Annotated in this window: 98 protein-coding genes and 3 pseudogenes (2 of these 101 running past the window's edge); 58 read left to right on the top strand and 43 right to left on the bottom strand. The window is 68.2% G+C overall.

Annotated elements, in window-relative coordinates; genetic code table 11:
* The 5 genes from AC0IZS_RS26680 to AC0IZS_RS26660 form a co-directional block, all read right to left on the bottom strand.
* A protein-coding gene (locus AC0IZS_RS26680) for a DUF4124 domain-containing protein (RefSeq protein ID WP_471638440.1) crosses the window boundary here: on the bottom strand, positions 1–289 show its 5' portion. The gene continues 371 nt to the left of window position 1, outside the view; 289 of the gene's 660 nt are visible here — the first part of the coding sequence; the start codon lies at positions 287–289; the stop codon falls past the left edge of the window.
* Between the two features lie 37 nt (positions 290–326).
* Positions 327–2,372 (bottom strand): M3 family metallopeptidase, encoded by a 2,046-nt coding sequence (locus AC0IZS_RS26675; RefSeq protein WP_471638439.1) that lies wholly within the window; start codon positions 2,370–2,372, stop codon positions 327–329.
* 42 nt (positions 2,373–2,414) lie between these two features.
* Entirely contained in the window at positions 2,415–3,269 is an 855-nt protein-coding gene (gene folD, locus AC0IZS_RS26670) for a bifunctional methylenetetrahydrofolate dehydrogenase/methenyltetrahydrofolate cyclohydrolase FolD (RefSeq protein ID WP_471638438.1), read from the bottom strand.
* 66 nt (positions 3,270–3,335) lie between these two features.
* On the bottom strand, positions 3,336–3,962 hold the full coding sequence (locus tag AC0IZS_RS26665) for a response regulator transcription factor (protein WP_007848524.1): 627 nt from the start codon (positions 3,960–3,962) through the stop codon (positions 3,336–3,338).
* Positions 3,959–6,520 carry a PAS domain S-box protein gene (locus AC0IZS_RS26660; protein WP_471638437.1) on the bottom strand — a complete coding sequence of 854 codons (2,562 nt, stop codon included), beginning with the start codon at positions 6,518–6,520 and terminating at the stop codon, positions 3,959–3,961. Before AC0IZS_RS26660 ends, AC0IZS_RS26665 begins: the two co-directional genes overlap by 4 nt.
* A gap of 238 nt (positions 6,521–6,758) precedes the next feature.
* Here AC0IZS_RS26660 and aceE point away from each other — a divergent pair, with 238 nt between their 5' ends.
* The 6 genes from aceE to AC0IZS_RS26630 all read left to right on the top strand — a co-directional run bounded on the left by aceE (position 6,759) and on the right by AC0IZS_RS26630 (position 15,914).
* Positions 6,759–9,476 (top strand): pyruvate dehydrogenase (acetyl-transferring), homodimeric type, encoded by a 2,718-nt coding sequence (gene aceE, locus AC0IZS_RS26655; RefSeq protein WP_471638436.1) that lies wholly within the window; start codon positions 6,759–6,761, stop codon positions 9,474–9,476.
* Positions 9,477–9,493: 17 nt separating this feature from the next.
* Positions 9,494–11,170, top strand: a complete 1,677-nt coding sequence (gene aceF / locus AC0IZS_RS26650; protein WP_471638435.1) for a dihydrolipoyllysine-residue acetyltransferase — start codon at positions 9,494–9,496, stop codon at positions 11,168–11,170.
* A gap of 15 nt (positions 11,171–11,185) precedes the next feature.
* Positions 11,186–13,018: a dihydrolipoyl dehydrogenase gene (gene lpdA / locus AC0IZS_RS26645; protein WP_471638434.1), complete on the top strand. Its 1,833-nt coding sequence runs from the start codon at positions 11,186–11,188 to the stop codon at positions 13,016–13,018.
* Between the two features lie 182 nt (positions 13,019–13,200).
* On the top strand, positions 13,201–14,106 hold the full coding sequence (locus AC0IZS_RS26640; protein WP_471638433.1) for a DMP19 family protein: 906 nt from the start codon (positions 13,201–13,203) through the stop codon (positions 14,104–14,106).
* A 71-nt stretch (positions 14,107–14,177) separates the two neighbouring features.
* Entirely contained in the window at positions 14,178–15,377 is a 1,200-nt protein-coding gene (locus AC0IZS_RS26635; RefSeq protein ID WP_471638432.1) for a hypothetical protein, read from the top strand.
* Positions 15,378–15,395: 18 nt separating this feature from the next.
* Positions 15,396–15,914: a DUF4274 domain-containing protein gene (locus AC0IZS_RS26630; protein ID WP_471638431.1), complete on the top strand. Its 519-nt coding sequence runs from the start codon at positions 15,396–15,398 to the stop codon at positions 15,912–15,914.
* Positions 15,915–15,931: 17 nt separating this feature from the next.
* Here the strand turns inward: AC0IZS_RS26630 and AC0IZS_RS26625 are convergent, their stop codons facing one another.
* The 3 genes from AC0IZS_RS26625 to AC0IZS_RS26615 all read right to left on the bottom strand — a co-directional run bounded on the left by AC0IZS_RS26625 (position 15,932) and on the right by AC0IZS_RS26615 (position 18,939).
* On the bottom strand, positions 15,932–16,708 hold the full coding sequence (locus tag AC0IZS_RS26625; RefSeq protein WP_471638430.1) for a hypothetical protein: 777 nt from the start codon (positions 16,706–16,708) through the stop codon (positions 15,932–15,934).
* Between the two features lie 124 nt (positions 16,709–16,832).
* Positions 16,833–17,807, bottom strand: coding sequence for a Bug family tripartite tricarboxylate transporter substrate binding protein (locus AC0IZS_RS26620; protein ID WP_471638429.1), 975 nt, complete (start codon positions 17,805–17,807; stop codon positions 16,833–16,835).
* Between the two features lie 19 nt (positions 17,808–17,826).
* Positions 17,827–18,939 (bottom strand): ABC transporter substrate-binding protein, encoded by a 1,113-nt coding sequence (locus tag AC0IZS_RS26615; protein WP_471638428.1) that lies wholly within the window; start codon positions 18,937–18,939, stop codon positions 17,827–17,829.
* Positions 18,940–19,031: 92 nt separating this feature from the next.
* On the opposite strand from AC0IZS_RS26615, the gene AC0IZS_RS26610 reads away from it, so the two are divergent.
* The gene (locus tag AC0IZS_RS26610; RefSeq protein ID WP_471638427.1) at positions 19,032–19,547 is read left to right on the top strand and encodes a MarR family winged helix-turn-helix transcriptional regulator; all 516 of its coding nucleotides are present in this window, start codon (positions 19,032–19,034) and stop codon (positions 19,545–19,547) included.
* 88 nt (positions 19,548–19,635) lie between these two features.
* On the opposite strand, the gene AC0IZS_RS26605 is transcribed toward AC0IZS_RS26610, so the two are convergent.
* Entirely contained in the window at positions 19,636–20,610 is a 975-nt protein-coding gene (locus AC0IZS_RS26605; RefSeq protein WP_471638426.1) for a DMT family transporter, read from the bottom strand.
* A gap of 165 nt (positions 20,611–20,775) precedes the next feature.
* On the opposite strand from AC0IZS_RS26605, the gene AC0IZS_RS26600 reads away from it, so the two are divergent.
* A complete protein-coding gene (locus AC0IZS_RS26600; protein WP_471638425.1) occupies positions 20,776–21,675 on the top strand; it encodes a LysR substrate-binding domain-containing protein in 900 nt (299 codons plus the stop codon).
* Here AC0IZS_RS26600 and AC0IZS_RS26595 read toward each other — a convergent pair.
* Both AC0IZS_RS26595 and AC0IZS_RS26590 read right to left on the bottom strand, forming a co-directional pair.
* A complete protein-coding gene (locus AC0IZS_RS26595; protein WP_471638424.1) occupies positions 21,666–23,648 on the bottom strand; it encodes a sensor histidine kinase in 1,983 nt (660 codons plus the stop codon). The genes AC0IZS_RS26600 and AC0IZS_RS26595 overlap by 10 nt on opposite strands.
* 42 nt (positions 23,649–23,690) lie before the next feature.
* Complete coding sequence (locus AC0IZS_RS26590) at positions 23,691–24,449, bottom strand: DeoR/GlpR family DNA-binding transcription regulator (protein WP_471638423.1); 759 nt, start codon at positions 24,447–24,449, stop codon at positions 23,691–23,693.
* Between the two features lie 73 nt (positions 24,450–24,522).
* On the opposite strand from AC0IZS_RS26590, the gene AC0IZS_RS26585 reads away from it, so the two are divergent.
* Positions 24,523–24,930, top strand: coding sequence for a DUF4406 domain-containing protein (locus AC0IZS_RS26585; protein ID WP_471638422.1), 408 nt, complete (start codon positions 24,523–24,525; stop codon positions 24,928–24,930).
* Positions 24,927–25,547 (top strand): NUDIX domain-containing protein, encoded by a 621-nt coding sequence (locus AC0IZS_RS26580; protein WP_471638421.1) that lies wholly within the window; start codon positions 24,927–24,929, stop codon positions 25,545–25,547. Before AC0IZS_RS26585 ends, AC0IZS_RS26580 begins: the two co-directional genes overlap by 4 nt.
* A 9-nt stretch (positions 25,548–25,556) precedes the next feature.
* Here the strand turns inward: AC0IZS_RS26580 and AC0IZS_RS26575 are convergent, their stop codons facing one another.
* Positions 25,557–26,048, bottom strand: a complete 492-nt coding sequence (locus AC0IZS_RS26575) for an EVE domain-containing protein (RefSeq protein WP_471638420.1) — start codon at positions 26,046–26,048, stop codon at positions 25,557–25,559.
* Between the two features lie 88 nt (positions 26,049–26,136).
* Here AC0IZS_RS26575 and AC0IZS_RS26570 point away from each other — a divergent pair, with 88 nt between their 5' ends.
* Positions 26,137–27,942, top strand: coding sequence for a DUF3592 domain-containing protein (locus AC0IZS_RS26570; RefSeq protein WP_471638419.1), 1,806 nt, complete (start codon positions 26,137–26,139; stop codon positions 27,940–27,942).
* A 17-nt stretch (positions 27,943–27,959) separates the two neighbouring features.
* On the opposite strand, the gene alkB is transcribed toward AC0IZS_RS26570, so the two are convergent.
* The 7 genes from alkB to AC0IZS_RS26535 all read right to left on the bottom strand — a co-directional run bounded on the left by alkB (position 27,960) and on the right by AC0IZS_RS26535 (position 35,877).
* Complete coding sequence (gene alkB / locus AC0IZS_RS26565) at positions 27,960–28,631, bottom strand: DNA oxidative demethylase AlkB (protein WP_471638418.1); 672 nt, start codon at positions 28,629–28,631, stop codon at positions 27,960–27,962.
* The gene (locus AC0IZS_RS26560) at positions 28,628–29,362 is read right to left on the bottom strand and encodes a 2OG-Fe(II) oxygenase (RefSeq protein ID WP_471638417.1); all 735 of its coding nucleotides are present in this window, start codon (positions 29,360–29,362) and stop codon (positions 28,628–28,630) included. The genes alkB and AC0IZS_RS26560 overlap by 4 nt, the downstream gene beginning before the upstream one ends.
* Positions 29,359–30,492 (bottom strand): bifunctional DNA-binding transcriptional regulator/O6-methylguanine-DNA methyltransferase Ada, encoded by a 1,134-nt coding sequence (ada, locus tag AC0IZS_RS26555; protein ID WP_471639581.1) that lies wholly within the window; start codon positions 30,490–30,492, stop codon positions 29,359–29,361. Before ada ends, AC0IZS_RS26560 begins: the two co-directional genes overlap by 4 nt.
* Positions 30,493–30,641: 149 nt before the next feature.
* The gene (locus AC0IZS_RS26550) at positions 30,642–33,461 is read right to left on the bottom strand and encodes a DEAD/DEAH box helicase (protein WP_471638416.1); all 2,820 of its coding nucleotides are present in this window, start codon (positions 33,459–33,461) and stop codon (positions 30,642–30,644) included.
* An 18-nt stretch (positions 33,462–33,479) separates the two neighbouring features.
* Positions 33,480–34,355: a GyrI-like domain-containing protein gene (locus tag AC0IZS_RS26545; RefSeq protein ID WP_471638415.1), complete on the bottom strand. Its 876-nt coding sequence runs from the start codon at positions 34,353–34,355 to the stop codon at positions 33,480–33,482.
* 175 nt (positions 34,356–34,530) lie between these two features.
* Positions 34,531–34,887 carry a nuclear transport factor 2 family protein gene (locus AC0IZS_RS26540; protein ID WP_471638414.1) on the bottom strand — a complete coding sequence of 119 codons (357 nt, stop codon included), beginning with the start codon at positions 34,885–34,887 and terminating at the stop codon, positions 34,531–34,533.
* 84 nt (positions 34,888–34,971) lie between these two features.
* Entirely contained in the window at positions 34,972–35,877 is a 906-nt protein-coding gene (locus AC0IZS_RS26535) for a DMT family transporter (RefSeq protein ID WP_471638413.1), read from the bottom strand.
* A gap of 131 nt (positions 35,878–36,008) precedes the next feature.
* Between AC0IZS_RS26535 and AC0IZS_RS26530 the strand changes: the two are divergent.
* Positions 36,009–36,451 (top strand): annotated as a pseudogene (locus AC0IZS_RS26530) (Lrp/AsnC family transcriptional regulator).
* 3 nt (positions 36,452–36,454) lie between these two features.
* Here the strand turns inward: AC0IZS_RS26530 and AC0IZS_RS26525 are convergent.
* The gene (locus tag AC0IZS_RS26525; protein ID WP_471638412.1) at positions 36,455–37,315 is read right to left on the bottom strand and encodes a helix-turn-helix transcriptional regulator; all 861 of its coding nucleotides are present in this window, start codon (positions 37,313–37,315) and stop codon (positions 36,455–36,457) included.
* A gap of 110 nt (positions 37,316–37,425) precedes the next feature.
* Between AC0IZS_RS26525 and AC0IZS_RS26520 the strand changes: the two genes are divergently transcribed.
* The 3 genes from AC0IZS_RS26520 to AC0IZS_RS26510 are packed head-to-tail and all read left to right on the top strand — an operon-like array spanning position 37,426 to position 40,692.
* A complete protein-coding gene (locus AC0IZS_RS26520) occupies positions 37,426–37,902 on the top strand; it encodes a DUF3237 domain-containing protein (RefSeq protein WP_471638411.1) in 477 nt (158 codons plus the stop codon).
* A gap of 54 nt (positions 37,903–37,956) precedes the next feature.
* On the top strand, positions 37,957–38,958 hold the full coding sequence (locus AC0IZS_RS26515; protein WP_471638410.1) for a Bug family tripartite tricarboxylate transporter substrate binding protein: 1,002 nt from the start codon (positions 37,957–37,959) through the stop codon (positions 38,956–38,958).
* Positions 38,959–39,009: 51 nt separating this feature from the next.
* Positions 39,010–40,692, top strand: a complete 1,683-nt coding sequence (locus AC0IZS_RS26510; RefSeq protein WP_471638409.1) for a tannase/feruloyl esterase family alpha/beta hydrolase — start codon at positions 39,010–39,012, stop codon at positions 40,690–40,692.
* Between the two features lie 172 nt (positions 40,693–40,864).
* Here AC0IZS_RS26510 and AC0IZS_RS26505 read toward each other — a convergent pair whose 3' ends face one another.
* A complete protein-coding gene (locus AC0IZS_RS26505; RefSeq protein WP_471638408.1) occupies positions 40,865–41,362 on the bottom strand; it encodes a hypothetical protein in 498 nt (165 codons plus the stop codon).
* A 68-nt stretch (positions 41,363–41,430) separates the two neighbouring features.
* Complete coding sequence (locus AC0IZS_RS26500) at positions 41,431–41,682, bottom strand: GlsB/YeaQ/YmgE family stress response membrane protein (protein WP_057203051.1); 252 nt, start codon at positions 41,680–41,682, stop codon at positions 41,431–41,433.
* 227 nt (positions 41,683–41,909) lie between these two features.
* Here AC0IZS_RS26500 and AC0IZS_RS26495 point away from each other — a divergent pair, with 227 nt between their 5' ends.
* Complete coding sequence (locus tag AC0IZS_RS26495) at positions 41,910–42,296, top strand: hypothetical protein (RefSeq protein WP_471638407.1); 387 nt, start codon at positions 41,910–41,912, stop codon at positions 42,294–42,296.
* Positions 42,297–42,348: 52 nt separating this feature from the next.
* Here the strand turns inward: AC0IZS_RS26495 and AC0IZS_RS26490 are convergent, their stop codons facing one another.
* Entirely contained in the window at positions 42,349–42,933 is a 585-nt protein-coding gene (locus AC0IZS_RS26490; RefSeq protein ID WP_471638406.1) for a C40 family peptidase, read from the bottom strand.
* A gap of 216 nt (positions 42,934–43,149) precedes the next feature.
* Here AC0IZS_RS26490 and AC0IZS_RS26485 point away from each other — a divergent pair, with 216 nt between their 5' ends.
* From AC0IZS_RS26485 to AC0IZS_RS26470, 4 genes and pseudogenes are all read left to right on the top strand, one after another.
* On the top strand, positions 43,150–44,238 hold the full coding sequence (locus tag AC0IZS_RS26485) for a PQQ-dependent sugar dehydrogenase (protein WP_471638405.1): 1,089 nt from the start codon (positions 43,150–43,152) through the stop codon (positions 44,236–44,238).
* A 64-nt stretch (positions 44,239–44,302) separates the two neighbouring features.
* Positions 44,303–44,907, top strand: a pseudogene (locus AC0IZS_RS26480) (isochorismatase family protein).
* Positions 44,908–44,929: 22 nt separating this feature from the next.
* Positions 44,930–45,334, top strand: coding sequence for a hypothetical protein (locus AC0IZS_RS26475; RefSeq protein ID WP_471638404.1), 405 nt, complete (start codon positions 44,930–44,932; stop codon positions 45,332–45,334).
* Positions 45,335–45,396: 62 nt separating this feature from the next.
* A complete protein-coding gene (locus tag AC0IZS_RS26470) occupies positions 45,397–47,346 on the top strand; it encodes a propionate--CoA ligase (protein WP_471638403.1) in 1,950 nt (649 codons plus the stop codon).
* An 8-nt stretch (positions 47,347–47,354) separates the two neighbouring features.
* Here the strand turns inward: AC0IZS_RS26470 and AC0IZS_RS26465 are convergent, their stop codons facing one another.
* From AC0IZS_RS26465 to AC0IZS_RS26445, 5 genes and pseudogenes are all read right to left on the bottom strand, one after another.
* Entirely contained in the window at positions 47,355–47,855 is a 501-nt protein-coding gene (locus tag AC0IZS_RS26465; RefSeq protein WP_471638402.1) for a YcxB family protein, read from the bottom strand.
* Between the two features lie 215 nt (positions 47,856–48,070).
* The gene (locus AC0IZS_RS26460) at positions 48,071–51,907 is read right to left on the bottom strand and encodes a sensor domain-containing protein (RefSeq protein ID WP_471638401.1); all 3,837 of its coding nucleotides are present in this window, start codon (positions 51,905–51,907) and stop codon (positions 48,071–48,073) included.
* 205 nt (positions 51,908–52,112) lie between these two features.
* A pseudogene (locus AC0IZS_RS26455) lies at positions 52,113–52,241 on the bottom strand (EamA/RhaT family transporter); the annotation flags it as partial.
* A gap of 50 nt (positions 52,242–52,291) precedes the next feature.
* Positions 52,292–52,828, bottom strand: a complete 537-nt coding sequence (locus AC0IZS_RS26450; protein WP_471638400.1) for a methylated-DNA--[protein]-cysteine S-methyltransferase — start codon at positions 52,826–52,828, stop codon at positions 52,292–52,294.
* 13 nt (positions 52,829–52,841) lie between these two features.
* The gene (locus tag AC0IZS_RS26445; RefSeq protein WP_471638399.1) at positions 52,842–54,410 is read right to left on the bottom strand and encodes a DNA-3-methyladenine glycosylase 2 family protein; all 1,569 of its coding nucleotides are present in this window, start codon (positions 54,408–54,410) and stop codon (positions 52,842–52,844) included.
* Positions 54,411–54,567: 157 nt separating this feature from the next.
* Here AC0IZS_RS26445 and AC0IZS_RS26440 point away from each other — a divergent pair, with 157 nt between their 5' ends.
* From AC0IZS_RS26440 to AC0IZS_RS26420, 5 genes are all read left to right on the top strand, one after another.
* The gene (locus AC0IZS_RS26440) at positions 54,568–55,956 is read left to right on the top strand and encodes a phosphomannomutase/phosphoglucomutase (protein ID WP_471638398.1); all 1,389 of its coding nucleotides are present in this window, start codon (positions 54,568–54,570) and stop codon (positions 55,954–55,956) included.
* A gap of 50 nt (positions 55,957–56,006) precedes the next feature.
* Positions 56,007–56,774, top strand: a complete 768-nt coding sequence (locus tag AC0IZS_RS26435; protein WP_471638397.1) for a carbon-nitrogen hydrolase family protein — start codon at positions 56,007–56,009, stop codon at positions 56,772–56,774.
* A gap of 8 nt (positions 56,775–56,782) precedes the next feature.
* Complete coding sequence (locus AC0IZS_RS26430; RefSeq protein WP_471638396.1) at positions 56,783–58,126, top strand: 3-deoxy-D-manno-octulosonic acid transferase; 1,344 nt, start codon at positions 56,783–56,785, stop codon at positions 58,124–58,126.
* The gene (locus AC0IZS_RS26425) at positions 58,119–58,577 is read left to right on the top strand and encodes a GNAT family N-acetyltransferase (RefSeq protein ID WP_471638395.1); all 459 of its coding nucleotides are present in this window, start codon (positions 58,119–58,121) and stop codon (positions 58,575–58,577) included. The genes AC0IZS_RS26430 and AC0IZS_RS26425 overlap by 8 nt, the downstream gene beginning before the upstream one ends.
* Before the next feature lie 164 nt (positions 58,578–58,741).
* Positions 58,742–61,144, top strand: coding sequence for a penicillin acylase family protein (locus AC0IZS_RS26420; RefSeq protein ID WP_471638394.1), 2,403 nt, complete (start codon positions 58,742–58,744; stop codon positions 61,142–61,144).
* Positions 61,145–61,166: 22 nt separating this feature from the next.
* Here AC0IZS_RS26420 and AC0IZS_RS26415 read toward each other — a convergent pair whose 3' ends face one another.
* Together AC0IZS_RS26415 and AC0IZS_RS26410 are read right to left on the bottom strand one after the other, a co-directional pair.
* Positions 61,167–62,579 (bottom strand): ATP-binding protein, encoded by a 1,413-nt coding sequence (locus AC0IZS_RS26415; RefSeq protein ID WP_471638393.1) that lies wholly within the window; start codon positions 62,577–62,579, stop codon positions 61,167–61,169.
* A complete protein-coding gene (locus tag AC0IZS_RS26410; protein WP_471638392.1) occupies positions 62,579–63,265 on the bottom strand; it encodes a response regulator in 687 nt (228 codons plus the stop codon). The genes AC0IZS_RS26415 and AC0IZS_RS26410 overlap by 1 nt, the downstream gene beginning before the upstream one ends.
* A 212-nt stretch (positions 63,266–63,477) precedes the next feature.
* Here AC0IZS_RS26410 and AC0IZS_RS26405 point away from each other — a divergent pair, with 212 nt between their 5' ends.
* The gene (locus AC0IZS_RS26405; RefSeq protein ID WP_471638391.1) at positions 63,478–64,056 is read left to right on the top strand and encodes an outer membrane beta-barrel protein; all 579 of its coding nucleotides are present in this window, start codon (positions 63,478–63,480) and stop codon (positions 64,054–64,056) included.
* 42 nt (positions 64,057–64,098) lie between these two features.
* On the opposite strand, the gene AC0IZS_RS26400 is transcribed toward AC0IZS_RS26405, so the two are convergent.
* A complete protein-coding gene (locus AC0IZS_RS26400; protein WP_471638390.1) occupies positions 64,099–66,024 on the bottom strand; it encodes a PhoX family protein in 1,926 nt (641 codons plus the stop codon).
* Positions 66,025–66,214: 190 nt separating this feature from the next.
* Here AC0IZS_RS26400 and AC0IZS_RS26395 point away from each other — a divergent pair, with 190 nt between their 5' ends.
* Positions 66,215–67,708, top strand: coding sequence for a CYTH and CHAD domain-containing protein (locus AC0IZS_RS26395; protein ID WP_471638389.1), 1,494 nt, complete (start codon positions 66,215–66,217; stop codon positions 67,706–67,708).
* 10 nt (positions 67,709–67,718) lie between these two features.
* Here the strand turns inward: AC0IZS_RS26395 and AC0IZS_RS26390 are convergent, their stop codons facing one another.
* The 6 genes from AC0IZS_RS26390 to AC0IZS_RS26365 are packed head-to-tail and all read right to left on the bottom strand — an operon-like array spanning position 67,719 to position 75,313.
* A complete protein-coding gene (locus tag AC0IZS_RS26390) occupies positions 67,719–69,044 on the bottom strand; it encodes a TolC family outer membrane protein (protein ID WP_471638388.1) in 1,326 nt (441 codons plus the stop codon).
* A gap of 54 nt (positions 69,045–69,098) precedes the next feature.
* Positions 69,099–69,452 (bottom strand): rhodanese-like domain-containing protein, encoded by a 354-nt coding sequence (locus tag AC0IZS_RS26385; protein ID WP_471638387.1) that lies wholly within the window; start codon positions 69,450–69,452, stop codon positions 69,099–69,101.
* A 24-nt stretch (positions 69,453–69,476) separates the two neighbouring features.
* Positions 69,477–70,187, bottom strand: a complete 711-nt coding sequence (locus AC0IZS_RS26380) for a protein-L-isoaspartate O-methyltransferase family protein (RefSeq protein ID WP_471638386.1) — start codon at positions 70,185–70,187, stop codon at positions 69,477–69,479.
* Positions 70,188–70,210: 23 nt separating this feature from the next.
* Positions 70,211–73,411 (bottom strand): efflux RND transporter permease subunit, encoded by a 3,201-nt coding sequence (locus tag AC0IZS_RS26375; protein WP_471638385.1) that lies wholly within the window; start codon positions 73,409–73,411, stop codon positions 70,211–70,213.
* Positions 73,412–73,417: 6 nt separating this feature from the next.
* Complete coding sequence (locus AC0IZS_RS26370; RefSeq protein WP_471638384.1) at positions 73,418–74,599, bottom strand: efflux RND transporter periplasmic adaptor subunit; 1,182 nt, start codon at positions 74,597–74,599, stop codon at positions 73,418–73,420.
* 3 nt (positions 74,600–74,602) lie between these two features.
* The gene (locus AC0IZS_RS26365; RefSeq protein WP_471638383.1) at positions 74,603–75,313 is read right to left on the bottom strand and encodes a TetR/AcrR family transcriptional regulator; all 711 of its coding nucleotides are present in this window, start codon (positions 75,311–75,313) and stop codon (positions 74,603–74,605) included.
* 347 nt (positions 75,314–75,660) lie between these two features.
* On the opposite strand from AC0IZS_RS26365, the gene AC0IZS_RS26360 reads away from it, so the two are divergent.
* The 15 genes from AC0IZS_RS26360 to msrA all read left to right on the top strand — a co-directional run bounded on the left by AC0IZS_RS26360 (position 75,661) and on the right by msrA (position 91,097).
* Positions 75,661–76,461: a GntR family transcriptional regulator gene (locus tag AC0IZS_RS26360; RefSeq protein WP_471638382.1), complete on the top strand. Its 801-nt coding sequence runs from the start codon at positions 75,661–75,663 to the stop codon at positions 76,459–76,461.
* A gap of 44 nt (positions 76,462–76,505) precedes the next feature.
* Positions 76,506–77,708: an ABC transporter substrate-binding protein gene (locus tag AC0IZS_RS26355; RefSeq protein ID WP_471638381.1), complete on the top strand. Its 1,203-nt coding sequence runs from the start codon at positions 76,506–76,508 to the stop codon at positions 77,706–77,708.
* Between the two features lie 93 nt (positions 77,709–77,801).
* Positions 77,802–78,674, top strand: a complete 873-nt coding sequence (locus AC0IZS_RS26350; protein WP_471638380.1) for a branched-chain amino acid ABC transporter permease — start codon at positions 77,802–77,804, stop codon at positions 78,672–78,674.
* Positions 78,671–79,645, top strand: a complete 975-nt coding sequence (locus tag AC0IZS_RS26345; RefSeq protein WP_471638379.1) for a branched-chain amino acid ABC transporter permease — start codon at positions 78,671–78,673, stop codon at positions 79,643–79,645. Before AC0IZS_RS26350 ends, AC0IZS_RS26345 begins: the two co-directional genes overlap by 4 nt.
* A complete protein-coding gene (locus tag AC0IZS_RS26340) occupies positions 79,635–80,396 on the top strand; it encodes an ABC transporter ATP-binding protein (RefSeq protein ID WP_471638378.1) in 762 nt (253 codons plus the stop codon). The genes AC0IZS_RS26345 and AC0IZS_RS26340 overlap by 11 nt, the downstream gene beginning before the upstream one ends.
* Positions 80,393–81,109: an ABC transporter ATP-binding protein gene (locus AC0IZS_RS26335; RefSeq protein WP_471638377.1), complete on the top strand. Its 717-nt coding sequence runs from the start codon at positions 80,393–80,395 to the stop codon at positions 81,107–81,109. The genes AC0IZS_RS26340 and AC0IZS_RS26335 overlap by 4 nt, the downstream gene beginning before the upstream one ends.
* A gap of 21 nt (positions 81,110–81,130) precedes the next feature.
* Positions 81,131–82,081 (top strand): tripartite tricarboxylate transporter substrate binding protein, encoded by a 951-nt coding sequence (locus tag AC0IZS_RS26330; protein WP_471639580.1) that lies wholly within the window; start codon positions 81,131–81,133, stop codon positions 82,079–82,081.
* The gene (locus AC0IZS_RS26325) at positions 82,078–83,355 is read left to right on the top strand and encodes a 3-isopropylmalate dehydratase large subunit (protein ID WP_471638376.1); all 1,278 of its coding nucleotides are present in this window, start codon (positions 82,078–82,080) and stop codon (positions 83,353–83,355) included. The genes AC0IZS_RS26330 and AC0IZS_RS26325 overlap by 4 nt, the downstream gene beginning before the upstream one ends.
* The gene (locus tag AC0IZS_RS26320; RefSeq protein ID WP_471638375.1) at positions 83,352–83,855 is read left to right on the top strand and encodes a LeuD/DmdB family oxidoreductase small subunit; all 504 of its coding nucleotides are present in this window, start codon (positions 83,352–83,354) and stop codon (positions 83,853–83,855) included. The genes AC0IZS_RS26325 and AC0IZS_RS26320 overlap by 4 nt, the downstream gene beginning before the upstream one ends.
* Positions 83,848–85,557 (top strand): hydantoinase B/oxoprolinase family protein, encoded by a 1,710-nt coding sequence (locus AC0IZS_RS26315; protein WP_471638374.1) that lies wholly within the window; start codon positions 83,848–83,850, stop codon positions 85,555–85,557. The genes AC0IZS_RS26320 and AC0IZS_RS26315 overlap by 8 nt, the downstream gene beginning before the upstream one ends.
* Complete coding sequence (locus tag AC0IZS_RS26310; RefSeq protein ID WP_471638373.1) at positions 85,554–87,596, top strand: hydantoinase/oxoprolinase family protein; 2,043 nt, start codon at positions 85,554–85,556, stop codon at positions 87,594–87,596. Before AC0IZS_RS26315 ends, AC0IZS_RS26310 begins: the two co-directional genes overlap by 4 nt.
* Positions 87,593–88,219, top strand: a complete 627-nt coding sequence (locus tag AC0IZS_RS26305) for a cysteine hydrolase family protein (RefSeq protein ID WP_471638372.1) — start codon at positions 87,593–87,595, stop codon at positions 88,217–88,219. Before AC0IZS_RS26310 ends, AC0IZS_RS26305 begins: the two co-directional genes overlap by 4 nt.
* The gene (locus AC0IZS_RS26300) at positions 88,216–89,622 is read left to right on the top strand and encodes an FAD-dependent oxidoreductase (RefSeq protein WP_471638371.1); all 1,407 of its coding nucleotides are present in this window, start codon (positions 88,216–88,218) and stop codon (positions 89,620–89,622) included. Before AC0IZS_RS26305 ends, AC0IZS_RS26300 begins: the two co-directional genes overlap by 4 nt.
* Entirely contained in the window at positions 89,619–90,482 is an 864-nt protein-coding gene (locus AC0IZS_RS26295; RefSeq protein ID WP_471638370.1) for an isocitrate lyase/PEP mutase family protein, read from the top strand. The genes AC0IZS_RS26300 and AC0IZS_RS26295 overlap by 4 nt, the downstream gene beginning before the upstream one ends.
* Positions 90,483–90,551: 69 nt before the next feature.
* Positions 90,552–91,097 carry a peptide-methionine (S)-S-oxide reductase MsrA gene (gene msrA / locus AC0IZS_RS26290; RefSeq protein WP_471638369.1) on the top strand — a complete coding sequence of 182 codons (546 nt, stop codon included), beginning with the start codon at positions 90,552–90,554 and terminating at the stop codon, positions 91,095–91,097.
* Here the strand turns inward: msrA and AC0IZS_RS26285 are convergent.
* The gene (locus AC0IZS_RS26285; RefSeq protein WP_471638368.1) at positions 91,084–92,049 is read right to left on the bottom strand and encodes a class I SAM-dependent methyltransferase; all 966 of its coding nucleotides are present in this window, start codon (positions 92,047–92,049) and stop codon (positions 91,084–91,086) included. The genes msrA and AC0IZS_RS26285 overlap by 14 nt on opposite strands.
* Positions 92,050–92,146: 97 nt before the next feature.
* On the opposite strand from AC0IZS_RS26285, the gene AC0IZS_RS26280 reads away from it, so the two are divergent.
* The 10 genes from AC0IZS_RS26280 to map all read left to right on the top strand — a co-directional run bounded on the left by AC0IZS_RS26280 (position 92,147) and on the right by map (position 100,596).
* Positions 92,147–93,019, top strand: a complete 873-nt coding sequence (locus AC0IZS_RS26280) for a DUF6597 domain-containing transcriptional factor (RefSeq protein WP_471638367.1) — start codon at positions 92,147–92,149, stop codon at positions 93,017–93,019.
* 167 nt (positions 93,020–93,186) lie between these two features.
* On the top strand, positions 93,187–93,612 hold the full coding sequence (locus tag AC0IZS_RS26275; protein ID WP_471639579.1) for a transcriptional repressor: 426 nt from the start codon (positions 93,187–93,189) through the stop codon (positions 93,610–93,612).
* On the top strand, positions 93,609–94,259 hold the full coding sequence (locus AC0IZS_RS26270) for an ATP-binding cassette domain-containing protein (protein ID WP_471638366.1): 651 nt from the start codon (positions 93,609–93,611) through the stop codon (positions 94,257–94,259). Before AC0IZS_RS26275 ends, AC0IZS_RS26270 begins: the two co-directional genes overlap by 4 nt.
* Before the next feature lie 273 nt (positions 94,260–94,532).
* Positions 94,533–95,759 carry an ABC transporter permease gene (locus AC0IZS_RS26265; protein WP_471638365.1) on the top strand — a complete coding sequence of 409 codons (1,227 nt, stop codon included), beginning with the start codon at positions 94,533–94,535 and terminating at the stop codon, positions 95,757–95,759.
* A gap of 27 nt (positions 95,760–95,786) precedes the next feature.
* Positions 95,787–96,041 carry a hypothetical protein gene (locus tag AC0IZS_RS26260; RefSeq protein ID WP_471638364.1) on the top strand — a complete coding sequence of 85 codons (255 nt, stop codon included), beginning with the start codon at positions 95,787–95,789 and terminating at the stop codon, positions 96,039–96,041.
* A gap of 65 nt (positions 96,042–96,106) precedes the next feature.
* Complete coding sequence (locus AC0IZS_RS26255) at positions 96,107–96,697, top strand: DUF3299 domain-containing protein (protein ID WP_471638363.1); 591 nt, start codon at positions 96,107–96,109, stop codon at positions 96,695–96,697.
* A gap of 15 nt (positions 96,698–96,712) precedes the next feature.
* Positions 96,713–97,153 (top strand): hypothetical protein, encoded by a 441-nt coding sequence (locus AC0IZS_RS26250; protein WP_471638362.1) that lies wholly within the window; start codon positions 96,713–96,715, stop codon positions 97,151–97,153.
* Between the two features lie 186 nt (positions 97,154–97,339).
* A complete protein-coding gene (locus tag AC0IZS_RS26245; RefSeq protein WP_471638361.1) occupies positions 97,340–99,448 on the top strand; it encodes a TonB-dependent receptor domain-containing protein in 2,109 nt (702 codons plus the stop codon).
* Positions 99,449–99,523: 75 nt separating this feature from the next.
* The gene (locus AC0IZS_RS26240) at positions 99,524–99,793 is read left to right on the top strand and encodes a ParD-like family protein (protein WP_305742849.1); all 270 of its coding nucleotides are present in this window, start codon (positions 99,524–99,526) and stop codon (positions 99,791–99,793) included.
* On the top strand, positions 99,793–100,596 hold the full coding sequence (gene map / locus AC0IZS_RS26235; protein ID WP_471638360.1) for a type I methionyl aminopeptidase: 804 nt from the start codon (positions 99,793–99,795) through the stop codon (positions 100,594–100,596). The genes AC0IZS_RS26240 and map overlap by 1 nt, the downstream gene beginning before the upstream one ends.
* 45 nt (positions 100,597–100,641) lie before the next feature.
* Here the strand turns inward: map and AC0IZS_RS26230 are convergent, their stop codons facing one another.
* Genes AC0IZS_RS26230 through AC0IZS_RS26220 form a run of 3 tightly spaced genes read right to left on the bottom strand, consistent with a single transcriptional unit; the run spans position 100,642 to position 105,026 of the window.
* Positions 100,642–102,528, bottom strand: a complete 1,887-nt coding sequence (locus AC0IZS_RS26230; protein ID WP_471638359.1) for a putative bifunctional diguanylate cyclase/phosphodiesterase — start codon at positions 102,526–102,528, stop codon at positions 100,642–100,644.
* Entirely contained in the window at positions 102,525–103,067 is a 543-nt protein-coding gene (locus AC0IZS_RS26225) for a YfiR family protein (RefSeq protein ID WP_471638358.1), read from the bottom strand. The genes AC0IZS_RS26230 and AC0IZS_RS26225 overlap by 4 nt, the downstream gene beginning before the upstream one ends.
* Before the next feature lie 3 nt (positions 103,068–103,070).
* Entirely contained in the window at positions 103,071–105,026 is a 1,956-nt protein-coding gene (locus tag AC0IZS_RS26220; RefSeq protein ID WP_471638357.1) for a TonB-dependent receptor plug domain-containing protein, read from the bottom strand.
* 254 nt (positions 105,027–105,280) lie between these two features.
* Between AC0IZS_RS26220 and AC0IZS_RS26215 the strand changes: the two genes are divergently transcribed.
* Positions 105,281–106,579: an aspartate carbamoyltransferase gene (locus tag AC0IZS_RS26215; RefSeq protein ID WP_471638356.1), complete on the top strand. Its 1,299-nt coding sequence runs from the start codon at positions 105,281–105,283 to the stop codon at positions 106,577–106,579.
* 65 nt (positions 106,580–106,644) lie between these two features.
* Positions 106,645–107,598, top strand: coding sequence for an AEC family transporter (locus tag AC0IZS_RS26210; RefSeq protein WP_471638355.1), 954 nt, complete (start codon positions 106,645–106,647; stop codon positions 107,596–107,598).
* Here the strand turns inward: AC0IZS_RS26210 and pdxH are convergent.
* The gene (pdxH, locus tag AC0IZS_RS26205; RefSeq protein WP_471638354.1) at positions 107,595–108,233 is read right to left on the bottom strand and encodes a pyridoxamine 5'-phosphate oxidase; all 639 of its coding nucleotides are present in this window, start codon (positions 108,231–108,233) and stop codon (positions 107,595–107,597) included. The genes AC0IZS_RS26210 and pdxH overlap by 4 nt on opposite strands.
* Positions 108,234–108,315: 82 nt before the next feature.
* Between pdxH and AC0IZS_RS26200 the strand changes: the two genes are divergently transcribed.
* From AC0IZS_RS26200 to AC0IZS_RS26185, 4 genes are all read left to right on the top strand, one after another.
* A complete protein-coding gene (locus AC0IZS_RS26200) occupies positions 108,316–108,888 on the top strand; it encodes a TetR/AcrR family transcriptional regulator (protein ID WP_471638353.1) in 573 nt (190 codons plus the stop codon).
* A gap of 161 nt (positions 108,889–109,049) precedes the next feature.
* Positions 109,050–109,511: a (2Fe-2S)-binding protein gene (locus tag AC0IZS_RS26195; RefSeq protein WP_471638352.1), complete on the top strand. Its 462-nt coding sequence runs from the start codon at positions 109,050–109,052 to the stop codon at positions 109,509–109,511.
* Between the two features lie 13 nt (positions 109,512–109,524).
* Positions 109,525–111,792, top strand: coding sequence for a xanthine dehydrogenase family protein molybdopterin-binding subunit (locus AC0IZS_RS26190; RefSeq protein ID WP_471638351.1), 2,268 nt, complete (start codon positions 109,525–109,527; stop codon positions 111,790–111,792).
* 5 nt (positions 111,793–111,797) lie between these two features.
* Complete coding sequence (locus tag AC0IZS_RS26185) at positions 111,798–112,367, top strand: nucleotidyltransferase family protein (protein ID WP_471638350.1); 570 nt, start codon at positions 111,798–111,800, stop codon at positions 112,365–112,367.
* Here AC0IZS_RS26185 and AC0IZS_RS26180 read toward each other — a convergent pair.
* Positions 112,354–112,628: the 3' portion of a superoxide dismutase family protein gene (locus AC0IZS_RS26180; protein WP_471638349.1), read on the bottom strand. 247 nt of this gene lie beyond the right edge of the window; the window shows 275 of its 522 coding nt (coding positions 248–522); its start codon lies off the right edge, out of view; the stop codon is at positions 112,354–112,356. The two genes, AC0IZS_RS26185 and AC0IZS_RS26180, sit on opposite strands and share 14 nt — an antisense overlap.

Here is a 112,628-nt window from a genome sequence, read left to right as displayed (position 1 = left end):
GTGCACTGAGGCAGGGCGCGCAATCGCTGCCGGTATAGAGCGTGACGGGGAAGCGCTGGGCGATCCGAGACAGTTCCAGCGACAGGCCACTCGTGCTGCCCACGGCACCCGTCGCCGGGTTGGTGGTGGTGGCCGTGGCCTTGCTCGCATTGTCGGGTGCGCGGTCCGAGAAGGTGACCTTGCCATCGGGCCCGACGATGCGGTACACCGTTTGCGCCTGGGCTCCCGCGCAGGCAAGCAGGACCAGCACCGGGGCCAGCATCGGCAGGGACAGCAGGTTCTTGCGCATCGTCTTACTCCTCGGAATCCGTGTGTTGTGGGGAAACTCAGGCCGTGGCCGGCTCGGCCATGCCCTGGTGGCGCATCAGGGCGTCCAGGCGCGGCTCGCGGCCCCGAAAGGCCTTGAACGACTCCATGGCCGGGCGGCTGCCGCCGGCCTCCAGAATGGCCTCGCGGTAGCGGCGGCCGGTCTCGGCGCTCGGCTCGCCATCGCTGCCCACCGTTTCTTCAAAAGCGGCATAGGCGTCGGCGCTCAGCACCTCGGCCCACTTGTAGCTGTAGTAGCCCGCAGCATAACCGCCCGCGAAGATGTGGCTGAAGGTGTGTGCCGTGCGGCTGAACGCCGGCGGCTGCAGCACGGCCACTTCGGCGCGCACCTGGTCCAGCAGGGGCATGATGTCCCGGGCCGGGTCGTGCTCGGTGTGCAGCAGCATGTCGAACAGCGAGAACTCGATCTGGCGCAGCGTCTGCATGCCGCTCTGGAAGTTCTTCGCGGCGATCATCTTGTCGAACAGCGCGCGCGGCAGGGGTTCGCCCGTGTCCACGTGGGCCGTCATGTGCTTGAGCACGTCCCACTCCCAGCAGAAGTTCTCCATGAACTGGCTGGGCAGCTCCACGGCGTCCCACTCCACGCCGCCGATGCCCGAGACGTCGCGCTCGTTCACCTGGGTCAGCATGTGGTGCAGGCCGTGGCCGAATTCGTGGAACAGTGTGATCACGTCGTCGTGCGTGAGCAGGGGCGGCTTGCCGTCCACGCCGCTGGCGAAATTGCACACCAGGTGGGCCACCGGGGTCTGCAGCACGCCGGTGTCGGGGCGCAGCCAGCGGGTGCGCACGTCGTCCATCCAGGCGCCGCCGCGCTTGCCGGTGCGCGCCGGCTGGTCCAGGTAGAACTGGCCGACCAGCGTGTCGCCGCGCTCGATGCGGTAGAACTCCACGGCCGGGTTCCATACCGGCGCGCTGTCGCGGCGGATCGCCACCTCGAACAGCGTCTCGATGATCTTGAACAGGCCGGCCAGCACCTTGGGCGCCGTGAAGTACTGCTTGACCTCCTGCTCGCTGAAGGCGTAGCGCGCTTCCTTGAGCTTTTCGGCCACGTAGGGCCAGTCCCAGGCCTGGGGATTGGCCAGGCCCAGGCTGGCCGAGGCAAAGGCGCGCAGGTCGGCCACGTCCTTTTCGGCATAGGGGCGGGCGCGGTGCGCCAGGTCGCGCAGGAAGGAGACCACTTCGGCAGGCGAGTCGGCCATCTTGGCGACCACCGAGACTTCGCCGAAGTTGGCATAGCCCAGCAGTTGCGCTTCTTCCTTGCGCAGCGCCAGGATCTCGCTGATCAGGGCGGTGTTGTCGTACTTGCGGGCGTCGCCCTCGGCCTGGTCGGAGGCGCGGGTCACATAGGCGCGGTAGATCTTCTCGCGCAGAGCGCTCTGGTGGGCGAACTGCATCACCGGCAGGTAGCACGGCATTTTCAGCGTGAGCTTGTAGCCGTCCTTGCCCTCGGCCTGGGCCGCGTCGCGCGCGGCCTGCAGCACGTCGGCCGGCACGCCATCCACCTCGGCGTCGGAGGCGTAGTAGGCAAAGGCGTCGGTCGCGTCCAGGGCGTTCTCGCTGAACTTCTGGCTCAGCTCGGCCTGGCGCTCCTGGATCTGGGCAAAGCGCTCCTTGGCGGTGCCCACCAGTTCCGCGCCGCTCAACACGAAGTTGCGCACGGCATTCTTGTGCGCCTGGCGCTGCTCGGCGCTGAGCGTGGCGGGGTCGATGGCCTTGTACTTGGCGTACAGGCGCTCGTCGGCTCCCAGGCGGGTCCAGAATTCGGTCACGCGGGGCAGGGCGGCGTTGTAGGCGGCACGCAGCTCGGGCGTGTCGGCCACGCTGTTGAGGTGGCTCACCGCGCCCCAGGCCGTGCCCAGTTGCTCGGTGGCCACGTCCAGCACCTGGGCGATGGCGTCCCAGCGGGCGGGGAAGTCGGGGGCGGTCACCGTCTCCAGCGCCACGTTGGCACGCTCGAGCAGCACGTCGACCGCAGGCGCGACGTCCTCGGGCGTGATGCGGTCAAACTGGGGAAGGCCGGAGAATTCGAGAAGGGCGTTGCTCATGCGGTGTAGATGGCGCCTCGGGGCGTTGGTTCAAGGGTTTTTTTACCGTGCAGCCGTGCGCTCGGCCGCCTCGATCGTGTTCACCAGCAGCATGGTAATGGTCATCGGGCCAACCCCGCCAGGCACGGGGGTGATCCAGCCGGCCACTTCCTTGACGCCTTCGAAATCCACGTCGCCGCAGAGCTTGCCTTCGGCGTTGCGGTTGATGCCCACATCGATCACGATGGCGCCGGGCTTGACCATGTCGGCCGTGAGTGTGTTGGCGCGGCCCACGGCAGCCACCACCACATCGGCCTGGCGTGTGTGGTAGCCCAGGTCGGGCGTGCCGCTGTGCGTCACGGTCACCGTGGCATTGGCCTGCAGCAGCAAGAGGGCCATGGGCTTGCCCACGGTGTTGCTGCGCCCGATCACCACGGCATGCTTGCCCTTGAGCGACTGGCCGGTGGATTCGATCAGCTTCATGCTGCCGTACGGCGTGCAGGGGCGAAAGCCCTCCAGCCCGGCCATCAGCTCGCCGGCCGACAGCACCGAGTAGCCATCCACGTCCTTGGCGGTGGAAATCGCCTCGATCACCTTGTGCGGGTCGATGTGCTTGGGCAGGGGCATCTGCACCAGGATGCCGTGCACCGTCGGGTCGGCATTCAGCGCGGCGATGCGGGCCAGCAGGTCGGCTTCGCTGAGCGTGGCTTCGTACTTCTCGAAGACCGAGCGCACGCCGCTGTCTTCGCAGGCCTTGACCTTGTTGCGCACATAGACGGCCGAGGCCGGGTCTTCGCCCACCAGGATCACGGCCAGGCCGGGCTGGTGGCCGCGCGCGGTGAGGGCAGCGGCGCGCTGGGCGACTTCGCTGCGCAGTTGGCGGGAGAGGGCGGTGCCGTCGATGAGTTGGGCTGTCATGGCTGGAATTCGGATCGAAAAGGGCGCCGGGTGGCGCCCTGGTGGGGAACTGGGCTGCGCGTCGGTTCAGCCCTTGGGGGCATTTTGGCCGAGGGCGATCTTGAGCAGGTCGGCCACGGTATTGGCGTTGAGCTTTTCCATGATGTTGGCGCGGTGTGCCTCCACCGTCTTGATGCTGATGCCCAGGTCGTCGGCGATCTGCTTGTTCAGGCGGCCGGCGACGATGCGCTCGAGCACCTGCGCCTCGCGGCTGGTGAGCTTGGAGAGCAGGGCGTCGCGGCTGGCGGCCTGCTGGTAGCCGGCAAACGCCTCGCGGGCGTGGTCCAGCATGCGCTCGACCAGGCCGACCAGCTCTTCCTCGTCAAACGGCTTCTGGATGAAGTCGAGCGCACCCTTCTTCATGGTGTTCACGGCCATGGGCACGTCGCCGTGGCCGGTGATGAACACGATGGGCAGCGGAGACTTGCGCTCGATCAGGCGGTCCTGCAGCTCCAGGCCGGTCATGCCGCCCATGCGGATGTCCACGATCAGGCAGGCCACTTCGCGCGGGTCGTAGCGCGACAGAAAGGTTTCGGCCGAATCAAAGCAGCGCACCCGGTAGTCCTTGCCTTCCAGCAGCCATTGCAGGGAGTCACGGACCGCTTCGTCATCGTCCACGACGTATACGGTGCCTTTTTTCGGAATCAAGCTCATGCAATTGTCCTTGGAGTATGTGCGTTTGCTACAGAATTTGTAGTGTCATCGGCAGGCTTGGCAAGCGGCAACCAGAAGGAGAACCTGCAGCCCGTGACGTCTGAACCATTGTAGATGTTCTCTGCATGCATCCGGCCCTGGTGCGACTCGACGATGCTGCGGCACAAATTGAGGCCCATGCCCATGCCTTCCTGCTTGGTGGAGAAGAAGGCTTCGAACAGCCGCTCCAGCACCTCGGGCGCCAGGCCCTTGCCCGTGTCCAGCACCGAGAACTCGACCACGCCGCGGTCCTCGATGGTCTTGGGCACCACGCGCAGTTCCACGCTGCGGCCGGCCGTGGGCCGGTTGGCATGCTGGATGGCCTCGGCGCCGTTCTTCATCAGGTTCACCAGCACCTGCTCGATCAGGATGGTGTCGGCCATCACGGGGGGCAGGCGCGCAGCGATGTACAGCGTCAGCCGCACATGGTGGCGGCGCAGTTCGATGTCGGCCAGCTCCACGGCCTCGTTCACCATCAGGTGTACGTCCGCCAGCGCGCGGTTGGGTTCGCTCTTCTTCACGAAGGAGCGGATGCGCTGGATGATCTGCCCGGCGCGCTGCGCCTGGTGGGCCGTCTTCTGCAGGGCCGTGAGCAGTGCCTCTTCGGTCAACTGCCCGCTCTGGATGCGCGAGACCATGCCGCTGCAGTAATTGTTGATGGCCGTGAGCGGCTGGTTCAGCTCGTGCGCCACGCTGGAAGCCATCTCGCCCATGGTGATCAGGCGGCTGACGGACTGCGCCCGCTCGGCCTGGCGCGAAGCCTGCTCCTCGGCCTGGCGGCGCGGCGTGATGTCGGTGGCGATCACCATCTGCGCCAGGCGCCCGTCCACCCAGTTCAGGTAGCGCGAGCGCACCTCCAGCCACTTGCCCAGGTCGGGCAGGAAGATCTCGGCGTTTTCGGTGCGCGCGCTGGTCAGTGTGTCGGTGGGCAGGCCCATCAGGCCGTCCTCGTCGTCCACGCCCGTCGAAGTGCTGCCCGCCACGGGCACCACGCCGGCCTGGGCCACCAGCTGCAGGTGGCCGCCGGTCTGCGAGCCGAACCACTGGCGGTACAGCTTGTTGGCAAACAGCAGCTCCTCGCTGCCCAGCGGCGCCACGGACACCGAGGCATCGAGCGATTCGAGCACGATGGTGAAGCGCTCGTGCGACGCCGAGAGCTGCTCTCGCACCCGGTTGGGCTCGGTGATGTCGGTCATCGACGTCATCCAGCCGGTCTGGTGGCCATGGGCATCGATCAGCGGCGACACGTACAGGCGTGCATCGAACAGCGTACCGCTCTTGCGCCGCACCCGCACCTGGAAGCCGCCGACGATGGTCTTGCCGCTCAGCTCGTCGCGCAGCTTGGCGTGCAGGGCCTCGTGGTCCGAGTCGGGCCAGTAGGGGAAGGGCGCCTTCAGGCCCACCAACTCGGCCTCGCTCCAGCCCGTCATCTGGCAGAAGGCCGCGTTGACGTAGGTGATGCGGCCTTCCATGTCCAGCGCGCGCATGCCGGTGAGGATGGAGTTCTCCATCGCGCGGCGGAAATTGGTCTCGGCCACCAGGGCCTGCTGGGCCTGCATGCGCCGGCGCGTGTGGCGCCAGGTGGCGATCAGCATCCAGGCCGTCATGGCCGAGAGCGTGCCCACCAGCCAGAACAGGCCGCTGCCCACCACGCCCAGCGAGGTGCGGTAGGCCTGGGCGCGCAGCACCAGCCCGTTGCCCACGGGGGACACGGGCACCTCGTACTCATTGGCGCGCGGGCTCCAGGGCAGCAGCTGCGTGGCCGGGTTGCGCGGGCCCAGGGGGGTGCCCGCCAGCACCTGGTTCTTGCTGTCGAGCAGGGTCACGGCGTAGCGCGCCAGCACCTCGGTGGGCGTGCCGTAGCGCAGCAGGCTGTCGATGGAGTATTCGCCCAGCACCACGCCGCTGAACTTGCCCTGGTTGTTCAGCGGCACCTGCAGCTGCAAGAGGGGGGTGATGTCGCCCGCCGTGGCGGCCGGCTGGGCATACACGGGTTGCTGCAGGTCGCGCGCCAGGCCATAGGTATCGGCCGTGTCGCCGGCCTTGAGCACCTCGCCGGCAATGCGCAGCTCGCTGCTGGCCAGGGTCGGTGCCGCGTGGCTGGCGCGGATGCGGCGGCGTTCGTCGATCCAGGTGATGGCCTGCAGCTCGGGGTACTGGCTGATCAGCGTCTCGGCGCGGCTCACGAACTCGGAGCGTTCGAGCTCCTGGTTGGACAGGTCGCGCGCAATGCGCATGAGCTGCTCCTGGCGCTCCAGCAGGCGCAGGCGCACCCGCTGCTGGGCATATTCCACGTCGCGGCGCAGGGCTTCCTGTTCGCGCTCGGCCTCTTCGGCACGCAGGTACCAGAAGGCCGCCACGATGGCCGCCAGGAACATCAGCACGGCTGCCAGGGGCGCGAGCGCGGCAAACCGGTCCTGCCGGGTGGGCGAGAGGCTGCGCCACCACTTGCGCCACCAGCGCGCAGGGGCCGCGATGGGCGAAACCGTGGTGGGGGGCGCTGGGTCGGTGGGATGCATGTCCCTCAAGTGTAGAGGAGGCGCACACCTGGTAACGGACAGCAGGGACAAACCTGTCCACGATCCCCTGCGGCGGGTTTTTCGGGCCGCCGTGAGCATTTTGCGAACGCTCGTTCTTGTGCGTTTGCAGCAAATTCTCATAATGTGATATCAATAGGCACCATTTGAAATTCGCGAAAAGTTGTGCGAAACTAGGGGCAGTGTTCTAAATTGCTGCCACACCTATAGGAGACAAAGCATGTCAGCTCAGCCCGACCCTCAGGCCGCTTTCGGCCTCGGTACCGACGTCGATCAGCAGGAAACCCGTGAATGGATGGATGCGCTGTCCGCCGTGATCGACAAGGAGGGCCCGGAGCGCGCCCATTTCCTGCTGGAGCAGCTTCTGGAGCACGCGCGCCAGAGCAGCATCGACATGCCGTTTTCGGCCAATACCGGCTACGTGAACACCATCGAAGCCGACCAGGAAGCCCACTGCCCTGGCAACATCGCCATTGAAAAGCGCCTGCGTGCCTACATGCGCTGGAACGCCATGGCCATGGTCGTGCGTGCCAACCGCCTGAACCCCGCCGACGGCGGCGACCTGGGCGGCCACATCGGCTCGTTCGCATCGGTGGCCAGCATGTTCGGCGCCGGCTTCAACCATTTCTGGCATGCCGCCAGCGAAGACCACGGTGGCGACCTGCTGTACATCCAGGGCCACAGCTCGCCCGGCATCTACGCCCGCGCCTACCTCGAAGGCCGGCTGACCGAAGAGCAGCTCGACAGCTTCCGCCAGGAAGTGGACGGCAAGGGCCTGTCGAGCTACCCACACCCCAAGCTGATGCCCGAGTTCTGGCAGTTCCCCACGGTGTCGATGGGCCTGGGCCCGCTGATGGCCATCTACCAGGCGCGCTTCCTCAAGTACCTGCACGCCCGTGGCATCGCCAACACCGAAAACCGCAAGGTCTGGGTGTTCTGCGGCGACGGCGAGATGGACGAACCCGAATCGCTGGGCGCCATCGGCCTGGCTGCGCGTGAAAACCTCGACAACCTGGTCTTCGTGATCAACTGCAACCTGCAGCGCCTGGACGGCCCGGTGCGCGGCAACGGCAAGATCGTGCAGGAGCTCGAAAGCGAGTTCCGCGGCAGCGGCTGGAACGTCATCAAGCTGCTGTGGGGCAATGGCTGGGACACCCTGCTGGCGCGCGACAAGACCGGCAAGCTCAAGCAGCTGATGATGGAGACGCTGGACGGCGACTACCAGGCCATGAAGGCCAATGACGGTGCCTTCGTGCGCAAGAACTTCTTCGGCCGCCACCCCGAGACGCTCAAGCTCGTCGAGCACATGACCGACGACGAGATCTTCGAGCTGCGCCGCGGTGGCCACGAGCCCGCCAAGGTCTACGCCGCCTTCCATGCTGCCAACGCGCACAAGAACCAGCCCACCGTGCTCTTGGTCAAGACCGTCAAGGGCTATGGCATGGGCAAGGCCGGTGAAGGCAAGAACACCGTGCACCAGACCAAGAAGCTCTCGGACGAGGACATCAAGTACATCCGCGACCGCTTCAGCATCCCGATCCCGGACAGCCAGCTGGCCGACATCCCCTACTACAAGCCGGCCGACGACACGCCGGAAATGCAGTACCTGCAGGAGCGCCGCAAGGCCCTGGGCGGCTATTTGCCCAAGCGCCTGCCCAAGGCCGAAGAGAGCTTCACCGTGCCCTCGCTCGACACCTTCAAGGCCGTGCTGGAGCCCACGGCCGAAGGCCGTGAAATCTCCACCACCCAGGCCTATGTGCGCTTCATCACGCAGCTGCTGCGCGACCAGGCCCTGGGCCCGCGCGTCGTGCCCATCCTGGTGGACGAGGCCCGCACCTTCGGCATGGAAGGCCTGTTCCGCCAGATCGGCATCTACAACCCCAAGGGCCAGCTGTACACCCCGGTCGACCGCGACCAGGTGATGTACTACCGTGAAGACAAGGCCGGCCAGATCCTGCAGGAAGGCATCAACGAAGCCGGCGGCATGGCCAGCTGGATCGCTGCCGCCACCAGCTACAGCACGAACAACCGGATCATGATCCCGTTCTACGTGTACTACTCGATGTTCGGCTTCCAGCGCATCGGCGACCTGGCCTGGGCGGCGGGCGACATGCAGGCCCGCGGCTTCCTGCTGGGCGGCACCTCGGGCCGCACCACGCTCAACGGCGAAGGCCTGCAGCACGAAGACGGCCACAGCCACATCCTGGCCGGCACCATCCCCAACTGCGTGAGCTACGACCCGACCTTCGCGCACGAAGTCGGCGTGATCATGCACCACGGCTTGAAGCGCATGGTCGAGCGCCAGGAAAACGTCTTCTACTACATCACGCTGCTCAACGAGAACTACCCCATGCCCGGCCTGCAGCCCGGCACGGAAGAGCAGATCATCAAGGGCATGTACCTGTGCAAGCAGGCGCCGGCCCTGGCCGCCGATGCACCCACCGTGCAACTGCTGGGCAGCGGCACCATCCTGCGCGAATCGTTCTTCGCCCAGGACCTGCTCGAAAAGGACTGGGGTGTGGCCGCCAGCATCTGGAGCTGCCCAAGCTTCAACGAACTGGCCCGCGACGGCCAGGACGTGGAGCGCTGGAACCTGCTGCACCCGACGGAAACGCCACGCGTCTCCTTCGTGGCCGAGCAGTTGGGCAAGACCACCGGTCCCGTGGTCGCCTCCACCGACTACATGAAGAACTACGCGGACCAGATCCGTTCGTTCATCCCTGCCGGCCGCACCTACAAGGTGCTCGGTACCGACGGCTTCGGCCGCAGCGACTTCCGCAGCAAGCTGCGTGAGCACTTCGAGATCAACCGCCACTACATCGTCGTCGCGGCGCTCAAGGCGCTGTCCGAAGAAGGCAAGGTGCCCGCAGCCAAGGTGGCCGAGGCCATCGCCAAGTACAACATCCAGGCCGACAAGGTCAACCCGCTGTACGCGTAAAAGAACCGGAGACAACAATGGCATTGGTAGACATTCAAGTTCCGGACATCGGAGACTTCGATGAAGTCGGCGTGATCGAGTTGCTGGTCAAGCCCGGCGACACGGTCAAGGCCGAGCAGTCGCTGATCACGGTCGAATCCGACAAGGCGTCGATGGAGATCCCGTCGAGCCACGCAGGCGTGGTCAAGGAGATCAAGATCGCCGTGGGCGACAAGGTCAAGCAGGGCTCCGTGGTGCTCACGCTGGAAGTGGCAGGCGAAGCGGCCGCGGCGCCTGCTGCTGCAGCACCCGCGCCAGCCGCCGCGTCCCCCGCACCGGCTCCTGCCGCTGCGGCGCCCGCCCCGGCGGCAGCCGCCCCGGCCGCCGCATCCGGCCCGGTGGAAGTGCGCGTGCCCGACATCGGTGACTTCAAGGACGTGGCCATCATCGAGATGCTGGTCAAGGTCGGCGACACGGTGAAGGTCGAGCAATCGCTGTTCACCGTCGAATCCGACAAGGCGTCCATGGAGATCCCGTCGCCCGCCGCCGGCGTGCTCAAGGAACTCAAGGTCAAGATCGGCGACACCGTGAACATCGGCGACCTGGTGGCGATCCTCGAAGGCGCAGCCGCGCCCGCGGCATCCGCGCCAGCGCCTGCAGCGGCCCCTGCTGCTGCGCCTGCAGCCCAGGCACCGGCTCCTGCCCAGGCTGCTGCGGCAGCGCCCGCTCCTGCAGCGGCTGCCGTGCCCGCCCACCAGCCCGGCGGCCCCATCACAGGCCTGCCCCACGCTTCGCCCTCGGTGCGCAAGTTCGCCCGCGAACTCGGCGTGCCGCTCGAAGAAGTCAAGGGCACCGGCCCCAAGGGCCGCATCGGGCAGGACGACGTGCAGGCCTTCACCAAGCAGGTGATGAGCGGCGCCACCCAGACCAAGGCCCAGGCCGCCAAGGCGCCTGCAGGCGGCGGTGGTGGTTCCGGCGCAGGCCTTGACCTGCTGCCATGGCCCAAGGTCGACTTCAGCAAGTTCGGCACGGTGGAGCGCAAGGATCTCTCGCGCATCAAGAAGATCAGCGGCGCCAACCTGCACCGCAACTGGGTGATGATCCCCCACGTCACCAACAACGACGAGGCCGACATCACCGAACTGGAAGCCTTCCGCGTCTCCACCAACAAGGAGAACGAGAAGAGCGGCGTCAAGGTGACCATGCTGGCCTTCGTGATCAAGGCCGTGGTGGCCGCGCTCAAGAAGTTCCCCGAGTTCAACACCAGCCTGGACGGCGACACCCTGGTCTACAAGCAGTACTACAACATCGGCTTTGCGGCGGACACGCCCAACGGCCTGGTGGTGCCCGTGCTCAAGGATGCCGACAAGAAGGGCATCATGCAGATCAGCACCGAAATGGGAGACCTCGCCAAGAAGGCCCGCGACGGCAAGCTCGGCTCGGCCGACATGCAGGGCGGCTGCATGTCCATCAGCTCGCTGGGCGGCATAGGCGGCACGCACTTCACGCCCATCATCAACGCGCCCGAAGTGGCCATCCTGGGCCTGTCCAAGGGCCAGATGAAACCGGTGTGGGATGGCAAACAGTTCGTGCCGCGCCTGGTGCTGCCGCTGTCGCTGTCGTACGACCACCGCGTGATCGACGGTGCCAGCGCTGCGCGCTTCAATGCCTATCTGGGCCAGGTGCTGGCGGACTACCGCCGCATCCTGCTGTAACGAGGAGACCCTGGTATGGCAATCATTGATATCAAGGTTCCAGACATCGGCGACTTCGACGAAGTCGGCGTCATCGAAGTGCTGGTCAAGCCCGGCGACACCATCAAGGCCGAGCAGAGCCTGATCACCGTGGAGTCCGACAAGGCCTCCATGGAGATCCCGTCCAGCCACGCTGGCGTGGTCAAGGAGCTCAAGGTCAAGATCGGCGACAAGGTCGCCCAGGGCGCCGTGGTGCTGACGCTGGAGGCAGCGGACGCAGGTGCCGCCGCTCCCGCACCGGCGGCTGCACCCGCAGCCGCAGCCCCGGCCGCCTCGGCAACCCCGGCGGCACCCGCACCCCAGGCATCGAGCTTCGGTGGCAACGCCGACCTCGAATGCGACCTGCTCGTGCTCGGTGCCGGCCCCGGCGGCTACAGCGCCGCCTTCCGCGCGGCCGACCTCGGCCTCAAGGTCGTGCTGGTCGAGCGCTACGCGACTCTCGGCGGCGTGTGCCTGAACGTGGGCTGCATCCCCTCCAAGGCCCTGCTGCATGTGGCGGCTGTCATGGACGAAGTGAGCCACATGGCCGACCTGGGCGTGAGCTTCGGCGAACCCACCCTGGACATCGACAAGCTGCGCGGCCACAAAGAGAAGGTCATCGGCAAGCTGACCGGTGGCCTGGCCGCCATGGCCAAGATGCGCAAGGTCACCACCGTGCGCGGCCTGGGCCAGTTCGTCGGTGCCCACCACCTCGAAGTGGAAGAAACCAGCGGCGCCACCGGCCAGGAGAAGACGGGCAGCAAGAAGGTCATCGCCTTCAAGAACGCCATCATCGCCGCCGGCAGCCAGGCCGTGCGCCTGCCGTTCATGCCCGACGACCCGCGCGTGGTGGACTCCACCGGCGCGCTGGAATTGAAGGAAGTGCCCAAGCGCATGCTCATCCTGGGCGGCGGCATCATCGGCCTGGAAATGGGCACGGTGTACAGCACCCTGGGCGCGCGCCTGGACGTGGTGGAAATGCTGGACGGCCTGATGCAGGGCGCCGACCGCGACCTCGTCAAGGTCTGGCAGAAGATGAACGCCAAGCGCTTCGACAACATCATGCTCAAGACCAAGACGGTGGGGGCCAAGGCCACGCCCGAAGGCATCGAGGTGACGTTTGCCGCGGCGGAAGAGGGCGGCACCGCGCCGGCACCGCAGACGTACGACCTGGTGCTCCAGGCCGTGGGCCGCACCCCCAACGGCAAGAAGATCGCCGCCGAGAAGGCCGGCGTGGCCGTCACCGACCGCGGCTTCATCAACGTCGACATCCAGATGCGCACCAACGTGCCGCACATCTTCGCCATCGGCGACATCGTGGGCCAGCCCATGCTGGCGCACAAGGCGGTGCATGAAGCGCATGTGGCGGCAGAAGTCATCGCCGGCGAGATCCAGGGCAACAAGGAGCTGGCGAGCGCCGCCTTCAACGCCCGCGTGATCCCGAGCGTCGCCTACACCGACCCCGAAGTGGCCTGGGTGGGCCTCACCGAAGACCAGGCCAAGGCCCAGGGCATCAAGGTCAAGAAGGGCCTGTTCCCCTGGACGGCCTCGGGACGGGCGATTGCCAACGGCCGCGACGAGGGCTATACCAAGCTCCTGTTCGACGACAGCCCCGAGGCCCATGGCCACGGCAAGATCCTGGGCGGCGGCATCGTGGGCACCCACGCCGGCGACATGATCGGCGAGATCGCGCTGGCCATCGAGATGGGCGCGGACGCGGTGGACATTGGCAAGACCATCCACCCGCACCCCACGCTGGGCGAGAGCATCGGCATGGCGGCGGAGATTGCGCATGGCAGCTGCACGGACGTGCCGCCGCAGAAGAAGTGACATAGCCAGCCAGGGACAGCACACTGCGCAGTTCTAAAACGAAAGCCCGGCCCGGCAACGGTCCGGGCTTTTTTTATGGGCTGGCCCGTGGGCGGGAGCACGTATTGGATCTCAGGCACACGTATCTACCGAAGAGTCGCCCGGCGGTGCTCTACGATGAGCGCTACACACCACCTCGCACCATGGCTTACGAACGGCATTTCATCAAGGACGCCAAGAAGGGCAACAAGCTCCGTACCCACGTGCGCATGATCGTTGACGGTTCCATGGTCCTCACCGACGAGCTGCAAGAAGGCGCCGCTGCCGGCCCCGGTGCCGTCTGGAAGCCGCTGCACGCACAGGCTTGCGACGGCGACTTCGAAGCCCTGGCTTACGCCGACGGGCAGGAATTCATGCGACTGACCAAAGGGGGTTGGCGGTTGGCTGCAGCCGATGGGATGCCGCTGTCCGAGAGGGGCGATATCCTGAGCCTCAGGCCCCGGAACCCCGGTCCGTTGGCGGTATTGGCCGCGGAAGGCTCCTATCCCTCCTTCGATTGGTACGACTATTTCGAATATGCGGTCAGCCGCATCGGTGTCGTCTGGGCATGGGACGATCCCGAAGCGGCCATGGAGTGGTCGGCCCGCATGACCCCTGTGCAATTGGCTCTGTGGGCGATCGCCAATGCAGACGGGCAAATCTGCAACGGCGGCTTCTCGCAGTTCTTCTACAACAGCTACGGCGAGCTGGCACACGAAGCACTGGCAGGCTTCGAATTGCTGGGCATGGCACCGTATGCCGACATCCTGCGCGAGGCCTATGCCGTCTTCCCCGGCCAGCGCATCCCCAAGGACCGGGACGAGCGCGTGGCCCTCCTGGAAACCATGGCGCTCGACGACGAGACCACTGCAGCCCGGCTGCGGGCCGCCAGCAACGGAATCGAGCACGCCTCGGCCATCATCAAGGGGACCGAGGACCTTTGGGGCGCACTGGAGGCCCGCTACTGCGCACTGATCCACCAGGACATCGGCGTGCGCGGCTACAACGTGGCTTTCTACATGCCGTTGTGCGAATGCATCGAGTCCCATGCAGGCGGGATTTTCCGGTAGCCGCCCGGCGCGCCATTGCGCACAATCCGCTGATCCTGTTACATATTCGGGTGTCTGCCGCTTTCGCTTTCATGAGCACCATCGTCCAGATCTTCGACCGCATCACGGCCACCGACGTGCCCACGGCCCTGGCCGCGTGCCAGCGTGACCAGCGGGCCACGCCCCGGGTGGTGGCCATGTTCGACCAGTTCTTGCGCGAGGTGCAGTGCTACTACCCGCTGGCCGCTGGTGCCAACGGCGTGGAGCAGCCTCTGATCTGGACCGAGGGCCTGCCGTTCGGGCCGCTGGACCACTGGCCCCTGAACCTGGGTGTCGATGTGCAGGCACTCGACGCCACAGTGCTCTCCACCCTGGGCCATGTGGCGGCCGACGCCGGGCTGCAGCTGTTCGAGCCGCAGGGCGGGGCGCTGTACCGGCTGGACCGCCAGGTGGTCTACGAGGACGGCACGGTCGAGCCCTTTGCCGAACGCGCCGTGCGGGTGGAGCCGCCCAAGGTGCAGGCCGCGCCCGGCAGCTTTGCCCCGGCGCGGGTGCCCCACAGCCTGGACGTGCTGTGCGGCGCACTGATGGAGCGGCTCGCGCCCCTGGGCTTCGAGGTCCACCCCCATCCGGTGAATTCACGCGCGCGCCTGGTGCAGCGCAGTTTTGGTCCCACCGTGCAGGCGTTTTTCATACAGGTGCAGCCGGAACATGACCGGCAGTACATCCATTGCGCCGTGCACTGGTGGCTGCCCAGCGTGCGCGAGGCCTGGCTGGCGCGCCTGGACGAGATCGGCGGGCCCGAACTGCGCAGCCGCATCAAGGCCTTCATCCCCGACTACGAACGGACCCTGAACGACTTCCAGCAGATTCCCTGGCACCGCAACCCCCGCCTGGGCCAGAACGACCTGCGCAGCGCGCACGACCTGGCCGAGTTTGCCAAGGCCCTGGCCTTCTGGGCCGCCGAGCGCGCCATCCTTTGGCAGGATGCGCCCAAGGACATGGCGGCCCTGGGCAAGCTGCTGCTCTCGGTGGACCAGGTCAGCCGCGTGCTCAAGGACGGCGAGAGCGGCGTACACGGCCTGTTCTATCTGCAGGAGCAGATGGCCTTGCTGGTGCTGGCATTGCACTGCAAGACACCCTTGCGCGACGTCTGGGTCGAAACCCTGCGCCACCGCCAGCGCGTGACGCAGCACGTGCAGTGGAAGCCCGTCTGCGGCAACGATGGCAATGCCTTGTTCGACGCGATTCTCCAAAGCCTGATCGAGCGGTCCCCTGTGCTGGGCGCCTGATCCAACCCACCTTTTTGCATGACTTCCGACAACGACATTGAAGCCCGTGCCTGGAATCTGGTGCACGCCTACCTGGCCGATGCCTCTCCCGCTGCCTGGCATGTATTCGCCGCGCGCTCCAACTACGACGGCAACAAGCAGGCCCTGCGCTGGCTGCTCGACCAGCCCACGCTGGACCGGGGCACTGCATTGCTCATCTACTGGTACTTGGGGGCCGCCTGGCATGTGCAATTCACCTCGGCAGAGCAGGCCCTGAGCCCCGAGACCTTTGACCTGCTGCGCCTGATCGAGGAGCGCTATGCGGCGGGCTTCTATGAGGCAGGCAATATCTGGTTCGACCCGCACACCTCCGAAGGCGGCCGGCCGGACGACTACCCCGACGTTGCCGTGGTGCGGCCCGTCCCCGCCCTCATGCTGGAGCCGGTGAACGGCAGTGACTATGTCGATGTGTCGGAAGACCCGGAGGGCTTAGACGAAGGGCTTCCCTTGAGCGTAGCGGTGGCCTTGTATGCGCTGTTCGAGGAGAGCGAAGACTGAAGAGGTGGACCATGGGGTCAACGACCCGGGCCCTCGGAGGTGTCGCTGTCTGCATGGCGAGAGCCCACTCCGGCACCCAGGGCCATGCCTCCCATGCCAGCTCCGCCGCCCCCGGCGCCACCGGCTCCGCCCCCGCGACCACCGCCGGCCTCGGCATTGCCCGCCGCTCCTGCACGCTTGCCCGCGGCACCGCCACCGGTGGCAGGCCGCAATGGGCCCTGGTTGGGAATGGCTACCGCAGTGGGAATGGGCTCCAGGTCCAGCGCCGAGCGGATGAAGTGGCGCAGCGACACCACCAACTGCGCGGTCTCGATGCTGCGCCCGTCCACCATGTCCTGTGCGGCCTTGGCGGCCAGTTCCACCTGTTCCTCGGTGCCGAGCAGGATCACGTCGGACAGGGCAGCCTCCACCGCATCGCGCATGCGGCGCTGGCGTTCGGTGCTGGTGAGGGTCGGAGAGGGCAGGTCCGATTCCTCGGCTTCGGATGCATCGGTTTCCTGTGGGGTGGCCATCGCCATCTGCACGGCACTGTCATGCACCTGCTGGCGCCGCAGGTCGCGCATGTGCGTGGGGTGGACCTGCAACTGCCCGGTGAAGGATCCACCCAGTGTCTTGTACGCGGCGATCAGGGTCTTGAGCCTCTCGTTGATCTGCCGGTTCTCGCGCTCGCGGCGTTTCTGGATGGTCTGCATGAACACCAGGCGCGTACCCACCATGACCAGGGTGGCCACCAGCAGGCCCATCAGGGTGGTGAGCAGGGTGGACCAGGAGGTGAAGTCGAGCAGGTTGCGCATGCGGAAAGCTGAGGGCGGACGGTGCGCCCATCCTAAAGGCAAGTCGGCTGCCGCCCTGTAGGCCGGCGCCCCAGCCAGCCCCATGGATGCTTTGCGAAGGGCGCCGGCCGTCACCCCCCGGTTCTCAATCGGCCGTCAGCCCCAGGCGCTTCACGACGGGTTCCCAACGGGCCATTTCCTGAGTCAGCGTCGCCTGCGCCTGCGCGCTGGTGGTCCCCAGGGCCGTCACGTCGCTGTTTTGCAGCTTGGCACGCACGTCCGCCAGCTTCATCACCTCCTGCGCCCGTTTCGCCAGTTCGGCGATGACGGCGGGCGGCGTGCCCTTGGGGGCCTGCAGCACCAGCCGGAAGCTCACGTCCAGGCCTGGCTGCTTCAGGGCCTGGGCCAGCGTGGGAACCTCGGGCGCCAGCGGCGATGGCGTGGCCGAGGAGACGGCCAGTGCCGTGAGCTTGCCGGCCCGCACATGCGGCAGCACGGTGGGCGTGGCGAGGAAGCCGCATTGCACTTCGCCGGCCAGCACCGCCTGCGTAGCGGGCGCGGGCCCGCGGTAGGGAATGTGCTCCATGCGTGCGTGCGCCGCATCCAGGAACATTTCGGTCGCCAGGTGCCCGGGCACCCCCGGTCCACCGGATCCGTAGAGGATGCGCTCGGTCTTGCTCTTGGCCACCAATTCGCTGACCGTCTTCACGCCCACCGAAGGGTGGCACACCAGCATCTGCGAAAAGCTGCCGATGATGGAAACGTTCACCAGATCGGCCTTGGGATCGAAATCGCGGTTCTTGTAGATATGCGGGTTGACCGTGAGCACGGTGTCCGGGCTGAGGACCAGGGTGGCGCCGTCGGGTTCCGCCTTGGCTGCCGCGATGGCGGCCAGGTTGTTGCCGGCACCGGGGCGGTTGTCCACGATCACGGGTTGCTTGACCAGCTTGCCCAGTTGGTCTGCGAACAGCCGCGCCGTGATATCCGATGGGGCGCCGGGCGGCGAGCCCACGAAAAGGCGCACGGGTCCGGCGGGCCAGGCCTGTGCCAGCGCGGCGCAGGGCGCCAGCGCAATGAGGCCGATGGCGCCGGCGCTGCGGATCGTCTTGAAAATGCCCATGGATACTCCTTGTCGAATCTCAGTACATCAGCTGGCCGCGGCGGTTCACGACGCCGATGTCCACCCACTGCGTGCCAATGTTCTGGCCATTGGTGAAATCGAGCGGCAGGCCACCCAGGTCCATGCGCAACTGCCGCAGCGCGGCCGTCACCTTCTCGGGCGTGGGCGACGCGCCGGCGCGCGAGATGGCCTCCACCGCGACCTGGGCGGCCACGTAGCCGGTGAGGTGCGGGTTGGACGGCTCGGATTTTGGATAGTGGGTGCGCATGGCAGCCCGGAAGTCCCGCGTCAGGCGGGTCTTGTCGGCAGAGGCATTGGGCAGCACCTGCGCTACCCCCACGCCAATGGCCGATTCCAGGGGCGTCTTCTCGATGATGGCCTCGGCCGGCACGTAGGACATGCCATAGACCGGCGTACGGTCGGTGGCTGCACGCACGTCGCGCACCAGCGCCGCGCCGCTGTTGCGCACCAGCACCATCACATAGGCCTGCGCGCCGGTTGCCTGCAGCTGTTTGGCCGTGGCCGCGAGCTGCTCCCCGACGGGCGGCACGGGCACACGGCCGACGACCTCGAGCTTGAGCTGCGCAGCCGCTTCATTGAAGTGGCCCAGGCCGCTCTTGCCCATGGGGTTGTCCTGGTGGGCGACCGACACCTTGCGGATGCCCAGTGTGGACAGGTGCTGCAGGATGTGGCGGATCTGCGCGCGGTCGCCCGCGCTCACGTGGAAGATCCACGGGCTGCCGGGGGTGCGCATGGCCTCCGCGCCCGGGGTTGCGCCCACGGCCGGGATCTTCACGCGGTCGAGCACCTTGCTGGACTGCAGTGCCAGCACATTGGCCGAGCCGAACAGGTTGATGAAGGCCAGCGGCTTGTCGCGCGTGGCGATCATCTCGACCAGGCGCACGGTATCCTCGGGCTTGTACTGGTCGTCTTCGTGCACGAAGCGGATCTTCTGCCCGTTGACACCGCCCTTGGCATTCACGGTGTTGAAATACGCCGTGGCCCCCTCGTAGTTGCCCACGGCCGTCACGGCCAGCGGGCCCTTGGTGGGCGATACCTGGGCGATGACGATGTCCGCATGGGCAGTGGCCACCTGAAGGGCCGCGAAGAAGATGAGGGTACGAATGGGCAAGGGCTGACTCCGACGGCATATGGAACTCTGCGGAGAATTCTTGGGCCTCAGCCGATGGTTCATCTAATGAAGAAAAGAGGAGACATTCCCTGATGTTGCGCAATCCCCGTGTGCCGGACGATTTCGTGAATTATCGATTGCTGCGGCTGTTCGCACTGGCGGGCGCACCTGTCGTGCGCCTGTGCGAAGGGCGCTATGGTGTGACGCGGCGCGAATTCCGCCTGCTGTGCCTGGTGGTCGACGGCGGTCCCGTGTCCCCGTCGCGCCTGAGCGAATTGGCACACCTGGACCCGGCCCGCGCGTCGCGCGTCATCGCGGCGCTGGCCAGGAAACGGCTGGTGCGCCGCGAGGTGCAGGACGGCGACCGCCGTTTCGCGCTCGTTGCAGCCACGCGCGAAGGCGTGGCGCTGCACAAGGAACTGTTTCCGCAGATCGCCGATATCAATCGGGGGGTGGTGTCGGTGCTCGACGCGGGGCAGGTCAAGGCGCTGGATCAAATCCTGTCGGTGCTCACGCGCCACGCGGAGGTGGTGAACAGCTCCATCGTGCTGGATGTGGGCGCGGACCGCCAGCGCGGGCGGCGCAGCTCCGATGACGACCGTGCGTAAGGGCCGCCGGGCCAGACGGGCCCTGCAGTAAGTTGCATCGACCTGTAGCCGGGGCAGGCGCCATCCCCGTTCGATGGTCCTGCTGCCGTCAGCCCGCCTTGCTGGCTGCCAGTCCCTGCGGCGGCGCCACTGCGGACGCTGCCACCGGCTTGCTGCGCTTGCTGATCAGCAGCACCCCCGCCAGCACCAGCCCGGCACCCGCCATCTGCCACCAGGACAGCGGCTCGTTGAGCAGCCAGCAGCCGAAGAAGATGGTGAGCATCGGGCCCAGGTTGCCGATCAGCGCGGTGCGGGCGGCGCCGATGCGGCGGATGGCGGCCGAGGTCATGAACACCGGCAGCACGGTGGAGAAGATCGCCATGCCCAGGGCGTGCAGGTACACGGGGGCGGGCTGCGCCAGCGCCGCGACCGGTTGGGTTGCCACGAAATGCGCCAGCGTGGCCACGGTGGAGACCAGCATGGCCAGCGCGGTGAAGCGCGCCGCGCCCAGGGTGCGAATGGCCGGCTCGCTACCCGCTTGGTAGAAGGCATACGACACGGCCGAGCCGAAGACGAAGCCCGCACCGATGAGCACGGCCCGGGCATCGCCAGCCACATGCAGGTCGTGCGCAAAGGCCAGGCCGATGCCCGCGTACGACAGCAGCAGCGAGCCGATTTCACGCCGCGATGCCCGTTTGCCCATGAACAGCACGCCGATCACGATGGTGAGCGTGGGGTACATGAACAGGATCAGCCGCTCCAGGCTGGCCGTGATGTACTGCAGGCCGATGAAGTCGAGAATGCTGGCGCCGTAGTAGCCCAGGAGGCCCAGGGCCGTGACCAGCAGCCAGTCGCGCCGGGTCAGCGGTGCCAGGCTGCGGCTTGCGCGCCAGCCGACCCAGGCGAACACCGGCAGCGAGAACGCCATGCGCAGCGCAAGCAAGGTGACCGAATCGACCGGCGTGGCCTGCGGCACGGCATAGGCCAGTTTGACGAAGATGGCTTTGAACGAAAAACCCAGGGCGGCAAGAACGGCCAGGGCCAGGCCGACGCGTTCGGCGGGCCAGTGTTTCCAGGAGGGCATGGGGAATGTGGGGTTCAATGGCATGCGGTTAGCACGAACGGTATGTATGCATGCGATAGGGGAGGGAATCAGTAGGTCATGGTGCCTTGGGATGTTGCAGGGCACAATTGCTATTCTCGCAAGCATGCGTTCGTCTGTGGCGAACGATAGTGGGCACCTTTGTTCATGAACTACGACCTGACCGACCTGCGCCTGTTCGTCGCCATTGCCGAGGAACGCAACCTCACTCGCGGGGCCGCGCGGGCCTGCCTGGCGCCCTCATCGGCCAGCCACCGGCTGCGCCGGCTGGAGGATGCACTCCACACCACCTTGTTCGAGCGGCAGACCCGCGGCGTGCAGCTCACGCGGGCGGGCGAGGCGCTGCTGCGCAATGCGCGCCAGGTGCTGGCCAGCCTGGAGCAGATGCATGCCAACCTGTCGCCCTTTGCCATGGGCATCCGCGGCCACGTGAGCCTGTGGGCCAACACCCATGCCACGCACACCTTTCTGCCCGATGACCTCGCCGGCTTCCTGAGGCAGCAGCCCCAGGTCAGCGTGACGCTGGAGGAACGCACCAGCGCCGAGATCGTGGTCGCCGTGGCCAGTGGCGAGATCGAGGTGGGGGTGCTGGCGGACGGCGGCCACAGTGCGGGCGTGGAGCTGGCGCCGTACCGGCAGGACCGGCTGGTGCTGATCGTGCCCAGGGGCCACGCCTTGTCGGGGCGCGCACAGGTGGGCTTTGCCGAGGTGCTGGATTACGCCTTCGTCATGCTGCATGCGGGGTCGGCCATCCATACCTTCACGATGAATGCGGCGGCCTCCCTGGGGCGGCACCTGGACGTGCGCATCCAGGTGCGCAGCTTCGAGGCCGTCTGCCGCATGGTGGGTGCCGGCGTGGGCATCGGCCTAGTGCCGCGCAGCGCGGTCAAGCTGGCAGGCCTGGCGGACCCGCCGGTGGTGGTGGCCATGGACGAGCCCTGGGCCCAGCGCGACCTGCAGATCTGCGTGCGCAAGGGGGTCGAGCTCTCGGGTTTCGCCGCTGCGCTGGTCGGGCATTTGCGGCGCAGCGGCAGCGGTCAACCCTGATGCCGGTTGTCCGCCGCAAGCCTGGCTTCGGGAGGGGCGTGGGCAGAGGCTTTCGGCTGCCTCATCGGCAGCCACAGCGTAAAGCGGGTTCCCGCGGGGCCTGAACTCCACGCCACCGTGCCACCGATCGCCTGGGCGCGGCGCTGCTGGTTGCGCAGGCCCCTGCCGGCTGCCTGCGCGTGGGCCCGCTCCACGTCGAAGCCCCAGCCGTTGTCCTCGATGACCACCTCGATGCCGCCCTCGACCTGGTCGGTGCGAAAGCGGATCTCGGTCGCCCGCGTGTGGCGCAGGACGTTGGCCACGGCTTCCTGCACGATGCGCAGGATATGCAGTGCGCTGGACGGGTCCAGCCATGGCAGCGCGGGCACGTCCTGCACCTCCCAGCGCAACGCGACGCCCGCGCTCTCGATGCGCGGCCCCATCCGAAAGCGCAGCGTGGCCAGCAGCAGCAGCAGGTCGGCGTCCACCGGCTCCATCGAGTCGATGGCCAGCTTCAGGTCGTCCATGCAATCGGCGAGCACCTGGGCCATCTGCTCGTCCGTCAGCGTGCCGTCCCTGACCGAGCGGATGGCGCTGGTGAGCGAGGAACCCAGGCCGTCGTGCATGTCCTGCATCAGGCGCTGGCGCTCCTTGCTCAGCGTCTGCTCATGCTCCGCTGCCCTCAGCGCCTGGTAGCTGCGTTCCAGCTCGGCCTCGCGCGCGGCGAGCCGTTCGGCCAGGCCTGCGTTGACCCGCTGCACCTCGGTGATGGCCCGCACGTAGCGGCGCAGCATGATGAACATGAAGACGGCCAGGTACAGAACCGCGGCGTAGGGTGTGAGATAGAACCATTCCAGATCCAGCAGTTGCTGGGCCTTGAACCAGTCGTAGATGCCCAGGCCCACGGCCGCAGCGACGCTGGCGCTCAGCAGCAAGCCGTCCGTCGACCGGCTGCGCCACGAGTGCCACAGGCCGGCGGCCACCACGGTGAGGACCAGCGCGATCTGCAGCATCTGCAGCCCCGGGCGCAGCAGCACCAGTGCGGGCAGCGGCAGCCCCAGTGGCAGCGTCAGCGCGGTGACCAGCGCCGTCAGCGCCAGCAGGGTGCGGGTCAGCCATGGCATGGCACGCCCGTGCAGCAACTGCAGGAAGGCGTGGATGACCACGATCTGCCAGCCGAGCGCATTCAGCGTGATCCACCCGAACCAGGCGTCGCTCACCGGCAGCCGTTCCAGCCCGCTGTGGAAATGCCAGCGCCGCACCACCTGCAGCAGCGAGAAGCTGGCCAGCAGCAGGTACAGGGGGTCCTGGCGGCGCCACAGCCACACGCCGAAGCAAAACAGCGCCACCGCAAGAAAGGCCGAGCTGCTCATGAAGGGCAGCTGGAACTCCAGCCATTCGCGCACGGTGTAGTGCGACAGCAGGGCGTTGGTGTCGCCCACATAGAACGACGAGAGCCCGCCGCCCGCGCCCTGCAGGCTGTCCAGGCGGATGAGGATCTCCCGCGGCAGGGCCGCCAGCGGCGTCTGGTTCAGCGGCAGCAGCAGGCCCGGGTGGCGAAAAAGGTTCCAGTTCGGGCTGCCCAGGGACCGGTGGATCAGCCGGCCGTCCGCGTACACCGCGATCTGGCCCGCAGTCTGCCAGCGCTTGAGGTAGAAATGGGCCGTGCCGCCGGGCGGTGCCATGTCCGGCACCTGCACGCGGAACCAGCGGGTCGACACGCGTGGCGTGCCGCCAGCCGGGATGATCTGGCGCGCAAAGACAAAGGGCAGCGCCACCTCGCGCCAGTCCGCGCCCAGGGCTTGCCAATCGGTGTGCTCTTGCAGCGGCGCCGGCGAACCTGGTAGCTCCAGCTCCTGCGCGGATGTGAAATGCACGACCGGGAGTGGTTGCGCCTGCACGCCGGCCACGCCCAAGGCCATCGCCAGCAGGCAGGCCAGCACCCATCGCAGCCGGCAGAAAGTGGCCAGGAGCCTGTCTCCTAGAAATCGCATGGCGGCATTGTGCATGCTGCGCGCAACCGCGCATGCGGGGCCTCAGTTTGCCAGGACGAGGTCCACGCCCGTGGCCCGCAATGCCTTCTGGACCTGGGCAGGTGCAGCAGCCGGCACGACCAGGGCGCTCAGCTCCTTGAGTTCGGCGATGCCAAAGGGCGAGGCCGCTCCGAGCTTGTCGGTGGATGCCAGCACCACGGTCTCTGCTGCGCGCTGGTGCAGGGCACGCTTGACGGCGGCCTCCTCGAAATCGCCGGTGGTGAGGCCGGCTTGGGCATGCACGCCGGTCACGCCCATCAGGAACAGGTCGGCGCGCAGCCGAGCGGCCGCTTCCACCACGCTGGCACCCACGTTCACCATCGAGTGCCGGTACAGGCGCCCGCCCAGGCTCAGCACCTCGATGTGTGCATGGCCGATCAGTGCGGCTGCCACCACGGGGCTGTGGGTCACCACCGTGGCGCGCAGGTTGAGCGGCAGGTGCTGCACCACCTGCAGCGAGGTGGTGCCGCCATCGAGGATGACCACCTGGCCGGGCCGCACCAGTGCCGCCCCGGCACGCCCGAGCAGGCGCTTTTCGTCGGGTGCGAGGTCCTTGCGCACCTGCAGGTCGCCCACGGCGGCCGAGGCGGGCAGGGCGCCGCCGTGTACCCGCTGCAGCTTGCCCTCCGCAGCCAGCTCGCGCAGATCGCGCCGCACCGTGTCTTCGGAAATGCCCCATTCGTCGCTGAGCGCCTTGGCCACGACCTGGCCATCGCGCTGCAAGCGCTGGAGGATGAGCTGCTTGCGTTGGGTGGTGAGCATGGCGGGGGTGGTTGTTTGCGTGAAATTAAATGAAAGTGCATGATACTGCACGAATGTGTTTTTGGAGAATCCCATGCATGATCCCCTGGCGATCGACCGCCCCTTGCTCGTGCTCATCGCCGGCCCCTACCTGTCGGGCACCGATGGCGACCCCGGGCGCATTGCCGCCAACCGCGCCCGGCTGGAGGCCGCGGCGCTGCCCATCTACCAGCGCGGCCACCTGCCGATGCTGGGCGAGTGGCTGGCCTTGCCCATCATCCATGCGGCCGGCGGCCGAACGCATGGGGATGCCGTGTTCCATGCCTACCAGTACCCGGTGGCAGAGCGCCTGCTGGCGCGCTGCGACGCGGTGCTGCGCCTGCCGGGCGCATCGCGCGGTGCCGATAGGGACGTGGCATGGGCGCAGGCCCTGGGTTTGCCGGTCTACCACCATATCGACGAACTGCCGGTGCACCAGGCTGCAGAGGGGGTGGCGGCATGAAACGGCCCCAGCCCATGCCACTGCCGGGTGATGCCGAGAACGTCCGGCTGCTGGATAGCGAGGTGCTGTCGGACAGCTGGTACACCCTGCGCAAGATCAGCGTTGAGCTGCGCCGCCGCGACGGCCAGTGGCAGCGGCTGAGCCGCGAGGCCTATGACCGCGGCAACGGCGCCGTGCTGCTGCTGTGGGACCCCGTGCGCCGCACGGTGGTGCTGACGCGCCAGTTCCGTCTGCCGGCCTTCCTGAATGGCTCACCCGACGGCCAGTTGATCGAAGCCTGCGCCGGCCTGCTCGATGGCGACGAGCCCGAGGCCTGCATCCGCCGCGAGGCAGAGGAGGAGACCGGCTACCGCATCCGCACACCGCGCAAGCTGTTCGAGGCCTACATGAGCCCGGGCTCGGTGACCGAGAAGCTGCACTTCTTCGTGGCGGAGTACGAGCCCGGCGACCGCGTGCGCGCGGGCGGCGGCGTGTTGGATGAGGGCGAGGACATCGAGGTCATCGAGATGCCCCTGGCCGAAGCCCTGACCGCCATCGCCTCGGGCCGCATCCAGGATGGCAAGACCATCATGCTGCTGCAGCATGTGGCGCTGGTGCTTGCGCAAAGCACCGTCTGATGCCCGGTGTCAGCCTTTGCCGTCCAGCAGCGCGACGATCTGGTTCCAGTGGGATTCATCCACGGGCGTGATGGACAGGCGGCTGCCTTTTTGCAGCACGCGCAGGTCGGCCAGCTCGGGGTGTTGGCGCAACTCGGGCAGGCCCAAAAGGCGCGTCTTGCGCACAGCCTGCACGTCCAGCAGCAGCCAGCGCGGCGCGTCGGGCGGTGACTTGGGGTCGTGGTAGGGCGATGCGGGGTCGAACTGCGTGGGGTCGGCCCGCGTACCCGATGCCACGCGGGCAATGCCGACGATGCCGGGCTCGGCGCAGCTCGAGTGGTAGAACAGCACGCCGTCGCCCACCTGCATGCCGTCGCGCATGAAGTTGCGCGCCTGGTAGTTGCGCACGCCGGTCCAGGGCACGGTGGCCTTCGGCGCGGCCAGGGCGTCGTCGATGGAGCATTCCTCTGGCTCGGACTTCATGAGCCAGTGGCGGGGGGTGGCGCTGGAGGGGGATGTCATGGCACCATTCTGGCAAAGAGCCCATTCGACCGCAAAACATCCGTGAGGGAAAGGCGCTGCCGCCCAGGCTGGGGCAGCGATACCAGCGATGCCAGAGCCATCCGACACCCCCAAAAGCAATGGTAAAGGCAAGAGCAAGGGCCCCGGCACCTGGGTGCTGGCGCTGTTCGGGCTGCCCTTTGCGGCCGTGGGCGTGGGCCTGTTGCTGCTCAGCGTGCTGCCCACGCTGTATGACTGGTCGCTCATGCAGGGCTGGCAGCCCGTGCAGGCCACGCTGGCATCGGCCGAGACGGTGGCCAGCCGCGGCAGCAAGTCCACCACCTACAGCGTGAAAGCCGAGTACCGCTACCGCGTGGCGGGGCAGGAGTACACCGGGCGCCGCGTGGCCATCGGCTCGGGCAGCGACAACGTGGGCGAGTTCCAGAAGGAACTGGGCGCCCGGCTGGAAGAGGCGCAGCGCAGCGGCACACCGGTGCAGGCCTGGGTGAACCCCGACAACCCGGCCGAGGCAGTGTTGGACAGGAGCCTGAGGCTGGGCATGCTGGTCTTCAAGCTGGTGTTTGCGCTGGTGTTCGGCGGAGCGGGCCTGGGCATCATGCTGTTCGCATGGCGCATCCGGTCCGTGCTGTCCAGCGAGGAACGGGTGGCAGAGCGGACCTGGGAGGCACGCCCCTGGGAGTCCCGCCCCGAGTGGAAGGACAACCGCATCCGGGCGCGCCGGCGCATCGGGCGGTGGGTGCTGTGGGTTCTGGCCCTGGTGTGGAACGGGGTGGCGCTCCCCATGGCCGCCATGGTGGTGCCGCGCACGCTGGAGCGCGGCGACCCTCTGCTGGCGGGCGCCTTGCTGCTGTTTCCATTGGCTGGGCTGGCCCTGCTGGTCTGGGCGGTGCGCGCCACGCTCCACGCACGGCGCTATGGTGACCTGCGGCTCACGCTCGACCCATTCCCGGGGTCCATCGGCGGGCACTTCGGCGCCAGCCTGGCGGTGCCCGTGCCGTACGAGGCGGGGCTGCGCTTTCTGGCCACGTTGCAATGCGAGGAGCACACCCGCACCCGCTCGGGCAACAAGACCACCTACAGCAGCCGCACCCTGTGGCAGGTGCGCGGCCTGGCGCAGGTGGAGCCGCAGGCCGAGGGCGTGCGCATCGCTTTCCGCTTCGACGTGCCGGCGCACCTGCCCGCGACGGAAGAGCCGGGCAGCGAATACCACGAATGGCGTGTGGAAGTGCGAAGCGTGCCGGGCAGCACCGGCGACAACGCGGCGCCGGGTTTCGTGCAGAGCTTCGAAGTGCCGGTGTACATCACGGGCCAGAAGTCCGTCTGGCTGCAGCACGATGCGGCGCAGCACCCGCAACTGGGCGAGGTGGCCAAGACGGACGAAGAGGACGTCTCGGACGTGGAGCAGGTGCCCGGCGGCGTGCGGCTGTACTTCCCCTATGGCCGGCGCTGGAAGCTGATGCTGGCGCTGCTCGTGTTTGGCGCCGTCTTTGCGGGCGCGGGCACCTTGCTGTGGAACAGCGAGGCACCGCTGCTGTTCAGCGCACTTTTCGGCGGCATTGGCTGGCTGGTCGTACTGAGTGCGCTCTACGGCCTGGGCAACAGCCTCACGGTACACCTGGATCGCCAGGGCCTGCACACCGAGCGGCGCCTGCTGGGGCTCCTGAGTTTCAAGAGCGAGGCAACGGCGAGCGAGATTGCCCGCCTGGAGCTCAAGGAGAGCTATTCCACCGAAACCGGTGGCCAGAAGGAAACCTATTACCGCCTGCAGGCCGTGCTGACCAGCGGCAAGAGCATCACCGTGGCCGACAGCCTGCGCGGCAAGGCGGCGGCGGGGCAATTGCTGTCGTCGCTGTGCCGCCAGACGGGCTATACCAAGGGATCAGCGCCAGGTTGAGGGGATGTTGACCAGCCTCACCCCGCCTTGCGGAAGGTCAGGTTGATGCGGAAAGCGCCGGTCAGCGGGTGCATGGCCGCGGCCAGCGGCATCACGCCGTGGTAGCGCAGGCGCGCCGGGCCACCCCAGACCACCACGTCGCCATGGGCCAGGGGAATGCGCTGGGGCTTGTCGGCCCGCGCATCGCCACCGAACAGGAACACGGCAGGGATGCCCAGCGACACCGAAACGATGGGGTGGTCATAGCTGCGCTCGTCCTTGTCCTGGTGCAGCGACAGGCGCGTGCCGGGGGCGTAGCGGTTGATGAGGCAGGCGTCGGGTTCGAAACCGGCAAAGCCTGCGGCATCGGCTGCCTCGCGCGCCAGGGTGGCGAACACGGTGGGCAGGGGTGGCCAGGCGCGGCCGGTCAGCGGATCGGCCCGGCCATAGCGGTAGCCGCTGCGGTCGGAGATCCAGCCCAGCGGGCCGCTGTTGGTCATGGCCACCGACATGCGCTGGCCGCCGGGCGTTTCGAGGTGGCGGAATGGGGCGTGGGCGGTGATCGCGCCCACGGCCTGCAGCAGAGAAGGCGCCACGCCGAGTGCAAAGCCGCGCAGCAGCACGGCACCGGGCGCCAGCGGTTCGCGCGTGCCTGCCTGTTGCCCCAGCAGCAAGGCCTCTTCGTCGTCGCTGAACAGGTTCAGGGTCATGTCGCGTCGTGGAAGATGATGCCGGCCGTGTGCCGCATCCCTGACCGCAGGCGGCTCACGCCATGGCGCATGTTCACGCGGTAGGGCCCGCGCGCGCCGTTGACCGGGCGGTGGTGTACCGCGAACACCACGGCATCGCCCTGGCGCAGCGGCACCACCTCGGCACGCGACTGCATGCGTGGGCGCTGCTCGGTGAGCACGAATTCGCCGCCCGTGAAGTCGCGGCCCGGCTCCGACAGCAGGATCGCCACCTGCAGCGGAAACACATGCTCACCGTATAGGTCCTGGTGCAGGCAGTTGAAGTCGCCCGCCTCGTACTGCAGCAGCAAGGGCGTGGGGCGCACCTGGCCGGCCGCGTGGCAGCGGTCGATGAAATCGGCATGCGTGGCCGGGTAGCGGGTGGCGATGTCCATCACCGCATTCCAGTGGTTGGCCGTGGGGCACAGGTGCGGGTACAGCGCCTCGCGCAGCCCGGCTACCAGTGGCGGCAGCGGGTAGGCGAAGTACTGGTACTCGCCTTTGCCAAAGCCGTGGCGGGCCATCACCACGCGGCTGCGAAAAAGGCCTTCCGTGGCATACAGGCCGGCCAGGTCCTGGCACTCGCCCGGGCTGAGCAGGGCGGGGAGAATGGCCGCGCCCTCGGTGTTCAGGGTGTCTGTCACCGTGGCCCAATCCATGGCACCGGCGCGGGCTGCCCAGTCGGTGGTCTGTTCGGGAAGGCGGGCATTCATGCGGGCTGGCCTTCGGTCTCGCCGTGCGTGGCCTGCCGCTGCTCGCGGTCCAGCAGGGCCTGCTTGCGCTCCACGCCCCAGCGGTAGCCCGACAGCGCGCCATCGTTGCGCACCACCCGGTGGCAGGGGATGGCCACGGCCAGGGCATTGGCGGCGCAGGCCTGGGCCACGGCACGGGCCGCCGTGGGGGAGCCGATGCGCTGGGCAATCTCGGCATAGCTGGCCGTCTCGCCAGCGGGAATGGCCTGCAGCGCCTGCCACACCCGTTGCTGGAAGGCGGTGCCCTGCACGTCGAGTGGCAGGGCGAGGCCGAGGCCCGGGGCCTCGACAAAGGCCACCACCTGCGCCACCAGCGTGTCGAAGCTGCGGTCGTCGCCCACCAGGTGGGCCTGGGGAAAGCGGTCCTGCAGGTCCTGGGCCAGCACCTGGGCATCGTCGCCCAGCAGGATGGCGCACACGCCGCGCGCGCTCTGCGCCACCAGGATGGCGCCCAGCGAACACTGCGCAATCGCAAAGCGGATGGTGACCTGCTTGCCGCCCGCCTGGTAGCGCGTGGGCGTCATGCCCAGCACGCCATCGGCCTCTTCGTAGAAGCGGCTGGCGGTGTTGTAGCCGGCATTGAAGATGGCATCGGTCACGCTGCTGCCTGCCACCGGCGCGGCCAGCTCGCTGCGCACCCGCCGCGCGCGCTGGGCGGCGCCATAGGCCTTGGGCGTGAGGCCCGTGGCCTGCTTGAAGATGCGGTGAAAGTGGTGGGCGCTGATGCCCATGCGGCCGGCCAGTTCGTCCAGCGTGGGCGGGGTTTCGGCCGCCTCGATGATGCGGCAGGCCTCGGTGACCAGGGCCGCATGGTGCGCCACGGGCGACGCCTGGGTCGGCTTGCAGCGCTTGCAGGGGCGAAAGCCGGCCTGCTCCGCGTCAAGTGTGCTGGCATGGAAGCGCACGTTTTCGGGCAACGCCGGCCGTGCGGCGCAGCTCGGGCGGCAGTAGACGCCGGTGGTCTGCACCGAGTAGTAGAAAGTGCCGTCGGCCCCGGCATCGCGCGCGCGCACCGCCACCCAGCGCGGATCGGCCAGGGTGGCTGCGGCCTGGGCGGCCTTGGTGGCCCTGGAGAGGCGGGTTGGCGGCATGGTGCTGTCAGCGGTGGCGGTGGAATGCATGGGGGGCCTCGCAAAGGGAATGGAGATGGCCTGACTGTAGAAACAGCCTGCGATCCACGCACCCCGAAGCTTGCTTTTGAATTCTGCACCTATGCCGCATGGCAGGGGTGGCAGTGGGGTCAGGGATCGGGTACGAACGGCCGGGGTCTGCGCAGCCCCGTCCCGCCCCAGCGTTTGGCGTCCTCGCCGGGTATCGCCAGCGGGTTGTTCTGCGGCTCCGACAGCGGCGCCAGCAGGGCGTGCAGGTCGGCCTCGCTGAACTTCACGGCACCCTCGGCATCGTGCCCCAGCACGCCCTGGGCCAGCGCGGCCTTGCGCGCCTGCAGCTCCAGCATGCGTTCTTCGATGCTGCCTTCCACCACCAGCTTGTAGACGAACACCGGCTGGTCCTGCCCGATGCGGTGGGCGCGGGCAGTGGCCTGCTCCTCCACGGCGGGGTTCCACCACGGGTCCATGTGGATCACGGTGTCGGCGGCCGTGAGGTTCAGGCCCACGCCGCCGGCCTTGAGGCTCACCAGCAGGATGGGCGGGCTGGTCCCGTCCTGCGCCTGGAACTGCCGCACCACGGCGCCACGCTGTCGCGGCGGGGTTTCGCCCGTGAGGCTCAGGAACGGCAGCTCCAGCGTCTGCAACTGCCCGGCCACCAGGTTGAGCATTTCGGTGAACTGCGAGAACACCAGCACGCGCCGGCCTTCGGCGACCAGTGCGGGCAGCATGTCGGCCAGCAACTCGAGCTTGGCGCGCTCCATTCCGGCAGAGGTCTTGCTGCCTTTGACCAGGCGCGGGTCGCAGCACACCTGGCGCAGCTTGAGCAGGGCGTCGAGGATGGTGATCTGCGCGCCATCGAAGCTCTCGCGCTCCAGCACGCGGCGCACCCGCTTGTCAGCGGTGGCGCGCACGGCTTCGTACAGCTCGCGCTGCTTGCCCTGCAGCTGCACGCGCTGGATCACCTCGGTGCGTGGGGGCAGCTCGGTGGCCACGTCCTGCTTGCGCCGGCGCAGGATGAAGGGGCGCACGCGCTGCGAGAGCAACTGCGCGCGCAGGGTTTCGCCGTTTTCCTCGATGGGCTTGCGCCAGCGCGCGTTGAAGCTGCGCACGTCGCCCAGGAAACCCGGCATGAGGAAGTCGAACTGCGCCCACAGCTCGCCCAGGTGGTTTTCCAGCGGCGTGCCGGTCAGGCACAGCAGGTGCGGGGCCTGCAGGCGGCGCAGGGCGCGCGCGCTGCGGCTGCCGGCGTTCTTGACCATCTGGGCTTCGTCCAGGATCAGGAGGTGAAAGGCCTGTGCCGCCAGCGCCTCCACGTCGCGCCAGAGCAGGGGGTAGGTGGTGAGCACCAGGTCGTACTCGGCAATGCCGGCAAACAGCTGGCCCCGCTCGGGCCCGTGCAGGGCCAGCAGGCGCAGGCCGGGCGCCATGCGCTGGGCCTCGGCCTGCCAGTTGAACAGCAACGAGGTGGGCAGCACCACCAGGGCAGGGCGGGTGAGGCGGCCGGATTCCTTTTCCACCAGTATGTGGGCCAGGGCCTGCGCGGTCTTGCCGAGGCCCATGTCGTCGGCCAGGATGCCGCCCAGGCCCTGCGCGCGCAGGTACTGCAGCCAGGCCAGGCCTTCGAGCTGGTAGGGGCGCAACTGCACCTGCAGGCCTTGGGGCGCCGGCACGGGCTGGGGCTCGCCGATGGCCTTCAGGCGTTTGGCCAACTGGGACAAGCCGATATCGCCCTGCAGCTGCCAGTCATTGGCGCCATCCACCCGATGCACCTGGACCAGGCCGGCGCGCAGGGCTTCGAGCCGGCGCAATTCCCAGACGCCCAGGCGCAGCGGGTCGCCGTCCCGGCGCTGGTTGCGCTCGGGGTCGGTGAGCAGGTCGACCATGGCGCCCACGATGGCCTTGAGCGGGCCGGCGGGCGCGTCGATGCGCCGCCCGCCGGGGGCGCGCAGCGAAATGATCTCCAGGTCATCGATGCGCGCCATGCGCCGCGCGATGAGCCAGCGCGCGTCGCGTTTGAGCAGATCGGCCAGCATGGGCGCCAGGTCCAGCGTCTCGCCATCGATCTCGATGCCCAGGCTGAGCAGCCAGGCGCCTTCGCGCGCGGGCAACTGCAGCTTTTGCACCGGCCGCTCGCGCGGGCCCACGGGGCCGGCCAGCTCCTTGCCCAGCAGCTCGCCGGTATCGGGGGCGATGAGGAGCTTCCAGCGCTGCACGGGCACGCTTTCATGCGCAAAGCCGGGCCGCACCACCACGCTCCAGCCCTTGGCCGCAAGGCGCGGCACCTGCTCGGCCCAGAAGTCGCCGAAGAAGGCCTCCTGCGCCAGCGTCCACAGGGGCCCCAGATTGGCCGCGGCATCGCGGTTGCGCCATTGCAGGGTGCGGGCGTCCAGGGGCTGCAGGCCCAGGTCCCAGACCAGGTCCATGGCGTCGGCCTCACCCGCGAGGTCGCGCTGCATGCGCACCACGGGGCCGCCGGTGTCGTACAGGTCCTGCAGCGGTGCCGGGCGCGAGTTGAGGATGGAGGTGGGCGCCGGCGCCTGCCAGGCAATGGTGGCCTGGGGCGTGTCTTCGAGCCGGTAGGTCCAGTCGATCTGCGCCAGCGTCACGCTGTCGCCGCGTGGGCCCATCTTGCCCTGGGGCTTGAGGCCCAGCAGCCCCTCGCCCCGGCCCAGGGTCATGAGGGTGAGGCGTGGCTGGAAATGGCCGGCGGCAATGCCCGGTGGCAAGGCGGGCCGCGCAGGGGAGGGCGGCTGAGCGGCCTCGCCGTCGCCCCGCATCAGACCCATCACGCGCGCGGCCTCGGCGTCCGTCAGCGGGGGCAGGGCCTTGAGCGCGGTCGCATCTGCCTGGCGGCGCAGGGCGGTCACCCAGGCGGCGATCACCGCCTGGCGGTCGAAGCGCGGGGGGATGGGTTCTGCGGGGGCGGGAAAGGGGTCACCGGAACGTGTCACTGGGCGGTGATTGTGCCCTCAGTCTCCAAGCACGGGAACGGCGTAGTGCATGACGGACGCGTCCGAGCCGCCCTGGTAGCCCGGCCCATAGATTTCCAGGTCCGCACCGCCGCTGTGGCGCTGTTCGGACCCCGCCAGCCAGTTGGCGTAGATGTAGTTGACCGTGTGGTTCACGTTCTCCGGCGCGCCCCGGTGCTCGAAGGTCGCGTAGCGGGCGGCCGGCACTTCAAAATGCGCCATGCCCTCGGGCAAGTCGCCGGCTTGCGAGACCTCGATGGCGGCGTGGTACAGCAGCAGGTCCGAGGTGCTCGCGGTCTGGCTCACCACGCCATAGCAGACCCCGGGCACCCGGTGCGGGATTTCTGCCAGCCGGGGCATGAAGCCCGCCCACAGCGGGGGCAGCTTCTGGCCCAGGTTGTCCTTGTCGGAATCCGCGCCATAGAAATGGGTCGCCAGCCCCACGAGTTGCAGGGGCGGGCGCTCGCGGATGTCGGGGGTGAGCGACAGGTTGCGGTCCAGCTGGCGCAGGTAGTCTTCGTCGAACTGGATCTTCTTCACGAAAAGGCTGCGCCTGCCGAACTTGCGGTACTGGTTGGGCGTGAGCTCGAAACAGGCCTTGAAGGCCCGCGTGAAGCTCTCCTGCGTGCCGTAGCCGGCCGCCAGGGCAATATCCAGAATGCCCAGGCGCGTGTTCAGCAACTGGTCCAGCGCCTTGGCGAAGCGCCGCGAGCGGATATAGGTCTTCAGCGTCTCGTTGGTCAGGGCCTTGAAGATGCGCTGGAAGTGCCACTGGCTCAGCCCCGCCGCCTGCGCCACCTCCGAAAGGGCAATGTCGGTATCGAGGTGCGCTTCGATAAAGTCGATGCCGCGCTGGATGCGGTGCAGGTAGAACATACGGGGCACTAGTGTCCTGAGTTGGAAGTTCGTTGAAGAAAGAAATCTGCCGAAATCGCTGCCAAGCTAGGCGAAAAGCGCAGACATGCCGTGCGCATGGCGAGCATTTGCAACGACGCCTGGCGGGGATTGTCGGTAGATTTATTCAACGAATTTCTAACTCGGGACACTAGATTCAGGGGGTGTCGTAGAAGCCAGTCATGGCCACCAGCTTACCCTGGCTGTTGTACTGGCCAAAGCTCACGCCTTCCCCCATCACTGCGCCGCTGCCGTCGTGCATCTTCCACTGGGCCATGCAGACGTTGTGGTGGCTGGCGAAACGCTCGGTCACGAAGTAGGCACCGGGCAACTGCTGGTGAAAGCCCTGCATGGTCTGCGCCAGCGCCTCCCAGCCCGAGGCCACGCCCAGCGGGTCGGTGTAGGTGCAGTGTTCGTCCAGGCTGGCGGCGAACAGGGCCTGCTTTTCAGCGGGTGTGGGGGCCTTCCATGAGGCGACGTAGGTCTCCCAGGTGGTTTGCTGTGCGTGGTCCATGTGTGCTCCTTGGGGTGAATAGAAGCTGCCAATGGTGCCCATCGCCGCATCCGGGCTTTGACATTTTGTGCTTATCTCACCTGCCTATTTCACACCCTGCGTTGCGGGCTCCGTGGTCGTCGCCCGCGGCCGGTGGCCCAGCAGGTTCATCGCTGCGGCGGCCAGCAGGATGGCGGCTGCTCCGAACCACTGGGCGGGCTGCAACCGGTGGCCGAAGGCGATGAAATCTACCGCAATCGCCACCACCGGGTAGATGAAGGACAGCGCGCCCTGCAGGTAGGTGGGCAGCTTCTGCACCGCGCCGTAGAGCAGGATGTACATCAGCCCGGTATGCACCACGCCCACGGTGACCAGCAGCAGCCAGGTGCGCGCATCCTGGGGCAGCGTCCCGAAGTTGGCGAACGGCGCGAGCATGAGCACGCCCACGCAGACCTGCACCAGCGCGATCAGGTGCGGCGGTGTGCCCGTGAGCCGCTTGGCGATCACCGAGGCCACGGCCCAGAAGAAGGCCGCGCCCAGCGCCATGGCAATGCCCAGCGCATAGTTGCTGCCCGCATCGCTGGCAACAGGGCGCGCCTGCACGATGAGCAGCATGCCGCCAAAGGCCAGCGCCAGCCAGCCGAGCTTGGGCAAGGTGACGCGTTCGCCGAAGAGCAGGGCCCCAAAGGCCACCAGCATGAAGGGCTGGGTGTTGTAGACCGCCGTGGCAATCGAGATGGAGGCATGCGAGTAGGCGCCGAACAACAGCAGCCAATTGGTGACGATGGCCACGCCGCCGAGCGCGGCCCAGGCCGCCTGGCGCCAGGTCAGCACGCCACGCAGTATGCCCATCGCCGCGCAGACCAGCGCCAGCGTGACCGCGCCGAAGGCGCAGCGCCAGAACACCACGTCGAGCGCGGCCTGTCCCGATTGCACGACGAACCAGCCGATCGTGCCCGAAATGGCCATCGCACCGCTCATCTCCAGCGTGCCCTGTGTCTTCTTGTCCATCACCGTTCCACCTTGTACTCAGATGCAACGAGTGTAGAAAAATGGTGGTGCCAGGTGAATGGTCAAAACAAGTCGATTGTTCAGATAGTCCTCATAATCGAAGGCATGGTTTGAAATTGGAGTAATTTTCCATGGACCTGGTCGATCAATCCATTCTGTCGGTGTTGCACGCGGATTCGCGCACCTCGCTCAAGCTGCTGGCCGAGCGCGTGGGCCTGTCGGCACCCAGCGTGTCCGAGCGGCTGCGACGGCTGGAGGAACGCGGGGTGATACGCGCCTTCACCCTCGACATCGAGCCGCGCGCCCTGGGCTACCAGCTGCAGGCCATCGTGCGCATCAAGCCGCTGCCGGGGCAACTGGCAGCGGTGGAGGCGCTGATACGCGATACACCCGAGTTCTGCGAGTGCGACAAGGTGACGGCGACGACTGTTTCATCGCCCGCGTCTACGTGCGCTCCATCGAGCAGCTCGACGGCGTGCTGGACCGCATCGCCGACAAGGCCCAGACCAGCACCGCCATCGTCAAGGCGCAGACCATCCGGCGCCGGCCGCCGCCCTGGAATTTTGGCGGCTGAACGCTACCGCCCCAGCACTTTCGCAAACAGCTCGTTGCGAAAGTGGATGCCCATGCGGGCGAAGGCGCGGTTGCGGTAGGTCTTGACCGTAGGCACGCCCAGGCCCAGGTCGGCGGCGATGCCCTCGTGCGTCATGCCCTGCAGAACGCGGGCGCAGACGTCGAGTTCTCGGTCTGTCAGGTCGTGCTGCAGGCGCAGCAGCCGCTCGCGCAGCGCCGGCAGGCCCTGGGGCAGGGCGACCAGGGCAGGGAGCACGGCATGGTCCGTGTCTTCCTCCTGCACCAGCGGCACCATGGCCTGCGGGCGCGCCAGCGCGATGTGCTTGCGGGCCAGGGCCAGCAGCACGGGCGCCACGCTCTCGAAGCCGCTGATCTGGCCATCGCGAAACGGCGGCTGGTGCAGGTGGCGGTAGAAATTGACCGCGAACACCGAGCCGTCGCTCTCGTAGTCCACCACCGAGACGCGCTCGGCCACGCCATGCGCTTCGTAGACGCGGGCGCGGTGCTCGCCCTCGACTTCGGTGGCCGTCACATGGCACAGCCGCGTCAGCGGTTCGGCGGGGGCGTCCTCGAAGGGGCGGCCCCAGGTGCGGTCGCGGCGGTAGGGCCCTGACAGGTACGCCCACCAGCAGTCCTGCGTGGTGTCGGGCACGCCGCGGCTGGCGGACATGAACAGGGTGGGTTTGCAGCGCTGGCCCGTGCGGTACACCGACCAGGAGGCCGCAGGCAGCACCGGCGCCAGGTCGTCGAGCAGGCCGGATGCAAAACCGGACTCGCCCAGGCGCTGCACCATGCCGGCCAGGGCCTGGCCGCTGGCGGGTTGCCTGCCCGATGCGGGCGGCACAGGGGGAAGCCATTGCCTCATGGGGTGGGGGAGATCCGTGTCATAGCGCTGTCATCCTCAGGGATGACAGGCGGTGGGCACAACCGGATTTACGCTAGGTTCATAACTAGTTTTGCTGCGAACCACTGCCCATGACTGCCCTGTTGCCCCTGCCCGAACCCCGCCTGAAGTTCTTTGCCGACCTGCGCGTGCAGGTGGGCGCTCCGCAGGAGGTGGGCCACACGGCGCACGGCCTGCGCCGGCTGATCCCCATCACCGGTGGCACGGCCACGGGCGATGGCTGGAGCGCTCGGGTGCTGCCAGGTGGCGCCGACTTCCAGCTGATCGTGAACGACCGCCTCTCCGAGCTCGATGCGCGTTATGTGCTCGAAACCGATGGCGGCGATTTCATCTACGTGCAGAACCGGGCGGTGCGCTCGGGCCCGCCCGAGCTGATCGCGCGCCTGGTGCGCGGCGAGCCGGTAGACCCGGGGCAGATCTATTTCCGCTGCAGCCCGAGTTTCGAGACCGCCTCGCCCACGCTGGCCTGGATCGCCGAGCGCATGTTCGTGGGCTCCGGGGCACGCTACCCGGATGCGGTGGCGATGCGCTTCTTCGAACTGGCCTGAGTTTTCCCGTTTTCCTTTCCCCGACTCCCTCACAAAAAACCACTGGAGACAAGCATGAAGACTTCTTTCAAACCCGTCCGGCGCGCCTTGCTGGCCGCCGCCGTGGCCGCGGGCCTGGCAGCACCGTGGGCCGCCGCCCAGGCCCAGGCCACCGGCTACCCGAACAAGCCGGTGCGCATCATCGTCGGCTTTCCGGCCGGCACCGGGCCGGACATCGTGGCGCGGCTGCTCGCGCAAAAGCTCTCCGAAGCCTGGGGCAACCAGGGCGTGATCGTGGACAACAAGCCCGGCGCGGGCGGGCTGATCGCCGCCACCGAGGCCGCACGTGCCACGCCTGACGGCTACACGCTGATGCTGGGCGAGACCGGCCAGCTGAGCATTGCGCCCAGCAGCTACACCAAGCTGCCGTACTCGCCGCAAAAGGATTTCGTGGCGGTGAGCCAGGTGGTCACCTCCGACTTCGTGCTGCTGGTCAACCCGCAGAAGGTGCCGGCGCGCAACGTCAAGGATTTTGTGGACTGGACCAAACAGCAAAAGGGCCTGTTCCTGGCCACCTTCGGCGCCGGCACGCCGGGGCATTTTGGCGCCTTCATGTTCGGTGACGCGGTGCAATTGAAGCCCGAACCCGTTCACTACAAGAACACCACCGATGCGCTGGGCGGCCTGTTCAGCGGCGATGTGCAGGGCGTGTTTGCCAGCGTGGGCCTGGCCGCCCCCAATGTGAAGGCTGGCAAGCTCGCGGCCCTGGGCAGCACCGGCGCCACGCGCACCAACGCGCTGCCCGATGTGCCCACCATCAAGGAGCAGGGCTACGCCAACCTGGAGTTCTCGTCCTGGTTCGGCATCGTGGCGCCGGCCAAGACGCCGCCCGAGATCGTGGCCAAGCTCAGCGCCGACATCGTCCGGGCCGTGCAGTCGCCCGAGGGCAAGGCCAAGATGGAAGAGGCCGGTTTTCGCGTGACGGGCACGGGGTCGCCGGAGTTTACCAAGATCATCGCCGCCGATACGGTGACCTGGGGCAAGGCCGTGGCGGCCACCGGCTTCAAGGCGGATTGAACCGGGCAGAGCCGCACCCAGAACCAAAACAACACCCCCAGGAGACACACCATGCCATCCACTCCCCTTCGCACGCGCGCCGTGCGCCGCGCAGCGCTGCCCGCCACCGTGCTGCTGCCCCTCGCGCTGGCCGCCTGTGGCGGCAGCAACGACGGCCCCATGTGGCCCCCGGCCAATGGCGCCTACTCGGCGGCCTGTACCGGCCTGGTGGCCAGCGCCAAGCTGGCGGGCACCACGCTCGCGACCAGCTATGTGCCGCCGGACAGCAAACGCCCCGGCGGTGCTGCCACGGGCGCCTTTCTGCCAGGCCATTGCGTGGTCACGGGCAGCATCAATCCGCGCGTCGGGGTGGACGGCAAGAACTACGCCATCGGCTTCCAGCTGAGCCTGCCGGACAACTGGAATGGCCGTTTCCTCTTTGTGGGGGGTGGCGGCAATGACGGCATCCTGCGCGATACCTCGCTGAGCTCCAGCATCTCGGGTGGCACGCCCTCGCCGCTGGGGCAGGGCTTTGCCGTCGTGTCCACCGATGGCGGGCACATCGGCACCACGGCCAGCTTTGGCGCCGACCCGCAGGCGCGCATCGACCATGCCTACAACTCCTACGAAAAGACGGCTGTATCGGCCAAGTCGCTGATCGCCACGCACTATGGCCGCAAGCCCGACCGCTCGTATTTTTCGGGCTGCTCGGGCGGCGGGCGCCAGGGCATGGTGTTCTCGCAGCGCTTTCCGGACTACTTCGACGCCATCACGGCGGGCGCGCCGGCCATGCGCGTATCCAGCGGTGCCACGGTGGCCGCGATGTGGAACACCATCCAGTTCAACGCCATTGCGCCGCAGGACGCCTCGGGCAACCGCATCCTGTCGCAGGCCTTCAGCAATGCCGACCTGAACCTGGTCGCCAATGCCGTGAAATCCTCGTGCGACGCCGCCGACGGGGTGGTCGACGGCATGGTCAGCAACACCAAGGCCTGCAAATTCAACCCCGCGGTGCTGCAGTGCAGCGGTGCGAAAGCCGCAGACTGCCTCTCAACCGCCCAGGTGGGCGCGCTCACCAAGGTATTTGCCGGCCCGCGCAACTCGGCCGGCCAGGCACTTTATGCCGGCCAGCCTTGGGACCCGGGCCTGGCCGCACCGGGCTGGCGCGCCTGGACGCTGGGCAGCTCGACCACCGCCACGCCCGATGCGCGCTACATCACACTGATGGTGGACGCGCTGATCAACGAGTTCTTCACCCCGCCGGACCTCGGCTTCAACCCCCTGGCCTTCAACTTCGACACCGACCCGGCACGCATGGCCGCCTACTCGGCAATCTATGACACCTATGCGGAAGACAAGCTCACGGCCTACCGGCAGCGCGGCGGCAAGCTGCTGCTCATCCATGGCATGTCCGACCCGATCTTTTCGGCCAACGACACCGTGGACTACTACGAGCGGCTGGCGGCCAACAACGGCGGCATGGCCAGCACCCAGGGCTTTGCGCGGACCTTCCTGGTGCCGGGCATGAACCACTGCTCGGGCGGGCCGGCCACGGACAGCTTCGACTCGATACAGACCATGGTGGACTGGGTGGAGAAGGGCGTGGCGCCCGACACGATCGCGGCCCGGGCGCTGCCCACGCAGGCGGACTACCCGAACCGCACGCGGCCACTGTGCCCCTATCCCCAATTCGCCAAGTACAAGGGGACGGGCAGCGTGGAGGATGCGGGCAGTTTCGTCTGCTCGGAGCAATAGCCGCAGATCTACTCGACAGCCATAGCACTGCGCACAAGTCAGCGACCCATGCGACTGGCGTGACTCAGGCCAGAGCCCCCGCGCAAGGGCCGCCAAGCCGCACAAGCGGCGCTTCGCTTGCGTGCGCTGAGGGCGTCCCCTCGGGGGAAGGCGCGCAGCGACTCAGGGGGGCTTATTTTTTGGGTGCGGGCAGTTGCAGCTGGGCTTCTTTTGCGACGCGCACGCAGTCCTGCATGTGCTGCTCGCCCAGGTAGCGCAGCGTGGCATAGCCGATGGCCGCTGACACCGCCTGGCCGGCCAGGGGCACGTACTTGGCCAACTGCTTGGTGGTCAGACGCAGCCCCACCGTCTGTGTGGCGCGTATCACCAGCTCGCGGGTGATGAGTTTGCCGATCAGCACCGAGCCGACCAGACCCACGGCCTTTTGCACTTTTTCGCGCTTTTCGGGGTCGAGCTGGTCGAGTTGTTGGGCCGACAGGCCGAACTCCGAACTGATCTGCGGCAGCAGGCGCGAGAGCAGGGCGGCGTCCACCGCCCAGTCCAGGCCCGGTACGGGCACGGTGCTGGCAGCGGCGGCCACCAGCGCGCGCCGGTGCAGCAGGCGCCGGCTGCGTTGCACGGCAGCGGCCAGGGCGGGGTCGTCAGCGGCCATGGTCTGGGCAGTGGGCATCGGTCAGGTCCTGAAAAAGTGCTGGCTCTGATCTGGGGCCGCTGCGGCCCGGGGCAAGAGGCCGGTGCTCAGCTTTTGCCCTTGATCAGGCTGTAGATGAACAGCAGCACCATGGCGCCCACAATCGATGCGATCCAGCCGGCTGCGTCGCCTTGCTGGTACCAGCCCATGGCCACACCCACGTAACTGGCCAGGAACGAGCCTGCCACCCCCAGCAGGGCTGTCATGATCCAGCCCATGGAATCGTTTCCAGGTTTGATGGCGCGGGCGATGAAGCCCACGACCAGTCCAATCAACAGCGTTCCGATCAGTGAGAACATGTTTTGTCGCTTTGTATGCAGGTGAAAGAATGGCCCGACTGTAGCTGCATGGAAGGCTCCCGTCTGTCGGACAGGATGCCTGCACCCGCTCTGCGCTCAGATTGTTGACAATGTGTCCGGTGTGTAGGACTGATCGCACACGGCGGCGCGCGCACCGCTGATGACGGTGGGCATCGGGAGTAACTACAGTGATCGACATGCCCAGCACTGACTGCAGGAGTTCCGACATGCGCAGACCCGCCCCTCCCATCTCCCCCACGTCGTTCATGGTCGCCGTCGCGCTCGTGGCCGGCGTGTTTGCCGCCAGCCCGTCGAGCGCTTTTGCGCAGGGCGATGAAGCGTCCCTGCAACGCGGCGCCATGGAAGACATGACACCCCAGCAGCGCTACAACACTGCCATCCGCGAGGCCGGTGGTGGCATGAAGGTCAGCCTGGAGGAATGCCGGGCGATGGCGAGGGGCGAGCGCCGCGCCTGCGAGGCGCAGGCACGCGCCCGCTACCAGGCCGACATGGCGGCCGCCAGGGAATTCCTTCGCAACCCGAACGCCAGGCCGGTCAACGTGACCGGCGGCCCTGTTCGCGGCACGGAGTCCACCTACGTGGTCAAGCCGTGACGCAATGCAAAAGCGCGCCGAAGCGCGCTTTGTTCATGGCTGCTGACGCGATTTACTTCGCGGCAGGGGCGTTGGACTCGACCGCCGTGGCCGCAGGGGTCACGCGGCGCGCACCATCGAAGCGGCGCTGCCAGTACGAGACGCGCATGTCTTCGACCCGGATTTCCGACCCACTGCGAGGAGAGTGAATGAATTTGTTGTCACCCACATAGATGCCTACATGGCTGAACGTGCGGCGCATGGTGTTGAAGAACACCAGGTCGCCTGGCTGCAGCTCTTTCTTGTCGATCACCGTGGTGGTGGCGGCCTGCTGGTCCGCGCGGCGGGGAAGCAAAAGGCCCACCGTCTGTTCGTAGATCGCGCGCACGAAGCCACTGCAGTCAAAGCCCGTCTCGGCGCTGTTGCCGCCGCGCTTGTAGCGCACGCCGAGAAAACCCATGGCATTGCCCACCAGGTCGGACGCCTTGTCCGCTACGGTGTGGGCCTTGTCAGCCACGGTGTGCTGCATGTCCTTGAGCTGGGACATGAGGCCCTTGTCCATCAGGATCTTTTCCATGTCATCCGCTTGACCGGTGGATGGTGCAGCCTGTGCGCTGACAGCGCAAGCCATGAGGAGGGTGCAAAACCATTTGGACATGGGGGCGAAGGGTACCACGCTAAATTGCCCGTTTTGTGAGGGAAGTCACGTATGCCTGCACAAGGGGGCTGGACTTGCCTGCGCCATCCGCTTATACCAATGGGTTGCATGGAAGAACCCGGGTCCACCAAGGTCGACATGTATCTGACATCCAAATGCCGCATTTCTTTGCGTGCCCTGGGGTTTCTTGCTCTTTTTTCCATAGCATCCACAGGCATGGGAATCGCCCATGCCCAGGGGGCCGCCCCCGCTGCCAAGGCTGTCACCTTGGCGTCAGTGGCCACCGGTCTGGTGAATCCCTGGGCCGTGGCCTTCCTGCCCGAAGGCCGTTTCCTGGTCACCGAACGGCCCGGCCGCATGCGGGTGGTGGAGGCCAATGGCCAGCTGGGGCCTGCCCTGGCCGGCCTGCCGAGCATTGCCGCTGGAGGGCAGGGCGGGCTGCTCGATGTGGTGACCGACGCCGATTTCGCACGCAACCGGCGCATCTTCTTTTGCTACTCGGAACCCGGCGCGGCCGGCACATCGGACAACAGCACCGCGCTGGCGCGGGCCACCCTGGCGCCTGACAACCGCTCGCTGCAGGAGGTGAAGGTCCTCTTCAGCCAGAAGCCCAAGGTGGCCAGCAACCTGCACTTTGGCTGCCGCATCGTGCAGGCGGGGGACGGCAATCTGTTCCTGGCGCTGGGCGAGCGCTACCACCGCAAGGACGACGCGCAAAAACTCGACAACCACCACGGCAAGATCGTGCGCATCACGGCCGATGGCGCCGCGCCGGCCGACAACCCGTTTCGCGAGCGGGCCGGGGCCTTGCCCGAGATCTGGAGCTACGGCCACCGCAATGCCCAGGGGGCCACACTGGCGCCTGATGGCAAGCTGTGGATGCACGAGCATGGCCCCCAGGGCGGCGACGAGATCAACCTGCCCCAGCCGGGCCGCAACTACGGCTGGCCGGTGATCACCTACGGCGAGAACTACGGCGGCGGCAAAGTGGGCGAGGGCACGGCCAGGGCCGGCATGGAGCAGCCGCTGCATTACTGGGTGCCCTCCATCGCGCCCTCTGGCATGGCTTTCCTGACCAGCGACCGCTATGGCGCCGCCTGGCGCGGCAGCCTGTTCGTGGGCTCGCTCAAGTTCGGCACGCTGCACCGATTCGAAGTGGCCAGCGGCAAGCTGCAGCGCGAGGAAAAACTGCTGCAGGGCAACAACGAGCGCATCCGCGATGTGCGCCAGGGGCCCGATGGCTGGCTCTACCTGCTGACCGACAGCCCGCAGGGGCGCCTGCTGCGGCTGGCACCGGCGCCCTGAAGCTCCGCCCAGGGGCCTGGGGCTGCGACAATGGGGCATTCCCATTGAATTCCCGGTACACGCCATGCTGCTCGACGCCTCCGAATCCCAACTCGTCCTGGTGGATTACCAGGAACGCCTGATGCCCGCCATTGCCGAAGGCGCCGCCGTGCTGGCCAACGCCCGCCGTCTGGCGCAGATCGCGCAGCTGCTGGAGGTGCCGGTCTGGGGCACCGAGCAGAACCCCTCGCGCCTGGGGCCCAATGACCCGGCGCTGCGCGCGCTGTGCGCCAAGACCCTGGCCAAGATGCACTTCAGCGCCGCCGAAGAAGGCCTGGGTGAGTGGCTGCGCCCCCCGCCAAGCCCCAGCAGGGCGGCAATGCCCGCAGCCTGCCCAAGCATCTGCAAAAGCCCGCCCAGCAAGCGCCCGAGCGCAGCACCATCGTGATAGCCGGCTGCGAGGCCCATGTCTGCCTGCTGCAGACCGCCCTGGACCTGATCGACGACGAGTTCGAGGTCTGGGTGGTGACCGATGCCTGCGGTTCGCGCACCGACCGCAACCGCGACGCCGCCTTCGACCGCCTGGCCGGCGCGGGCGCCGAGCTGGTGACCACCGAGATGGTGGCCTTCGAATGGCTGGGCAGCTGCGAGCACCCTGATTTCAAGGACGTGCTGGCGCTGATCAAGTAGGCGAGGCGCTGGCGGACACACCGTGTTCACCTTTGGCCGCGCCCATGAGGTCCAGCATGCAGTGCGCTTCGTCGGGTCCCCGGAAAAAGCAGCCCTGCTGGTGGCGGTGATCGAAACGGTCCATGACCTGCTGGAAGGGCATGGCTCCGAGGCGGTGGTGCTGGGTTGCCTGCGCACGGCCATGGTCGAGGGCCGGTCGGGAACTTGGGAGTCTGCCGGCAGCTGGCTGCGCAAGCTGGGGACCGGCTATCCCGCCACCCAGGAGCTGTGGACCGAGCTGGCCGCGCACCGCAGCGCGACGGTACGCTTTCGGGTGGCTTGCCATGTGGAGGATCTGACCGGGCCCCAGCGGTCCGACATCTTGCGCCTGCTGCTCCAGGACCCGAGCAAGCGGGTGCGCGAGCGCGTGGAGGGGCAGACGCCCTGAAGCTCGGCGGGTCTGTGCGTCAGCTTGCAGCAAGCCCGTCATGAATAATTATGAATTCAGAAATGCACTCCAACCCAGGAGCGCAGACGAGATGCTGGAGACACCGCATGACACGCTACGCAGATTTCTACCGCCAATCCCTCGAGCAGCCTGATGCCTTCTGGGCCGAGCAGGCCACCCTCATCGACTGGCAGACCCCGCCCCAGCAGATCTGCGACTACAGCAACCCGCCGTTTGCGCGCTGGTATGTGGGCGGCACCACCAACCTGTGCCACAACGCGGTGGACCGGCACCTGGCCGAACGCGCCGACCAGCCCGCGCTGGTGGCCATCTCCACCGAGACCGACAGCGAGCGCAGCTACAGTTACGTCGAGCTGCATGTCGAGGTGCAGCGCATGGCCGCCGTGCTGCGGGCGTTGGGGGTGAAGAAGGGTGACCGGGTGCTGATCTACATGCCCATGATCGCCGAGGCGGCGTTTGCCATGCTGGCCTGTGCGCGCATCGGAGCGCTGCATTCGGTGGTGTTTGGCGGCTTTGCCTCGGGCTCGCTGGCTTCGCGCATCGAGGATGCCGAGCCCGTGGCGGTGGTCAGCGCCGACGCCGGTTCGCGCGGTGGCAAGGTCGTGCCCTACAAGCCTTTACTGGATGAGGCCATTGCCCAGTCGCGCCACAAGCCGGCCGCCGTGCTCATGGTCAATCGGGGCATGGCGCCGATGACGTTGCACCCCGGCCGCGACCACGACTGGGCAGCCCTGCGCGCGCAGCAGCTGGATGCGGTCGTGCCCTGTGAGTGGGTGGAATCCACCCACCCCAGCTACACCCTGTACACCAGCGGCACCACCGGCAAGCCCAAGGGCGTGCAGCGCGACACGGGCGGCTACGCCGTGGCGCTGGCGGCCAGCATGCAGCACATCTTCGATGCGAAACCCGGCGACACCTACTTTGCCACCAGCGACATCGGCTGGGTGGTGGGCCACAGCTACATCGTCTATGGCCCGCTGATCGCGGGCATGGCCACCATCATGTACGAGGGCCTGCCGATCCGCCCTGATGCCGGCGTGTGGTGGAGCATCGTCGAGAAGTACCAGGTCACGCACATGTTCTCGGCCCCGACGGCAGTGCGCGTGCTCAAGAAGCAGGACGCGAGCTGGTTGCGCAAGTACGACGTGTCGAGCCTCAAGGCCCTGTGGCTGGCCGGCGAGCCGCTGGACGAGCCCACGGCGCAGTGGATCAGCGATGCGCTGCGCGTGCCCATCATCGACAACTACTGGCAGACCGAGACCGGCTGGCCCATCCTCACGCTGGCCAATGGCATCGAGCAGCAGACCACGCGCTTCGGCAGCCCGGGCAAGGCCATGTACGGCTATGCCGTGAAGCTGATCGACGAATCCACCGGGGAGGAGCTCACCGGTGCCAACCAGAAGGGCGTGGTCGCCATCGAAGGGCCGCTGCCGCCGGGCTGCATGCAGACCGTGTGGCGCGATGATGAACGCTTCGTCAACACCTACTGGAAGAGCATCCCGGGCAAGCTGATCTACAGCACCTTCGACTGGGGCATCCGCGATGCCGACGGCTACCACTTCATCCTGGGCCGCACCGACGACGTCATCAACGTGGCCGGCCACCGCCTGGGCACGCGCGAGATCGAGGAGAGCATCGCCTCGCACCCCAACATCGCCGAAGTGGCCGTGGTGGGCGTGGCCGACGCGCTCAAGGGCCAGGTGGCCATGGCCTTCGCCGTGGCGCGCGATGCCAGCGGGCTCGACGACCCGGCTGCGCGCCTCAAGCTCGAAGGCGAAGTCATGCAGCGCGTGGACCAGCAGCTCGGCGCCGTGGCCCGGCCCTCGCGCGTGCATTTCGTGACCGTGCTGCCCAAGACGCGCAGCGGCAAGCTGCTGCGCCGCGCCCTGCAGGCCGTGGCCGAGCGGCGCGACCCGGGTGACCTGACCACCATGGAAGACCCGGCCGCGCTGCAGCAGGTGCGGGACCTCGTCGGGCAGGGCGCCGCCTGACCTGCCGCTCAGTGCGGGCGGATCTTTCCGCCGGCATGGCGCACGCTGGCCTCGATGAGGTCGCGCATTTCGGGCGACAGGTCGACCAAGGGCAAGGTGCTGAACTGGGCCGGAGAGAACAGCAGCAGCCACACGCGCTCGAACTTCCAGATCTCCTTCACGCTGGACCAGGGCAGGGTGGCCAGGCCCGCGCCCGAGGCGAGCGTGAAGCTGTCCTGGTCCGCCCGCAGCGTGGCCTCGGGCGTGCCGCCCATGTCGCGCAGCTTGCCCATGGCATTGCGGTAGTGCACCACGTAGACGGTGACGCACACCAGCAGGCTGATGGCCACCGCCGCCCCGGTCACGCCGATCTGCCACGACCGGTCGCCGCGCGCCACCAGCACCCCGAACCAGATAGCCAGCGCCGCGCTGACCAGCAGCGTGCGCCTGCCCGTCGAGCGACGCCAGAAGCAGATGACGGCGTGGCGCACCAGGTCGGGGTGGTAGTGCAGGGTGGTTTCCAGGGGCATGGCAATCAAGGCATGGCGAAAGGGCTGCAGTGTGCCATCTGCTGCAGGCCCCAGGAGCGTGCGCGGCAGAAGGAGCATCGGCTGCAACGCCCGACAAACCGGTCTCGCCGGGTATCACCTCCGGCGCCCAGGGGGCCACCCTGGGCTTGTCGGTACTACCCAGCGATCCTCGGTTTTCGGACGTTTCGCTTCGATGCCTTCTGCCGCGCACGCTCCTAGTGCCGCTGCCGCTGCCATCCCGCCGGCGTCTGCCACTGGGCGGCCCAGTCCACGAACTGCTCCATGGCCATGGGCCGCGCGATGCAGTAGCCCTGGGCCTGGGCGCAGCCCAGTTGCTGCAGCATCTGGCCCTGCTCGATGGTTTCCACCCCCTCGGCAATCACCCGGTAGCCGAAGGAGCGGGCCAGGCCGATGACGCCTTGCACGATGGCCAGGTCGCCGGGGTCGCCCATCATGCCGTGCACGAAGCTTTGGTCGATCTTGAGCGTGTCCATGGGCAGGCGGCGCAGGTAGGTCAGCGACGAATAGCCGGTGCCGAAGTCGTCAAGCGACACGGTCACGCCCAGTTCGCGCAGCCGCGTCAGCGTGGCGGCCACGGCGCTGATGTCGTAGAGCGCGGCGCTCTCGGTGATCTCGATCTCGACCTGGCGCGCATCGATGTCCGGGCGCTCGGCCAGCATGTGGGCCATCCAGTCGGCAAAGCCGGGGTGCTGCAGGTGCAGGGCCGAGATGTTGATGCTCAGGGGCAGGGCCAGGCCATGGCCGTTCAAACGCCGCAGAAGGTCCAGGGCTGCCCCGACCACCCATTGGCCAAAGCCGATCTCGAGCTCGGTGCCTTCCAGCAACGGCAGAAAGGCGCCAGGCGCAAGCAGCCCGCGTTCGGGGTGTTGCCAGCGGGCCAGGGCCTCGGCACCCACCACGGCGCCGCTGCGCATGTCCACCTTGGGTTGCAGGTGCAGGATGAACTGTGCGCCCGCAATGGCGTCCTGCAGGTGCTTGCCTTGCTCGCGCTGTGCCACCAGGGCCCGCTCCTGCGCGGCATCGAACTGGTGGAAGCGGTTGCGCCCAGCCTGCTTGGCCGCGTACATCGCCTGGTCGGCATGGCGCAGCAGGGTGTCGGCATCGGCTTCGTCGAGCGGGAACACGGTGTAGCCGATGCTGGCCGTGACAACGACCCGCTCGGTGTCCAGCGCGTAGGGGGCGGAGATGTTCTCCATCACCCGGGAGAGCATCCGCTCGCACTCGGCGGTGTCGGCCAAGTCGGGCAGCAGCATCACGAACTCGTCACCGCCCAGGCGGGCCACACTGTCGCCGGGGCGCAGGGCGCGCGTGAGGCGGCCTGCCACCATTACCAGCAGGCGGTCGCCCGCGCCATGGCCGAGGCGGTCGTTCACGGGCTTGAAGCCGTCGAGGTCGAGGTAGCCGACCCCGAGCTGGGTGCCGCGTTCGCGCGCCTGGTCCAGGCACTCCTGCAGCCTGCGCGCCAGCAGCACGCGGTTGGGCAGACCGGTGAGGGCGTCGAAGTGCGCCAGCTTGTGAAGCAGCACCTCCTGCTCGCGCTGGGGGGTCACGTCGAGCGCCACGCCCAGCATGCGCAGGGGCTGACCGTCGGCGTCGAAGCTCACGATCTTGCCCAGGTTGCGCACCCAGCGCGTGCCTTCATGGGGGGCGGGCACCTTCCAGGTGGCATCGAAGGGCGTGGCCGGCCGTGCCGCGTGGCGCGCCACTTCGGCCGTGATGCGGTCGATGTCGTCCGCCGCCACCGCGCTGGTCCAGCGCACCGAAGTCTGCGCGATGGGGCCCGGCGTTCTGCCCTGCATGGTGGCCCAGCGGCTGTCGCCGGTGATGGTGCCGCGCGCCATGTCCCAGTCCCAAAGGCCCAGGGAAGCGGCGGAGATGGTGAGCGACAGCAGCTCCTCGCGCTCGCGGATCTGCTCTTCGTACCGCTTGCGGTCGGTGATGTCATGCACCGAGAACAGCCAGCACGGCTCGCCGTCGAAATCGATGGCGCGCATGGACTGCAGCACGGTCAGCCGGGTGTTGGGCCGGCCATGCAGGGTCACCTCATGGCTGGCCTGTGGACCCTTCTGTTCGAAGGCCTGCATCAGCTGCCGCCGGTCCTCTGCGGTGAAGATGCCCAGTTGTACGGCAGTCTGGCCGATGGCTTCCTGGCGCGGTATGCCGAGCAAGGACTCCCAGGCCGGGTTCACGTCCAGGTACTGGCCGTCGGCGCGGCGCGACAGGCCCATGGGGAAGGGCATGAGCTGGAAGATGCGCGAGAACCGCTCCTCGGATTGGCGCAGGCGCTCGTTGGCGCGCTTGGCCTCGTCGATGTCCTGCATGACCCCGCGCACGCGGGTGACACGGCCGTTTTCGACAACGGGTTCGCCGCGGGCGCGCACCCAGACCAGCCGGCCATCGGTGTGATGCACCTCCAGCTCCAGGCTCCACTCGGCGCGATCGAGAATGCTGGCGCGAAAGTGGTTGCGCAGCGTCTCGCGGTAGGCGGGTGCCACCATGCGGTCGATGTAGTCGCTCGGCAGGGGCGAGCCGGGGGGCATGCCGTGGATGTCGAAGCACACGTCCGACCAGTAGACCAGTCCCTGGCCGCGCACGTCCTCCCAGGCGCCCAGGCGGGCCAGCCGGCCGGCCTGCTGCAGGAGCCCGTTGAGTGCGCGCAACTCGTCGCTGGTGCGTTGGGCTTCGGTCATGTCGTGGAAAACGAAGACAAAACAGTCTTCCCCATCCACAAGCACGGACCGTGCCGACATCAACCCTGGAATGCGCACGCCGCCCCGCTGCGCCACCAGGGGCAGCCGGTCCACCTTGCCATGGCGCTGGAAGGTCTCCAGCAGGCGCTTGCGCTCCTCGTCGGTGGCCCAGATCCTGAGCTCGGTCGAGGTGCGGCCCAGCACCTGGTCATGCGGTACGCCCAGCAGCTCGCAGAACGCGGGATTCACGTCGATATAGCGACCATCCGAGACACGGCTGATGCCCGCCGCGTCAGGCAGTGTCTGGTAGAAGGAGGTGTATTTGGCCTCCGAGTCACGCAGCGCCTGTTGCGCTTCGCGGTGCGCGGAGATGTCCACGTCCATGCCGATCAGGCGCAGCGGCTTGCCCTTGGCATCGCGCAGCGCTACCAAGCCGCGCGACATCAGCCAGCGCCAGCGCCCGGCGGTATCGCGCACGCGGAATTCGGCTTCGTAGCTTTCCTCCAGCCCCTCCATGGCGCGGGCCAGTTTGGCGGCGTTGCGCTCCCTGTCCACCGGGTGGCGCAGCTCGTACCAGCGCTGCCACAGGTCCGGTGCCGAGCGTTCGGCATCGGTGATGCCGAACAGGTCGTAGAAACTCCCCTCGCAGCGGAACTGGCGTGTATCCACGTCCCACTCCCAGCGGCCCCCGCCCAGGGATTCGAGTGCCATGCGCAGCTGCTGCTCTCGCTGGCCCAGTGCGTGCAGGGCCGATTGCGTGGCCGCGAGCGACTGGGCCTTGCCGATCAGCAACAGCCGGCAGGCGCCCAGCACCGCAATGCCGACACCATGGTTCCAGGGCAGATTCGCCCACCAGCCCGCCCAGGAGGGGCCGGGTGCGGAGATGCCGGCCACCGTCTGCACGACACCGCTGACCACGGGCAGTGTCAGCGCCAGGCCCAGCACCTCGCGCCAGCTGCTGCGCCCGCTGCGCAGCGCCAGTTGCCGCCACAAGGCCCCGGCGGCCCAGGCGCCGGCCAGCACCCAGGCGCCGATGGGGGAGGGGGCGCCTTGGATCCCGATCCCTGCAAGCAGGGCCAGGCCCGCGGTAACGGCGGTCGCCCGGGCCCCAAAGCACAGGGCCACGAACGCCGTGGCCGTCGGGTAGACCACCATGACCGGGCCCGGTGCCTGGAAATTGAGCATGGCCAGCATGGCGGCCGATACCAGTCCTCCCGCCACGCCCGCCAGCCATTCGGTGCGCCGCGAGGGGGTCAGCACCTCCATGGGTGGCAGCAGGGCCAGCGCCAGAACGGCCATCAGCAAAAGCAGGCTGCCTGCCAGCAGGGTGTTATGTGCCATGGTGCCCGTGGCCCGGTCTGTGTACCCGCAGGCTGGTGCCCGCTACCCTGCGGGCGGCGTCATGCCTGCACGGCAATCCCGTGGCATGTGAAGGCGTGCAGGAAACCGACGCAACAAAGACCATGCATTGAGTTTAGGGCCGTTCCGGTGCCTCCTCGGCGGCACGGCGCGTCCTGAGAAGCCCGGTTGACAACAGCGTGCCGGTGACGATGGCACGCCCCAGGAATCCCAGCGCCAGCCTGACCCGGCGCCGGCGGCCCATGCGGTCCCCCAGCCGCAGCCAGGCAAGCAGCGCACCAAACAGGGGCGCCGTGGCATTCAGGATGGAGTCGAGTCAGAGCGAGGCCAGCAGCACGCACTCGCCGATCCGGGCGGAGACGGGTTTCAATCCTTGATCGCTGATGCCGCCAGCGGGCGCGCACCCTCGATGGCCAGCAGGGCACCCTTGCGGTCCAGTCCGCCGGCATAGCCGGTCAGGCTGCCATCGGCGCCCAGTACCCGGTGGCAGGGCACGATCACGCTCACGGGATTGCGCCCGACCGCGGCGCCCACGGCCCGTACCGCGCGGGGGCGGCCCAGGCCCTGGCTCAGGGTGCCATAGGTAGTGGTGGCGCCGCAGGCAATGGCCAGCAGGGCGCGCCACACCTCCTGCTGGAACGGCGTACCGCCCGACAGGTCCAGCGGCAGGTCGAAGCCCCGGCGCTCGCCGCGCAGGAACTGCTGCAGTTGGGCGGCGGCCTCTTGCATCAGGGCATGGCAGGGTGCTTCGGGCCAGGCGCCGGGGCCGTCGAGAAAAGGCGTGGGCTGGTGCCGCTGGCCGTCGAACCACAGGCCGACCAGGCCCTGGGGAGAGGCCGCCAGGCGCACGGTGCCGAGGGGAGAAGGGGTGCGCGATTGCACCGTGGCGGGATGGAATTGCATGGGAAGGGCCGATTCAAAGTGGTTTTTGCGCGGCAGCGCCGGGCAGGGGCAGTTCTGCCCAGGCGCGCAGCACGGCGTAGCTGCGCCAGGGGCGCCAGGCGTTGGACGCCTCGGTGGCGGCGCGGGCCGGGTTCTTCTGGCCCTGCACGCCCAGGGCCTTGTGCAGTGCCACGTCGCCCGCCGGAAAGGCATCGGGCCAGCGCAGCACGCGCATGGCGATGTACTGGGCCGTCCAGTCTCCGATGCCGGGCAGGGCGCACAGCGCCGCCGTGGTGCTGGCCACGTCGGCACCGGCGTGAAGAGACAGGGCCCCGCTGTCCACCGCCTGCGCCAGTGCCACGATGGCCGCCTGGCGCTGGCGCACGATGCCCATCTGACCGAGCACCTCGCCTTCGACACGGGCCAGCACGGAGGGGGGCGGGAACAGCCGGCTCAGTTCAGGCCACGGTGTTGCGATGGGCTCGCCCAGCCGCTCCACCAGCCGCTGGCCCAGCGTGCGGGCGGCGGCCACCGTGATCTGCTGGCCGAGCACAGCGCGCACGGCCAGCTCGAAGCCATCGAAGGCGCCAGGCACGCGCAGACCGTCGCCTTCGGGAAAGCGCGCGTGCAGCACCGCATTGATGGCACCAGGCTCGGCATCCAGGTCCAGCATGGCGCGCACCCGGGCGATCACCACGGGCAGCACCGGGTACAGGCTGTCGCTGGTCTGCAGCAGCACTTGGTGGCGCGCGGTATCGAAGCGTGCGCTGAGCCAGCCGGTGACCTCCATCCCTCCGGTCACGGCAGGGGGCAGGCGCACCGTGCGCCGCAGGGCAGGGGCGCCATCGCCCTCCTGCTGCACCCATTCCACCCCGAGGAAGCGGCGCCGCTCGAAGAAGGCCAGCAAGGCCGCCACGTCCAGCGGCGGGCGATAGGCCAGGCGCAGCGTGCCGGTGCAGGTGGCGCCCTGCGGGCTGCCGTTCTTGCGCAACTGGCCCGGGTTGAGCCCATAGTGCTCGGCAAATGCTGCATTGAAGCGGCGCACGCTGCCAAAGCCGCTGGACAGTGCCACCTGGGTGATGGGCAGGGGCGTGTCGGTCAGCAACTGCTTGGCGGTGAGCAGGCGCCGCGTCTGCAGGTACTGCAGCGGCGAGACGCCCAGCGCTGCCTCGAAAATGCGGCGCAGGTGCCGGTCGCTCACGCCCAGGCGCTCGGCCAGCCGGGCGACGGTCGCCCCCTGGCTGTCTCGGGCCCAGCCCTCGGGGGCGTCGAGCAGGCGCACGGCCTGCTGCACCAGGATGCCCGAGGCGTCCTGCACCGACCAGGCCAGGGACTGGGGCGCCATCTCGGGCCGGCAGCGCAGGCAGGGCCGAAAACCCGCGCTTTCGGCCTGCGCCGCCATGGTAAAGAAGCGGCAGTTCTCGCGCCGCGGCGTGCGCACCGAGCACACAGGGCGGCAGTAGATGCCGGTGGACGTCACCCCCGTGAAGAAGCGGCCGTCGAAGCGGGCATCGCGGGTCTGCAGGGCCAGGTAGCGGCCCTCGTCATCCCCCGCTGGAGCGGCGGGCAATGGCGGGGCGAGGGGGCTGGGTGGCTGGGGCATGGGGGAATGATAGGCCCCGCCTACAGGCAGTCTGGCCGTTTTCGGACATGTGCCTCGGAGCGCCCTGGTCTACCGTTGAGGGGCATCCCCGGCGCAGCAGGGGGCGCCCCCTACAATCCAGCGCACCGTTCCAACGCTCACAGCAAAGGCCCCCCACGTGCAACCCACGCCCGCCATTTTCAAAGCCTATGACATCCGCGGCATCGTGCCGGCAACCCTGAACGAAGAAGTCGCCCTGGGCCTGGGCCGTGCCTTTGGCACCGCAGCCCGTGCCGAAGGCCAGACGGCCGTGGCCGTGGGCCGCGATGGCCGCCTCTCCGGCCCGGCCATGTCGGCCGCACTGATCCAGGGGCTGGTGGAGGCGGGCATCGAGGTGATCGACGTGGGCATGGTCACCACCCCTCTGTTGTACTTTGCCGCCAGCACGCTGTGCAACAGCGGCATCCAGGTCACGGGCAGCCACAACCCGCGCGACTACAACGGCTTCAAGATGGTGCTCAATGGCCGCGCCATCTATGGCGAGGAGATCCAGTCCCTGCGCCGCACCATGGAGCAGGAAAGCTGGCAGCTCGCGGCCGGTGGCAGTGTGCGCCATGTGGACGTGCTGCCTGCCTACCGCGAGCGCATCACCGGTGACGTGAAGCTCGCCCGCCCGCTCAAGATCGTGGTCGACTGCGGCAATGGCATTGCCGGCGCCACGGCCCCGGACATCTTCCGCGCCCTGGGCTGCGAGGTGATCGAGCTGTTTTCCGAGGTGGACGGCAATTTCCCCAACCACCATCCCGACCCGAGCAAGCCCGAAAACCTGCGCGACCTGATCGCCGCGCTGCAGGGCAGCGACGCCGAGCTGGGCCTGGCCTTCGACGGTGATGGCGACCGCCTGGGCATCGTCACACGCGACGGCGTCAACATCTTCCCCGACCGGCAGATGATGCTGTTCGCTCAGGACGTGCTGTCGCGCGTGCCCGGTGGCAACATCCTGTTCGACGTGAAATGTACCCAGCGTCTGGCGCCGGCGATTGCCGCCGCGGGCGGCGTGCCGGTGATGTTCAAGACGGGCCACTCGCTGATCAAGGCGCGCATGAAGGAGCTCGACTCGCCCCTGGGCGGCGAGATGAGCGGCCACATCTTCTTCAAGGAGCGCTGGTACGGCTTTGACGACGGCACCTACGCCGGCTGCCGCCTGCTCGAGATACTGAGCCGCCATGCCGACCCGAGCGCCGTGCTCAACGCACTGCCCACGAGCTTTTCGACCCCCGAGCTCAACGTGGCCTGCGCCGAGGGCGAGCCGCACCGCCTCACGGCCGAGCTGCAGGCCCTGGCGGCCGGCAGCTTCAGCGCGCCAGCCGAGGTCAATACCATCGACGGCCTGCGCGTGGACTGGCCGGACGGCTTTGGCCTGATCCGCGCGAGCAACACCACGCCGGTGCTGGTGCTGCGCTTCGAGGGGCATACCGAGGCGGCGCTGGCACGCATCGAAGCGGCCATGCTGGCACTGCTGCACCGGGTCAAGCCCGACGCGAAGCTGGGCGCGGCTGCCCACTGATTTCCAGGCCCGATCCCATTTTTTCGAACGCGTTCTCCTTGACCACCCCCATGCCTTCCTTGCTGTGCATCGCCGCAGCGCAGTCGATTTCCGCTCCCGGTGAAATACGGGCCAATGTGCAGGGGCACCTGTCCATGGTGCACGAAGCAGCCCGCCATGGTGTGCAGCTGCTGGTGTTTCCCGAGCTGTCGCTCACCGGCTATGAGCCCACGCTGGTGGCCGGCCTGGTGCTGGATGCGCAGGACGCCGTGCTCGCGCCCCTGCGCGACGCCGCCCGTACCACCGGCATGGCGCTGGTGGTGGGCGCACCCGTGGCCCCGGTGGTGGCGGGGGACAGGCCGGCCATCGGAGCCTGGGTGTTCGGGGCCGATGGCAGCGCTGCCCTGTACCGCAAGCGCTACCTGCATCCTGGCGAAGAGCAGTTTGCCAGTGCGGGCAGCGAAGATGTCCACCTGCGCACGCTCGCGGGCCAGCCCACGGCGCTGGCCGTGTGTGCCGACACCACGCACCCCGAACACGCTCGGGCGGCACGGGATGGCGGGGCGGCCCTGTATGCCTGCGGTTCGGTGATCTCCGAGGGCGGGTATGCCAGGGATTCCAGCCAGTTGCAGGGCTACGCGGCCGACCTGGGCCTGGCCGTGCTCATGGCCAACCATGGCGCGCCCACCGGGGGCTACACCTGCGCTGGCCGCAGCGCCTTCTGGGCTCCCGGGGGCGAGGCCGTCGTGGCGGCACCGGGTGCGGGGGCATGCCTGGTCATCGCCTCCCGCCAGGGTCTGGCATGGCAGGGCCGCGTGGTCGACGTCGTCGCGCAATGAGGCCCCGAATGACCACCGCGCGCGCCCTGTATTCCATGGTGACCTGGGCCGCCCAGCCGTTGCTGCGCCGCAAGCTGCGCCGCCGTGCCGCGGCCGAGCCCGGCTATGCGGTCGCGGTGGGCGAGCGCTTTGGCCGCTACCCGCAGCCCATCGACAGCCTGGTGCTGCACAGCAGCACCGATCCGCTGGGCCAGTTCGTCTGGATCCATGCCGTGTCGCTGGGCGAGACGCGCGCGGCCGCCATCTTGCTGGCCGAGTTGCGCGCACAGTTGCCCGGCATGCGCCTGCTGCTCACCCATGGCACCGCCACCGGCCGTGCCGAGGGGGAAAAGCTGTTGCAGGCGGGCGACGTGCAGGTGTGGCAGCCCTGGGACACCCAGGGCGCCGTGCTGCGCTTTTTGCGCCAGTTCCGCCCGGCCATCGGCATCCTGATGGAGACCGAGGTCTGGCCCAACCTGGTGGCTGCCTGCCGGCAGCGCGGGGTGCCGCTGGTGCTGGCCAACGCCCGTTTCAACGAACACTCGCTGCGCAAGGCCCGGCGCGTGTCTCCCCTGGCGCGCCCGGCCTATGCCGCGCTGACCGCCGTGTACGCCCAGACCGAGGACGACGCCGAGCGCCTGCATGCCATCGGCGCGCAGGTGCATGGGGTGTTTGGCAACCTCAAGTTCGACGTGGTGCCCGATGCGGCGCAGCTGGAGCTGGGGCGCGCCTGGCGTGTACAGGCACTGCGCCCGGTGGCCATGCTGGCCAGCAGCCGCGAAGGCGAAGAGGCGCTGTGGCTGGACGCGGTGCGCGCCTGGATCACCTCGCGCGCAGATGCGGCGCAGCCCGTGCAATGGCTGGTCGTGCCCCGGCATCCGCAGCGCTTCGATGAAGTGCAGCAACTGCTCCAGAGTGCCGGCCTCACGGTATCGCGCCGCAGCACCTGGAGCCTGCAGCCCGAACCGGCGGACGTGTGGCTGGGCGACTCGCTGGGCGAAATGGCCCTGTACTACGGCATGGCCGACGTGGCGTTGCTGGGCGGCAGCTTTGCCCCGCTGGGCGGACAGAACCTCATTGAGGCCGCCGCCTGTGGCTGCCCGGTGGTGCTGGGCCCGCACACCTTCAATTTTGCGGAGGCGGCCGAGCTGGCTTGCGCCGCCGGGGCGGCGCAGCGCGTGCCCGACCTCAAGGCCGGGGTGGCGCAGGCCATGCAACTGGCGCGCGACCCCGCGCAACAGGCGGCTGCCAGCGAGCGCGCGGCCCGCTTTGCGCGCCAGCACCGGGGTGCCGCCCGCGCCACGGTGCGGGAGTTGCTGCAATTGGTGCGCCAGCGCACGGTGGGGCGGCATGAAGACGCCGCCGATGCCTGAGCCGCAACCGCCGTCGCCGCACATCCGCACGGCGGTGGCGGCCGACGCGCCGGCCATCGCTGGTTTGATGGGGCAATTGGGCTACGAGGCCAATGAGGCGCTGATCGTCCGCAAGCTCGCGATCCTGGTCGCGAATGCCTGTGACAGCGTGCTGCTGGCCGAGGTCGATGGCTGTGTGGCCGGCGTCATCAGCCTGCACGTGATGGAGCTTTTCCACGCCGAAGGCCGCATCGGCCGCATCACCTCGCTGGTGGTCGATGCCGGGCACCGGGGCCGCGGGGTAGGGGAGGCACTGGTCGCCGCAGCCGACCGCTTCTTCACCGGACAGGGCTGCGTGCGCGCCGAAGTGACCAGCGGCGATCACCGGCCTGCGGCCCATGCTTTCTATGCAGCGCAGGGGTATGCACCCGATGAGCGGCGCTTTCTCAAGCGCTACACCGCGCCCGCCTGAGCCCGCGCCCGTGCAGGGGCGTTCAGCCTTCCTTCAGCAAGGCTTCACCTGGCGCCAAGCCTGGATTCCTATCGTGCTGGTGGTGCCGCAGCAAGGGGCTGCGGCTGTTTCCAACCAGGCACTCCATGAATTCTCACTCTTTGCGCACCTCGCTTTCGCATCCCTTGGCTTCCCGAACCCGCCTGCATCGGCAGGCCTGGTGGTGGGGGATGTGTGCCGGCACCGCGGCGGCGCTGGCGGCCTGTGGCGGCGGCGGGCAGGCAGGCCCGGTGTCCGGCGGCGGCTACAAGGCGGAGATCCGCCGTACCGCCCATGGCATACCGCACATCGAGGCCGATGACGAGAAGGGCATCGGCTACGGCGTGGGGTACGCCTATGCGCAGGACAACTTCTGCCTGCTGGCCGAGCACTTCGTCACCGTGCGGGGTGAACGCTCGCGCTACTTTGGCGAGGGGGACCCGCCAACGCCAGGGCAGGGAGTGCAGCCCGTCAACGTGGTGTCCGACCTGTTCTACCAGCACCTCAACGACGAGGCCAGCGTGCGTGCGGCCTGGAGCGCCTACAGTGAACCGGCCCGGGCGATGTTCAAGGGTTTCGCTGCGGGCTACAACCGCTACCTGCGCGACACCGGGGCCGCCGGCTTGCCAGCGGACTGCAAGGGCCAGGCCTGGGCACGCCCGGCGGACGACACCGACCTGGTGCGCCTGATGCGCGACTATGGCGCGATGAACGGCCTTTCCGACATGGCGCCCTTTCTGGCCCAGGCCTTGCCCCCTGGGGGCGGTGGCAAGGCGGTGCAGGCCGCGCCGCAGGCGTCCGGCGCGGCCTCGCTGCAGTCGCTGTTGCGAAAGCCCGCCACGGGCAGCAACGGCATCGCACTGGGCAGCGATGCCACCGACAACGGGCGCGGCCTGTTGCTGGGCAACCCGCACATCCCCTGGACGGGGGTGCTGCGCATGTACCAATTGCACCTGACCATCCCCGGCCGCATGGATGTGATGGGCGCCAGCCTGCCGGGCCTGCCGGTGGTGGGCATAGGCTTCACCCGTGATTTCGCCTGGACGCATACCACCAACACGGCTGCTCGGGTGATCTTCCACCAGTTGCAGCTGGACCCTGCGGACCCCACACGCTACCTGGTGGATGGGCGCAGCAAGCCGATGCAGCGCAAGGCCCTGCGGGTGGAGGTTCGCGGGTCCGATGGGCGCATGGCGACGCGTGAACACACCTACTACACGACCGAATTTGGCATGGTCATGGTCCACCCGCAGCTGCCCTGGGACAGACGGCACGCCTACACCGTGCGCGATTCCAATGCGGACAACCACCGCATGGCCGATCAGGCGCTGGCCATGAACCTGGCGCGATCGCTCGACGACATGAAGGAGGCGGTGCTGCGCACCGTGGGCAATCCGTGGAACAACACGCTGGCAGCAGATGCTGCCGGGCGCACACTGTTCATGAGCGCAACGCCCACCCCGAACGTCTCTGAACAGTTGCTGGTGGACTGCCGGCCCGACCATGCCGATGCCTTGCAGGACCTGCCTGCCCACGTGCTGCGCGGCGACACGGCGCGCTGCCAGTGGGCGAGCGACCCCGCAGCGCCGCAGGCCGGCATCTTTGCAGGCCGCGCCCTGCCGCTGCTGGAGCGCCGCGACTATGTGCAGAACTCCAACGACAGCGCGTGGCTTGCCAACCCCGTGGCCCCGCTCACGGGATTTTCTCCGCTGTTGAGCGTGGCCGGCACGCAGCAGGGTTTGCGCACGCGCCAGGGTCTGGCCTGGTTGCAGGCATCCCTGCAGCCGCGCAATGGCCTGCCCACGCGACGCGTGTCGCAGGGCCAGGTGGATAGCATGGTTCTTGACAACCGTGTCTACCTGGCCGAGCTGGTGCTGGACGACATGCTCTCGCTGTGCCCGGGCGGCAGCGCTGCGTTGCTGCCTGCAGCCACGGCCGAACTGCTGCAGGCCTGCTCGGCGCTCAGGGCCTGGGACCGGACGGCCGGCGTCGATGCCGGCATTGGCTACGGCTACCTGGAAGATTTTGCGCAGTCGTTCCTGCGCGGAATGCCGGATGTCTGGCGTGTGGCGTTCGATCCCTCCGACCCGGTGAATACTCCGCGCGGCCTGCGTGTGGAGCAACCCGCCGTGGCGGCCCAGGTCCGTGCCGCCATGGAGGCTGCCGTGCGCAACGTGGCCGCAAGCGGCTGGGCGCCAGGCCAGCGCTGGGGCGACATCCAGGGCGTGACGCGGGGCGGGCGGCGCATTCCCGTGCCGGGGGGAGGCGAAGATCTGGGCGTGTACAACATGATGTACAGCCTGGACATTACCGGCAAGGGCCCGCGGGAGACCATGTTTGGCGCGAGCTATCTGCAATCGGTGGGCTTCACGGCCGAGGGGCCGCGCGCCAGGGCACTGCTGGCCTACTCCCAGTCGACCAACCCGGACTCCGCCTGGTTTGCCGACCAGACGGAACGCTTTGCGCGCCGCGAATGGGTGGACCTGCCTTTCACGCGCGCGCAGATCGGTGCGCAGCCCGCTGTGTCGCGCAGTGTGATCACCGAGTGATGCCGCGCTGGCGCCTGGCGGATCAATCCGCCGGGTGCTTGCCGGCCACCAGGGGCAGGGCGACGAGCACCTGGAGCCCGCCACCCGGGCCATCGTGCAGGCTGACGCGGCCTGCATGCCGGGCCACCACGTTCTGCACGATGGCAAGCCCCAGGCCGCTGCCGCTTTGTGCCTGGTCGGGCACGCGGAAGAACCGGTCGAACACCCGGTCACGCCATTGGGCGGGGATGCCGGGGCCACTGTCGCAAATGCCCAGCAATGCTTCGGAGCCTGCGTCCTGCAGCCGCACGGACACGGTGCTTCCCCGCGGGCTGTATTTGATGGCGTTGTCCACCAGGTTGTCGACCATGGAGATCAGGCCTTCGCGCTCCGCGCACACCGTCAGGGCCGGGGCCGCTGCGAGCTCCAGTTCCACGCCTGCGGCTGCGGCGATCCCGTCGAGTTCTGCCAGCCGGTCTTGCACCAGGGTGTCCAGACGCAGCGGTTGCGGCGCGCTGGCATCGGCGGTGGCGTCTGCGCGCATCAGCTGCAGCAACTGCTGGACCATGCGGGTGGCGCGCTGGTTGCTGCGCAGAAGGCTTTCCATGAGATCGCGCTGGCGCAGGTCGCTGGACTGCTGGTACAGGGCCTCCACGTTGACGCGCATGGCCGCCAGCGGGGTGCGCAGTTCGTGGGCTGCGTCGGCGATCAGGCTGCGTTCGCGCGCTGCGCTGCTCTGCACGCGCGCAAGCAGGGTATTGATGCTGCGCAGAAAGGGCTTGAGTTCTGCGTGGCGCGGCTGGAAGGTGAGCGGGGTCAGGTCGTGGGGCCCCCGGGTGGCGATTTCCTCGCTGGCACGCCGCCAGGGACGAAGCGCCACCCGAACCGACCACCAGGCTGGAAAGGCCAGGAACGGCAGGCTGACGAGCAGCGGCAGCAGGTAGTAGCCGCGCGAATTGAAGGTGATGAACAGCCGGGGGAGGTCGGGGATCGCAATGGCCACCTCCGCGCCCGTGGAGGGCGAGCGGCTGGTACGCATGCGCCAGACATGCCCATCGACCTCCACGTTTTCCACCACGTCCAGGTCCCTGTTGCGCACATCCGGCAGATCGGGGGAGGAGCGGTAGAGGGGCTGCCCCCCCTGCCACACGAACAGCGCCGGGGCGAACTTGCCGTCTTCTTCCCCGTCGCCATACTCCGAACGCAATGCGTCGTTGAAAGCCTTGAGGCTCTTGAGTTGCTGGTCTGGCGCGTGGGCAAGGTGGTCCGTGATCGACAGCGCCAACTGGTAGATGGGTTTGCTTGTCAGGAGTTCGTTGTCACGCTGGGCGCTCCACAGCAGCGCCACGAGCAGCACGGTCCACAGGGCGATCAGCACCACCATCTGTGCCAGCAGCAGGCGCCGGCCCAGCGAGGGCTGCACAAAACGGCGCAGGCGCACGCGCAGCCTGCGCATCACAGGCCTGCGCCCGCATCGGGCAGCCGCTGCGCATCCACCACATAGCCGATACCGCGCACGGTGCGTATGAAGCCCGGGCCGATCTTGCGGCGCAGGTTGGAGACATGCACCTCCAGTGCGTTGCTGCCGTTGTCCAGGCCTCCGGGCAGGACCTGTTCCTCCAGCATGCGGCGGGTGACCACCCTGTCCACCCGCCTGAGCAGCAGCGCCAGCAGGTCGAATTCGCAGCGCGACACCTCGATGGACCGGCCATCGAGGTGGGCGCGCCGGGTGGGTTCGTGCAGGGCCAGGCCGCGCAATTGCAGGGTGTCCTCGTCCAGGCCAAAGCTGCGGCGGGCGAGTGCGCGCACCCGCGACAGCAGCTCGGCCAGCGCAAAGGGCTTGACCAGGTAGTCGTCTGCCCCGTGGTCCAGGCCCTGCAGGCGGTCGCTCAGGCTGTCGCGTGCGCTGAGGATCAGCACCGGCAGGCGCTGGCGATTGCGCCGCTGGCGCAGCAGCAGGTCCAGTCCGTTGCCGTCCGGCAGCCCCAGGTCCAGGATCACCATGTCGAACAGGCTGCTGTCCAGTGCATGCATGGCATCGTCGAGACGGCGCACCCACACCACATCGGCATGGTGGTCGGCCAGCGCGATGCGCACCCCGTTGCCCAGGTCCAGGTCGTCTTCCACCAGCAGCAGTTTCATGGCTGTTTTTCTCCAAAGTGTCGTGCGCGTGCCGGCGAAGTATCCCCGAGGCGGACAGCCACTTCTTCAGCATTCCTTCATCCAATCCAAGCCCGCGTTCAGTTGCGCCAGGAACACTGCAAGGGTGCTGAATTGCAGCGGCCCGCCACGGTGCGGGAAGTGCCGCCAGCCAACTTGTTCAACAACCACCTATGACATCTGGAAAACTGACCATGCAGAAAACACTGTTTGCCCCTTTGCTGATCGCCCTGGCCCTGGGAGCCGCCCACGCCGCCGAGCCGGCACCCCACTCCGGCCCGTACGTCGGCGGTGCGCTGGGCATGTCCCGCTACAGCCTGGCCAGCCCGGGCGCCGCCCTGGTGAAGAAGGACACCACTGACCTGGGCATGAAGTTCTATGGCGGCTGGCGCTTCAACGAGAATTTCGGCCTGGAGGCGGGCTATGCGCGGCTGGGCAAGTTCAGCGAGCGCGTGCGCCAGAACGGCGTGGAGGTCGAGCAAAAGGGCTCGGGCCAGGTGTTCTACGCGGCAGCCACGGGCCGGATTCCGCTGAACGATTCCTTCGCACTCAATGCCCGGGCCGGCATCGCCCAGGGCCGTGTGGCTGGCACGAATGTGCTGTCGGCCTCGGCCAACCCCATCGGCCGCGAGCGCGGCCTGATGCTGGGGGCCGGGGCGGAGTACGCGATCTCGCGCAACCTGGCCATCACCGCCGATTACGACCACTTCGGCAAGCTGTCGCGAGCTGCCAAGGGGGGCTTGCTGACCGTGGGACTGCGCATGGGATTCTGAGGACCTGCCGCTGCCGACTGGGCGGTGGCCCTGGGGCGTCGCTTACGTCCCGACCACGCCGCCGTCGGCCTTGCGGATCACCACCGTGGCCGAACGCGGCCGGCCTGCGGGGCGCTGGTCGGGCCAGTTGGAGAACTTGCGCGGCTCAGCGGGGTCGCTGCGCTCGCTGGGGCTCTCGCCAGGGTGCTGGATGTTGATGAACATGGTCTTTCCATCGGGCGTCATGGTCGCGCCGGTGATCTCGCAACCCGAAGGGCCGACCAGGAAGCGGCGGATCTCGCCCGTGCGCGGGTCGGCCGCCAGCATGGCGTTGTTGCCCATGCGCGCCAGATCGCCCTTGCCCATGGCCGAGGTGGACATGTCGGTCTGCACCCAGAGCACGCCGCGGCCGTCGACCCACAAGCCATCGGGGCAGGCGAGCATATCGCCCTTGATACTGCCCTTGGCATCTGCGCGTTCGTTCGCCGGATCGCCGGCCAGGATGAAATGGTCCCACTGGAAGCGCGCGCCATCGAAATCCCCGGCTTCCTTCCAGCGAATGATGTTGCCCATGCTGTTGTTGGCACGCGGGTTGGCTGCATCGACGCCAGGCTGGCCTGCCGTGCCACGGCTGCTGTTGTTGGTCAGCGTGCAGTAGACGGAGCCGTCCTTGCCGATGGCGATCCACTCGGGGCGGTCCATCTTGGTGGCGCCCAGCAGGTCGCTGGCCTGGCGCGTCTTGATCAGCACCTCGCCGGCATCGGCGAAGCCGTTGGCGGCCGTCAGCGGGCCCTGGCCATGGGTCAGCGCCAGCCACTGGCCGCTGCCGTCGGCATTGAACCTGGCGACATACAGCGTGCCATGGTCGAGCAGCTCGGCGTTTTCGCGCGCGCCGCCCTTGCGGATCCTGTCCCGGCTCACGAACTTGTAGATGTACTCGAAGCGCGAGTCTTCGCCCGAGTAGACGACGGCGCGGCCGTCCTTGGTCACGGCCACCGTGGCGCCTTCGTGCGCGGCGCGGCCCAGCGCCGTGCGCTTGACCGGGGTGGAACTGGCGTTGAACGGGTCGATCTCCACGATCCAGCCGAAGCGGTTGGGTTCGTTGGGGTTCTTGGTGGCGTCGAAACGTGCATCGTGCTCGGCCCAGCGGTAGCCGGCGGGCTCGCCCTTGCGCAGGCCCCAGCGGGCCTCGTGGGCGTTGGGGGCGTCCGGGCCCTTGAAGTAATTGATGAAGTTCTCTTCGCAGGTCAGGTAGGTGCCCCAGGGCGTGATGCCACTGGCGCAGTTGTTCATGGTGCCCAGCGGGCGCATGCCGGCGGGGTCGGCCGCGGTGCGCAGCAGGGCGTGGCCGGCGGCCGGGCCGCCAAAGACCATGGGCGTGCGCGCGGTGATGCGGCGGGCCCAGGGCGAGGGGCGCACGATATCCCACTGGCCGTCGGCCTTCTGCTCTACCTCGATGACCGAGACGCCGTGGGCGGCCTGGGCCTTGCGCACCTTCTCGGCCGTCCAGGTCTTCATGCCATCGGCATGCAGCAGGCCGTCGTCGGTGTACTCGTGGTTCATCACCAAGAGGCCCTGGCGGCTGCCTTCCTGCGCGTAGAAGTGGATGCCATCGTGGTGCATGCCGAGTTGCGCTTCCTGCTCGGCGGCGGTGTTGGAGCCGTCTTCCTTGAAGGCCGGGTTCTCGCCCGACAGGCCCACGGGATCACCCCAGGGCGCGATGATCTGGGCCACATAGCCCTCGGGCACGACGATGCGGTCGGCCGTGCCGATGGGCACGCTCTTGAACCCCAATAGCGGGCCGCTGGGGATGCCGGTACCGCTGGCGCAACCGGGCAGCGACACGGCGGCCAGCGGCGCCAGCAGCCCGCCGACGGCCGAGGCCAGGCCGCCGCCGAGCAGCGTGCGCCGGCGCAGCGCCGACACTTCGTGGATGCTCGGGTTGCCCGAGCGGTTGCTGTCTTCCATCGCGGCGAAGTCTTTGGCCATGAAAATCTTTCGGTGGGGGAGGGAGTCGGGGTTTGTTCTTGCCGGGCGGGAGACAATGCGTGCAGCGCCTGCGCTGCGGCCCCTGGCCGCACAGCCATGCCTGGGGCCAGCAGCTTAGGTTTCCAAGATGGCGGTTTGATGACAGGCATGTATGCCGGGGCAAGGGCCGACCGATCACCGAGAAGAAAACATGGAAGTCGAATTCAAGTTCAATATCCCGCCCCGGCGCCTGGCGGCCGTGAAGGCCGCGGCCCGGCGCGGTGCCTCCACCGCCATCCGGCTGGAGGCGCGCTACTTCGACACCGCCGACAAGGCGCTGTCCTCGCGCGGCATCGCCCTGCGCCTGCGCAACGAGGGCGGGCAGTGGGTGCAGACCGTCAAGGCCATGGGCGATGGCCCGCTGGACCGCGAGGAGCACAACGTCACCCTCGACACCCCGCCAGCGCTGGCACGCCCGGCCCTGCATGCGGGCACCAAGGCCGGCGAGCGCCTGCGCGAGGCGCTGGACAGCGCGCAGGGCCCGCTGCTGGAGACCTACCGCACCGAAATCGACCGCACCTTGCGCAACCTGGCCTTTCGCGGCGGTGTCGTCGAACTGGCGTTCGACTTCGGCCGCATCGTGGCCCATGGCGGCACGGCGCAGGAAAAGCAGGCGCCGGTGTGCGAGCTGGAGCTGGAACTCAAGGAGGGACCGGTGGCCGGGCTCGTCGAAGTCGCCACCCAGTGGGCGGCCCAGCATGGCCTGGTGCTGAACACGGTGTCCAAGGCCGAGCGCGGCGAGCGGCTCATGGCACCGCAATGGGCAAGGCCCGCTGCCAAGGCCCGGCCCATGGCCGCCGGCAGCCATAAAAAGCAGTTTCTCAAGGGTCCGAGACTGCAGCGCGCCGTGCTGGCCAATTGCCTGGCGCAAATCCTGGCCAATGCCAGCGAGATCGTGGAAGGCTCGGCCGGCGAAGAGCATGTGCACCAGTTGCGCATTGGCATCCGGCGCCTGCGCACGGCACTGCGCGAACTCGATGCGCTGGCGCCGGGCCGCTTCGATCCCGCCTGGGAGCCGCCGCTGGTCGACGTGTTCCGCCGCCTGGGCCAGCTGCGCGACCGGGAACAGGCCCTGGACACCATCGGTGCCGAACTGCGCGAGGCGGGGGCGCCGAAGTCGGCAGCCCCGCCTGCGGGCGCCAAGGCGTCGCCCCTCGCCATCGTCAGCACGCCTGCCTTCCAGGCCGTGCTGATCGGCCTGATGGGTTTCACGGCCCAGGCCCTTGCGGCCGAGGATGACGGCACATTGGGCGCAGCCAAGACGCGGCGGTATTTGCACAAGCGCCTGCAGGCGCTGCGCGCCAAGGTCCACCGGGATGCGCGCCGCTTCGAATCCCTGTCGGTCGAGGAGCAGCACCGCGTGCGCAAGCGCTTGAAGCGCCTGCGCTTCCTGGCCGAGTTCGTCGCACCGGCGCTCGAGGGCGGGGCGGACGATTTCCTGGCCAGCCTGCAGCCGGCCCTGTCCGCACTGGGCCGGCTCAATGACGAGCAGGTGGCCAGCGCGCTCTACCGCAGCATGGCAGCCCAGGACCCCAAGGCCTGGTTCGGCGTGGGCTGGCTCGCGGCGCGGCGCGGGCAGTCTGTCAAGGCCACGAAAAAGGCCCTCTCCCGGATGGGAGAGGGCCCGCGCTTTCGCAAGGTCTGAGCAGTGACCGTCAGGGCATGAGCAGGGCGTTGATGGCCTGCACGTCTTCGATGGTGAGAGTGCCGGCGGCCTGGCGCAGCTTGAGCGTGCCCAGCAGCACGTTGTAGCGCGCCTGGGCCAGGTCGCGCTTGGTCTGGAACAGCTGGCTCTGGGCGTTGAGCACGTCGATGTTGATGCGCACACCCACCTGGTAGCCCAGCTTGTTGGCGTCCAGTGCGCTCTGGCTCGAAGCCTCGGCCGCCTGCAGGGCCTGCACCTGGCCCTGGCCCGACTGCACGCCGAAGAAGGCGGCACGGGTGGCCTGGGCGACATTGCGGCGTGTGGTCTCCAGGTCGGCGCTGGCCTTCTCTTCGAGGGCCAGGGTTTCCTTGACGCGGTTTTGCACCGAGAAGCCGGCGAACAGCGGCAGATTGAGGGCCAGACCCAGGCTGGCGTTGTTGGTGCGGCTGTTGATGCCCGGCGCGGTGATGGTGCCCGTGGGGTTGCGCTGGATGTTGTAGCCGGCCTGCAGGTCCACCGTGGGCAGGTGGCCGGTTTCGGCCTTCTTGGTCTCCAGGCGCGCGATGTCCAGCGCAATCGCGGCCTGGCGCACGCCGGGCTGCAGCTCACGGGCGGTGTCCACCCAGGTGATCACGTTGTCGGGCTGCACGGGGGGCAACTGCAGCGGCAGGGCCAGGGGCTTGGGCTGGGTGCCGGTGATGCCCACCAGTTGGTCCAGCGCGAGCTTCTTCACGCGCAGGTCGTTCTCGGCCGCGATTTCCTGGGCAATCACCAGGTCGTAGCGGGCCTGGGCTTCGCGCGAGTCGGTCACGGTGGAGGTGCCGACCTCAAAGTTGCGCTTGGCCGAGGCCAGTTGCTCGGATACGGCGGCCTTTTGTGCCTGCACGAAGGTCAGCGTGTCCTGCGCGGCCAGCACGTCGAAGTAGGCCTGGCTCACGCGCACCAGCAGGTCCTGGCTGGCGGCGTCGAGCTGGGCCTGGGCCACGTCCACGCCGCGCTGGGCCTGTTCCAGGTTGATGCGGTTGGCCGGGCGGTACAGGGGCTGCGAGGCATTCACGCCCAGGGTCTGGGTGGTGGCGGTGCGCTCGATGGACGGGCGGCTCACGTCGGTGTTGGCGCGCGAGACGCCGGCCGACAGGCCGGCACTGGGCAACAGGCCGGCGCGGGCCTGGTCGGCGCGGCGGGCCGAGGCATCAAGCTGCAGCCGGGCCGACTGCCAGGCCGTGTCATAGGTGCGCGCAGACTCCAACAGCTCCGTCAGGCTCTGGGCCTGTGCGGGGGCGCACAAAGCAGCGCCCAGCGCCAGTGACAGGGGGAGTAGCCGGAACGATGTCATGGATGCCTTTCAGGAATATCTGCATGTCGGGTGGAACGAACGAGGGCGCGGGCCTCAGTAGCGCGGGACGGCCGGGTCGTTCTCATGCGACCAGGCGTCGATGCCACCGCTGATGTTGGCCAGCCGCTCAAAACCCTGTTGCTCCAGGAACGCCGCCACGCGCAGGCTGCGTGCCCCGTGGTGGCACAGGCAGGCGATGGGCGTGCCCGCGTCGCGGGCCGTGTCGAGTTCGGCCAGGCGGCCCGTGAGCTGCCCCATGGGGATGGCCACCAGCTCGAACCCGTCAGCGCGCACGCTGGCCGTCTGCAGTTCCCAGGGCTCGCGCACATCCAGCACCACGGGCCGGCTGCCAGCGGGGGCGGTGGCGAACCAGGCGGCGAGTTGGGCGGGGCGGATGTGCTCGATCATGCAAAAAACTCCAGAAAAGGCAGGTCAAAAAGTGAAGCCGGAGGGTTCAGGGAAGCCCACCAGGCGCGGCGCGATGGTGTCCCAGGGCGAAGTGGTCTCGAAACGCTCGCCGGTGCGGCGCGTCATGGTGAAACGCATCACGGGGTCGTTGCCCACGATGGCGCCCAGGCGACCACCGTCGCGCAGGTGCGAGAGCAGGGCAGCAGGCACTTCGGCCACCGAGCCGCTGAGCACGATCACGTCGAAGGGGCCATCGGTCGTACCGTTGGCGCCATCGGCCAGGCGGACTTCGGCGTTCTGCACACCGGCGCTGAGCAGGTTTTCGCGGGCCATCTCAGCCAGTTCGGGCACGATCTCGATCGACACCACCTGCTGGGCGCGGGCGGCCAGCAGCGCAGCCATGTAGCCCGAGCCGGAACCGATTTCGAGCACGCGGTCGGTGGGCCTGATCGCCAGGTCCTGCAGGATGCGGGCTTCCACGCGGGGCTGCAGCATGCTGTGGCCCAGGCGCACGGCGTCTTCGGCATCGCTGCCCAGGAGCGGCACCTCGATGTCCATGAAGGCCAGGCTGCGGTAGGCCGGCGGCACGAATTCCTCGCGGCGCACCACGGCCAGCAACTCCAGGATGTCGAAGTCGAGCACGTTCCAGGGGCGGATCTGCTGCTCGATCATGTTGTAGCGGGCCTGGGCGACGGGGTCGCTGGTGTTGGCAGACGTGTTCAGTGGCATGTTCATGGAAGTTCTCCGTGGGGCGGGTGTCAGGACAAACCCTCGATTTTACGGGCCTCGGGCGCCTTCTGACCGCGACCCATGCGCGCCAGGGCCCAGCGCGCCAGATCGTCCATGTAGCAATACACCACCGGCACCACCACCAGCGTGAGCAGCGAGGAGGTGATGACCCCCCCGATCACGGCCTGGCCCATGGGGGCGCGCTGCTCGGAACCCTCGGACAAAGCGAAGGCCAGTGGCACCATGCCGAAGATCATGGCCAGCGTGGTCATGAGGATGGGGCGCAGGCGCACGCGGGCGGCCAGCAGCAGGGCATCGGCCCGGGGCAGGCCGGGCACGGTGGCGCCGGTATCGTCGGTGTGCTCCTCGCGGGCGCGGATGGCGAAGTCCACCAGCAAAATGGCGTTCTTGGTCACCAGGCCCATGAGCATCACCACGCCGATGATGGAGAACATCGACAGCGTGGAGCGGAACATCATCAGCGCCAGCACCACGCCGATCAAGGTGAGCGGCAGCGAGGTCATGAGCGCCAGCGGCTGCAAGAAGCTGCGGAACTGGCTGGCCAGGATCATGTAGATGAAGACGATGGCCAACACCAGCGCCGAGATGGCGTAGCCGAAGGATTCGGCCATGTTCTTGGTGGAGCCGCCGAACTGGTAGCGGTAGCCGGGCGGAAAGTTCACGCTTTCCAGTGCCGTCTTGATGTCCGCCGACACCTCGCCGGCCGAGCGCTGCGAGACATTGGCGTTGATGGCCACCTCGCGCGTCAGGTCGCGGCGGTTGATCTGGTTGGCGCCGGTCGACTCGGTCACGCTGGCCACCTGGTTCAGGCGCACGATGCGCGTCGTGCCATCGGCGGCGCTCATGGCAAAGGGCAGGCGCTCCAGGTCCTGCGGGGCGGTGCGGGCTTCGGGCGCCAGGCGCACGTTCACGTCATAGGTCTGGTCGTCGGGCGCGCGCCAGTTGCCCACCGTGGTGCCGGCCACCAGGGTGCGCAGCGATGCCGCCATCTGCGCTACCGACAGGCCCAGGTCCGAGGCCGCGTCGCGCTTGATATCGAGGGCGATCACCGGCTTGTTGGGCTTGGCGCTGGTATCGAGGTCCACCAGGCCGGGGATGCCGCGGATCTTCGCGGTCACGGTGGCCGTCAGTCGCTCCAGTTCCTGCAGGTCGGGGCCCTGCAGCGAGAACTCCACCTGCTTTTGCCCGCCCACGGCGTCGAGCAGGCCCACGTGCGTGACGGTGATGCCGGGCACGGTCTTCAGGCGCTCGCGCAACACGTCGGACATGGCGTCCACGCTGCGGCTGCGGTCCTTGCGGTCCACCAGGCGCACGTAGATGTTGGCGTAGATCTTGCCCTGGGCGTTGCCGGTGTTGATGGTGGACAGCGTGTAGCGCACCTCGGGCAACTCGTGCAGGATGGCCTCCACCTGGGCCGCCTTGGCCTCGGTGGCCTCCAGTGACGAGCCCACGGGGGTGTAGAAATTGATCGAGGTCTCGGAGAAATCCGCCTTGGGCACGAACTCGGTGCCCAAGAGCGGCACCATGAAGATGCTCAGCACGAAGATGGCCAGCGCAATCGCCATGGTGGTCAGCTTGTGTACCAGCGACCAGCGCAGGATGTGCTGGTAGCCCTCGGCCAGGGCGTCGGTGGCGCGGTCGAACCAGCCCGTGATGCGGCCGATGGTCTTGTCGTAGAAGGTGACCGGCGTGGTCTTCTGGCCATGGCTGTGGATGCTCGGGTCATGCCAGATGCTCGACAGCATGGGATCGAGCGTGAAGCTCACGAACATCGAGATCATCACCGCCGCGACGATGGTGATGCCGAACTCGTGGAAGAACTTGCCGATGATGCCGCCCATGAAACCGATGGGCATGAACACCGCCACGATAGACAGGGTGGTGGCCAGCACCGCCAGACCGATTTCCTGCGTGCCGTCCATGGCCGCGTTGTAGGCGGACTTGCCCATCTGCACGTGGCGCACGATGTTCTCGCGCACCACGATGGCGTCGTCAATCAACAGGCCCACGCACAGGCTCAGCGCCATCAGCGTGATCATGTTGATGGTGAAGCCGAACATGTTCATGAACAGGAAGGTGCCGATCAGTGCGATGGGCAGCGTCAGGCCGGTGATCACGGTGGAGCGCCAGGAGTTCAGGAACAGAAAGACGATCAGCACCGTGAGGATGGCGCCCTCGATCAGCGTCTGGCGCACGTTGTTCACCGCCACGCGGATCGGGCGGGCGCTGTCGCCGATGGTCTCCAGGCGCACACCGGGCGGCAGCTGGTTGCGCAGCTCGACGACGGCGGCGTTCAGGCCGTCCACCACCTCGATGGTGTTCTCGCCCTGCGACTTCTGCACCGACAGGAGCAGCGTGCGCTGGCCGTTGTACAGCGCCAGGCTCTCCACTTCCTGCGCGCCGTCGTTGACGCGGGCGACCTGGTCCAGGCGCACCGGGGCGCCGTTCTTGCGCGCCACGATGATGCGGCCGAAGTCCTCGGGGCGCTCCATGCGCGCGTCGATCTGCACTACGCGCTCCTGCGCCAGCGAGCGGATGGCGCCCACGGGCAGGTCCTGGTTCTCGTTGCGCACGGCAGTGGCCACCTGGTCGGGCGTGACGCCGAAGGCCTCGAGCGCCTGCGGGTTCAGATAGATGTTGATCTCGCGCTTGGTGGCGCCCACCAGGTTCACGGCGCCCACGCCGCGCACGTTCTCCAGGCGCTTTTTCAGGATCTGCTCGGCCCAGGTGGTCAGCTCCACCGCGCTGCGCGTGGGGCCGCCGGCGGAGGCATCGGGCAGCACGGCCAGCGACCACACGGCCCGGCTGGCGGGGTCGAAGCGCAGCACGCGCGGCTCCTTGACCTCGGTGCGCAGCAGGGGGCGCACGGTGGCCACCTTCTCGCGCACGTCCTCGGCGGCCTTGCGGCCATCGATGTGCAGCTGGAACTCGATGATGACGACGGCCATGCCCTCGTAGCTGCGCGAGGTCAGGGCGTTGATGCCGGCGATGGAGTTGACGCCTTCCTCGATCTTTTTGGTGACCTCGCTCTCGACGATCTCGGGCGAGGCGCCGGGGTAGTCCACCGTGACCACCACCACCGGAAAGTCGATGTTGGGGAACTGATCGACCTTGAGCCGCTGGTAGGAGAACAGGCCCAGCACCACGATGGCGAGCATCACCATGGTGGCGAACACCGGGTTCTTGAGACTGACCTTGGTGAACCACATGGCGGGTCAGGGCGCGGGGCGCGATGCGGTGGCCGGGGCGGAAGGCGCTGCAGTGGGAGCCGCCGCCGTGGTGACGGCCGTGCCTTCGCGCAACTGGCCCATGCGGCCAGAAACCACCACCGTGCCTTCGGGCGCGCCGTCGATGGCGACCAGGGTCTGGCCATCGACCACGGCGCGTGCGCCGGTCTTGACGGACAGGTAGACCACCTTGCCGTCCCGCACGGTCTGGATGTAGGGCGCGGGCTTGTCGGTGCGCACTGCGTCGAGCGGCACGGCCAGCACGTCGGCGCGGCCGGTATCGAGCAGGCCCTGCACGAACAGGCCCTGGCGCAGCGCGGGTGCTCCGCGGTTCTGCGCAATGGCCAGGTACACCGGCACGGTACGGCTGCCGGCCTGGGCGCTGGGGTTGATGCGGGCCACGGTGGCCACCACGGGCTCGGTGCTGCCTTCGATCTGCAACTGGGCCTTCTGGCCCACGCGCACGGCCAGCGAGTCGGCCGGGCTCAGCAGGGCTTCGAGCTCCAGGCGCGACAGATCGACCACCTCCAGCACACGGCCGTCGATGGGCATGCGCTCGCCAGGCTGGGCCAGGCGCTGCGATACCTGGCCGGTGATGGGGCTGCGCAGCACCGTGTCGTCCAGCGACTTTTTGGCCACATCGGCGGCAGCCAGCGCCGCACGGTAGGTGGATTGGGCCGATTCCAGGCTGGCCTGCGAGGTGACGAGGGCCGTGGCCGAGATGAAGCCCTGGTTCACCAGGGCCTGGTTGTTGGTGACCGTGCGCTGGTTGATGTCCACCTGCGCCTTGGCTGCGTCGGCCTGCTGCTGCGCCTGGCGCAGGCGCGCCTGGGATTCGGTGGCCTCGATGCGGGCCAGCACCTGGCCGGCGCGCACGCTGTCGCCTTCGCGCACCGTCAGGCCCTGCAGTTCACCCGCCACCCGCGCCTTGACCATGGCCGATTCGGTGGCGCGCAGCGAGCCGGACACGGGCACGCCCAGCACCAGGCTCCTGCGCTGCACGCCCACCAGTTCGCTGGCGGCCAGTTGCAAGGGCGCCTCGGCGCGCTGGGTGGCCGCTTGCGCCAGGGCTTTTTGCTGCGCCTGGCGTGCGGCCATGGCGCGCCAGGCGCCACCGCCCACCAGCACGACGACGGCGGCCGCAGCCAGCCAGGGAATCCAGCGTTTCATGGGTCAGGCCGCAGAAGAAGAAAGGGGAGGGGCGGAGAGGGTGGGGGCGAAAGGCCCTGTGTCCGGGCGGGCGCACAGGCCGTAGAGCACATTGTCCACCTGCGCATCGATGAACTTCTCGGGCCCGAGCTCCAAGGCATCGGGCATGCAGGCGCCCATGGAGTGCTTCCACAGCATCAGGAAGATGATCGGTGCCATCACCACATGCACGGCGTAGTCGAGGTTCACGGGACGGAATTCGCCCCGGTCGATGCCGCGGCGCAGGATGCGGCGCACCAGGTCCTGCCCTGGCCGTATCACCTCCTGCTGGTAGAAGACGGTGATCTCGGGGAAATTCTGGGACTCGCTGAACATCAGCTTGGTGATGCCCGAGGCCTTGGTGGCGCCGATGCGCTCCCACCAGACCTGGTAGCAGTGGCGCAGCAGCTCGCCGGTCGTGCCTTCGAAGGTTTCGAGCTCATGGCTCCACTCCTCGAAGCGGCCGGCGATGTTCTGGCGCACCACGGCCTTGAACAGCTCTTCCTTGCTCGGGAAGTAGAGGAACAGTGTGCCCTTGGACACCCCCGCGCGCGCCGCCACATCATCCACCCGAGTGGCGGCGAAGCCTTTTTCGACGAACAGGTCGAGCGCGGCCTCCAGCAGTTCGCCGGGGCGCGCTTCCTTGCGGCGTTCACGCTTGGTACCGGCAGAAGGGGTGGTGGGGGCAGTGCTCAAGGGGCTTTCTAGTTAATGACTGACTGGTTAGTAATATAGCAAGCGCATGTGTCGGCGTCAATTCAACGGAGTCCGCGGCCACGAAAAAAGCCACGTTTGCATGGGTGTGCGGGTAAACCCCGGGGTTCCGGTGCGGGTGCCCGGCCCTCGCCACGAACTGCCCGCCGATTCACCCTCCCCAAGGCGGTGCGAATTCCCTCGCAAGCCCCATAAGCGTGCGTACAGGCGCTCTAAAAATGGGAGCGCCAAGATGGGTGCGGCGCCGGGGCGCAAATGTCCTTAAAACAGGACCAAATCGACTCAAATGTCTCATTGACAGGACATTAGAGATATTCGACCATGAATCCATGTCGCCCAATCTGCCATTGCCCAAGTACCACCAGATCTACCTGGTGCTGCGCGAGCAGCTGCAGGAAGGGCGCTTCGCTGCCGGCCTGCCCGGCGAGCTGGCGCTGATGCAGCAGTTCTCCGTGGCCCGCGTCACCGTGCGCCGCGCGCTGGAGCTGCTGCAGGGCGAAGGGCTGATCTCGCGCGAACCCGGCCGGGGCACCCGTCCCGTGGTGCCGGTGGATGCCGGGCCGCAGGGCGCACAGGGCCACCCGCACAGCAACCGCGCCCAGCTCACCGGTCTGCTCGAAAACCTGGTCAGCATGGGCCTGCGCACCTCGGTGAAGGTGCTCGACGTGGAGACGGTGACCGCCTCGCGCGCCGTGGCGGGGGCCCTGCAGATCGCCGTGGGCGACTCGGTGCAGAAGGCGGTGCGGGTGCGCAGCACGCGCGAGGGCCCGCTGTCGCACATCACCACCTACGTGCCGGCCGACATCGGCCGCCAGTTCGGGCGCCGCGAGCTCGCGCGCAAGCCCATCCTGGTGCTGCTGGAGGAGTCGGGCGTGAAGGTGGGCCGCGCCCACCAGACCATTTCCGCCAAGCTGGCCGATGCCGTGGTGGCCCGCCACCTCGACGTCTCGGTGGGCTCGGCCCTGCTGGCAGTGCGCCGCCTGATCCTGGACGACCAGGAGCGCCCGGTGCAGTGGCTGCACGGCCTGTACCGGCCGGACCGCTACGAGTACGAGATGCAGCTGTCGCGCGTGGGCAGCATCGACGCCAAGGTCTGGGTCAGCAAAGAGCTGTCGGCCCAGTTCCACTGAATGAATACAACAACCGCTTCGACCATCCCCCAAGGAGTACGCCCATGAGTAACCGCCGCCATTTCCTATCCCAGTCGGCCGTCGCCGCATCGGCCCTGGCCTTCCCCCTGGTGGGCGGCGCACAGGCCAAGGCGGTCAAGGTGGGGGTGCTGCACCCGGTGACGGGGGCGCTGGCCTACTCGGGCCAGCAGTGCCGCGAAGGCGCGACGATGGCCATCGAGGACATCAACAAGGCCGGGGGCATCAAGTCGCTGGGCGGCGCCAGGCTCGAGGCGCTGCTCGGCGATGCGCAATCCCAGCCCCAGGCCGGCGCGGCCGAGGTGGAGAAGATGAACGAGGCCGGCGTATCCGCAGTGGTGGGGGCGTTTGCCTCGGCCATCTGCCTGGCGACCACGCAGGCCGCCGCCAAGTACAACCTGCCGCACATCGTCGATGTGGGCGTGGCCGACCAGATCGTGGAGCGCGGGTTGAAGAACACCTTCCGCTTCGGCCCGGGCTACAAGAAATGCGCCGAAACCGCGGTGGCCAACCTGCACGTGCTCAACACCGCGGCCGGCAAGCCCGCCAAGACGGTGATGATCATCCACGAGGAGTCGCTGTTCGGCTCGGGCACGGCCCAGTTGCTGGCGCGCGAGCTGCCGGGCTACGGCTACGAGGTCAAGGAGGTCGTCAAGCACGCCAACCCGACGCGCGACTTCAACAACATCGTGCTGCGCATGAAGGCGATCAATCCCGACATCGTGATCCCCGCCAACTACTACAACGAGTACGCGCTGCTGGTGCGCACCATGCAGCAGCAAAAGGTTACCCCGAAGGCCATTTACTCGGTGCTGGGCGGTGCCGCGTCGAGCTACAAGTTCGTCAAGGAGTTTCCGGACGCGGCCAACGGCATCATCGACTGCAATCACTGGTTCAACCCCAAGGACAAGCGGGCGCAGGACCTCAAGAAGCGGGTGGAAGCCAAGGGCCTGTTCTTCAGCTACGAGCTGTTCATGACCTACACGTCCATGTGGCTGCTGGCCGATGCGCTGGAGCGCGCCAAATCGGTGGACCGCGCCGCCATCATCGACGCGCTGGAGAAGAGCACCTTCTCTGACCACATCATGCCGTACGGTGCCACGAAGTTCGTGGCCGGGCAGAACCAGGGTGCCCAGCCGCTCATGACCCAGGTGCTCAAGAACGACATCAAGGTCATCATCCCGCGCGACTACCGCGAAGCGGACCCGCTCTTCCCGCTGAAGGCCTGAGAGCCCAAGACCATGCCTGAATCTCTGTTTCCGGCGCCAGAAAGCCTGGCGCCAGGCTACGCCTTTGCCTGACATGCCGCAGACCCCGCACCCATGTTCGAGCTCAGCATCCTCTTCCCCTCGGTCCTCAACGGCCTGACGACCGGCGCGGTCTACGCGCTGATTGCGCTGGGCCTCACGCTGATCTACGGCGTGCTGCACATCATCAACTTCGCGCACGGCGCGTCGCTGATGCTGGCGCTGTACGCCGTCTACCTGCTCAAGCAGCACTGGGGGATCGACCCCTACCTGGCGCTGCCCATCCTCGTGCCCGGCATGTTCGCCCTGGGCTATGGGCTGCAGCGCGTGGTCATCAACCGCGCCAGCCATGGCAAGGACGAGAACATCCTGCTGGTCACGCTGGGCATCTCCATCGTCATGGAGAACCTGGCGCTGCTGTTCTTCAAGTCCGACACGCGCACCATCGAGACGGCCTACACCCTCACCACCGTGGCCATCGGCCCGGCCATGATCGCACTGCCCAAGCTGGTGTCGTTTGCCGGGGCGCTGGTGGTCTCGGGCCTGCTGCTGTGGATCGTCGGGCGCACCGACCTGGGCCGGGCCATCCGCGCCGTGGCGCGCGAAAAGCACGGCGCCAAGCTCATGGGCATCCATGTGGACCATGTCTACGCCATGAGCTTCGGCATCGGCCTGGCCTGCCTGGGGGCGGCCGCCTGCTTCCTGCTGCCGGCCTACTACGTCAACCCGCAGGTGGGCAGCGGCTTCGTGCTGGTGGCCTTCACCATCGTCGTGCTCGGCGGCATGGGCAGCTTTGCCGGGGCGCTTGTGGGCGGGTTGCTGATCGGGGTGGTGGAATCGCTCGGCGGCCTGTTCCTCGGTGAATCATTGGGGCAGATCGGCATCTTCGCCATCTTCATCGCCGTCTTGCTGTTTCGCCCGCAGGGCCTTTTTGGAGCCCGGCAGTGAACAAGCAACTTTGGGCCATTGGCCTCTTCGCGCTGGCTGTCGCAGCCCTCACGGGCTGGTCCGACTCCGGCGTGCTGCTCAACTTCGTGATGATGGCGCTGTATGCGGCCTTGCTGGCGCAGGCCTGGAACATCCTGGGCGGTTTCGGCGGGCAGTTCTCGTTCGGCCATGCGCTGTTCTTCGGCACGGGCGCCTATATCCAGGCCATTGCACAGATGCAGGGCGGCATCAATGCCTGGCTGGCCCTGCCCATGGCGGTGGCCGGCGGCGCCCTGGTGGGTTTGTTCGTGGGCGGGCTGTCGTTCCGCTACGGGCTCAAGGGCTCGTATTTCGCGCTGGTCACGCTGGCGTTCGCCGAGGTGTTCCGCATCCTGGCGCTGTCGGTGCCCTTCACCGGCGCGGGCGTGGGTCTGATGCTGCCGCTCAGGGAGTCGCTGGGCAACATGCAGTTCGGCTCGCGCAAGGGCTATGTATTCCTCATCCTGGCGCTGGTCACCCTGGCGCTGCTGGTGAGCTGGTGGCTGCGCAACTCGCGCTTCGGCGCCTGGCTGCAGGCCGTGCGCGACAACGAGGATGCGGCGCGCGCCATCGGCGTCAACCCGTTCACGGTGAAGATGGGCGCCATCGCGCTCTCGGGCGGCTTCATGGGCGCGGCGGGGGCGTTCTACGTGCAGGTGTTCCAGTACATCGACCCGGGCATCGCCTATGGGTCGGTGACCTCGGTGGAGGCCCTGGTGGCGGCCATCGTGGGGGGCATCGGCACCATCTGGGGGCCGGTGCTCGGCGCGCTGGTGCTGCATGTGCTGGCCGACCTCACGCGCAACCTGTTCGGCCAGTTGCCGGGGATCAACATGGTGATCTACGGCGTGGTGCTGGTGCTCATCGTCATGTTCCTGCCGCGCGGCATCGCGGGCCTGGGCCAGTCGGTGGTGGACCTGTGGAAACGTTCGGGAGGCCGCCATGGCCAATGAGCTGCTGACCCTCACAGGGCTGGGCAAGTCGTTTGGCGGCCTCAAGGCGGTGCAGAACGTCAGCCTCACGGTACCCGAAGGCTCGCTGACCGCGCTGATCGGCCCCAATGGCGCCGGCAAGACCACGCTGTTCGCGCTGATGACCGGTTTCGTGAAGCCGGACTCGGGCACGGTGCAGTTCGCCGGGCGTGACATCACCGGCCAGGCGCCGCACCTCAATGCCCGCCTGGGCATGGCGCGCACCTTCCAGATCGTGCAGCCCTTTGCGGCCCAGACCGTGCGCGAGAACATTGCCGTGGGCGCGCACCTGCACGAGCCGCGCCGCGCGTCCGCCCTGGCGCTGGCCACCGAGGTGGCGGCGCGCGTGGGCCTGTCGGCCCAGCTCGACAAGCCTGCATCCGACCTCACGGTGGCCGGGCGCAAGCGGCTGGAGCTGGCGCGCGCGCTGGCCACCCGGCCGCGCCTCTTGCTGCTCGACGAGGTGCTGGCCGGCCTCAACCCCCAGGAGATTGCCGAAATGATTCCCGTGGTGCGCGGCATTGCAGAGGGTGGTGTGACGGTGCTGATGATCGAGCACGTGATGCAGGCCGTGATGAACCTGGCCGAGCACGTGTGGGTGCTGGCCCAGGGCCAGCTGATCGCCGAGGGCAACCCCGCCGCGGTGACGTCCGACGAACGCGTGATCGAGGCCTACCTGGGCCATGGCACGGCGGCGCGCTTGCGCGCCGCGGCCGCGAAGGAGGCCGCATGAGCACGGCTCCGCTGCTCGATATTGCCGGCCTGCGCGGCGGCTATGGCCGCGTGGAGGTGCTGCGCGGGGTGGACCTGCAGGTGAACCCCGGCGAGACCGTGGCCCTGCTGGGCAGCAACGGCGCGGGCAAGTCCACGCTGAACAACGTGGTCTGCGGCATCTACCCGGCCTGGGCCGGGCGCGTGGCCTTCGGTGGAGCCGACCTGAGCGGGGCCCACTACACGGCGGTCGTCAAGGCCGGGCTGATCCAGGTGCCCGAGGGGCGCAAGATCTTCCCCAACCTGAACGTGCTCGAAAACCTGTCGCTGGGCAGCTTCTCGCGCGCCCGCGAGCGCCGGGCCGAGAACATCGACAAGGTGTTCGCCACCTTCCCGCGCCTGAAGGAGCGCACCACCCAACTGGCCGGCACCATGAGCGGCGGCGAGCAGCAGATGCTGGCCATCGGCCGCGGCCTGATGGCCGAGCCGCGCCTTTTGATCCTGGACGAGCCCTCGCTCGGCCTGTCGCCCCTGCTGGTCGAAGAGATGTTCGGCCTGATCCGCCAGTTGCGCTCCACGGGCCTGGCCGTGCTGCTGGTGGAGCAGAACGTCGGCCAGTCCCTGGAGATCGCCGACCGTGCCTATGTGATGGAGAACGGGAGCATCCGCTTTTCGGGTGCCCCTGATGAACTGCTGCGCAGCGACGAACTGCGCCGGGCCTACCTGGGCCTTTGACAAGGAGACAAGCCCATGACGATTCCACGCCGAAACCTGCTGCTGGCCTTGCCCGCGGTGCTGCCCTTGGGCCATGCGCTGGCCCAGAGCGCCCCCATCCGCATCCTCGTGGGTGCGCCCGCTGGCGGCTCCACCGACACCCTGGCGCGCAACCTGGCCAGCGAGATGGGGCGCCAGCTTGGCCGCACCGTGGTGGTGGAAAACCGTCCGGGCGCCGGTGGCAATATCGCGGCCGATGCGGTGGCCAAGGCCGTGCCCGACGGCAACACGCTGCTCATGAGCTTCACCAGCCACGCGATCAACGCCAGCCTCTACCCCTCGCTGCCGTTCGACCCCATCAAGGACTTCACGCCGCTGACCTGCGTGGCCACCTCGCCCTCGATCCTGGTGGCCAACCCCTCGGTGCCGGCCAAGGACGTGCGCGAGCTGATCGCGCTGGCCAAGGCGCGGCCGGGCAAGCTCAATTTCGCCATCGGTGCCGTGGGCTCCTCCCTGCACCTGGCCGGCGATGCGTTCAAGATGCAGTCGGGCGCCTACATCGTCAACATTCCCTACCGGGGCACGGCGCCGGCGCTGCAGGACGTACTGGCCGGGCAGGTGGAGCTGATGTTCGCCGCCGTGGGCAACGCCCAGGCGCAGGTGCGGGCGGGCAAGCTGCGCGCGCTTGGCGTCACCAGTGCCCGGCGCCTGCCGGCCTTCCCGGACGTGCCCGCCATCGCCGAGGTGTTGCCGGGCTACGAATCGAGCGCCTGGTTCGGCCTGTTCGGGCCCGGGAACATGGCCCCCGAGCTGGCCAAGCGCCTGAGCGATGCAGCCCGCCAGGCCATCGCCACGCCCGAGGTGAAAAAGCGCCTGGAGACCGAAGGCGCCGTGCCCGTGGGCAACAGCCCCGAGGAGTTCGCGCGCTTCGTGCAGGCCGAGATCCCGCGCTGGGCCAAGATCGTGCGTTTTGCCGGAGCCAAGCCCGAATGAGCTCCCCGCCCAGCACCCTGGCACAGAAGCTGGTGGCCCGCGCGAGCGGGCGCACCGGCCTGGCGCCGGGGGACATCGTCAACTGCAAGGTGGACCTGGCCATGTTCCACGACTCGTCCGGTCCGCGGCGCCTCAAGCCCATGCTCGACGAGCTGGGCGCCACCATCTGGGACAAGTCGCGTGTGGTCTTGGTCATGGACCATTACCTGCCCGAGCGCGACGAGGAGTCGCGCCGCATCGTGCGCATCGCGCGTGACTGGGCGCGTGAGCAGGCCTTGCCCCATGTGTACGACGGCCAGGGCATCTGCCATGTGGTGGTGCCGCAGCACGGCCACATCCGCCCTGGCATGTTCTGCGTGGGGGGCGATTCGCATTCGCCCACAGGCGGGGCTTTCGGTGCCTACATGTTCGGCATCGGCAGCACCGAGATGCTGGGCGTGGTGGTCACCGGCGAGATCTGGCTGCGCGTGCCGCACACCCTGCAGATGCATTGGAGTGGAAAGCTCGCCACTGGCGTGACCGCCAAGGACATGATGCTGCACTTGATCGGCCGTTTCGGCATGAACGGTGGCCAGTACCAGGCCGTGGAGTTTGCCGGCCCGGCCGTGCAGGCCCTGTCGATGCAGGAGCGCATGACGCTCTCGAACATGAGCGCCGAGCTGGGCGCCCAGGCCGGCCTGATTGCCCCCGACGCCACCACGCGCGACTGGCTGGCCGCCCACGGCGTGCCCCTGGCGGATCTGCAAGACCTGGATGCCTGGGCGACCGACCCCGGCGCACCGCTTACCCGCCATGATTTCGACGCCGACACCCTGGCCCCCCAGGTGGCTGCGCCCCACAGCCCCGCCAATACCGCGGCGGTGGGCCAGCATGCGGGCACGCGCATCGACGTGGCCTACATCGGCGCCTGCACGGGCGCCAAGCTCGACGACCTGCGCGCTGCCGCCCGCGTGCTGCGCGGCCAGCGCGTGGCCAGCGGGGTGCGCCTGATGGTGGCACCCGCGAGCCAGCAGGACCAGGCAGCCGCGCGGGCCGAAGGCGTGCTGCAGGTGCTGGAGGACGCGGGCGCCGAGCTGTTCCCGACCACCTGCGGCGCCTGCGCCGGCTATGGCGATAGCGTGGGCGACGGCACCACCGTGATCTCCAGCACCGCGCGCAATTTCAAGGGGCGCATGGGCTCGGCCACGGCCCAGGTGTACTTGGCCTCGCCCTACACCGTGGCCGCCTCGGCCCTCCAGGGCCGGATTGCCGACCCGCGCGAGGTGCTGGCATGAGCGCCGCACTGCACAGGGTCTGGAAGCTCGGTGCCGACATCGACACCGACGTGCTGGCCCCGGGCCACGCGATGAAGCACGGTATCGACGTGCTGGCGCGCCACTGCCTCGAATCGGTGCGCCCGGACTTCGTGGGCGGCGTGTACCAGGGCGACGTGATCGTGGCCGGCCCCAATTTCGGCATCGGCTCCTCGCGCGAGCAGGCGGCCGCGGTGCTGGTGCGGCTCGGCATCGTGGCGGTCATCGCCCCCTCGTTCAGCGGCCTGTACTTTCGCAACGCCTTCAACCTGGGCCTGCTGCTGCTGACCTGCCCAGAGGCAGACCAGGTGGGCGAGGGTGCGCAGATCGCCCTCGACTGGCAGGCCCCTGCGGTGATCACTGCGGATGGCACGCGCCTGGCGTGCGATCCGATTCCCCCGTTTCTCATGGACATGGTGCGCGCTGGCGGTCTGATGAACCAGCTGCGCACCCGATTTGGCAAGGAGGCCTTGAATGGCTGAACAGACAACCACCAGCAGCAGCATGGACCCCGTGACCCTCGCGGTGCTGCGCGGCCGGCTTGAGCAGATTGCCGACGAGATGGACGCCACGCTGTACCGCAGCGCGTTCAACCCCATCATTGCCGAGGCGCACGACGCCTGCCACGGCCTGTACGATGCCACGAGCGGCGACACCCTGGTGCAGGGCAAGTCGGGCCTGCCGGTGTTCGTGGGGGCCATGGCCTTCGCGGTGCGCGCGGCCATGCGCATCGCCGCCGGGCGCGGGGGCATGGCACAGGGCGATACCTGGCTGTTCAACGACCCGTACGAGGGCGGCACGCATGCCAACGACTTCAAGCTGGTGCGGCCGTTCTTTCGCGGTGGCAGGCTCTACTGCTTTCTGGCGTCTGCAGCCCACTGGCACGACGTGGGCGGCAACGTGCCGGGCAACTACAACCCGGCTGCGACCGAGTGCTGGCAGGAGGCGGTGCAGATACCGCCGGTGCGCATCGTGCGCGGCGGCGCGCTCGACGAAGACGTGCTGGCCATCCTGAAAGCCAACACCCGCCTGCCCGACAGCCTGTGGGGCGACCTCAACGGCCAGCTCTCGGCCCTGGACCTGGGCGAGCGCCGCCTGCACGACCTGCTCGACCAGTATGGCGATGCGGTGGTGCTGCAGGCCATGGGCGAGCTGCGCACGCGCGCTGTCAGGCTGATGCGCTCGCACATCGCAGCGCTGCCCGATGGGCGCTACAGCTTCAGCGACATGCTGGACAACGACGGCGTGAAGGACGAGGCGCTGACCATCGCCCTGGACATGACCGTGCAGGGCGACCGGCTCACGCTCGACTTCTCGCGCACCTCACCCCAGTGCACCGGTCCAGTCAATATCTCGCGCGCCACGGCCATCGCGGCCTGCTACGTGGCGCTCAAGCACTTGTTTCCCGACGTGCCGGCCAATGCCGGCGTGCTCGACGCGGTGGACTTCGTGCTGCCTGATGGCCTGGTGATCAGCGCCGCGCGTCCGCGCCCGGTGGGTGGCTACACCGAGACCATTTTGCGCATGATCGACGTGATTTTCAGCGCCACGGCCCTGGCCGCGCCAGAACGGGCCATGGCCCAGGCCTACGGCACCATCAATGCGCTCTCGATCGCCGGTCACCGCACCGATGCCGCCCGCAAGGGCCAGCGCTGGGTGATGTTCAGTTTTTTCGGCGGGGGGCACGGCGGGCATTCGGACGGCGATGGCATGAGCCATGGCAATGCGCCCATCTCCACGGCGACCATTCCGCCGCTGGAGATCCTGGAGGCAGCCTACCCCGTGCGCTTCACCCAGTGGGCGCTGCGCCCAGGCTCGGGCGGCGACGGCCAGCATCGGGGCGGCCTGGGGGCCATCTATGAAATCGAGTTGCTGGAGCAGGATGCCGAGGTCTTCATCTTCGGCGAGCGCGGCAAGGCTGCGCCCCAGGGCATTGCCGGGGGCGGGGAGGCTGCCATGAACGTCTTCAGCTACGAGAACGCGGGCACATGGAAGGTGCCGCCCATGCGTTCCAAGATGATCGGCATCCGGCTGCAAAAGGGCGAGCGCGTGCGGCTGGAGACACCCGGTGGAGGAGGCTACGGCGTGCCTGCGGCACGGTCAGCCGCAGCGCGCCAGAGCGATGAGGCGATGGGTTATGTAGTGGCGGACAACAGCGCAGCAGCAGTGAAAGGCGCAGCATGAGCGGCAAGGCTTCCTTTGTGGTGGGGGTGGACGTGGGTGGCACCTTCACCGATCTGTTCGTGCTCGACGAGGCCGATGGCAGTGCGCGCATCGTCAAGGTGCCTTCGACCCGGGGGGAGGAGGCGCGCGGCTTCATGAACGGCGTGGCGCGCGTGGCGGATTCGGCGGCGGCCATTGCCACCATCGTGCATGGCACGACGGTGGGCACGAATGCGCTGCTGGAGCGTAAGGTGGCGCGCACCGGCATCATCACCACGCGCGGCTTTCGCGACGTGCTGGAGATGCGCCGGCGCGACCGGCCCCAGACCTGGGGCCTGCGCGGCAGCTTCGAGCCCATCGTGCCGCGCGACCTGCGCCTGGAGGTGGACGAGCGCGTGCTGGCCGACGGCACGGTGCACACGCCGGTCGACCTGGACCAGGTGAAAGCCCAGGCCCAGGCATTGCTCGATGCCGGCTGCGAGGCGGTCTGCGTGTTCTTCATCAACACCTACGCCAACCCGGCCAACGAGCAGGCGGCCGTGGCCGCCGTGCGCAGCCTCTGGCCCAACCCGCATGTCACGGCGGCCAGTGAGGTGCTGCCCGAGATCCGCGAGTTTGAGCGCTGCTCGACCGCCACGCTCAATGCCGCCCTGCAGCCCGTGGTGGGCAGCTACCTGGAGCGGCTGGAGGGCGACCTGCGCGGCCAGGGCTTTGCGGGCGAGCTGCTCATCGTGCAGAGCAATGGCGGCGTGATGTCGCGCCAGACGGCGTGCGATGTGCCTGTGCGCACGGCGCTGTCGGGCCCGGCGGCGGGCGTGATCGCCTGCGCGGCCATTGCGCGGGCGGCGGGCTTTCCCGATGCGATCACGGGCGACATGGGCGGCACTTCGTTCGACGTGTCGCTGGTCGCAGGCGGCGAGGCGGCCCTGGCGGCGCAGACCTCCATCGAGTTCGGCATGGTGGTGCGCTCGCCCATGATCCAGATCGAGACCATCGGCGCGGGCGGCGGCTCCATCGCCTCGGTGGACGCCAGCGGCATGCTGCAGGTGGGTCCCGAGTCGGCCGGCAGCGTGCCGGGCCCCGCCTGCTACGGGCGCGGCAACACCCGGCCCACGGTGACGGATGCCAATGTGCTGCTGGGCCGCATCGCAGCCGACCGCCCTTTGGGCGGTGGCCTGCTCGCGGCCATGGATGCCGGCAAATCCCGCGAGGCCATCGAAACCCACGTGGCCCAGCCCCTGGGCCTGGAGGTGATGGCGGCGGCCGAGGCCATCCTCACCGTGGCCAATGCCAAGATGGCCGGCGCCGTGCGCGTGGTGTCCATCGAGCGCGGGCACGATCCGCGCCAGTTCGCCTACATGCCCTTCGGCGGCGGTGGCGCCCTGCATGTCTGCGCCATGATGCGCGAGGTGGGCGTGGGCACGGGCATCGTGCCGCGCTACCCCGGTGTCACGTCCGCGCTGGGCTGCGTGATGGCCGACATGCGCCACGACGCCGTGCAAACCCTGAACAAGCCCCTGGCAGACCTGGACGTGGCCGACCTGCGCCAGCGCGTGCAGGCCCTGTCGGCTGCCTGCCAGCAGCGCCTGGATTCGGCCGGCGTGCAGTTCGTGCAGGTGCAGGAGATCATCGCCCTGGACATGCTCTATGCCGGACAGACGCACACCGTGCAGGTGCCGCTCGCAGCGGATGCCCTCAGCCGCGAAGGCATCCAGGCCGCTTTCGAGGCCGCCTACCGCGCCGCCTTCGGCCGCGTGCTCGACGGCATTGCCGTGCGGGTGATGAACCTGCGCTACGCCCGCGTGGGTGTGCGCCCCAAGTTCGACCTCACGGTGCTGGCCCCGCAATCGACCACGCTGAACCCCTCCCTGGGCGTGCAGCGGGTGTTCCACGCCGGCCAGTGGTGGGATGCAGCGCGCCATGCGCGGCTGGACCTGCCGGTGGGCGCCCGCATCGACGGCCCGGCCATTTTGGAACAGCCCGACACCACGGTGTGGCTGGAGCCGGACTTCCATGCCACGGTGGACACGCTGGGCAACCTTTTGGTGCGCGCAGCATGACGGCCGCCACGCCCCTCAGTCCGCGGCGCGTGGCGCTGGTCGTGGTCGACCTGCAGAACGACTTCCTGGCGCCCGACGGTGCCTATGCGCGCGGCGGCGCGGTCAGCCCTGCGGCGCAGGCCTTGCCGGCGCGGGTCGCGCAGGTGGCCACTGCCGTCAAGGCCGGGGGCGGCTTGGTCGCGGGCAGCCAGTTCACGCTCTGGCCCGATGCCCAGGGCGAGCCCATGGTCTCGCCGCACCTCCAGGCGCTGCGGCCCTTTCTGCGGCGCGGCGACTTCGCGCCCGGCAGCCGGGGCCAGGCCCATGTGCCCGAGATCGCCCCCTGGGTGGACCTCTCGGTGTGCAAGGTGGCCTACTCGGCTTTTTTCAACACCCAGCTCGACTGGGTGCTGCGCCGCGCGGGCATCGACACCGTGGCCGTGTGCGGCATCGTCACCAACGGCGGCGTGGCCAGCACGGTGCGCGATGCCCACATGCGCGACTACCGCACCCTGGTGCTGTCGGACGGCTGCGCTGCCTTCCGCCAGGACGTGCATGACACCGCGCTGGCCGACATGGGCACCGTGGCCCAGGTGCTGGGCTGCGCAGAGTTCATGGCTGCGCTGGCGGCTGGCACGCCATGACGGGCACGCTGCCGACCATCCGCCGCGCCGACCGCATGCCCGCGGCCGCGCAGGGCAACCATGTGCCCGTGGCCGTCGTCGGCGGCGGCGCCTGCGGCCTGACGGCCGCGCTGGTGCTGCACGACCTGGGTGTGGAATGCGCCGTGCTGGAGCGCGATGCCACGCCCACGGGCTCCTCGGCCCTGTCCTCGGGCTTCATCCCGGCACCGGCCACGCGGGTGCAGAGGGAACTGGGCATTGACGACAGCCCCGAGCGCTTTGCCGCCGACATCAGCGCCAAGGCCAAGGGCCGGGCTGCACCGCAGTTGGTGCAGGCCTACGCCCGGGCCATCGGCCCCGCGCTCGACGCGCTGCAGCAGCGCCATGGCCTGCAGTGGCAGGTGCTCGACGGCTTTCTGTACCCCGGCCACAGCGTGCGCCGCATGCATGCCGTGCCCGAAAAGACCGGGGTGGGCCTGATGGGCCGCCTGGCCAATGCCGTCGCGGCGTCCGACATCCCCCTGGTGACCGATGCCACCGTGCGCGAGCTGTGGGCCGACGAGACCGGCCTGGTGATCGGCGTGGGCTACGAGCGGCCGGATGGCGCGCTGGAGCACCTGTCGTGCGATGCGGTCCTCCTGGCCTGCAACGGCTTTGGCGGCAATGCCGCCATGGTGCGCGAGCTGCTGCCCGAAATGCGCGATGCCCTGTTTGCCGGCCACACGGGCAACGACGGCAGCGCCATCGCCTGGGGCCGTGCGCTGGGCGCGCGCCTGGCCGACCTGGGCGGCTACCAGGGCCATGGCTCCTGGGCCATCCCCCAGGGCGCGCTGATCTCCTGGGCGCTGATGATGGAGGGCGGCATCCAGGTCAACGCCCTGGGTCGGCGCTTCCATGACGAGACGCAGGGCTATTCCGAAGCCTCCGTGCATGTGCTGGCCCAGCCGGGTGGTGTGGCCTGGAATGTGTTCGATGCGCCCCTCCTCGCGCTGGCGCGTGGTTTCCCGGATTTTGTGGACGCCGAGGCCGCAGGTGCCGTGAAGCACTGCGACAGCGTGCAGGCCCTGGCGGCCGTGATCGGTTGCGACGAGGCGGCGCTGGCCGCCACGCTGGCGGGGCAGGGCCCGCACCCGCGCCCGATGGCGCGGCCCTTGCAGGCGCCGTACTGCGCCGTCAAGGTCACGGGCGCGCTGTTCCACACCCAGGGCGGGCTCGACATCGATGCGCAATGCCGGGTGCTCGACACGGTGGGCCGGCCATTTCCCAACCTGCTGGCGGCCGGCGGCGCCGCGCGTGGCGTCTCGGGCGATGCCGTCTGGGGCTACCTTTCGGGCAACGGCCTCTTGAGCGCCGTGGCCGGTGGCTACATCGCTGCCCACACCGCCGCCCATCTGCTCCATCCCTCCACGGGCAATACCCCATGACTGGCATTTCCTTGCACGAACGGCTGCAGCAGCCGCAGATCCTTCTGGCCCCCGGTGTCTACGACGCGCTGAGCGCCCTGGTGGCCGAGCAGGCCGCCTTCGAGGCGCTGTACCTCTCGGGTGCCTCCATCGCCTACACCCGGCTGGGCCGCTCCGACGTGGGCCTGACCACCTACACCGAGGTGGAGGACACGCTGGCGCGCATCACCGAGCGGGTGCGAACGCCGGTGATCGTGGATGCCGACACCGGCTTCGGCAACGCCCTGAATGTGCAGCGCACCGTGCGCGGCTTCGAGCGAGCCGGCGCCGCCATGGTGCAGATCGAGGACCAGGGCTTTCCCAAGCGCTGCGGCCACCTGGACGGCAAGAGCGTGGTGCCTGCCGCCGAAATGGTGGGCAAACTGCGCGCCGCGCTCGACGCGCGCCACCATTCCCACACCTTGGTGCTGGCACGCACCGATGCGCTGGCGGTCGAGGGCATCGAGGCTGCGTTCGACCGCGCCGAGCGCTATCTGGAGTGCGGGGTGGATGCGCTCTTTATCGAAGCCCTGCGCACGCCTGAGCAGATGGACGCCGCCTGCCAGCGCTTTGCCCACCGCATCCCGCTGCTGGCCAACATGGTTGAAGGCGGCAAGACCCCGGTGCAAAGCGCGAAGCAACTGGGCCAGCGCGGTTTTCGCATCGCCATCTTCCCGGGCGGCACGGCGCGGGCCGTGTCCCACACCCTGCAAGGCTATTACGCCAGCCTGCAGGCCCACCAGACCACGGCGCCGTTCAAGGAGCGCATGCTGGATTTCGATGGGCTCAATGCGCTGATCGGGACACCCGAGTTGATGGAGCAGGGCAAGAAGTACGAATAGCCCCGCCGGCACTGCGGCACCCGAGGCCGCTTACCATTCCATGGAAATCCTTCATTGCATGGAGAACACATGGCAGACAAACTGCAAACCATCACCTTGGGCGGCGGCTGCTTCTGGTGCACCGAGGCGGTGTTCGACCGCGTGCGCGGCATCACCGACGTGGAAAGCGGCTACACCAACGGCCAGACGATCCAGCCCACCTACGAGCAGATCTGCCAGGGCGACACCGGGCATGCCGAAGTGGTGCGCCTGACCTTCGATGCCGACGAGATCAGCCTCGAAGAGATCCTGGAGATCTTCTTCCACACCCACGACCCGACCACCCTCAACCGCCAGGGCAACGACGTGGGCACCCAGTACCGCAGCGGCATCTACTACGACAACCCGGCCCACGGCGAGGCGGCCCATGCCATGGTGCGCCAGATGTCGCAGGACAAGCTGTTCGGCGCGCCCATCACCACCGAAGTGAAGCCTCTGACCAACTACAGTACGGCCGAGGACTACCACCAGGACTACTTTGCCAAGCACCCGGGCCAGGGCTACTGCGCCTTTGTGGTGGGCCCCAAGGTGGACAAGTTCCGCAAGACCTTCCGCAAGTACCTCAAGGAGGATTGAGCACGGTGGGCCTGTCGCCCACCCGCACGCGCACCACGCCGCCCAGCAGTCCACCCATGGCCCGTTGCAGCCGGGAGGCGGGGCGGCTCGACAGCAGGGTGCGCATGATGTCCTGCGCACTGATGATCTCCGCAGGCGCAAAGCCGCAGTCCGCGAGCATGGCCTGCAGTTCTGTGTCATCCAGGAAGCAATGCCAGGGCTCGCCCATGCGGCGAAAACGGCGTGCCATCAGGCCCAGGGCCAGCCGCCGGCCCAGCTCCTTCGGGGCAGGGCGCCGCACATAGTCGAAAACGAGCACGCTGCCCGGCGCCATCTGCGTTCCGATGCGTTCCAGCGTGGCCCGTACGGCCGAGGGGGCCAGGTACATGCTGACGCCCAGCCAGGCGAACACGGTGCGTTCGTGCGGGTCCAGACCCTGGGCGACCAGGTGCTGCATGAAGTCCTGGCGCTCGAAGTCCACCGGCACATGGGTCGCACCGGGCCGCATCCACAGGCCGGCGCAGGCGGCCAACTGCTGCTTCCAGGCCTGGGTGGCCGGGTGATCGACCTCGAACACCCGGGCAAGCCCCTTGGGCCAGCCCCTGCGCAAGGCGAAGGTATCCAGGCCCGCGCCCAGCACCACGTACTGCGTGGCCCCGGCGGTCACCGCCTCGCGCAGGGTGTCTTCGGCGATGCGGCTGCGGGCGGCCAGGGCTCCGCGCATGGCTTCGGAGAAGCTGCCCCGGTCGCTCAGGTGCCCACCGGGTCCGTGGTCGATGGCCCATTGGCGCACTGCGACGCCCAGCTCAGGCCCCAGAATCTCGAGGGCCAGCGGGTCGGCGAACACTTCACCCCCGTCCAGCAACTGGTGCCGGGCGCGGGCAATGCCGCACAGCAAGGCCGTGCGGCTGGGTCGGGCCGAGGCCAGAAGGGGTTGCAGGGCAGGGGAGATGGAGGGTGGGTTGTGGGCCATGGAGGCGATTCTGAAAGGTCCGCGCCCGGCCGTCTTGAACGATTTCGCCAAGGGCACCCCGGGAGGGTGCCTGGCGAACCCGTTTACGATGCGGGGTGTGCGCCTGCGATTCCAGCTTCCCTTTGCCACCGTCGCCTTGCCGCCCCTTGCGCTGGCGGGTTGCATCCGTGCCTACCTCATCAAGGACACCACCGGCGACACGCACCTGCAGGATGCACCGCGTCTGAACCGCTACCCGGCATCGGTCTACTGCGGCGTGGCCTGGTTTCTGCAGGGCAGCTCCGAGCGCATCGATCCCGAAGGCGGCGCACCGCAGCCCCTGGCCTCCACGCTGTTGCTGGGACCGCAGACCCGTCCCTGGGCCACGCGCAATCCCGGGCCGGTGCGCACCTTCGGGGTGGTGTTCCAGCCCCATGCCTTCCACCAGCTCACCGGCCTGCCCATCAGCGCGCTGGTGGATGGCCTGCTGCCCGCCCAGGAGGTGCTGCCGGCGCCATGGCGTGCGCTGTGCGATGCCGTGAGGCAGGCGCAGGACGATGCTGCCCGGATGGCACTGATCGAAGACATGGTGGCCACCCATTGGCGCAGCGGTGATGGCGCGCAGGTTGCCGATGGTGCCGACGGTGCCCCTGGCACCCGCTGGATGCGTGCGCTGCAGGCCCATGCAGCGGCCAGCGGGCTGGGCGGCAGCCTGCGCAGCCTGGAGCGCCACGCCCGCGCCTGGGCAGGCCAACCCGTGCGCCGCCTGGCCTGGCTGTCGCGCGCCGAATCGACCTTGCTGCAGGCACGCACCGACAGCGAGCACAGCGGCCAGGTGCCGCGCTGGCAGGACGTGGCCTCTGGCGCCGGCTATGCAGACCAGGCCCACCTGTGCCGCGAGACACAGCGTGTCACCGGCCACAGCCCGGGCGAACTTGCGCGCGGCGTGGACACGGACGACAGCTACTGGTTCTATCGGCTCTGGTCTTGACCGCAGGGTTCGTCCGGAAATGGCCGGCGACTGGCGCGCAGCATGCATAATGCAAATCGATTGCGTTACCAGGCTAGCGCTGGTCAGCCACTCCTTTCATGCCCACGATTCGTCCCCTTCTTTCTGCTGCCGCCGCCACGCAAATCGCCTGGACCCTGCCTGCCGGCATGCGGGCCACGCGCGCCACGCGGGCGCTGGCGCAGCTGTTCGAGGCGCGGCCCGACGCCGCGCTGTCCGAAGCCGAGGTGGAAACCGCACTGGCGGCGGCTGGCGCGCCGGTCAACAAGGTCACCGTCTACCGCATGCTCGACCGCTTTGCCGCCGCCGGCCTGCTGCAGCGGCAGGTGGATGCCGCCCGCGTCACGCGCTTTGCACTGGCGCCGCAGGGCGGGGAGGGCGCTGTTCCCCGCTTCGAGTGCGGTGACTGCCACCGCCAGTTTCGCCTGGCGCAAGGCTCGGCGCGCGTGCAAAGCGCCTTGAAGCAGGTGCTGCAGGCGCTGGCCACGGCCGGACACGAAAGCCTGGCGGTGGACATCGCCGTGCGCGGCCGCTGCGCCGGGTGCGCGCACCCGGCCGAGGGGGGCGCCGCATGATCCGCACACGAGGCCTTTCTTACGCTTATGCCGCAGGCGGTGAAGCACTGCGCTTTCCCGATGTGGACCTGCGCCAGGGCGGCACCTTGCTGCTGCGCGGGCGCTCGGGCACGGGCAAGTCGACCTGGCTGGCCCTCATGGCCGGGTTGCGCTCGCCTGCGGGCGGCGACCTGTTCGTGGCCAGTACGCAACTGGGCACGCAGCGCGGCGCCGAGATCGATGCCTGGCGCGCGCGCAGTGTCGGCTTTCTGCCGCAGAAGCTGCACCTGAGCAGCGCGCTCACCGTGGCCGACAACCTGGCCCTGGTGTACTTTGCGGCCGGCCTGCCGCGCGACGATGCGGCCATTGCCCGCGCACTGGCCCAGGTGGGCGTGGCCGAGTTGGCGGCGCGCAAACCGCACCAGCTCTCGGGCGGGCAGGCGCAGCGCGTGGCGCTGGCGCGGGCCGTGCTGCTCACGCCCCAGATCCTGCTGGCCGACGAGCCCACGGCCAGCCTCGATGACGAGGCCGCCGCCGATGCCCTGGCCCTGCTGCAGGCCAGTGCGGCCGCCTGCGATGCCAGCCTGGTGATTGCCACGCACGACCAGCGCGTGGTGCAGGCCCTGGCCTCTGTGCCGGGGCTGCAGCAGCTCGACCTGAATGCCTGAAGTGAAACATCCCCTGAGTCGCTTCGCGCCACAGTGCGTCCGCTGGAGGCGGCCGCTCTTCGTTGCCGTCCAAGCCTGCGCAGGCAGGCTTGGAGCCACGGCACTCAGCCCCCTCTCTCATATTGCTTCGCAATCTGGAAGGGGAACGCCCCCAGTGCACGCAAGCGAAGCGCCGACTACGCGGCATGGCGGCCCTTGCACGGGGGCGCTGGCTTGGGCCGTGCCAGTTTCATGCACCGCGATTGGTGCGCGGCCAATGGATAACTGATACCGATGGCCAAGCTTCTTTCCCTTTCCTGGCGCTACCTGTGGGCGCGCCCGCTGGCCGCCGTGCTCAACCTGCTGGTGCTCACGCTCGGCCTGGCCGCCATCACCCTGGTGCTGCTGGTGGCCACGCAGCTCGACCGGGCCTTCGAGCGCGACCTGGACGGTATCGACCTGGTGGTGGGTGCCAAGGGCAGCCCGTTGCAGCTCATCCTGGCGGGGGTGTTCCATATCGATGTGCCCACCGGCAACATCCCGCTGCAGGAGGTGCAGGCCCTGCAGAAGAACCCGCTGGTGGCGCAGGTGATCCCGCTGAGCCTGGGCGACAGCTACCAGGGCTTTCGCATCGTGGGCACCACGCCGGACTACCTGGCACTCTATGGCGCCACCGTTGCGCAAGGCCGGCCCTGGCAGCAGCCCATGGACGCCGTGCTGGGCGTCACCGTGGCGCGCGGCATCGTGGGTGGAGCGCATGCCGGCGCGCCACTGGTCGGTGCCACCTTCATCGGCAGCCATGGCCTGGGCGGGGGAGGGCATGCGCATGGCGAGCACCCGTACCGCGTGGCCGGCGTGCTGGCCGCCTGCGGCTGCGTGCTCGACCGGCTCATCCTGACCTCCACCGAATCCGTCTGGATGGTGCACGAGACGGCCACCGCCACGGAGCCCGAGGACCTGGCGGTGCTCAAGGAGGAGCGCGAGGTGACCGTGGCCCTGCTGCGCTACCGCACGCCCATGGCCGCCGTCACGCTGCCGCGCCAGATCAATGCCGACACGTCGATGCAGGCAGCAGCCCCGGCCATCGAGGTCACGCGCCTGCTGCGCCTGCTGGGCGTGGGGGCCGATGTGCTGCGCGCCTTTGGCGGCGTGCTGCTGGCCGTGGCCGCGCTCAGCGTGTTCATCGCCCTGTGGAATGCCGTGCGCGAGCGCCGCACCGACCTGGCCATGCTGCGCATGCTGGGCGCGCCGCCGGGCCGCGTGGCCGGCCTGGTGCTGTGCGAGGCGCTGTGGCTGGCCGCGATGGCCTCGGCCCTGGGCCTGCTGCTGGGCCATGGCCTGGCACAGGTGCTGGGCTGGGTGCTGCAGGCGCAGGGCCTGTTGCCCGTGAGCGGCCTGGTGTGGCTGCCGGCCGAGGCCGGCGTGCCGCTGATCGCCGTGGTCGTGGCCGCCTTTGCGGCGCTGCTGCCTGCCATGCAGGCCTACCGCACCGAAGTGGCCGACCTGCTCAGCCAACCCTGATTACCAACTGCTCCCGAAAGGATTTCCATGAAAAAGCTGCTCACCGCCCTGGCCCTGGCCCCCTTGCTGCTGGCCGGCGCCCTGGCACACGCCCAGGGCGCGCACTCCGACCAGGAAACCAAGGCCGACATCCAGCGCCACCGCGCCATGGCCGCCGCGCACGAGGCTGCGGCCAAGTGCCTGGAAGCGGGCAAGGGCCACGACCAGTGCCAGAAGGAACTCCAGGTGGCCTGCAAGGGTCTTGGTATCGGCAAGTTCTGCGGCATGCGCCACGTGCATTGATCTGTTGCTCGCGACGCCTGCGCATCTGTAAGAAAATACGCCAGCCCTGCCATCAAGGACTTTCCATGCACTGCCACCATCCCTCGCCCCGTTCCTTGCCAGCCCGCTCTGCCATGCTGGTGCTGGCCTGCGCCCTGGTGGGGGTGGGCAGCGCCCATGCCGAAAGCAAGCCTGCGGCCACGGCCGGCGCGCCCTACAACACGCCGGTGCTGAGCTCGCCCATGCCGGGCACGGCGCCGACGGGCTCGGGCGCGGGCTACCACAGCCCCAACAGCCCGATTGCGCCGCTGCCCCAGCGCAATGATGTGGTGCCATGGTCGGTGCTCAGCGACCTGACCAAGAAGACCACCAAGGACGGCATCCTGCCCGTGTTCAACGCCCAGCAGCAGGGCATGGACAAGACCGTGCAGCGCATCCAGGGCTTCATGATGCCGCTCGACGCCAAGGCCACGCAGACGCACTTTCTGCTCACCTCCGTTCCGCTGACCTGCTCGTTCTGCATTCCTGGCGGGCCTGAGAGCATGGTTGAGGTCAAGGCCAAGACGCCCGTGCGCTACTCGCTCGAACCCGTGGTGGTCGAGGGCCGGTTCACGGTGCTGCAGAACGACCCCTATGGCCTGTACTACCGCGTGGTCGAAGCCGTGCCGGTGAAGTAACAAGACAATCCCCCCGTGACCCCCCTGCGCACCCAGCCGACTGCCCTTGCGGCAGTTGCCACCCGCCCCCGGCGGGGTGCGCGCGCGTGGGTGGCCCATGCGGCGCTGGTGTGGCTGGTGCTGGCGTTGGCATGGGTGCCCACCATCGGTCGCCTGCACCAGATCGCCCATGCCCAGCCGCTGGCGCAGATCCATGCCGGCCATGGCACGCCGGCCGTGGTGGAGCATGCGTCCGCCCATGTACCGGGCTTGCTCGGCGGCTTCCTGTCCAGCCACAGCCTGGTGGACTGCCTCTTGCTCGACCAGCTCGCGCTGGGCGATACCTTGCACAGCGCCGCACCGGCGCTGCCGCCCAGCTTGCCGGCCCTTGCGCCGGTGGCTGCGCACGCCGAGCGCGTGCTGGCGCGCCATGTTGCGCTGTTCCAGGCGCGCGGGCCGCCCGCCTTGCTGGGCTGAAGACCCCGCCTTGCCGTCCCTGCCGTACTGCGCAGGGACCGGCGGGTGCATTGCGCCCCCATTCCCCATGACCCCCTGACGGCAGCGGCCTGCAATCCAGGCCGAGCAGCCGTGCTTCCTCTTTCTCCATGCCTGCCCTGCGGCATGAATGCGCGCACCCGCGCCTGGCCTTTGCCAACGAACACCATGACGACACCACAATTGCATTCCATCCCCCACCGTCCCGCCAAGCACCCCGCCTTGCATCCTGTGGCCCTGGCCGCCATGCTGGCGATCTCGGCCGGTGGCAGCTTTGCCCAGACGGCGGCGCCTACCGCCCCCGATGCGCCCAGCCTGCCCTCCGTCACGGTGTCCGCCAGCGGCCTGCAGCTGGGCGCCAGCGAAATGACCACGCCCGTGAGCGTGCTCGAGGGCGACGAACTCGTGCGCCGCCGCGAGGCCACCCTGGGCGAAACCCTCAATAGCGAGCCCGGCATCACCAGCAGCCACTTCGGCGCGGGCGCGAGCCGCCCCATCATCCGCGGCATGGACGGCCCGCGCGTGAAGGTGCTGTCCGACGGTGCCGAGCTGCACGATGCCTCCACCATCAGCCCCGACCATGCCGTGGTGTCGGAGCCCTTGCTGGCCACGCAGATCGAGGTGCTGCGCGGCCCGTCGGCCCTGGTGCATGGCAACGGCGCCGTGGGCGGCGTGGTCAACGTGCTCGATGGCAAGATTCCCACCGCCATCCCGCAAAAGGGCTATGAAGGCAGTGCCGAGCTGCGCGCCAACACCGGGGCACGCGAAGGGGCAGGGGCCTTCTCGCTGACCGGCGGCACCGGCAACCTGGCGGTGCATGTGGAAGGCGTCTCGCGCGATGCCGGCGACTACCGCGTGGGCAAGGGCTGGGCACCGAATGGCGAGCCGGCCAGGAAGGTGCTGGGCAGCTTCAACCGCACCGACACCGGCAGTGTGGGTCTGTCCTGGGTGGGCGAGCGCGGCTACCTGGGCGCCGCCTACACACGACAGACGGCGCGCTACGGCCTGCCGGGCCACAACCACAGCTTCGAGGGCTGCCACACCCATGGCAACCACCTGCACTGCGCAGAACACGGCGAAGAGGACGGGCACGAGCATGACCACGGTGCCGAAGCCGGCGACGTGCCGGTGGTGGACCTGCGCAGCGAGCGTTTCGACATCCGCGGCGAGCTGCGCAACCCGTTTGCCGGCTTCTCGGCCCTGCGCCTGCGCGCCGGCGCCACGGACTATGTACACGACGAGGTGGAGGACGGCGCCATCAGCACCACCTTCAAGAACAAGGCTTACGACACCCGCCTCGAGCTGCAGCACGAGCCGATTGCCGGCTTCAAGGGGGTGTTCGGCCTGCAGACATCACAGAGAAAGTTCAGCGCAGACGGAGAAGAGGCCTATGTGCAGCCCACCACCACGCGCAAGACCGGCCTGTTCGTGCTGGAGGAGTACCGCCTGGGCGACTGGCGCTTTGAAGGCGCGCTGCGCCATGACCGCCAGACGGCCGAGGCAGAGACTTCGGGCATCGAGCGCAGCCACAACGGCACCTCGGCATCGCTGGGCGCCGTGTGGCAGTTCACGCCGGGCTATTCGCTGGGCGCGTCGCTGACCCGCGCCAGCCGCGCGCCCTCGGCCGAGGAGCTCTACGCCAACGGCCTGCACATGGCCACCAGCACCTACGAGCGCGGCAATGCCGACCTGCGTTCCGAAACCTCGCAGAACATCGACCTGAGCCTGCGCAAGACCAGCGGCGACACCACCTTCGGCGTGAGCGTGTTCCGCAACCGGGTGAACAACTACATCTACGGCCGCACGCTCGACGCGGTGGAGGGCCTGCAGCTGCTGCAGTACGCCCAGGCCGACGCCACCTTCACCGGCATCGAAGGCCAGGTGCGCCAGCGCATCACGCGCAACCTGGGCGTCACGCTGTTCGGCGACACGGTGCGCGCGCGCCTGACCGGTGGTGGCCTGCTGCCGCGCATTCCCGCCACGCGCGCCGGGGTGCGCGTGGATGCCAACTGGAACGCCTGGGACGGCCAGGTCGAATGGGTGCAGGTCGCACGCCAGAGCCGCGTCGCCGAGTTCGAGTCGGCCACGCCCGGCTACGGCATGCTCAACCTGGGCGTGAGCTACAGTGGCAAGTACAACGGCGAGACGCCCTGGCAGGTCTACCTCAAGGCCAACAACCTGACGGACCGCCTGGCCTACGCCCACACCTCGTTCATCAAGAACGCGGCACCGTTGATGGGGCGCAACCTGACGGTAGGGGTCAAGGTCGCGTTCTGATGCCCGGGCCGGCGCAGGGTCGGCCCGAAATCCCTGGGTTTACACGAAACGTATATGTTTCGTATAATTTGGTCCATGGGCATCGTTAAAATTTCCGACCAAATGCACGAGAACCTGCGCATTGCCAGCAATGCGCTGTCTCGTTCCATCAACGCACAGGCCGAGCACTGGATGCGCGTGGGCATGCTCGCCGAGCTGCACCCCGAGCTCAGCCACAGCCAGATCTGCCAGATGCTGATCCGCGCCGAGCAGGCGGGCGGCTTTGACCTGGCCGCTTTGGCGCAGGCCTTGCCGTCTGCCGATGGCGGCAGCAAGCCCAGCGTTCAGGTCAGGCGGGTGCAGTGATGGGAGCCAGGCACCCCCAGGTGATCATCAAGACGCCCGCCGAGATCGCCCAGTCGCGCATTGCGGCCCAGTTGGCGGCCCGGGTGCTGCAGATGATCGGCCCGTATGTACAGCCCGGCGTCTCCACCGAGGCGCTGGACGAGCGCTGCCGTGAATTCATCGTACACGAGCTGCAGGCCATACCGGCCAACATCGGCTACCACGGCTTCACCAAGACGGTGTGTACCTCCGTCAACCATGTCGTCTGCCATGGCGTGCCTGCGGCCGACAAGGTGCTCAAGAAGGGCGACATCATCAACATCGATGTTGCCGTCATCAAGGACGGCTGGTTCGGCGACACCAGCCGCATGTACTATGTGGGTGAGCCCAACCGCCTGGCGCGGCGCCTGGTGGAGACCACCTACGAAGCCATGTGCGCCGGCATCCGCCAGGTACGGCCTGGCGCCACGCTGGGCGACGTGGGCCATGCGATCCAGAGCGTGGCCGAGCGCGAACGCTTCAGCGTGGTGCGCGACTACTGCGGCCATGGCATCGGGCAGATCTACCATGAGGACCTGCAGGTGCTGCACTACGGCACGCGCGGCCAGGGCATCACACTGGAAGAGGGCATGGTGTTCACCATCGAGCCGATGATCAACGTCGGCAAGCGTGACACCCGCGAACTGCCCGACGGCTGGACCGTAGTCACGCGCGACCATTCCCTGTCGGCCCAGTGGGAGCACATGGTGGCCGTGACGGCCGATGGCTTCGAGGTGCTGACGGCCTGGCCCGAGGGCACGGGGAGCTATCCGGCGATTGCCTGAGCCAGCGTCCCTGCGGCGGTAGCGGGCGAGGCAATCGCTCGGGCCCTACCGCACTGCCTGCATCGCCTCGAACTCCTCCACCGGCATAGGCCGCGCAAACGCAAAGCCCTGCAGCACATCGCACCCGGCATCCACCAGGTAGTCGATCTGCGCCGGGGTTTCCACGCCTTCGGCCGTGACGGCCAGGCCCAGGCCGTGCGAGAGCGCGATGATGGCCTTGACGATCATGCGGCTGTGCTCCTGATCAGGCAGGTCGCGGATGAAGCTGCGGTCGATCTTGAGCCGCTTCATCGGCAGCCGCCGCAGGTAGGCGAGCGACGAGTAGCCGGTGCCGAAGTCGTCGATGGCCAGGTGCACGCCCAGCTGGCTCAGGCGGTGCAGGGTGCTGGCGCAGGCGTCCATGTTCTCCATGAGCACGGTCTCGGTCAGCTCGATCTCCAGCAGGTGGGCCGGCAGGCCTTCCTCGCGCAGGATGTCCATCACGCGCTCCAGGAACTGCGGGTCGTTAAGCTGCCGCGCCGAGACGTTGACCGCCACGCGCAAGGGGTCCTGGCTCTGTGCCTGCCATCGCGCAGCGTCCCGGCATGCCGTGCGCACCACCCAGTAGCCCAGGTGCACGATCAGGCCGCATTCCTCCGCGACCATCACGGCCTCCAGCGGCGGGATATTTCCCAGCTTGTCATGCGACCAGCGCAAGAGCGCTTCGGCACCGATCATCTTCCGGTCCCCGGCCGAAAACACCGGCTGGTAGTGCAAGGCTAGGCCTTGTCCGTCCTCCAGCACCTGGCGCAGGGCCTGCTCGATGGCATGCCGGCGCAAGGCGGCGAGGTTCATGGACGCGTCGAAGCGCTCGCAGCGGTTCTTGCCGAGGTCCTTGGCGCGGTACATTGCCGTGTCGGCGCAGCTGATGAGGCTGTCCCGGTCCGGCGCGTCCCCCGGGTAGGTGGCGATGCCCGCGCTGCAGGTCACCATCACCTCCTGGTCCGACTCGACAAAGCCTTTCTCGAACACGGCAATGATGCGGTCCGCGTAGCTGCCGAGGGCAGCCTCGTCCATGTCCAGCCGCAGGATGACGGAAAACTCGTCGCCCCCCATGCGGCAGATGTCGTCGCCCGCGCGCACCACCGACTGCAGGCGCTGCGCCACCTGGCGCAGCAAGCCATCTCCGGCGGCATGGCCGAAGGTGTCGTTCAAGGTCTTGAAATTGTCCAGGTCGATGTAGACCAGTGCCAGCTTGCTGCCCAGCGTGGCGGCGCGGTCGATTTCATGCGCCAGCCGTTCGTTGAAGAAGTGCCGGTTGCCCACGCCCGTCACCGCATCCTGGTGGGCCAGCACCTGCAGCCGGCGCTCCGCCTCTCCGACCGCTGCGCGGCTGCGCAGCACCAGCGCGGTGGCCAGCGCCATGGTGCCCCCGGCGATGAGCAGTGCGCCACCGAAGCGGATGACCAGGTGGGTGTAGACCTCGCCCATCGACTTGCGCAGGTAGATGCTGCCCGAGCTTTTGCCCCTGAACTTCACGGGCTTGGCCATCTCCAGCAGGTACAGGCCCTGGTATTCGAAATCCCCGTTGCCGCCGCCCGGGAGCGTGCCGGGCGCCACCTGGTTGCCATCGCGCTGGTACGAGGCGAAGAGGACGCCCTGTGCATCGTAGATACCGGCCATCAGCACCATGGGCGAGGCCTTGAGGGCCCCCAGGATCTCTTCCGCGGTATGGGCATCGCGGAACATCACGGCCGTGGACACGTTGTCGGCAACGATGGCGGCCTCCACCCGGCTGTCTGCAAGCATGGCCTGGCGGCTGCTCCAGTAGTCGAAGGCCGTGAGGGCCAGGACCATGGTCAGCAAGGCCAGCCCCGTGGCCAGCAGCCCGGTCGCCACCACGCGCGAAGACAGCTGCTGCGAGTCTGCGGTGGCAGGGCTGTCAGGATTCATCGGGCCCCCCTGGACAGGCGCAGCAGGCGTGAACTGACCGACAGGCCTGCCTTGCCCATGGCGTCGGCATTGATGTCGAAAACGATGCGGTCGCCGTCCCGATGCAGGGTAATCATGATGTCCGCCGGGGCGGCGGCCGGATCGTCGGCAATGGTCAGCACGGCTGTTTTGCCGGGGGCGGTGCGCAATGCGCGCAGGGCCCGGTCCGTGTCCGCGCCATGGAGGACCAGCACGCGGCAGTCGTCGAGCTCGTTCGCCTCCCAGAGCCGGATGCGGATCGGGTTGTCCTTGCGCGCGGGGCGACCCTCCAGTGCCAGCAGGGTGCGTTTCAGGGGACTGAAGGGGGACACACAGATGGTCCAGTCGGTGCCGGCGCGGCCATCGCCCTGGGGCCATTCGACGAACTGGATGAAGTTGAAGACATAGGCGGCCTTCATCTCGTTTTCGCCAATTTTTTCCTGCGCGCCGCTCCAGTGGCAGCAGGCAAGCATGCACAGCCCCGCGAGGAGGACTTTGTGCAGGCGGTACACGTGCGGCATGGCCTAGAACGCGTAGGTGAGCTTGAGCCGGTAGGTCCTTCGATCCTGCGCAATCGAATCGCCGCGGATCTCGAAGGATGCAGGATCGGAAAACCGCTTGTCGAACAGGTTGTACACGCCGAAAGAGACATCCGTGCCCGCCAGCCGGGTGGAGTAGGTCAGATTGGCCACCGCGTGGGCCGGCAGGCGCGATGCCAGGGTGTTGCGTGCGCCGATGGCGATGGCTTCCACCCCAACGCGTCCCCGGGCCCAGGGGGCCGCGTCGGCACTGCCAATGGCGCTGGACCACTGCGCCTTCAGGAGGTGCCGGGGCGAATTGGCCAGGGCTTCGCGGGTCAGGGTATCGCGGGCCCGCTGCCAGCTGTAGGCCAGTCGCAACCGGGCATCGGGGTCCAGGCGCTGTTCGATCTCCGTCTCCATTCCGTACACGCCGACGCTGTTGGCGTCGCTGAACATGAGCCGGTCGACCTGCTGCGCATCGCCGATCGCCAGCAGGTGCGAGACGCGCGACTGGAACAGCGTGAGCAGCGCGCGCGAGGCACCCGATGGCGCATGCTCCAGCACCAGTTCCGTGGTGCGGATGCGTTCGGAGCGCAGGCTGGCCGTGCCCACCACACCGCCGGGCGTTTCCACGCGGTAGTCGCGCTCGTAGGCGTTGGGTGGCCGGTAGGCGGTACCGTATAGCAGCTTGAGGGCCGTTGCCGGCCCCACCAGGTACACCAGGCCCAGCCGTGGGTGCAGGCTGCCCTTGCTGTCCGAGTGCTTGCCCCAGCGCAGCCCGGCGTGCAGCACCAGGTCGGGGCGCAGAGCCACCTCGTCCTGCAGGTAGACGCCCATGACGTCGCCGCTGCTGCTCTTGTCCAAGTAGTGTGCTTCGGGCGCGAGGTCCATGTTGCGCTGGGTGATGTCGAGGTCGCGCCGGTAGTCCACGCCGAAGGAGATCTTGTGCCGCTGGAACGCGGTGCTCACCCACTGCAGCTCCGAGCCCACCCAGCGGCCGCTGCCGATGTCGCGGTTGGTGGTGACGGGCGGGTAGTCGTAGACATAGTCGCCGACGTACCGGTACTGGCCGCCATGAACCCTCGCCGTGAAGTGCAGGACAGAGCTCCATTGGCCGGCGTACTCTGCCGCAAGGCGGGTGCTGGAATCGGCCACGCGCGACCGCCGGTCGTTGAACACCTGCGAAAAGGCTGCCGTGGGCAGGCCTTTCTGGCGCTCGCCATGCGACAGGGACAGGGTCACGCCGCCGCGCCGCATCTTGGCGAAGAAGCTGGTGCTGCGGTCATAGTCCAGGCCTTGCGCGATGCCCTGGTTCTGGCCGGGCGTATCGTAGGCCGGAAAGTAGAGGTCCTCGCCCCGGGTGGTGGAGCGCGAGGCGGAGACCAGCCAGTCGCTGCCCTGCGCGTCCACCGTGCCCAGCGTAAAGCGCAGCCTGGCGTGTCCGTGGCTGCCCAGTTCGGTGCTGACCTGTGCGCCTTTGAGCTGCCGACCTTCGCGCGTGATGATGTTGATCACGCCGAAAAAGGCATTCGCGCCATAGACGGCCGCACTGGGGCCGGGCACGAACTCAACGCGCTCGATCAGGTCGATGTCGATGGGGAAATCCGTGCCCACCGGTGCCTGGTCGTACAGGTTGTCATTGAACCGGACGCCATCGACCAGCAGCAGCACCCGGGTGTTGTAGTCCCCCGGCGTGGAAAAGCCGCGCATGCCCAGGTAGTGGTAGGACCGGTCGTAGGACACGTACAGCCCGCGCATGCTGGCCAAAATCTCGGCCAGGTTGCGGTAGCCGAAGGTGCGGATGTCCTCGGCGGTCACAACGCTGACCGCGGCCGGGGCCTCGAGTGCGCTTTGCAGGTAGCGGCTCGCGGTGCGGACCTCCATCTGCATCAACTGCTCCAGGGGCAGCTGGGCGACATCGGCCTGGGCGCGGGCGCCGGCCACCAGGCAGGCGGCCATGCACATCCCGAGGGCAAGCCGACTGTGTCCTGCGCATGGAGGGGGTCTTGTCATGGCATCCCTATCGTGGGCTTGTCGAGCCAGCACCGCAAGCTGCGCCCAATGGCTGTAACAAATGCTTTCATCCTACTCTTCTGGTAGCTGCCGGGGCCTGGGTTTACCTTAGTTCAAGATCTGAGTTACATCCCGCCGTGCGCATGAGGTATATACGCAATGCGTTTTATAAAAATGCTCATTGCGTATAATTGCTGGCCATGAACAGCCAGCAAGACTTCCTGCGCGACGCGATGCGCCGCCTCAACCTGACGCGCGATGCGTTTTCTGACCGGCTGGGTGTGCGCCGCCGGGCCCTGGACACCTGGCTGTTGCCGGCCGATTCCGGCGAGGCGCGCAGCATGCCCGAGATGGTGGAAAAATTCGTCTCCGAGATCCTCCTTGCGCACGAGGCGCGCAGCGCCGGCACCGAGCGGGGCAGGGCACCCACGGCCCAGCCCCTGGCCCAGCGCATCGCGGCCGAGGGCCGGCCGCACCTGCTCTCGGTGGCCCAGTTCGACCGCGGCAGCCTGGAAGAACTGTTCCAGGTCGCTGACCTGATGCAGCCGATCGCCCGGCGCCAGAAGGTTTCGCGTGTGCTGGAAGGCGCTGTCCTGGGCAGCCTGTTCTTTGAGGCCAGCACGCGCACCCGGGTGAGCTTTGGCGCCGCGTTCTGCCGCCTGGGCGGCACGGTGTGCGATACGACGGGGTTCACCTTCTCGTCCATGGCCAAGGGCGAGTCGATCTACGACACCAGCCGTGTCATGGCCGGCTATGTGGACGCGCTGGTGGTGCGCCACCCAGAGCAGGGCGCGGTGGCCGAGTTCGCACGTGCCACCAACATCCCGGTGATCAATGCCGGCGACGGGCCCGGCGAGCACCCGAGCCAGGCCATCCTGGACCTCTACACCATCCAGCGCGAGTTCTCGCGCCTGGGCAAGCTGGTCGATGGCACGCATGTGGCACTGGTGGGCGACCTCAAGTACGGGCGCACGGTGCATTCGCTGATCCGCTTGCTGGCGCTCTACAGGGGGCTCAAGTTCAGCCTGGTGGCCCCGCCGTCGCTGGAGATGCCGCCCTACCTGCTGGAGCTGGTGGCCCGCAACGGCCATGTGATCGAGCAGACGGCTTCACTGCAGGAGGGCTTGCGCGGGGCCGACGTGGTCTATGCCACGCGCATCCAGAAGGAGCGCTTCGTCGGTGAAGCCATCGAGGGCTACACGCCCGAGTTCCAGATCCGCAAGTCGCTGGTGGACGAACTGTGCAAGCCCGACACCATCCTCATGCACCCGCTGCCGCGCGATGGCCGGCCCGGCGCCAACGACCTTTCCACCGACCTCAACCACGACCCGCGGCTGGCCATCTTCCGCCAGACGGACAACGGCATCCCCGTGCGCATGGCCTTGTTCGCGGTGCTGATGGGGGTGGAGAACCAGGTGGCGCGCTCGATGCGCGATGCCGGCTGGCGTTCGCCATCGCATGTGGGGCCGGACGACGCGGTGTTCGACGGGCTGGACTGACCATAAACTCCAGCGTTCTTCTTCCCTTCTGCCTGCCGCCCCTTCTGGCCCGCGCCTGCTGCACCGTGAACTCCCCCGTCTTCGCCTCCCTGATCCCCGTCGTCCTGTTCATCGCCATCGGCTTTCTGTCGGGCCAGCAGGGCTGGATACGGGCGGGCTCGGTCAAGGACCTCTCTAACCTGGTGTTCATGGTGCTCACCCCAGCGCTGCTATTCAGAACCATGAGTTCGGTGCACCTGGGCAATGTGGACTTTGCGCCCATCGTCGCCTATTTTGCGGCGGCGGGCCTGGTGTTTGGCGGCACCATGGCGCTGCTGGGCTTTACCAGCCTGGCGGCAGCGCGGGCGCTGGCCAACATGTTCAGCAACACGGTGATGATCGGCGTGCCGCTGGTGGGCCTGGTGTTTGGCGAGGCTGGGCTGGTCACGCTGTTCACCCTGATCTCGCTGCATGCGCTGATTTTGCTCACGGCCGCCACCGTGGTGTTCGAGCTGGCGGCGGCGCGCGAGCGGGCGGGTACGCCAGGGCATGAGGGCCGCTCCATGCTGCGCACGGTGCTGATGGCGGTGCGCAACGGCATCATCCACCCCATCCCCATGCCCATCATCGTGGGCCTGCTGTATGCGCAGACCGGTCTGCCGATCCCGCTGGTGATCGACAAGCCGCTGGAGCTGCTGGGCCAGGCGCTGGGGCCGCTGGCGCTGCTGCTGGTGGGCGTGACGCTGGCTTTCACCAAGGTGGGCACGCATTTCCGCGCGGCCATGCGCATTGCGCTGGTCAAGTGCCTGGTGCATCCTGTGGCCATGGCCGCGGTGGGCTGGGCCATGGGCCTTACAGGCATGCCGCTGGCCGTGATGATCGTGGCCGCGTCGCTGCCCGTGGGGGCCAATGTGTTCTTGTTCTCGCAGCGCTACGAGGTGGCGCAGGACGAGGTGACGGCCAGCGTGGCCGTGTCAACGGCCCTTGCGCTGATCACCATGCCGGTGGTGATCATTTTGGTGACTCGTTTTCTGGTTTAGGGCGCCAGTCGTTCGCGCACCCAGTCCCCGCCGTCAAGCCGGTAGCGCAGCCGGTCGTGCAGGCGGCTCTTGCGCCCCTGCCAGAACTCCCACTGCTCGGGCTTCAAGCGGTAGCCGCCCCAGTGCGGCGGGCGCGGCGGCTGCAGCAGGAACTGCGCACCGTACCTGGCGGCATTGGCCACCAGCACGCTGCGCCCGGTGATCACCTGGCTTTGCGGGCTGGCCCAGGCGCCGATGCGCGAGTCGAGCGGGCGACTGGCAAAGTAGGCATCGCTTTCCTCATCGCTCACCTTTTCCACCACGCCCTCGATGCGCACCACGCGTTCGAGCTCCACCCAGTGGAACTGCAGCGCCGCAAACGGGTTGCCCGCGATCTGCCGGCCCTTGCGGCTCTCGTAATTGGTGAACCAGACGATGCCGCGCTCGTCATAGCCCTTGATCAGCACGATGCGCGTGCTGGGGCGCAGGTCCCCGCCCACGGTGGCCAGGGTCATGGCATTGGGCTCGGGTACCTGGGCGGAAATGGCTTCCTTGAGCCATTGATCAAACTGCTGCAGGGGTGCAGCATGCGAGGCGTCTTCGTTGAGTTCGGCGCGCTCGTAGCTCTTGCGCAGATCGGCGATGGAGGTGGTCATGGCCACGATTGTGCATCCCCACCAGACGGGCTGCGCGGTGCTGGTTGTTGGCGAATAAAAATTCGCTTATATTGGCGAGGCAATGAAACCCAAAGACGATGAAAAGCAGCGCGCCATTGCGCAGGCCACCTTCGACCTGGTGGGGCAGACGGGCCTGAGCGGGCTCACCATGGCCCAGATCGCGCGCGCAGCGGGCATTGCCACGAGCACGCTGTATGTCTACTACCCGTCCAAGGACGAGCTCATCAGCCAGCTCTACCAGGACGCCAAGACCGTCACCGCCGCCCGCATCATGGAGGGCGTGGTGCCCGGCATGCCCTACCGTGCCCGGGTGCGGCGCATCTGGGAAAACCTGCTGCGCCACCGGCTGGACCAGCATGCCGAGGTGGTCTTCCAGGAGCAGTACTACAACTCGCCCTGGTTCACCGAGGGCAACCGCGAGTTCTCCACGCGCCTCATGGCCGGTTTTTACGCCCTGATGCAGGAGGGCCAGCAGCAGGAGATCCTGAAGGCTGTTCCGGTGCCGCTGCTCACCGCCAGCCTAATCGGTTCGGTGCGCGAAACCGCTGGTCTGATACGCACCGGGGTTCTGCCTGACGACGAGGCCCTGCACCAGACCGCCTTTGGCCTGTGCTGGGATGCGCTCAAAGCGTGATCCGTCGATTTGCGCTTTAATCGAATAAATATTCTCTTAAAGATGCCACGCTTTCACCCGCCCCCGGTACGTCGCTATCAACAGCGATGGCGCCGCTGACGCAGTGCCCCGTGTTGTTCCACCCGCTTCCCCTCAAAAACATCCCCCACGGAGAAACCACGATGCCCACCCTCCATATCAACGGCAAAGAAACGGCTGTGGATGCCGATGAATCCACCCCCATCCTCTGGGCCCTGCGCGACACGCTGGGCATGACCGGCACCAAGTTCGGCTGCGGTGCGGCGCTGTGCGGCGCCTGCACCGTACACCTGAACGGTGCGCCGATCCGATCCTGCATCACGCCGATCTCGGCGGCGGCAGGCCAGAAGATCACCACCATCGAGGCCATCGCCTCCAGCGACAAGGTGGGCAAGGCCGTGCATGCCGCCTGGGTCAAGCACGACGTGGCGCAGTGCGGCTACTGCCAAAGCGGCCAGATCATGAGCGCCACGGCCTTGCTCAAGGGCAAGAAGAAGCCCAGCGACGCCGACATCGACACCGCCATGGCCGGCAACGTCTGCCGCTGTGGCACCTACGTGCGCATCCGCGCCGCGATCCACGAAGCTGCCCGCACCCTGGCCTGAAGGAGAGAACACCATGCATTTCGACTCCCATGCCGCACAGGCCCACATGCCCCGGCACCTTGCTGCGCTGCTGGAAAAGGCGCAGGACGCCGATGGCTCCACCGGCCCCGGCTTTTCAGAAGGCCTGGCGCGCCGCACCTTCCTCAAGGTGACGGCGGCCTCCGGCTTTGCACTGGGCACATTTCCCCTGGCGGCAGTCGCACAGGGCAGCGCGGCCCCGGCCGCCGGCCTCAAGCCCTTCGAGCAGCCCTCGGCCTTCGTGCGCATCGAGCCCGATGGCACGGTCACCGTCACCATCAACCGCCTGGACTTCGGCCAGGGCGTGCAGACCGGCCTGCCGATGATCCTGGCCGAGGAACTGGACGCCGACTGGTCCAAGGTGCGCAGCACGCACGGCGATGCCAACGCGGCCTATGCCGACCCGGCCTACGGCATGCACATCACGGGCGGGTCCAACTCGATCAAGAACTCCTATACCCAGTACCGCGAACTCGGTGCCCGCACCCGCGCCATGCTGGTGTCGGCCGCAGCGGCGCAGTGGGGGGTGGATGCCTCGGCCCTGCGCACGCAGAACGGCTTTGTCGTGGGCCCCGGCGGCAAGAAGCTCGGCTATGGCGAGCTGGCCGAAGCCGCCATGAAGCTGCCCGTGCCCGAGAAGGTCACGTTGAAGGACCCCAAGCAGTTCCGCCTGATCGGCAAGCCCACGGGGCGGCTCGACGCCAAGGCCAAGTCCAGCGGCCTGCAGGACTATGGCATCGACGTGCGCCTGCCCGGCATGCTGACCGCCGTGGTGGCGCGCCCGCCGGTGTTCGCGGCCAAGCTCAAGTCGCTGGACGATTCGGCCGCCAAGGCCGTCAAGGGGGTGAAGGCCGTGCTGCGCGTGCCCACTGACCGGGGCGGCGAAGGCGTGGCCGTGATCGCCGATGGCTACTGGGCGGCCAAGCAGGGCCGCGATGCGCTCAAGGTGGAATGGAACACGGACGCGGTGGAAAGGCCCGACACCACGGCCCTGCTGGCGAGCTACCGCGAGCTTGCGGCCAAGCCCGGCCTGGTTGCCCTGCAGGCCGATACCGCCCCGATGGCTGGCGCGCCGCACAGGATCAGTGCCGAATATGTCTTCCCCTACTTGGCGCATGCGCCCATGGAGCCCCTGAACTGCACCGTGCTGCTCAATGGCGACAAGGCCGAGCTGTGGATGGGCACCCAGATGCCGGGCATGGATGCGGTGGCGGCCGCCAAGGCCCTGGGCATGCAACCCCAGAACGTCAAAGTCCACACGCAGATGGCCGGTGGCGGCTTTGGCCGCCGGGCGATTCCCACCAGCGACTATGTGGTGGAGGCCTGCGCGGTGGCAAAGGCCGCCCTGGGCGCGGGCCTTGCGGTCCCGGTGCGCACGCTGTGGAGCCGCGAGGACGACATCAAGGGCGGCTACTATCGCCCCATGCATGTACACCGTGCGGAAATCGGCTTCGACGCCCAGGGCAAGGTCCTCGCCTGGGACCATGTGATCGTGGGCCAGTCCATCCTCATGGGCTCGCCGTTCGAGCCCATGATGGTCAAGAACGGCATCGACGCCACGGCCATCGAAGGCATGAAGGAGCCCTATGATGTGCCCATGAAGCTCTCGGTGCACCATCCGCAGGTCAATGTGCCCGTGCTGTGGTGGCGCAGCGTGGGCTCTACCCACACCGCCTATGCCATGGAGACGCTGATCGATGAGGTCGCCCGCACGACGAAGCAGGACCCGGTGGCCTACCGCCTGCGCCTGATGGGCGACAAGCATCCGCGCCACAAGGCTGCGCTGCAATTGGCGGTGGCCCAGTCGGGCTATGGCAAGAAGAAGCTGCCCGCCGGCCGCGCCTGGGGCGTGGCGGTGCATGAGTCGTTCGAGTCGGTGGTGGCCTATGTGGTCGAGGCCTCGGTGAAGGACGGCACGCCCAAGCTGCACCGCATCACGGCCGGCGTGCATTGCAACCTGGTGGTCAACCCGAAAAGCGTGGAGGCCCAGGTGCAGGGCGGGGCGCTGATGGGCCTGTCGATGTGCCTGCCCGGTGGTGCCATCACGCTCAAGGATGGCGTGGTGGAGCAGAGCAATTTCGGCGACTTCGCGGTGCCGCGCATCACCGACATGCCCCAGGTGGCCGTACACATCGTGCCCAGTGCCGACCCACCCAAGGGCATGGGCGAACCCGGCCTGCCACCGCTGGCACCGGCATTTGCCAATGCGATTGCCCAGCTCACCGGCAAGACGCCGCGCGAGCTGCCCTTCAAGCTGACTTAACAAAGATGGCCTCCAAACCGCTTCCGTCCCCCGTGGTGCTGGTGCTGGCCTCCGGCCGGGGCGAGCGTTTTGCCGCCTCGGGCGGGGCCGTACACAAGCTGCGTGCATTGCTCCATGGCCTGCCGGTGCTGGAGCACACGCTGACCGCCGTGCGCGCCAGCGGCCTGCCCTGGCATCTGGAGGATGGGGGCCATTCGGGCATGGGGGATTCGATCGCGGCGGCCGTGCGGGCCACGCCCAATGCACCCGGCTGGCTGGTGCTGCCCGGGGACTTGCCCCTGGTGCGGCCGCAAACCCTGCGCAGCATGGCTGCTGCGCTGTACGGCTGTGCAGTGGCCGTGCCCGTGTACCGTGGCGAGCGCGGCCACCCGGTGGCTTTTTCAGCGCTATGCCTGCCGGGCCTGCTGGCCCTGGCGGGAGAGCAGGGCGCCGCCCGCGTGGTGCGCGAGCAGAAGGCACAGGGCCGGCTGCGGCTGGTGGAGTTGGACGACGAAGGCGCGGTGACCGATGTGGACACCGTGCAGGACCTCGCCCGGGCCGAGCAGATCCTGGCGGGACGGCTTACTTCGCCGTGATGACGGCGCAGGCCAGGCGCGGGCCGGCATTGCCGGTGGGCTGGGTGGTGTAGTCGTCGGGGTCGCGGTGCACGATCAGGCCCTTGCCTACGATGTCGTTGGCGGTGCTGCCCACGCGGATGGAGCGCGACTCGAAGCTGATCCTGGCCACGCCACCGGCGTCGGCCTTGAGGCTGGGCAGGTCGCCCGTGTGGTGCTCGGCGCCGCCGTGGCTGCCGTGCGGCTTGCCACCGGGGTTGAAGTGGCCGCCGGCGCTCATGC

The sequence above is a fragment of the Acidovorax sp. AC410 genome (genome assembly GCF_979253235.1).
This window is presented reverse-complemented; position numbering and strand designations above follow the sequence as displayed.

Bases quoted from the DNA above. Each gene is read 5' to 3' on its own strand.
- AC0IZS_RS26675 (WP_471638439.1), bottom strand. From the start codon at position 2,372: ATGAGCAACGCCCTTCTCGAATTCTCCGGCCTTCCCCAGTTTGACCGC.
- folD (WP_471638438.1), bottom strand. From the start codon at position 3,269: ATGACAGCCCAACTCATCGACGGCACCGCCCTCTCCCGCCAACTGCGC.
- AC0IZS_RS26665 (WP_007848524.1), bottom strand. From the start codon at position 3,962: ATGAGCTTGATTCCGAAAAAAGGCACCGTATACGTCGTGGACGATGAC.
- AC0IZS_RS26660 (WP_471638437.1), bottom strand. From the start codon at position 6,520: ATGCATCCCACCGACCCAGCGCCCCCCACCACGGTTTCGCCCATCGCG.
- aceE (WP_471638436.1), top strand. From the start codon at position 6,759: ATGTCAGCTCAGCCCGACCCTCAGGCCGCTTTCGGCCTCGGTACCGAC.
- aceF (WP_471638435.1), top strand. From the start codon at position 9,494: ATGGCATTGGTAGACATTCAAGTTCCGGACATCGGAGACTTCGATGAA.
- lpdA (WP_471638434.1), top strand. From the start codon at position 11,186: ATGGCAATCATTGATATCAAGGTTCCAGACATCGGCGACTTCGACGAA.
- AC0IZS_RS26640 (WP_471638433.1), top strand. From the start codon at position 13,201: ATGGCTTACGAACGGCATTTCATCAAGGACGCCAAGAAGGGCAACAAG.
- AC0IZS_RS26635 (WP_471638432.1), top strand. From the start codon at position 14,178: ATGAGCACCATCGTCCAGATCTTCGACCGCATCACGGCCACCGACGTG.
- AC0IZS_RS26630 (WP_471638431.1), top strand. From the start codon at position 15,396: ATGACTTCCGACAACGACATTGAAGCCCGTGCCTGGAATCTGGTGCAC.
- AC0IZS_RS26625 (WP_471638430.1), bottom strand. From the start codon at position 16,708: ATGCGCAACCTGCTCGACTTCACCTCCTGGTCCACCCTGCTCACCACC.
- AC0IZS_RS26620 (WP_471638429.1), bottom strand. From the start codon at position 17,807: ATGGGCATTTTCAAGACGATCCGCAGCGCCGGCGCCATCGGCCTCATT.
- AC0IZS_RS26610 (WP_471638427.1), top strand. From the start codon at position 19,032: ATGTTGCGCAATCCCCGTGTGCCGGACGATTTCGTGAATTATCGATTG.
- AC0IZS_RS26605 (WP_471638426.1), bottom strand. From the start codon at position 20,610: ATGCCCTCCTGGAAACACTGGCCCGCCGAACGCGTCGGCCTGGCCCTG.
- AC0IZS_RS26600 (WP_471638425.1), top strand. From the start codon at position 20,776: ATGAACTACGACCTGACCGACCTGCGCCTGTTCGTCGCCATTGCCGAG.
- AC0IZS_RS26595 (WP_471638424.1), bottom strand. From the start codon at position 23,648: ATGCGATTTCTAGGAGACAGGCTCCTGGCCACTTTCTGCCGGCTGCGA.
- AC0IZS_RS26590 (WP_471638423.1), bottom strand. From the start codon at position 24,449: ATGCTCACCACCCAACGCAAGCAGCTCATCCTCCAGCGCTTGCAGCGC.
- AC0IZS_RS26585 (WP_471638422.1), top strand. From the start codon at position 24,523: ATGCATGATCCCCTGGCGATCGACCGCCCCTTGCTCGTGCTCATCGCC.
- AC0IZS_RS26580 (WP_471638421.1), top strand. From the start codon at position 24,927: ATGAAACGGCCCCAGCCCATGCCACTGCCGGGTGATGCCGAGAACGTC.
- AC0IZS_RS26575 (WP_471638420.1), bottom strand. From the start codon at position 26,048: ATGACATCCCCCTCCAGCGCCACCCCCCGCCACTGGCTCATGAAGTCC.
- AC0IZS_RS26570 (WP_471638419.1), top strand. From the start codon at position 26,137: ATGCCAGAGCCATCCGACACCCCCAAAAGCAATGGTAAAGGCAAGAGC.
- alkB (WP_471638418.1), bottom strand. From the start codon at position 28,631: ATGACCCTGAACCTGTTCAGCGACGACGAAGAGGCCTTGCTGCTGGGG.
- AC0IZS_RS26560 (WP_471638417.1), bottom strand. From the start codon at position 29,362: ATGAATGCCCGCCTTCCCGAACAGACCACCGACTGGGCAGCCCGCGCC.
- ada (WP_471639581.1), bottom strand. From the start codon at position 30,492: ATGCCGCCAACCCGCCTCTCCAGGGCCACCAAGGCCGCCCAGGCCGCA.
- AC0IZS_RS26545 (WP_471638415.1), bottom strand. From the start codon at position 34,355: ATGTTCTACCTGCACCGCATCCAGCGCGGCATCGACTTTATCGAAGCG.
- AC0IZS_RS26540 (WP_471638414.1), bottom strand. From the start codon at position 34,887: ATGGACCACGCACAGCAAACCACCTGGGAGACCTACGTCGCCTCATGG.
- AC0IZS_RS26535 (WP_471638413.1), bottom strand. From the start codon at position 35,877: ATGGACAAGAAGACACAGGGCACGCTGGAGATGAGCGGTGCGATGGCC.
- AC0IZS_RS26525 (WP_471638412.1), bottom strand. From the start codon at position 37,315: ATGAGGCAATGGCTTCCCCCTGTGCCGCCCGCATCGGGCAGGCAACCC.
- AC0IZS_RS26520 (WP_471638411.1), top strand. From the start codon at position 37,426: ATGACTGCCCTGTTGCCCCTGCCCGAACCCCGCCTGAAGTTCTTTGCC.
- AC0IZS_RS26515 (WP_471638410.1), top strand. From the start codon at position 37,957: ATGAAGACTTCTTTCAAACCCGTCCGGCGCGCCTTGCTGGCCGCCGCC.
- AC0IZS_RS26510 (WP_471638409.1), top strand. From the start codon at position 39,010: ATGCCATCCACTCCCCTTCGCACGCGCGCCGTGCGCCGCGCAGCGCTG.
- AC0IZS_RS26505 (WP_471638408.1), bottom strand. From the start codon at position 41,362: ATGCCCACTGCCCAGACCATGGCCGCTGACGACCCCGCCCTGGCCGCT.
- AC0IZS_RS26500 (WP_057203051.1), bottom strand. From the start codon at position 41,682: ATGTTCTCACTGATCGGAACGCTGTTGATTGGACTGGTCGTGGGCTTC.
- AC0IZS_RS26495 (WP_471638407.1), top strand. From the start codon at position 41,910: ATGCGCAGACCCGCCCCTCCCATCTCCCCCACGTCGTTCATGGTCGCC.
- AC0IZS_RS26490 (WP_471638406.1), bottom strand. From the start codon at position 42,933: ATGTCCAAATGGTTTTGCACCCTCCTCATGGCTTGCGCTGTCAGCGCA.
- AC0IZS_RS26485 (WP_471638405.1), top strand. From the start codon at position 43,150: ATGGGAATCGCCCATGCCCAGGGGGCCGCCCCCGCTGCCAAGGCTGTC.
- AC0IZS_RS26470 (WP_471638403.1), top strand. From the start codon at position 45,397: ATGCACTCCAACCCAGGAGCGCAGACGAGATGCTGGAGACACCGCATG.
- AC0IZS_RS26465 (WP_471638402.1), bottom strand. From the start codon at position 47,855: ATGCCCCTGGAAACCACCCTGCACTACCACCCCGACCTGGTGCGCCAC.
- AC0IZS_RS26460 (WP_471638401.1), bottom strand. From the start codon at position 51,907: ATGGCACATAACACCCTGCTGGCAGGCAGCCTGCTTTTGCTGATGGCC.
- AC0IZS_RS26450 (WP_471638400.1), bottom strand. From the start codon at position 52,828: ATGCAATTCCATCCCGCCACGGTGCAATCGCGCACCCCTTCTCCCCTC.
- AC0IZS_RS26445 (WP_471638399.1), bottom strand. From the start codon at position 54,410: ATGCCCCAGCCACCCAGCCCCCTCGCCCCGCCATTGCCCGCCGCTCCA.
- AC0IZS_RS26435 (WP_471638397.1), top strand. From the start codon at position 56,007: ATGCCTTCCTTGCTGTGCATCGCCGCAGCGCAGTCGATTTCCGCTCCC.
- AC0IZS_RS26430 (WP_471638396.1), top strand. From the start codon at position 56,783: ATGACCACCGCGCGCGCCCTGTATTCCATGGTGACCTGGGCCGCCCAG.
- AC0IZS_RS26425 (WP_471638395.1), top strand. From the start codon at position 58,119: ATGCCTGAGCCGCAACCGCCGTCGCCGCACATCCGCACGGCGGTGGCG.
- AC0IZS_RS26415 (WP_471638393.1), bottom strand. From the start codon at position 62,579: ATGCGCAGGCTGCGCGTGCGCCTGCGCCGTTTTGTGCAGCCCTCGCTG.
- AC0IZS_RS26410 (WP_471638392.1), bottom strand. From the start codon at position 63,265: ATGAAACTGCTGCTGGTGGAAGACGACCTGGACCTGGGCAACGGGGTG.
- AC0IZS_RS26405 (WP_471638391.1), top strand. From the start codon at position 63,478: ATGCAGAAAACACTGTTTGCCCCTTTGCTGATCGCCCTGGCCCTGGGA.
- AC0IZS_RS26400 (WP_471638390.1), bottom strand. From the start codon at position 66,024: ATGGCCAAAGACTTCGCCGCGATGGAAGACAGCAACCGCTCGGGCAAC.
- AC0IZS_RS26395 (WP_471638389.1), top strand. From the start codon at position 66,215: ATGGAAGTCGAATTCAAGTTCAATATCCCGCCCCGGCGCCTGGCGGCC.
- AC0IZS_RS26390 (WP_471638388.1), bottom strand. From the start codon at position 69,044: ATGACATCGTTCCGGCTACTCCCCCTGTCACTGGCGCTGGGCGCTGCT.
- AC0IZS_RS26385 (WP_471638387.1), bottom strand. From the start codon at position 69,452: ATGATCGAGCACATCCGCCCCGCCCAACTCGCCGCCTGGTTCGCCACC.
- AC0IZS_RS26380 (WP_471638386.1), bottom strand. From the start codon at position 70,187: ATGAACATGCCACTGAACACGTCTGCCAACACCAGCGACCCCGTCGCC.
- AC0IZS_RS26375 (WP_471638385.1), bottom strand. From the start codon at position 73,411: ATGTGGTTCACCAAGGTCAGTCTCAAGAACCCGGTGTTCGCCACCATG.
- AC0IZS_RS26370 (WP_471638384.1), bottom strand. From the start codon at position 74,599: ATGAAACGCTGGATTCCCTGGCTGGCTGCGGCCGCCGTCGTCGTGCTG.
- AC0IZS_RS26360 (WP_471638382.1), top strand. From the start codon at position 75,661: ATGTCGCCCAATCTGCCATTGCCCAAGTACCACCAGATCTACCTGGTG.
- AC0IZS_RS26355 (WP_471638381.1), top strand. From the start codon at position 76,506: ATGAGTAACCGCCGCCATTTCCTATCCCAGTCGGCCGTCGCCGCATCG.
- AC0IZS_RS26350 (WP_471638380.1), top strand. From the start codon at position 77,802: ATGTTCGAGCTCAGCATCCTCTTCCCCTCGGTCCTCAACGGCCTGACG.
- AC0IZS_RS26340 (WP_471638378.1), top strand. From the start codon at position 79,635: ATGGCCAATGAGCTGCTGACCCTCACAGGGCTGGGCAAGTCGTTTGGC.
- AC0IZS_RS26335 (WP_471638377.1), top strand. From the start codon at position 80,393: ATGAGCACGGCTCCGCTGCTCGATATTGCCGGCCTGCGCGGCGGCTAT.
- AC0IZS_RS26325 (WP_471638376.1), top strand. From the start codon at position 82,078: ATGAGCTCCCCGCCCAGCACCCTGGCACAGAAGCTGGTGGCCCGCGCG.
- AC0IZS_RS26320 (WP_471638375.1), top strand. From the start codon at position 83,352: ATGAGCGCCGCACTGCACAGGGTCTGGAAGCTCGGTGCCGACATCGAC.
- AC0IZS_RS26315 (WP_471638374.1), top strand. From the start codon at position 83,848: ATGGCTGAACAGACAACCACCAGCAGCAGCATGGACCCCGTGACCCTC.
- AC0IZS_RS26310 (WP_471638373.1), top strand. From the start codon at position 85,554: ATGAGCGGCAAGGCTTCCTTTGTGGTGGGGGTGGACGTGGGTGGCACC.
- AC0IZS_RS26305 (WP_471638372.1), top strand. From the start codon at position 87,593: ATGACGGCCGCCACGCCCCTCAGTCCGCGGCGCGTGGCGCTGGTCGTG.
- AC0IZS_RS26300 (WP_471638371.1), top strand. From the start codon at position 88,216: ATGACGGGCACGCTGCCGACCATCCGCCGCGCCGACCGCATGCCCGCG.
- AC0IZS_RS26295 (WP_471638370.1), top strand. From the start codon at position 89,619: ATGACTGGCATTTCCTTGCACGAACGGCTGCAGCAGCCGCAGATCCTT.
- msrA (WP_471638369.1), top strand. From the start codon at position 90,552: ATGGCAGACAAACTGCAAACCATCACCTTGGGCGGCGGCTGCTTCTGG.
- AC0IZS_RS26285 (WP_471638368.1), bottom strand. From the start codon at position 92,049: ATGGCCCACAACCCACCCTCCATCTCCCCTGCCCTGCAACCCCTTCTG.
- AC0IZS_RS26275 (WP_471639579.1), top strand. From the start codon at position 93,187: ATGCGGGCCACGCGCGCCACGCGGGCGCTGGCGCAGCTGTTCGAGGCG.
- AC0IZS_RS26270 (WP_471638366.1), top strand. From the start codon at position 93,609: ATGATCCGCACACGAGGCCTTTCTTACGCTTATGCCGCAGGCGGTGAA.
- AC0IZS_RS26265 (WP_471638365.1), top strand. From the start codon at position 94,533: ATGGCCAAGCTTCTTTCCCTTTCCTGGCGCTACCTGTGGGCGCGCCCG.
- AC0IZS_RS26260 (WP_471638364.1), top strand. From the start codon at position 95,787: ATGAAAAAGCTGCTCACCGCCCTGGCCCTGGCCCCCTTGCTGCTGGCC.
- AC0IZS_RS26255 (WP_471638363.1), top strand. From the start codon at position 96,107: ATGCACTGCCACCATCCCTCGCCCCGTTCCTTGCCAGCCCGCTCTGCC.
- AC0IZS_RS26245 (WP_471638361.1), top strand. From the start codon at position 97,340: ATGACGACACCACAATTGCATTCCATCCCCCACCGTCCCGCCAAGCAC.
- AC0IZS_RS26240 (WP_305742849.1), top strand. From the start codon at position 99,524: ATGGGCATCGTTAAAATTTCCGACCAAATGCACGAGAACCTGCGCATT.
- map (WP_471638360.1), top strand. From the start codon at position 99,793: ATGGGAGCCAGGCACCCCCAGGTGATCATCAAGACGCCCGCCGAGATC.
- AC0IZS_RS26230 (WP_471638359.1), bottom strand. From the start codon at position 102,528: ATGAATCCTGACAGCCCTGCCACCGCAGACTCGCAGCAGCTGTCTTCG.
- AC0IZS_RS26225 (WP_471638358.1), bottom strand. From the start codon at position 103,067: ATGCCGCACGTGTACCGCCTGCACAAAGTCCTCCTCGCGGGGCTGTGC.
- AC0IZS_RS26220 (WP_471638357.1), bottom strand. From the start codon at position 105,026: ATGGCCGCCTGCCTGGTGGCCGGCGCCCGCGCCCAGGCCGATGTCGCC.
- AC0IZS_RS26215 (WP_471638356.1), top strand. From the start codon at position 105,281: ATGAACAGCCAGCAAGACTTCCTGCGCGACGCGATGCGCCGCCTCAAC.
- pdxH (WP_471638354.1), bottom strand. From the start codon at position 108,233: ATGACCACCTCCATCGCCGATCTGCGCAAGAGCTACGAGCGCGCCGAA.
- AC0IZS_RS26200 (WP_471638353.1), top strand. From the start codon at position 108,316: ATGAAACCCAAAGACGATGAAAAGCAGCGCGCCATTGCGCAGGCCACC.
- AC0IZS_RS26195 (WP_471638352.1), top strand. From the start codon at position 109,050: ATGCCCACCCTCCATATCAACGGCAAAGAAACGGCTGTGGATGCCGAT.
- AC0IZS_RS26190 (WP_471638351.1), top strand. From the start codon at position 109,525: ATGCATTTCGACTCCCATGCCGCACAGGCCCACATGCCCCGGCACCTT.
- AC0IZS_RS26185 (WP_471638350.1), top strand. From the start codon at position 111,798: ATGGCCTCCAAACCGCTTCCGTCCCCCGTGGTGCTGGTGCTGGCCTCC.